Source organism: Pirellulales bacterium, assembly GCA_036267355.1.
Taxonomy (GTDB): Bacteria; Planctomycetota; Planctomycetia; order Pirellulales; family DATAWG01; genus DATAWG01.
This window is the reverse complement of sequence record DATAWG010000076.1, coordinates 57,672-139,903: the sequence shown is the minus strand read 5'-3', so window position 1 is coordinate 139,903 and position 82,232 is coordinate 57,672. Positions and strand designations below refer to the sequence as shown.

Here is an 82,232-nt window from a genome sequence, read left to right as displayed (position 1 = left end):
TAGCGGCGCTGTCGTTTACCCTGCCGCTCCTCTTCCGCCTGCCACTCTGGAACACATCTCCGCGCTACCGCTCCACCCACAGGCCAGCTAAAATCAGGCAATCAATCTCCGGAAAGCGACAAAACATCGTGAACGCTTACCCGGTGGGGTGCTGAGTTGATCACTTCTCACGCTAGCCTCGATCTCGTGGTTCTGGCTGCGGATAAGAATATCGAACTTAACATACAGGGCATTCTGGCCAGAAAAGAATCGCTCAGCATTCGAGCAGTGAGGCACAAGATCTTTGTTCATCCAGAAAGTGATCCAGGATGCCATTTGCGGTGCCAAGATTTTCTCGCGAGTTTTACTCGACTCTATAAGTACGCCCTCGTGATCCACGACCACGAAGGCTGCGGACGTGAGGCAATTGACAGGGTCGGACTTGAGGCGGACATCGAAAATCGACTGGCAAGCCGGGGCTGGAAAGATCGTTGTGCGGCTGTCGTAATCGAACCGGAATTGGAAGCATGGGTTTGGAGTGATTCGCCTCCTATCGCAACAGTGCTTGCGTGGCCAGACGAAGTTGGAAGTCTTCGCCAGTGGTTAGAGTTGCAAGGCTTCTCGAACGACGCGCTGGGCAAGCCGGTTAAGCCCAAAGAGGCTCTCGAGCGAGTCCTGCGCGAACGGCGAACACCAAGGTCATCCAGCATTTACTTTCGCTTGGCGGCAACGGTGAGCTTGCGCCGGTGCCTTGACCCGGCCTTCGCCAAGCTGAGGGCGACATTTCAAGATTGGTTCGGTCTGCCAGAATGACGCCACGTCCGCCCACTGCCCCATGTCCGGTTCGCGGGTATAATTGGGTTTGATATAAACTTGGCTACTTGCCGCCAAACAGGCCGCTTTCTCGCGTTTTTTGAGGGTCATCTGCTCGCCATGTCGAATTCGTCGCACACCAATGCCGCCGGCTCTTCGCCGGCCGCTTCGAACGGGTCGCAAAAACCGCGCACGATGGTCGATAAGATCTGGGATGCGCATCGGGTTTATTCCGAGCCCGGGCAGCCGGATATCCTGTATATCGATCTGCACTTGGTGCACGAAGTGACCAGCCCGCAGGCGTTCGAAGGATTGCGTTTGGCGGGCCGAAGGGTTCGCCGGCCGGAGCGGACGGTGGCCACCGCCGATCACAATGTGCCCACGACCGATCGCTCGCTGCCGATCGCCGATCCGATTTCGCGGCAGCAGATCGAAACGCTGCGGACCAATTGCCGGGAGTTCGGCGTCCGGCACTACGATCTCGACAATCGCAAGCAGGGGATCGTCCACATCATCGGGCCGGAGTTGGGTCTGACGCAGCCGGGCATGACGATCGTTTGCGGCGATAGCCACACCGCCACGCACGGCGCGCTGGGCGCCCTGGCCTTCGGCATTGGCACCAGCGAAGTCGAGCATGTGCTGGCCACGCAAACGCTGCGGCAAACGCGCCCCAAAACATTCGAGCTGCGCGTCGACGGCCAATTGGCCCCCGGCGTGACGGCCAAGGATGTCATCCTCTGGCTCATCGGCCGGATCACGACCGACGGCGGCACCGGCTACGTGATCGAATATACCGGCAGCGTCGTCCGGGCGCTGAAAATGTGGGAGCGGCTGACGGTTTGCAACATGTCGATCGAGGCCGGGGCTCGGGCCGGCATGATCGCGCCCGATCAAACCACCTACGATTATCTCCGCGGCCGCGAGTTTGCCCCGAAGGATTTCGATGCGGCCGTGGCTCGCTGGCAACAGCTTCCGAGCGATCCCGGCGCGGTGTACGATCGCGTCGAAATTTACGATGCGAAAGAGATTACGCCGCAAGTCACCTGGGGCACGAACCCCGGGCAGGTGGTGGCCGTCGATGCGGCCGTACCGGATCCGTCGGGCTTCGCCAACGACGACGAACGCAAAACGGCGGTTCGGGCGCTGGAATATATGGACCTCAAGCCGGGCATGCCGATCACCTCGATCCCGCTCGACCGCGTGTTCATCGGTTCGTGCACCAACGCCCGGATCGAAGACCTGCGGGCCGCGGCGGCCGTGATCGGCGGCTATCGCGTCGCGGCGAGCGTGCATGCGATGGTCGTGCCCGGCAGCGGGCAAGTGAAACAGCAAGCCGAGGCGGAAGGGCTCGATCGAATCTTTCGCCAAGCCGGTTTCGAATGGCGCGAGGCCGGTTGCAGTATGTGCCTTGGGATGAATCCCGATATCTTGCAGCCGGGCGAGCGCTGTGCATCGACGAGCAATCGCAACTTCGAGGGGCGCCAGGGCCGCGGCGGCCGCACGCACCTCGTTTCGCCGGCCATGGCCGCCGCTGCCGCGGTGACCGGTCATTTCGTCGATATCCGGGGGTGGAAGTATCACGAGGGGCGAGGGGCGAGGGGCTAGGGGCGAGAAAAAAGATAAATTGCGGGCGGTGGCTCGCTTGCGGTTTCGCGCGTTGGCCGGCTTCTAATCCAAATTTGAACATCGAAATTTATGCAGCCATTCGTAAAACACACTGGGCTGGTCGCATCGCTGGATCGCTCGAATGTCGACACCGATCAGATCATTCCCAAGCAGTTTCTCAAACGGATCGAACGGACCGGTTTCGGGCAATATCTGTTCTTCGATTGGCGATTGAATCAAGATGGGACGGAAAATCCCGATTTCGAATTGAATCGGCCGGAGCTGCGCGGCGCGAGCGTGCTACTGGCGCGGCGAAATTTCGGCTGCGGCTCGAGCCGCGAGCATGCTCCTTGGGCGCTGGCCGATTTCGGCTTTCGTGCGCTGATCGCGCCGAGTTTCGCCGATATTTTCTACAACAACTGTTTCAAGAACGGCCTATTGCCGGTCCGCCTGCCCGACGATGTGGTCGACGAACTATTCCGCCGCGCGGCCGAGCATTCCGGCTACAAACTTTCGATCGATCTTGAAAGCTGCATGGTCAGCGATGAATATGGATGGTCGACCGAGTTTCCGATCGAGCCATTTCGGCGGCATTGCCTGTTGAACGGTCTCGACGACATTGGCCTTACGCTGGCCCATGAAGAAAGCATCTCGGCCTACGAACAATCGCATCCGGCGCTAAGGTAACGGATTGGGCGTCGCGACGAGTTGAATGCCTGTGCAAACCGCCGCTTCTCGCTTGCGGTTTCGCGCGTTCTGAAATTTACCGGAGCATCGATGAATCGAACTCGCCCGCCGTCTCGCGATTGCCCCTATTGGGGATTGCTTCTGTTGCTCGCGGTTGGATTGCTTGCATCCGCTTCGAATTTCGCAATCGCCGATTCCGCCGCTCCGGCGGTGAAGACGGAGACCGTTGTCGCCGGGCTCGACACTCCGCTGGCGGTGGTCGTGCGGCCAAACGGCGGCGATCTGTTCGTATCCGAAAGCGGCGCGGGGCGCGTGGTGCGGATCGTGCCCGGCAAAGATGCCAAGCCGCTGCCGGCGATCACCGGCTTTCCGGTTGGACAAGCGCCCGACTTGCCGGAGCTGCGGGCCGGGCCGCTAGGGTTGGCTTTTTTTCCCGCGACGGAGTATCTCGTCGTGGGCAGCGGTGGGGAAGGGCCGGGAAAAGACGCCGTGCGGTTGTTTAGCCTGCCGGCAAACAATAAGCCCCTTTCGCTCGACGACGCCAAAAAGGTGTTGACGATCCAGCCCGATAGCCATGGTGAAAAGCCAGAGGCTCAAAGCGCGACGGGCGAAAGTTGGTTCTACGCGGTAGCCGCCGCATCGACGCATCGCCAGGGCACGCGTTCGCCGGGTGCGACCGAGGGCTCGGAACTGGTCCCGTATGCGATCTTCGCAACTTCCCACGGCGATGCCGGCGGGTTGGTATCTCGGGCCTGGACGCCCGAGGCGAAAGACAAGCACCACGAAATGATTTTTGCCCCTTTGCGACCACTCATCGCCACCGCGAAATTGGCCCACACCGGCAATCCGTCGGCGCTCGTGATCAGCAAACGAAACGAACTGGTCGTCGGCGAAGGCGGAAAACTCGACAAGTCGCCCGACAGTTCGCTCTCGTTCTACAATCCGTCGAACGGCAAATTGCTGCTCAACCTGCCGACCGGGTTATTGGACATCGCCGGCTTGGCGTATAGCCCACAAACCGGTCTGCTGTATGCCGTCGACGCGGCTTGGGCGGATGCTGCCAAGGCGGGGTTGTATCGGCTCGATGCGAGCGAAAGTGGCGGCGAAATGGGCGTCAAGGCCGTCAAAATCACATCGCTCGATCGGCCGACCGCCTTGTGCTTCGCCCCCGACGGCGTCTTGTATGTTACGATCCTCGGCCCCGCCCGCCCCGCCGATGCCAAACCCGGCGCCCCCAAAACTGGCCAACTCCTAAAAATCACCGGCGGCCTGTAATCGGTTCGAAGCCGCCCCGCCATCGCCCGTTCGCGCGACTCTTCGTCCCTAACCCCTCACCCTATCCCCTAACCCTACCTTCATGTCTTCTCGCCGCGAAAAACTCGAAGCCATGTTGGCCGACGATCCGCGCGACGTGTTCCTTCGCTACGCGCTGGCGTTGGAACTCGACAAGGAGGGGGACCGAGCGGGCAGCCTCGCGCGTCTTGCCGAATTGCAGCGCGACGAGCCGCCGTATGTGCCGGCTTTTTTCATGGCCGCCCAGCAGTTGGTTTCGCAAGATCGGATTGCCGAGGCCCGCACCGCGCTTCGCGAGGGCATCGAGCAAGCGCGCATCCAAGGCAATGCCCACGCCGCCGGCGAAATGAGCGAACTGCTCGCCCAATTAGGCGCCCGCGGCGAATGACGGGCCGGCGAATGGCCGCCCCTGCTCGCAGCCGTTGGTTGAAGAATTGGCTGGCTCGGAACATCGGGCTGGCAGGACGATTTAGCAAGCCACTACCGGTGCCCCATCCCCTTTTTCAGGTGCGGATTCCCTCCACTGCGTCCTTTTAATCCAGAGAAAAATCGTGAGCCTTGTCGTCGCCTCCAAGGGTCGAAGTCAGGGGCTTCCTCGGCGCGCGGTCCACTCTGCCATCACCCAATATATTCCGCTTCAAAGGTCGAGCCACGTTCGAGGTTAATCGGCACTCGCCGGTTCAACCCCTCTCTCGCACCAGGCGGCGGCATTCAGCAATTGTTCTTCGGCGTCGCGGGCGGCGACCAATTGCAGGCCGATCGGCAAGCCGGCGGGGGTTTGGCCGCAGGGAATCGTCGCGGCGGGGAGGCCGGCGTAGGTCCAGGGAGCGTTGAAGCGCGGGTCGCCCGTAGTGTCGAGTCGCGGTGGCGGTGGGCTGACCGTGGCCGGCATAACGAGAACTAGCCCGCTCGCTTCGCCGCCGGCGAACATCGCGGCCATGTCGGCCATGAAGCGGCGCTGATGGGAACGAGCGTCTTCAAGATCGCTGGGAGCGATGGCCAGTCCTTCGCGGATCAGCTCGGCGATTCGCGGGGCGTAATCGGCTGCGTGGCGGGCGAATTGTTCGCGATGCACTTCGGCGGCGCCGTTGGCCATAATTCGCCGATGCATGGCATGGGCGGCAGTGAAACTGGCGGGGAGCGACACGGCATGTATTTTTGCCCCCGCCGCGCGGAGCGCTTCGAGCGCCCTGTCGATCGCCTCCTGCACGGGCTCCTCGGCCCAAGCCATGAAAAATTCATCGACGAATCCGAGCGAGACTGGCTCGCGGCGTTCGGCCGCTGCCGCCGCGATCGGCCGGCCTTGAAGCACGCCGAGAATCACACGCGCATCGTCGACGCACGACGCCATCAGCCCCACCGTGTCCAACTCGCGGCTGAGCGGGAACACGCCCGCGGCGTCGATGCTGCCGAACGTGGGTTTGACGCCGACGACGCCGCAATACGCGGCCGGCCGGATGACGGAGCCGCCGGTTTGTGTGCCCACGGCCCCCCAGCACATTTGGGCGGCCACCGCTGCCGCCGACCCGCTGCTCGATCCGCCGGGAGTGTGCGACAAATTCCAAGGGTTTCGGGTCGGCGGTGGATCGACATAGGCGAATTGCGTCGTGACTGTTTTGCCGAGAATCACAGCGCCGGCCGCACGGAGACGCGCCACGAGCGGCGCATCCCGCTCGGCAATGTGAGCGGTTCGCCACGGCGCGGCGGCGACGGTCGGCAGGCCGGCGACGTCGATGATGTCTTTTATGCCGACGGGAATGCCGTGCAGCGGACCGGCAATTTCGCCGCTGCGGGCCTGGCGGTCGCGCTCGTCGGCCGTCGCTCGGGCCGATGCGTCATCGACACGGACCCATGCGCGAATCGAATCGTCGCTATCGCGAATTTGCCGCAGGCAGCGGTCGACCAATTCGCCGGAGGTAAGATGGCCCTGCCGCATTTGTTCGACGGCGGTGGCGATGGTGGGGCGATGCAGCATTTGCGAACAACCGAAATTTGCTTTTCCGTAGCCCAGGCTCTTAAGCGCTTTTAAGCCTGGGGCGTCGAGCCCAGTCATCGCGCCTTTCCGCCCCGTTCACGGGGTTGACCGATGGCGGCTTTAGCTATCTGGCAGCGCCCGACGTTCAACGGTCATTCCCGAGCTAAAGCCGCCGCTTCGGTAAGCCCGCTGAAGCGGGCCGAAAATACCCCAATTTTCGTCGTGGTCCCCGGCATAAATGCCGGGGCAAGGGAAAAGGCCGGTCGTATAAATCATCTCGCCTTTCAAGAAGTTAAACGGTTCTTGGCAAGGGGGCGTTACGTACAACCGCCGGCTCAATGCTTTCGGGTGCTGCATCCTCCCGCGACGTCTTACTCACCCTTCACCCCTCGCCCCTTGTTTCAATGCTTTCGGGTGCTGCATGCTCCCGCGACGGCGCAGCCGGCTGCGCAGCTCGAACAGCCGCCGCCGCTCGCTTCGTCGGTTCCGCAGCCCGGGCCGCAACCGGTCGCCAGCGTGTCGGCAAAGCGGCCGAATTCGGCGGCTGCATCGTAGGCTTGCGCCAGTTCGCCGGCCAGCGATTCCAATTCCGGCGGCACCACGCCAAGGAAATAGAAGAACAGCGACCGACCATCGAAGAGATGCTCGACATCGATGAGCGTGGCGGAGACTCCCAGCCCGAGAATCTTCTCGGTGCAAGCGTCGAAGGCCGCCTGGCGGTTCTTTTCCAGCCGGGCCTCGAGCAGTTGGTCTTCGACCGTCATCGCGCGAAGAATCGAGCCGTCGGGCTGAGTTGGTCCGGCCGCATCGTTGGCCGCGCCAAGCACTTCGCCGATTTCCAAACCGCGCGCGGTTCGCAGAACGACCTTTCGGCCGCGTGGATAGCCGACCGCATCGACGGCGGTGAACCGGCCGACGTGGCCCATCGCTCCGACACGAACTAGATGATTTCGCCACATAGTGCAATTCTGCGTTGCCGGCGGCCGGATGCCAAGCCGAAAGCCGCGTCAATCTTTGTCCTGTTCTTCCCCAGGAGACCGTTCAATCAGCCCCTCGAAGAAGGCGCATAGTTTGCGGCGGTGATCGCCAGTTGCAGTATGAATGATGACGGCCTGGCCCCGGCCGGCGGTTTCAATTTTCCTCACGCCGAACCCCACTCCTTTGAGCCGCTTCCTGACCTGCGAGGCTCCGAGATTGACGTAGAGCCGATAGCCCTTGATATCTGCCATGACTGCCGTTTCCCACGCGAACCACGTCTACCATTGCCGCCAAACAAGTTACCGCCTCTCCAACACTCCCTCCGTGAATTCGAAAACCGCTTGGGTCGGCTTGTCGTCGGGCGGGCCCATGTCGGCATTGAGCTTGACGTGATTCGTTCTCTCGGCAGCAAACAGCTTCGCCGAAACGCCGGCTTCTTGCAGGGCTTTGGCGAGCCGCTCGGCTTGTGGCCGTGTTTCCGGATGATTTGCGACATAGACGAGCAAGAACGGCGGAATGCCCTTGCCGCGGGCGATGTGCATGACCGACGACAAATCTTTTTGGCTTTGCTCGTCGCCAAAGGCTCGTCTAAAAAAATCTGCTCGCTTCTTTTCCACAGTGGCAATCTGCATCGGCAGATCGTAGGTGTCGCCATCGACCGGGATGCAGCCTTTGACAATCGAGAGCGGCAGGCCCTCGGCCTTCAGGTAGCGCTGGTCCGTGCAAATCAGGGCCGCCAGTTGCGCTCCGGCGGAATGACCCATCACGAAGATCGCGTTCGGATCGCCGCCGAACTCGGTAGCATGATCGTGGGTCCACCTCAGCGCTTTTGCCACGTCTTGGGCAATCAGCTTGGGCGTCACGGCGGGAAACAATCGATAATTCGTCGAAACGAACACAAATCCCTTCTCGACGAAAGCCGGCGGTTTCTTATCCACGTCTTGTTTGTCGCCGCTTTGCCAGCCGCCGCCATGAATCCAAAACACGATCGGATGGTCTTTGCCCCGGCTTGGAGCATAGACATCAAGAGTCTGCTTAAGCTCGGCCGAAAAATAACTTCCGCTTTTTGAACCCCGCACCCTGCCCTCTGGCGCAAGGGGAGAAGGCTCTGTGGAGAAATTGTTTTTCGGCCGAGCCTTATCGCTTTGTGCCCCGGCATAGGGCAAATCACGATGCATCACCGGATCGGCGGCGAGGGCGGGGGAGGCGACAAGCAGGATCGCTGTGGCGACGATCGTGTTCATTGGGACAGTTTCCGTTCGGCGTTCTGCGGCGCAAAGCCGTTAGCGTGGCAACTGCCATGGTAGTTGATTGCTCCGCGGCAAGACAATCCAGGGGCCCGCGGCAATAGATCATGGCGCCCGATTCATGGCCAGAACCACTATGACGGCTCGCCGTCGGTGGCTGAATGCCGGTCAGACGAAATTGCCGCACGCATCCAGGGCGGCGTACTACGGCCTCTGCATTGCAACCGTTTGCTATCCCCGCCGCCAAGAGCGGCAAATTCCCAAATTCCCGGACGGGGTTTGCGAACCCGCTAGGGCTCTGTTAGTCTCGCCAGGGAGGCGGGCCCGTAGCTCAATCGGTTAGAGCAGCAGACTCATAATCTGTTGGTTCCTGGTTCGAGTCCAGGCGGGCCTAATGACTTACGTCGATTCGCGGTTTTCAACCTTCCAAAAAACTGCCACCCGTTTTCAAACTTCCACGGTTCAGCCGCTCGCCTTGGTGATCAAAAAGTCTGGCACGAAAACCGCCTCTGTCGCTTTCTTCATCTTGTCGGATAGTTGGATGTATCGCAGCGTGGTCGTGAAAGACTTGTGCCGCATTTTCTTCTGCAACACCGGGGCGGGCATGCGGTCCGCGTTCAGCGTCGCATAGCCGCGCCGCAACGCGTGGAAGCCGTAGCAGTGGCAGCAGTCGGTGCATTCGTGCCGATCGGCATAAGGGCATGGCAGATTGATTCCAGCCGCCTTTTGAATCCAGTGGAATTCAACCCATAGCGTCCCGATGGTCGTGCGGCCAGAAGAATACCATCGGCCCGAAATGGGCAAGGCGTTTCAGGTGGTCGATTGCCGTCGGCGGGAGATAATCGCAGTCGTCGCGCTTCCCCTTGTTCGTCGCCGCGCGGGTCATAATCGCGCCGGTGTCCAGGTCCAGGTCGTCCCGTTTGAATTGCAAAATCTCTTCAATGCGCCAGCCGATGGTCAGAGCGAACACCAACAGAGCCCGCCACCAGTCGGCGGTTTCGTAGCCCTGCGCCGCGGCCATCGTGGCCTTGCCGCATGCGTCGTCGCTTGCTTGGGCGAACGCGGGAAGCGGTGTTCGCAAGCTCGACGCTCGCACGTTCGCCGCGACTCAATACGACGAACGATGGCTTTGGCGAGAATGCGGTCGGCATCGAGTCCGCAGCCGTCGTCGGCGGTTCGAGGTTTTTCCTCGGCAGCGAGCGACTTTTCCTCTGGGTTTTATGGCATTTCAAAGAATTCTGGCCCAATTGCCTTTTTCCGCAGCGCCGTTTTGGCACCGCACTTGCAGAAAATTACGCAAGCCCCACAATACAGCGAATGGGGATTGATCGGCGAGATGAAATCCACGTCGCAGTGGCAAAACAGTCATGCCATGGCGCACGTATAGGCGGAATTCCGCCGTCTAACGGAGGTGACGCGTGCCTCCTCCGCGCGGCAAGCGGTTGGTCAGGGGACAGTAAAAGTCGGCATAATCGACTTCCGATCCGCGCATTTCGGCGGACTTCGCCCGCCTTCTTGCGACGGAAGCGGCATTTCGCTTCAATTCTTCTGCCAGTTTTGAGCGGACAGGGGTCGCCATGAATCGCGAACCGATCGTATACATCGTTGATGATGACCCGGCCTATTCTGAATCGATGTCGGTGTTGCTCATTTCGATCGGATTGAAGTCGAAATGTTTTTCCAGCGGCCTGGATTACTTGAATCAGTTCGACTCGCAGGCGCCCGGGGTTTTGCTGCTCGACGTCCGTATGCCGAATATCAGCGGTCTGTCGTTGCAAGAGCGGTTGTCGAAAGAGCCCTTGTGTGTGCCGATCATCATTTTGACCGGCCATGCCGATGTGCCAACCGCCATTCGCGCGATGCAGCGGGGAGCGGCTGGATTCTTTCAGAAGACGCTCAGCGAAATGGAACTGTGCGATGCAATTCAGAAAGCGGTCGCCGAGGATGCCAAGCATCGCGCCGAGCATGCCAAGCACGCGAAAATTCTAGCTCGCATGGACCGGCTCACACCGGCCGAGAAACAGGTGCTCGAGCTGATTCTGGTAGGCCGCCCAAATAAGACGATCGCTTCGAATTTGGGCGTAAGTCGTCGCGCGGTGGAAGATCGCCGGTCGCGGATCATGCAAAAACTCGAAGTCGATTCGCTGCCGGAACTGGTGCGGCTAGCGTCGGACGCGGGCATGGGGCCGCAGGAATGACAAGGTCGACCGGAAAACAACTTCCGCTTTTTTTTTGAAACTCCTCACCCGCCTTCTCCCGCAAGGGGCGAGTCCGCTGCGGAGAAGTTATTTTTCGGCCGATCCCAAGTTGGATAATTGCGGGAACTGCTTCCGAAGGCGTCCTGGTTTGGACATCGCGGCGCAGATCTTTTGGCTGGCAAGGTGTGTTCGAAACGCCGGCTGCTGCTCAACGTGGAAAGACGCATGCGCCCCGTGGTCAATCCTCTCGCCGCTGCATGCGGCGATGCGATAGGATGCTACTTGTGGCGAATAGCGACCGGCAGTCGGCGATCCTGGTGCCCGCCGCTTAGCTCATTTCGCAACTTCTGAATCCCTGAGCCCGCCACGGTCTTTTCGCGGCTCTTCGTTTGCGTTCGCTTGCTCTGCATTGCGTGAATCGCGCATTTGCATCGTGCATTTGCAGGACATCCACAGGTAGATGCTGTTAGAGCGTGGACAATCGTCTGCGGAACGTGGTTTTGCGCTCTTCGGGCATAAAACGACTCGAAGGTAAGATAGCCTTCTAGTGGGGCCACAAGCGTCTCCAAAATCAACCGTGACGGGTCTCGGCGACTCCGCCGATAAAAGTTCGCGGGGCACAATTGGTCAGATGCTTGTAGATCGAAGGCAACTCTGTGCCACCGGCAACCACGATTTTCATCATTGACGCCGATGCGGCTTTTGTCCACACCGTCTCAGCGCTCGGAAAATCGATGGGGCTCGAGATCTGTTGGTTTAGCTCCGGAGAGGAATTTTTTCGCCAGTTCGATTCCGAACGCCCCGGCTGCCTGGTCTTGGAAGTGCGGCTCTCCGATATGTCGGGGCTGGATGTTCAACAGCGGCTCAAGGCGATGCCAATTTCACCGCCAATCATTTTCGTCGTGGCCAAGGCCGATGTGCCCACCGTCGTGCGCGCGAAACGGATGGGAGCGGTCAATTTCATGCTCAAGCAGAGCATCAGCGAAACCGAGCTTTGGGAATCGATTCGCACCGCGATCGAACGCGATGCCGCTGATCGAGCCGTTCACGAACATCGACGATCACAACTCGAGCGCCTGTCGCGACTGACCGGGCCTGAGCGACAAGTTCTCGATTTGCTGCTTTCCGGGAATAGCAATCGCCACATTGCAGAAGTGCTTGGCGTCACGCGGCGGGCGGCCGAAAGCCGGCGCGCGCGGCTGATGCGGAAGCTGGGGGCGAACTCGCTTCCCGATCTCGTTCGGTTCGGAATCGACGCCGGCCTCTTTGGCGCCGTCGAGGGCGAGCCGGAAGCCTAAGGCTCGGCGAAAAACAACTTCTCCACAGACCTCTCTGGCCTTGCGGGCGAAGGCAGGCTGTGGGGTTTTGAAAAGCGGAAGTTACTTTTCGGCCGAGCTTAACGCGCCCGCGGATTCCGGCGGCGGCGAGCCGTCTTTCCACGAAACCGCATGTACGCGCTCGTGCAAGAACTTGGTTCTAGCCGAGCCAGAACCGTTTTGGTTTCTACAGCACAGGCAACGACGGCAACGGAGGTTTGCGGCGATTCGCGTCTGCAAGGTTTCTTACCAGCCGGTGGCAGATCGCTTCGAAAAAGCCGGCCGTGGCTGGCTCGTCGAAGTCGCGCGACGTTTGACCGGCGTCGCCATTCTCGCGGATCGAGATATGAATCGGCACCTCGCCCAGGAAGGGAATCGCAAGCTCGGCGGCTCGCCGGGCCGCCCCTCCCGACCCGAAAATATCGTAGCGCTTGCCGCAACTCGGGCAAAGAAAATAACTCATGTTTTCGACCATCCCCAACACCGGGATCTGCACCTTGCGAAACATGGCGATCGCCTTCACCGCATCCAAGAGCGCGAGATCTTGCGGAGTACAAACCACCACCGCACCGGTGAGCGGCAGCAATTGCGAAAGCGTCAGAGCGATGTCGCCGGTGCCGGGCGGCATGTCGATCACCAGGTAATCAAGTTCGCCCCATAGCGTGTCGCGCAAAAACTGCGTGATCGCGCCATGCAACATCGGACCCCGCCACACGACGGCCTCACCCGCCGGAACAAAAAACCCCATCGAAATCACGCGCATCCCCGCAGCTTCGACCGGCAAAATCCGGCCATCGCGCGCCTCGGGCTTGGCGGTGATTCCCAACAGGTGCGGCACGCTTGGTCCGTAAACGTCGGCATCCATGAGCCCGACCGAAGCGCCGGCTCGCTTGAGCGCGAGCGCCAAACAGGTGGCGATCGTGCTCTTGCCGACGCCCCCTTTGCCCGAGCCGACGGCAATTACGCTCTTCACCATCAAGCCCATCTGGCCGAGCTTTGCCGGCGGCCGATGATGGACCGACAGCTCGACTTTCACATCTTTCAATTCGGTGAATCTTGCCCGCAGCAGTTCGGTCAGCTCGGCCTGTGTTTCGCGCCACAGCGGGGCGGAATGCGTGGTCAGCGCGAGCGTTAGCGAAAGCGCGCCGTGATGCAGCCGCAGATCGTGAACCTGCCCCATCTCGGCGACGCTACGGCCGGTTTCCGGGTCTTTGAATTCCGCCAACACGGTTTGAACGGCCGCTTCCGTCAATTGGCCTTCGGCCATCGCGATTCTCCAGGGCGATTGTTTGTCGGCTTGTGCAATACGCTTTGTACCTTGGATACCACCGCGTCTGCCAGTGGACCAGCACGCTAAAGCGTGAACTCCAACAGTTGGAGTTCACGCTTTAACGTGCTGCCGGCAAATTAAATTCAACCACTCGATAGGTCGGACAGCCCCTACACCGACCACGGCAAGTTGGCGATGATGGCGGGCTGGGGATCGACCGTGTCGTCGATCTCGTGGATAGCCGCAACGTCCAACTCGATCCGGCGCCGCCGCACGATGTCGGCAACGGCGGCGAGCGAGCGTGGCGAAATTACAAAATGAATCGCGCCGGCTTCGCGCATCAATCGTCCATGACCGGCCAACTGCCGTTTCGCTACGACAATCGCCCGTGCTTCCGGCAGATCGCGTTGCAATCGCAGCAAAGTGGCCACGAGCTGCTTCGCATTGGCCGCGGTCAGTTCGATCATCGCGATCGACGTTGGAAATTGGAGTAACTGGTTCCAACAATCCTCGAGTGTTCGCGTTTCGCAGAGTCGAACCGTGGATGCATTTAGCGACATCCGCAGCAGGGCCGCCCAATCGCCGGAACGCTCGCAAGCGACGAATCGGAGTCGGTCCGGCAATCGATCCTTGTCGTCCATGCTCCGCCATTCGGCCGTTGTTCGAAGTGCGTCGTCAATCGTCATTTGGGATTTGCCCGTCTTCCGCTTCAAGGCCCAATTGCACCAGCCGGCGATAAAGCCGCGGGCGGGTGAGGCCCAATAGCCGTGCGGCCTTCGTCTTGTTTCCCTTGGCCAGCCGCATGGCCCGTTCGATCAATTCACGTTCGATCCCGCTCAAGAATGATTCCAAATCGACGGGCGGGGGTTCGCGACGCGAAATACGGCCGGCGGCCGCGGCCAGATGCATTCGCCGTGGAAGATCCGCCGGCAGAATCTGGCTCCCCTCGGCATTGCCGTGCGACTGGCGAACGATTGCCGCCAGTTCGTCGATATTGCCGGGCCAGCCATATGCCGACAATTGATCGAGCGATTCGGGCGAAAAGCCGCGAAGTTGCTTTCCGCCCGCGGCGTTCAACTCCTCGACAATCGCCTGTGCCAGTAGCGGGATGTCCTGGCGTCGCTCCGCCAGCGGCGGCAAATGAATGACTACGGTCGACAATGCACACGCCAACTCGGTGAGGAACCGGTCATTGGCTGCTAATTCGTCGAGCGGCGTCTTCGACGTCGCGACAATGCGCAGCGGCGACGCAGAGTGCTTCAAATGCCCGGCCAATTCGGCCTGCACTTCGGCAGGAAGTTCGTCGACATCGGTCAATAACAGCGTATCGGCCGAGCGGTGCTCGGCGCCTTCGCGGCCGAGTAATACCGATAGTGTCGAGCGAAGCAAATCCGTTCCCAAAAGAGAGCAAGAAAGTGGCACGAGCGAGCCGGTATCCGAATCGCGCCGGGCGTAGTGGATGGCCCTGGCGACATATTGCCGCCCGCTTCCCGCGGGGCCCACGACGAGCACCGATGCCATGCTCGCCGCCGCAAGTTGCACCTGCGCGCGCACGCGCACCATTGCCGGGCTGTCTCCCACCAAACGTTCCATTTGGCGCAACTGGCGCAACTCGTGGTGGATTTGTTGCAACTGCGCATGCAGGATCAGCGATTCGTCGGCCGGTTCGGCGGATGACTCGGGCAGCGCGTTGCCGGCAAGATTGGCATCTTTCGGCGATAGATCGTTCGCTTCGGCGACGGCTATGATCGCCGGCCAGCCGCCGGCGTCGTCGGCGAGCGGAATGAATTCGGCACGGCGACGCAGCAGCCGGCCGTCGTCATGCGCGCAGCAGATCCATGCCACGCTTCGCACGCCGGCAAAAACTTCCGGCGGCGGGCAAAGCCCTGCCACCCGGGCCAAGATCGGCTCCGCGACCGGATCGGTGGAAGAAGCGTAGACGGACGGCTTGCCAATGAGTTCTTCCGCGGGCATTGCAAGCCATTCGGCGCAAGCCCGATTGCAATAGGCGATCCTTCGCCGTTCGTCGAGCAGGTAGACAGGCGCGGCCACATCGGCCAGCAGCTTGGCCAATTCGGCCGCCATTCCTCGCGCTACAGCCATGCGACAACCATCGAATGCCAGATCAGGTGTGCACCAGGCATTCAGCGTAGTTGACCCGCCGGCCAAATTATAGGGCCGGCGATGCGGCGCGCGGTGCGGCTGGGAACTCAAACCTCCCGGTTGATCGAAGCGGCCTGCTACTCTCTGAATAGGAGGCGGCGTCGGGGCGGAGGCGACGGTTCGGCCACGGTGGCCGCGGAGAGGGTTTGCAGGTGGGCCAACAGCAGGGCCGGATTGTCGAGGTTTGCCTGGTGCAGCCGGTACGAGAGCGGCTCCGAGGCGGCTTCGCGGCGCAGGCTGGCGAGGTAGCCCCGCAAGAGATCGCGGCGGGCGGGTTCGGTTTCCAGGAGCAAATGCACCCACGCCCACGATTCGGCATATTCCGTGCGGCCCATTTCCGCGACCGATTTCAGCGCTTCCAAGCGATGGATATCGGGCCGCCATCGGCCGGCTTGCAGATTGGCCGTCAGGTCGTCGATGTTCACTCGGTGATAGCCGTGCGTTCCCCGGGGCACTTCGAAATATTCCGCGAGCCCTTCGTCGAGCCACAGCGGCAGGTTTTGCACCATCGAGTGTAAATAGCCGTGAGTTACTTCGTGTCGCAGATCGACGGCCACATGTTCGCCCCATTGGGCGTAGACGCTGAGTTGCGTTTCGGTTTCTACGAAAAATGCCCGGCGGTCGGGGAAGCTTGGAAATTTGCTGTGCACATACGCCTTGAACTGCTCGTCATTCTCGAACAGATACACGTGAATTGGCTCGTCGGAGGGCGTCAGGTCGAGCTTCGAGACGATGTCCCAACGCAGCGCCTGCACCTCTTCCAACAGCCGATGATGCTTCGGCAGTTCGAAATTGCTGTGGATCACCAGTTGATCGAGCCGCACCGCATTGCGGGCTGGCAGTTCGGGGCGATCGGCGCGCAGCGACGCGCAGCCGCTCAATGCGACCGCAAACAGAAGCAGCCACGATGCCGCCGTTCGCATCCGGTTCCTCCGCGCTAGCACACCCGGTCTCGGGAGCCGAGAAAGCGGGGGATTCTAACAAGCGGGGGAACACGGCAGAAGAGCAGCTAGAGTGCGGTCGCGCGCCGATGCGTGTCGCAATAGGGCCAAAACCCCTTGTGCCCGGCCGACTTTCTGATGCGGAAAAACCGCCCGCGCACTGTCGCACCGAGAGAACTGCCCCTACGCCGGTTCAACTTCCCAGCGAGGACGACATATTGGAAAACGTCGTTTTCGTGTTCGTGCCCAGCGTTTTGATGGCCGACATGCAGACCAACACGATCAGTGCGAGCATGACGGCATATTCTACGGACGTGGGCCCATCTTCTTTGCGGATGAAGAACCGAACAAACTGGCAAAATCGACGCATGAAGGAACTCACTAGGTTAGGGTGGAGAAGTCAGGATGTACTTAAAATCTAGTACATATTTCCGGCAGCTTTGCGGCTCCCCGCAGAAATTAATGCAAAATGCACGAGTTCGTGTCGGTTTGTAGCGGTTCCTATGCCGCAAGCTCAGCCATGCGCGGCCGCAAGATCGCCCCTCTTCAGTACGCATTTTGCCTCGTCAAAACCGCCGCGATGGTTCGCATGAGAATCTTCATGTCGAGCCAGGGAGACCAGTCGCGGATGTATTGATGATCGCATTCGACACGCTTCTGCATTTTATCCAGCGTGTCGGTTTCACCGCGCCAGCCATTGACTTGGGCCAGGCCTGTGATTCCCGGCTTCACCTTGTGGCGAAGCATGTAGCCTTGGATTTGCTTGCGATACAGTTCGTTGTGAACGTTGGCGTGCGGCCGGGGGCCTACCAACGACATATTTCCCTCGATCACGTTAAACAATTGCGGCAATTCATCGAGCGAACTTCGCCGCAAGAACGATCCGAGCGGCGTAATCCGGGGGTCGGACTTGGTGGCTTGCACGACGGCTGAGCCGCTTTCGCACACCTTCATCGTGCGAAACTTCCAAACATCGATCGGCCGGCCGTCGAGACCGTAGCGCTTTTGCTTGAAAAAGACCGGGCCGCGTGAAGTGAGCTTGATCGACACGGCAATCGCCAACATCGGCAATCCGGCGACAATCAGAAACACGCTCGCCAGCGCCATATCGAGCACACGCTTGACCGCGCCGCCGACACCGTAGAGCGGGGTTTCGAAAATGCTTACCGCCGGCAGGCCGCCGATATTGGTCCACCGCGAATGCAACAATTCGAACACGAAAAAATCCGGCACGACATAGACCGAAGCCGTCGTGTCGGCAAGTCGTGCCAGCACGCTTTTGATCCGCTGTTCAGCGCGGAGCGGCAGCGTGATGTAGATCATGTGAACCCGGCCGTCGCTGGCGTGGGCCAAAAGATCGTCGAGGTTTCCGACACAATTCCCAACATCGCCGGGAATCGTGGCCCGCCGTTCTGGCGGCCGGTCGTCGAAAAATCCGACAAGCTTCAGGCCCATTTCCGGCGAAATTTCGATGTTGCGAGCCAATTGAAAGCCGAGTTCATTGGCCCCGACGATGGCGAACCCCCTGGAGTTCCAGCCGCGCCGCCGCACCAGCCGGAGCGCGGTGCGGTAGCCGATCCGCCCGGCCGCCATCATCGCCGGCGCCAATAGCAACCAGCGCAACAATCCGCCACGCGACAGTTCGCCGCGGCCCGCGCCGATCGAGCCCGTCCAGAAGCCGATCGCCAGCAGAATCGGAACCGTAAGTCCCCACGTCAGCAGGGTGCATCCCAATTCCCGCTCGGCGGTGGCTCCATGCCAACTTCGAAACAGTCCGGTCACTTCAGCGGCAATATAGTAGACGATCACCGCTAAAATCGCCGCGAGCCACAGGTCCTCGCCCGATAGCACGGGCCCGTGCATACCCAGCAAAAGCAAGCTGCCGATGATCGCGATTGTATCGGTCAATCGCGAGAAGACATCGAGGATCGAATGGAACTGTTGAATTCGTGCAGGCTGATTGGACATCGCGGCAACTGCGGGCGGGGGTAATCCCGGCCCTAAAAAACGCTTGCCTGACGCGCGCAGACAAGAACGATCGGGCCATCAATCTAAAGCTAGTCCGCGAAAAGGCGACAAGCTTGCCCGCCCATTCCTATCAATCCGATATACGGACTTTCTGCCTGGCTTCAAAGGCCTGCCCCGCCGACTGTAAACCTTTAAAGCTTGTGGATCTCAGCCCCGTAGTCCATCAACAAAAAAACGTCCGGCTTGGAGCGGTCCCAAGCCGGACGTTTGACGCATAGTCATTCGAGCGACAAGCGTTATTTCGCACCGGGTGCGGTTCCTTCGCGAGATGCCGGTGCGGCCGGGCGCGGGGCCTCGGCCGGGCGCGGCGCTTCAGCGCGCGGTGCCGCAGACGGCGCTCGGCCTTCCGCAGGCGGATTGGTTCGCGGCGGTTCGCGACCAGCCGGAGGCGTGGTCTGACCCGGCTCGCGACCAGCCGGCGGTGTAACCGTCGGGATCGGCTCGCGCGGATTCGTCGGCGGGGTGACCGTCGGCGTGGTTTCGCGCGGATTTGCCGGCGGAGTGACCGTCGGGGTCGGTTCGCGGGGAGTTGGGCCTACCCGCGACGGCTCTATGGGTCGAGTATCGCGTTGAGCAGTCCGGTCGGCCGGTTGGGTCCCGGCGGCGTTCGGTGTGCGTTCGTCGCGACGATCGAATGTAACATTCCCCTGCATTGTCTTCGAGCCGCGGTTATAGTCGAACGCAACGCGCCCCGGCTTTTCGTCGTGAATCACTTTCGCGAATTCTTGCGGCGAGCGAATGCGCTGACCATTCCAACCCGTGATCACATCGCCATCCCGAAGGCCGGACAGATAGGCGCGCGACCCGGGAAGCACGCGGCGAATGAGCAACTGATTGGTGTATTGCGGGTCGAATTCGACGCCGAAATTGTTCAGATCGTTGTCGTAGGCGTCATTCGCATACAGAACGGAGGGTTGAATGGTGAGCGTTTGGTCCGCACCGTTCCGCCAGACCACGATCTGCACCGGTTGATCCGGGCCAGCAGCATAGAGATACCGGTCAAAGTCGCCCGGGGCGACGATCCGATGTCCGTCGACCGAGACGATGTAATCGCTCGGCCGTAGTCCCGCATCGTAGAACACGCTGTTGGTGACGAGGTTCGCGATCGCTAGCCCCCGATCGGCCACGGCCCCAATTCTCAGTCCCAGCTCACCCGGCGCCCGACGAGCGCGACGGTCGATCCGGGCGTCGCGCACCGCCGCGCGGTTGTCGCGCACCGCTTCACGGGGCGCTTCACGCACGGCTTCGGGAGCCCGTGGTTCTACTCGCACCGGCGGATCTGCGAAGGCCACGTGGCCCCCGACCAGTGCCGCGGCAGCCGCTGCCGCGAATGCTCCTGCCCACTTCGCCAATTTCTTGATCATGAAATTCTCCTTTTGCAACTACTCAGATTGTTCGCGTCTTGAACGATGGCGCTCTGAAGCGGCCAACACGATTCAAGGTTTTTCAAGCAAGGGATATACCGGACGCTGTTGATTCGCTGTCGCTCGAATAATCGAAACTCCGCAAGTCGAAACAGTATCGCCAGATATCGAACGACAAATTTCGATCGACCAGGCGCATTGGTCGAGGCAGAACGGAGATCAGTTCGTTGCTTGGGAAACGGGCATGCCACCGCAAACGAGCGGACTGGCTGTTCGTCGCGCACTTGAAACCGCACGCACCGGTCCGGAGCAGCCCTGTAACGCAGCAAAGCGATGCCACATTCGGCAGAAGGGGAAAGAGCCGATAATCACTATTTTGGTGAGATGTCACTGTTTTTGGGAATCGCCGCAAGAACCGTATGTTCAACGAGTTGCAACATTGACCATAGAAATTTAGCACATCTGTGTGGCAGGTCGAAGGTTCGTCCATTTGGGACTTATTTGTCTAAAGCGAATCGCCGCAGTTGGTTACAAGCAACTGCTGATTCGCGTCAATTGCGGAATGACTTTTGCGAAGTCGAGGTCGGTCGAAGTTCTTGTCCGAAGGTGTGCTGATGGTCGTCGTTTCTTGCCCGCGGCAAAGAGTGACAAACGGAGCCCAACTCGTGAACTCGGCCAATTCGTTCATATTCGACGACTCGGAATCGACGTTGCCTTCTGCGAATGAGCGTCAGCGCGATAACTCGAGTCGTCGCCGGCGCGGACCCGAGCGATCTCGAAAGTCGACCAATGCCGGCTTTAACGGCAAGCACCGCCGTCGAAACAAGCGCTATTCTTTCTGACGAGCGATCGTAAGAAGGGTCGGCCGAAAATAACTTCTTGCCGACCCCCGCCCCGTCCTCTGCCACAAGGGCGCTGCGTTTGATTTCATGCGACTGGATGCAGGGGCGACTGGGCACGATCGCGCGTTTTGCGTCGTGTGCCTATCTCGGTGCTCATTCGTGCGGGACAAGGGCGCCGCACCTTTGCATAAGATCTACCCAGCGCACGGCGCTGTTTCGACAGCCCATAAGCCCATATTCCAGGCCGTGAATTTCCGGACGCGCTCGAGCCCTCGTCCGCGGACTGGGACGCTTCTCGCTGACCATTACCCCCCTCTCACCGATTCAGTGATATCGCACTAGTTCAGTGTTTGCTTCATAAACCGTTTGCTCGGCTAGCGATGCGTTGATTTTGCGACCTCGATATCACTCAAAATGGTGAAGACGGCACGGTTCTTTGGATTGTTTGAAAATGCCGGCTTCTAGCCGCAACTCTATATGAGCGAATGGTCTGCGACTTCTCTCGCTATTCAGCCGGGTTTTGGAACGGTGCTTGCAAAGAGGGTGTTCGCCGAAAGCGCGCGTTAGCCGATCGACTTTGGTCGTGGAACGAATGAGGCGCGCCATTGGCCGGGTTGGAAATCGAGTCGTCGGGGAGAGAGTTTGGTGGCGCTTCATCAATAAGGGAACATACTGTGAACGCGGCAAATGATTATTACAACGAGCAAGAGTTGGACTACCAAGTTAAGGTTCGCAAGCCGGAGTCGGTTGAGCGGCCGCGATCGCGGCGGCCGGAGCATGCCCGGACATCACGTCCTGCGGGCTTCAACGGCATCCATCGCCGGCGCAACAAGCGCTACAGTTGATTCGCCGTTGTCGATACGACTGAGCCTCTTTCTTTGGCGGTTGAAGTTGGATTGGCTGCGTCCGGCATGCCGTCAAATCTCGAGCCGCCCGTGGATTGCCCGCTTGTCGAACTGGGCTGGAGCGAGTGGTTCGCGCCGAACAGATTTTTGCATTAATCGACGACTTGCGTCGTTTTGAAGTCGGCTGTGAAGTTGGTTTGTGCTGTGAACTGCAAATGTCGATGTCCGTTGCAATTCTATGACGCTTCCTTAGGACAATGCCTTCGCCAGCGGACTTTTCGAAGTGAAGAATTTATTCGGTGAATCGGTGAACGGGGTGGGCGCGCGGGCCGAGTCCGCACCGCCGGCTACGCGTCGTCAGCCCGAACTCGAATGGGTGCTCGGTTGTAATGCTGGGATCCGCCGGGTAGCGCAGCACGCCAGCCGGGCTGCCGAAGTCGAGTGCACGGTGCTGATCTCCGGCGAGACGGGCACCGGAAAAGAGATCTGGGCCCGCGTCGTCCATAGCGGCGGCCCACGGGCGAACAAGCCATTCGTGCCTGTCAATTGTGCCGCCCTGACGACTTCGCTCGCCGAAAGCCAACTGTTCGGCCACGAGCGCGGAGCGTTCACGGGCGCCTTGGGCAGTTCGCTTGGCGTGTTTCGAGCTGCCGAGGGAGGAATTGCATTTCTCGACGAGATCGGCGAAATGCCGCTCGAACTGCAGCCGAAATTGCTCCGTGTCTTGCAAGAACGCGAGGTCACCCCCGTCGGCGCCGCACATCCGGAGCCGATTAGCGTGCAGGTGATCGCCGCCACGAATCGCGACCTCGAGGCCGAAGTGCTCGCCGGCCGTTTTCGCGAGGATCTGTTTTATCGGCTCAACATGGTGGAACTGCGTGTCCCGCCGCTACGGCAACGCTTGGACGACATTCCGGAACTGATCGCGTTCTTCTCGGCCCGAAACGCGGCGAAATACCATCGATCGGTGTGGCGCCCCGATCCGGAAACGCTTCGCCAATTTTGTGAATACGATTGGCCGGGCAATATCCGGCAGTTGTCGCACGTGATCGAGCAGTCGTATGTGCTGGAATCGAATCCCTGCCTGCCGAATTCCGGTCCGGCCGCGCATGCCTCGGGATCGCTGCCATTTTTCAATTTGACACGGCTGCGCGACGAAGCCGTCCGCCAGGCTCTCGGCGCGACGCGTGGGCACAAGGGCCGCGCCGCCAAGCTTCTGGGCATCCATCCCAATACGCTCACCCGCCTCATCGCCCAGCGTGATCTGCCGGACGACGAATCTTTGGCGCGCGATCAGCTCCGGGCTTGAGCGGCCCGTTGAAGCATCTCGGCGACGCGCTCTTCTCGGCCTGAAGGCCGAACGCTTTGCGATGGTTTTGTTCCGCCGCGTTTTCGTTGTGTGGTGATGACTGCCGTGCTTTTTCCGACGGCTCGCATGCCGTGCTTTCGATGGAGCCGCTCGAATCGCTCGAAGCGGTGGCCCGAGATTCTGCGGCGCTGCAATTCCTACATGCTCGATCCGACGACGCCCCCGGTGCTGCTGGTCCGTGCCGCAGACGCGTTCCACACGTACGCTGACTAATCCGAGCAGAAGCAGTATTGTTGCGAAGGCATACGGGCGGTCGGCAAAGGTCTCACACGATTGGCTCAACTGGGACTTCCGGACTCGCTGCCGCCGGCCGAGGATTCGTCGCGGCCGAGCAGGCGCTTGTGAAGCATGCGGGCGCCAACTGGCGGAACCGTCGTGATGCGGCTCGCCGGAAAAACATCGGCAACTCATAAGAGCGATCGATGACGATCGGCGGGGCGGATCTGGTTCGGCCGATTGCGGCGAACCCTCGGTGGGCGGCGCAGGCGTTGATCGCGACGCGACGGCCGTACTCGCGGTTCAATGATCGCCGTGTTGAATCCGCTTGCGGGAACCCTTTTCTTGCTTCGGGAGGGCCTGCAATCCGCTCGGGACGGGCGGCTTCGGCAAATGGGCCGCGTTGTGCTCGGCCAGATGCAGCTCCGTTGCGGTCTCGGGCAGTTTCGGCGGAGCGGACCGCTCCGATTCGAAGCGGAAGGCCGCGGTGAGATCGCCGAAGGTGTGCCGCCGCCATGCGGAAATGTTTGGCTCGGCCACGCCCGTGAATTTCTCCAGCAACTGCAACACCGAGGTGTGATCGAACGTCTGGCTGCAAACCCAGCCGCCGGCGGTCCACGGCGAGACGATGATGCACGGCACACGGAATCCGCCGCCGATCGGCAATCCGCGGATGAATTCTTGGGGCGTGCCGGCGGGCGGCACCGGGGGCGGCACATGGTCGAAAATGCCGTCGTTTTCGTCGTAGTTCAGCACAAACGCCGTCTTGGCCCACACCTCCGGATTCGCGGCGATGGCGTCGATCTTGCTGGCGACGAACGCCGCGCCCGCCGCAGGCATGAAATCGGGATGTTCCGATGCCCTGCCCGTGGGAATGATCCACGAGACTTGCGGCAGCTTGTCGTTCACCGCGTCGTGCTCGAACGTTCCGTCCGGCTCGCGCTTCATCCCTTTGAGATATAAAGGGGAGTGCTTGGGGGCTTCGCGAAAGGCGCGAAAATTCTCGAGCATGTTGCAGCCATAGTTGTCGTGCTGCTGGTAGACCTTCCAACTCACTCCCGCTGTTTCCAATCGCTCGGCATAGGTTGGCCAGCGGAATCCCTTGGGAATGACGCGATTGCTGGTCAACGGGCCGCCCCCTTTTCCCTCCGGATCGATCGTGCCGGTCATCCAAAACATGCGGTTCGGCCAGGTCGGGCCCATCACGGAGCAGTGATACGCATCGCAGATGGTGAACGCCTCGGCGAGCGCGAATTGAAATGGAATGTCGTCGCGCGTGTGATAGCCCATTACATACGGCGCCTTGTCGCCGTCGGCCTGGCGATGGGCCGACAACCAACTGTCCATCTTTCCACCGTTCCAGGCATGGTGTTGCACTTCCCAGGCGTGGCTGGTCGAGGGAAGTTTTTGCGCGTTGGTCTTGCGCGTGTCGAGATGAAACGGCATCAGATAACCGTTGGGATGCTCGGCGTCGGGCTGATGAAACACAGTCTTGCCATTGGGTAACTTAAGGACATCCGGATCCTCGAAGCCGCGCACGCCGGCGAGCGTGCCGAAATAGTGATCGAACGAACGGTTCTCCTGCATCAGCAGCACGAGATGCTTGATATCGCGGAGCGATGCCTTCTTCGGGGCCGGCTCGGCCAGGGCCCGCCGCACATTCGGCGGCAACAGCGCCGAAGCCGCCGCCACGGCCCCGCCGGCCGCGATCGAGCCCAGCAGCCGCCGCCGCGTCAGCCGTGCCGCTTCGCCCTTCGTGGATAGGTTTTCATCGTGGATGCTCATTGTCGCTTGCCTTTCCGCTCGGCTTCCAAGGATCAGTACGTTTGTATTCCGCAAATCGCTACGACAAGAAAATAAATTCCCGCCAGGGTAATCCCCGCGGAGCCGAATTTCAGGATTCGTGTCTGCAGCACCGTGCGCGGCTCGAGGGTGCGCGCATTTCGAACTCCCCACAGCAATGAATACATCGGTATCACCACGAGTTGGTGCCCGATCTCGACTCCCAGGCTGAACGCGATCAGCGCCAGCCAAAGTGCGATGTTCGGCATTCCGACCAGCGCGTCTTTCAATCCGCCGGCGAAGCCCAGACCGTGAAACAGTCCGAAGCTGAATGCGATTGCCAGCCGGGCCCAGCCGGAACTGCGCTCCGGCCAAAACATATTCTGCACCGCCACGAACACGATGCTCGCCGCGATCATCGGCTCGACGATCGACGACCGCAGGGCGACGATGTTGAACACCGAGAGCGTGAGCGTCAGCGTGTGGGCGAGCGTGAACGCCGAAACGACCTTGATCAAGTCCCACAACGATCCCGCCGCGAGCACGAGCGCGGTGATGAAGAGCAAATGGTCGTAGCCGGTGAGAATGTGTTCGATGCCATGCGCGGCATAGGCCCGGAATGTCGCGAAAACGTCGACATCCGTGCGAACCGACGCGGCGGAAACCGGCGCGGCGCCAGGCGACCATTCGCAGGCAATTCGCGCCGTTTGGCCGCGCTGCAAAAGCGATAGCTCGAAATCCGATTGGTCGACGCGGCGCGTGCGGAGCGAAACCGTGGCATGCCAGCGCGGGAACTCGCGGAGAAAATCCTGCCCGATCTCGACCGACTTCGGAGCGGTGGGAAGCGAACATGTCCAGCGGTAGGGCACCATCGGCTGCTGCGCCGGGTCGTCGCTCGAATCGCTCGCGGAATCGCCGCCAATCGGCTTCGCGGCAAACTCGGCGGTTCCGGGCACTTCCCGGCCATCGACGCGCACATGAAAATGCCGCTCGACGTATTTGGCATGCCGCTCGACAGCGGCTTGCCATTCCGCATCGGTCGAAGTCCGGCCCACCTCGCTTTCAACGAGCACGATTTCTTCCGACGAGATCCGGGCATCGATCGTGATCCGATCCGGGCCGACGACGACGTCCGCCGCGTTTTCCGTCAGCGGATGGGCCGACACCACGGCGGGGAGCGAGAGGCAAATCGCGCCGGCGAGTGCGGCGACCAAACGTATCCGAGACATAGAGATCAAAATTTACCTTCTGGGGTGCCATGCCCACGGCTTTGCGTGGGCATGTCGTAGATTGGCGGTTCGCATGCCCACTCGGGGCAGTGGCATGGCACCCACGCACTTCCTTGCTAGCGCTGCGGGCTCGGGGATCATTTGCTCCGCGGTTTGGGATTTTCGGCCGCGGCGCCGGTGGGGATCGCGTACAGTCGCTCTTCGGTGCAGATATAGAGCACGCCGTTGGCGACGACCGGAGTCTGGCAGAATGGGGCGGAGAACTTGATTTGGTTGAGCACTTGTTTTTCCCGGCCGGCCTTCAGGATCCAAAGCGTGCCGGTCTTGTCGCCGAAGTAAACTTTGCCATCGGCCACCAGCGTCGAGCCCCACATGTACGACTCGGTTTCGTGTTTCCAAAGTTGCCGGCCGGTTTCAAGATCGAGGCAATGCACGACGCCGCTGAAATCGCCCACGTACAGCAAGCCATCGGCGATCGACACGGTCGAGAGCGAGCGATCGATATCGCGGAATTGCCAGATTCGACCCGACGCGGAAATGTCGCCCTTGAGCGTGGCGTCGATGCAAGTGACGCAGCCCACGCCCGAGCCATGCAGCGGATCTTGGCCGACCGTGACATACACGCGATTGTTGTACGACACCGGAGTGCCGATCACTTCGCTGGGGCCCTTGCGGTTGCGATACACGATCGGCCGGCCGTCTTTCACGCGATAGTCGGGCGGGTTGCAATCGCAGACCCACACGTTTTTCAAAATGGCCGGCTTCGACGGATCGGGATTGGGAACCGGCTTGGGATCGAAGGCATAGCAGCGTCCGTCGCCGCCGCCGTAGAAGATCAGCGGCCGGCCATTCACCATGCCCAGCGAAGGGCTCGACCACGAGCCGTGAAAAATGCCCTTGCCGATATCGGCATCGTCAACAGCGACGAGTTGCCCGGTGAGTTTGTTGAGTGCGATCAGCGACCGGGCCTTTGGATAGGGGACATATTTATGCTGCGTTTTGGCGTTGCAGGTGCCGAAGTAGACCAGATCGCCGTAGACGAGGCTCGAGCAACTCGTTGCATCGTGGGGCCAGACTTTTTGCCCGGTAAGCAAATCGTATCGCCACAGGATGTCGGCATCGGTCGGGCCGAGCTTCACCGGCGGGGCCAGAACAAGCTTGCGAATCGGCCCATTGGGGCCGATGGAAAGCGTGTGCTCGATCGGCTTGGCCAGATATTGGGCCTCGTCGACAAACGGACCGTCGTTGCCGTCGTAGAGGCCGTTGGCGTCGAGGCAAAGAATTTCGCAATGGCTGGTGACGGTGTAGACGCGGCGGCCATTGATGGTCGGCGACGAGCAGATTCCCAACTCGTGGTAATCAGCTTCGCCCTGCACTTTTGAGACGACCAGTTGCCACAGAAACTTGCCGTCGGCTTCGTTGAAGCACATCAGCACGTTTCGGTCGCCGGAGTATTTAGGATCGCGCGGCGAGGCGTTGTTGGTGCCGACGAACACCTTACCGCCGGAAATGACCGGATTGCCATAGCTGTGCGAGCCGAGCTTGACCGACCATTTGATGCCGCTTGTTTTCGGATCGGCGTTCGGCGAAGGATCGAAGCGGATGGGCAAATTTTTGGCGTCGGACACCATGTTGCGATCGAGCGTTCCGCCCCACTGCGGCCAATCATGCTGCGGCCAATCGTGCTTCTGCGAATCTTGCTGCGGCGAATCGTGCCTCTGCGAAACTTGCTGCGGACGATCAAGCCGAGGCGTATTTTCGGCGGCCATCGAAGGCATCGCGGCGCCGCAGGCCAGCCAGCATCCCCAAGCAACAAGAAAAGCAATGCGCATCGCTGACTCCAATCAGTGGCGGGTGGATGCGGCGCAACTGAAAATGCGACGCATCCGATGGAAGCGGGGCGGGAAAATAGCGAGATTCAAATCTCGCTCGGCGGGGAACTACAGCGGGCAATCGAGGTGGGCTAAGCTCGGACGAAGATTCCAGAGTAACAATCCGTCCGGCTGGACGCAAATTTCGGGTTATGCATTGTGGCTCGACCAAATTCAGTTGTCGCCGGACGACTTCCCGGCGTCACGGCTTTTCCGGGAGCGCGGCCGGAAGATGGCGATAGTAGATTTCGAGCGTCAAACAGCTCAGGCTGGTCTGCATGATGCGGCCGCCGTAGGGGCCCCAGGCATCCTTGTTTGGCTTGTCCGGATCCCAGCTTCCGGCGGCGCAGCCTTCGCGAGCTTGAGTCTCGACCAAAAGCTTGCGAATCTTGCGGTTCCAAGTGTCCCAATTCTTGTTGCTTGTAAATTCCGATTCCTTGCCGGCCAGGTTGTGGAGCGCCTGCGTGGCGTAATACCAATAGTAGATGTTGCGGTTCTCGGCTTGCGGCTGGTTCGCCAACAGAAGCGCGCTGCCACCCAAAATCACCGGATCGGTTCGGTCCATCTTCAAGTCTTGGCTTGCGAGAAGACCGACGGCCGTCATCGGCGGCGTCGCGCCTGCTTCGGGCTGATAGCAAAACCATCCAACGTGTTCCGCGGGTTGGCAGGAGGCGAGAAAGTTTTTGGCGCCATCGAGGGCTGCCGGTTTCACCGTAAGACCGGCCTCTTGGGCGGCGTGCAGCGCCTGCATCTGCCAACCGAGGACGGAGGTATCGCCTTCCTCGCCCGGATGGTAGCGCCATCCGCCGGTTTTCTGGTTTTGCGCGGCGACGATGAAATTGACGGCCATCTGGGCGGCCACGCCGACCGGCTTGTCTTTCGTCATTCCATAATCTTCGCACAGCGCGATCGTGGCAATCGCGTGGGAATACATCTGCGACGCAGCGTCGGCCGAGAGATCGCCGTCTCTTTTTTGATGGTTCAGCAGCCAATAGACGCCCGCTGCCACCTTGCGTTGGAACGGTCCATTCGTGGCCTGGGTCTGACCGGCGGCAAGAAACGGCAGCAGGCCCAGCCCGGTGGCGGCGGAGAGCGACTCGATGCTGCCGACACCGGTGCACGATTTATCGGTACACATTTTCTGGAATTTTTCCAGGCTCCAACTGCCGTCGGGCATTTGGTGCTTCGCCAACCAATACAGCGCAGCGGCGGCGGCACGCTCGGTCGCCCTTGTGCCGCCGAATTGCTTGAGAAGCTCGCGGCGGTGTTTTGGCGAGCGGCAGGCGTATGTCCCTTCCTCCTTGATCGCCGGCAAGCCGATCTCCGGCGCCATCGGCGGAGGCGTTATCTCGTTGTCCTTCGCCTTGGGCGCATTTTCGTCCGGAGCGTCTTCTCCAAATGGATCCGTCTGGGAACTTTCCGGGCGGGCGATTGGTGAATCGTCCGGCGCGGCTTGCGGTGGGGCCGGTGCTTGCGCAAGCGCCGCCGATCGCGCCAGCAACCCCTCTGCGCCCCAAGCGGCCAGGAGCACAACCATCAGCCCAAACAGATCGCGGCGAACTTTAGTTCCACGGATCCTGCACATGATTCTTCCCCCGGAGCGGCGTTGAAACTGTCGATGGGTCGGCGCGAGGTGCGAGAACTAAATCGACACAGCAAGAGGAGATGTCGCCCGCCATTGGAGCGGTGTGGGGAGCGGATGTCAAATAATTGGCCGAGAACAGTACGTCGCATCGCCGACGGGCGAAACCGCAAGCGAGCTACAGACTCCACGTAACACGTCGATATCCGCTTGCGCGTTCCCGAACCCCGCGACCCTCACCGTTGCCTGACCCAACCTCCCTTGCCCGATTTTCGGCCCCTCGCTACCATGCCGCGGCTTTTCAATCGGGAGATTGCAAAAATCCCCTTGCTATACACCTTGCTCGCACGACGACCGCAACGGGAGATCGAATGGCGACGAATCTGGCGATGCTAGCAGAGTTGGTCGGCGGGCGGCTCCTTCAGCCAGCTTCGGCGGAGACGCCGATCGCCGGCGCGGCAACGCTCGCCGATGCCGGGCCGAACGATATCACGCTCTTAGACAATCCCGAAAAAGCGCATCGGCTCGCCCGCAGCCGGGCCGGCGCGGTCGTGGTGCCCGAGGGCTTTTCGCCGGACCATCCGGCAGCGATCCAGGTGGCGGACGTGCATCAAGCGTTCGGCACGATCGTGGCCCATTTTCGGCCGGTGCGGATCGCGGCGCGGCTTGGCATTAGCCCTTTTGCGCACGTCAGCCCGACCGCGCAACTGGCGGGAGATGTCGATGTGCATCCCGGTGCGACCGTGGCCGACGACGCGCGGATCGGCCCCCATTCGACAATTCATGCGGGCGTGTATGTCGGGGCCGGCTCGAAGATCGGCAGCGGTGTGACCATCTATCCGAACGCGGTGCTCTATGAAAACACGGTGGTCGGCGCTCGCTCGGTGATCCATGCCGCGGCGGTGCTTGGTGCGTATGGCTTCGGTTACAAAATGACCGGCGGGCAATATCACCTGTCGGCCCAATTGGGAAACGTCGAGATCGGCTGCGATGTCGAAATCGGAGCCGGCACCACGATCGATCGCGGCACCTACTCGGCCACGACCATCGGCGACGGCACGAAGATCGACAACCAAGTGATGATCGCCCACAACTGCCGCATCGGGCGGCACAATATGATCTGCTCGCAAGTCGGAATCGCCGGAAGCACGACCACGGGCGATTATGTCGTAATGGCGGGGCAGGTCGGCGTGCGCGACCATGTGCATATCGGCGCCGGCGCGGTGCTCGGGGCGCAGTCGGGAGTGGTCAACGACGTGCCGGATGGAGCACAAATGCTCGGTGCGCCGGCGGTGCCGCTGCGGCAGCAAAAAGTGCAATTCGCGCATCTCAGCCGGCTGCCGGAGATGCGGCAACAGATCAAGGAATTGCACCGGCAAGTCGAAACATTGTTGGCGGCGGCGGAACCGCACGAAAGCGAACCGCGCGGCGGAAGCCAAGCCGCAGCCTAAAAAAATCGCGGGGCGCCCGTGCTGGCTCGCCGAGCAGTGTGCGCTGCGAGCCGGGCCACGGTGCTGAACAAGCCGGGACAAGCCAGCCGTGGCACCTCGGCGACTTACACGGTCGCACGAAGGTTAGATAAGCCGACCCCCCGCGCGCATGAAAATCGCTGCCATGTCCATGACGAATCGCGTGAAGATCGGGCTGGTGGCCGGGTGGGGAGACTATCCGGCCGTCGTGGCCACGGCGCTTCGTCGCGAAGGATTTACGGTTGTCGGATTGGGAATCACCGAGCATGCCGATCCATCGCTGGCGGATCTGTGCGACGAATTCACCTGGGTCGGCTTGGCGCGGATGGGCAAAGCGATCCGCTTCATGCAGCGAACGGGCGTGCGCGAGGCGACCTTCGTCGGCAAAGTCCATAAGGTCCGGCTGTTCCAAAAAGGGGCATGGCGGAAATATTGGCCCGACTGGCAAACGGTTCGCATGCTTTGGCCTATTTTCATCGCACGCCACAAGGATCGCCGCGACGACACCCTGTTGCGCGCAATCGCCGACGGCTTGGCGCGCGCGGGAATCCGTTTGGCGCCGGCCACCGACTATGCACCGGAGCTCCTCGTGAAATACGGACAATTGACTCGCCGCGGACCCTCGGCGGCCCAGCGGCAAGACATTGAATTCGGTTGGCGATTGGCGAAAGAACTCGGTCGGCTCGACATTGGTCAGAGCGTCGCCGTCAAGAACCGGTCGCCCCTGGCGCTCGAAGCGATCGAGGGGACCGACGAATGCATCCGCCGCGCCGGATCGCTTTGTCCGACGGGCGGATTCACCGTCGTAAAGGTCGCCAAACCGCAACAAGACATGCGGTTCGATGTTCCCACGATCGGGCCCGACACCCTCGAGACCATGGCCGCCGCGGGAGCGAAACTGCTGGCCGTCGAAGCTGGGCGAACCATCCTTATCGACGAGCCGCGATGCATCGCCCTGGCCGAGCGACATGGGATCATCATCGTCGCCCTGAATGCCGACGGCCAACTGGCGACAGAGGCGGCTTGAAGATTTGTCTCGGAGACCGCGATTTGCCGGAAACAGGCGGATGCGGCCGGGCGAACTCGCTCTTCGTACACTGGCGGAGCCAGTGGCACACGGACCCGGCGGCACGCCTGCAGCGGCACGCGCACGAGGGAAAAGACGGTTGCCGCGGCAACATCTATTCGAAGCGGCCAAACCAGCGGTGGTTGAATGCGGCGAGGCGATTGGCCCGGCCGCGAGCGCGAGCGGCGCTACCTTGTTGCCAACCGTTCGTTTGGCTATAGCTGAATCGCCGCGACGAACGAACCGTTTCCGCACCGGTCGATTGGCCACGAGCGACGCCAGACTTCTTCCGGTCGTGCGATTCCCTATGGAAGCTGCCCATGATTCGCGCTCCTTCTGTGTTCGGAGTCCGATGAATTGAGACTGTTAACTGCCGCGTCTCTCGTGCGATGCCACGCTGCATCCGCTCAGGCCGAGGCGGGAATCAGGTTCACTCGGGCAAACCGAGGACTGCTCACATCGAGCAAAGATCGCGTCGCCATACATGCAAGCTCCGCGTTTCGCCGCTTCCCCTTCCGACGCCAGCCGAACCAGCCAAGGCCGGCGCTTCCGAAGATTGCCATGGCGATACTGCTCGGCTCGGGCACCGCCGCCGGGGTGACATTGAATGTCTGCGTGAAATCGCTGAGCGTCGCCGAATCGCCGGTCGCCTGACCGAATAGCTCGATATCCTTGCTGACCTGAATTTCTTGCTGGCCGGCGAAAGCGATCGTGCCGGCGTTCGACGACCCGGAAAATCCTTGCTGCAGCACAAAGGATCCGTCGCCGAGCAGATTGTTGCTCATATCGTCGACATCTTCGCTGAACACGACGCTGCCGGTGCCGGAGGTGCCGCCCGTATAGCGGAGTTCGGCGGTGGTCAGCTTCTGATTGGAATCGAGGGCGGTCACGTCGAACTGCAGGCTTACGTCGACGAATTGGTTGTTGAGGGCAAGAAACGGTCCGCCTTGGAATTTCAGTTCGGGCGTCGCGCTGTTGGGCGCCGAGATGACCATGTCTGCGGCAGTTGGCAAGACCACTCCCGCGCCGAATGCCGCGGTGGTCATCGAAAAATTGCTGAACTCCACACCATCAGCCTCGGCGTAGCTCCCGGGCACCAGCAGATCGGAGACCGGCGCGCTGGTGACGGTTTGCACGGTCGACGAAATGTTCGGGTCATACAGCGAAAAGGACTGCGCGACGGCCCTGTCGGCGCTTGTCCACGCGATCAATGCAACGGCAACAGTGCAGCAAACGAGCGGCCAACGGAAACTGCCGGCCAGAACGTGTCGGTTGGTGGATAGCATGGGGTGGCGCTGGGGGTTGAAGGAGCGGAGAACAGGGTCAGGGGTCGGACGTCAGAGACAGCAGAACGAAGCTCGTGATCTTTGGTGGCAGCCTGATTTGGGGTCGGGCAGCGAGGCAATCGGCGTCAAGGCACGTGTCGGGCGCTGCGATGAATCGCTTGCGGTTCGGTCGGCCGCTGGCGATTGACCCCGGGCCCATGCAATCACCACGTGCAACGCTTGTGGCGGCGACGATGAATGCCGTTGACGACGACCGGCCGGTTGCCGCCGCGCGAATAACTCGGGCGACGCGGACGACGCGAACGCTCCGTCTCTCGCCGGCCAAATTCGACGCTGTAGTCCATCTCATGATCCTGCTGATACGCGTAGCTCGGCGATTGCATGGCTAACTCCTTGGTCGCAACGATGGTTGAATGATTCGGACGGCAGGGAATGGATCGACGTCACGCGATCGATGCATCTAGCGGATGCCGCTGGGGCTCTTGCGCTCCACGACATTGCGGGCTTCTTCACACAGTTGGGTCATTTCTTCAACGCCCGCCATTCCGGGCAAGTAAAGCCAGGCGCCGAGTTGCCGCGCCCAAATTTCTTGCTGGCGATCGCCATCGGCCCCGCAGACAACCAACAACGGGCAGCCCATGCGGGCCAAATCCGCGGCGAGTTCTTGTAGGCTCACGAGCGCGTCGAGCGAACCCTCTTCCAAATCGATGAACGCCAGCTTGACGACGATCCGCTGCGCGAGATGACGGCCCGTCGCGGCATCACTGCAGACGACGCTCGCCCAACCGCCGGCGGTGGCGGCACGCGAAAGCGCTTCGCGTTGCTTCGCCCGCGGCGAAACGATCAGGCATTCCAGCAAGCCGCGCGTGGCAACGGTCTTCACCGCTCGCTCCAGACGAGGCTGCTCACGTGGGATCGGGTCGCGAATGGAAGAAACGACGGTGCTCATGACTGGGGTACTCGATGGGTAAGACAACGAAGGGTTAATGCCGTAATGCGGTACGCGTTTCCGCCACCGCCCACCTCACTCCCGGGATCGGCAGCCACGCCGCAAACTCCCGGACACCACACGCCGCACTACTTGCCAACCTCGCTGGCCTCGCTGCGGCTTCGGCCACACACTTGCTTACACATCGATTCACACAAGTGTTCAGACGCGAAGCTGACGGCTCTCCTAAAACTCGTCGGCCACTTGGTTGATGCAACCCTGTAAAGCAACGACCGCGCCGCGGACTCGGAAAATTTCGCGTCGGATCACAAGTGGCAATTCCAAAACAACTTGCGCATTCAAAACACTTTCGAGAACTCGAATGGCGATTTCGGCGGATTTCACCGCTTTGAAACACGTTTCGCAGCAGCGGGGCCCGATCTCTTTTCCGCACAATGCGGTTAGCGTCAATTCACGGAAAAGGTGAAGTTTCACTCGCCTGGGGAAGCACAAAACGGCTGGCAGGGCTGCCAGGTCCATTCGCTGGGAACGGACCTAGCACACGCTCCGGATGCGCCGCTGGCACTGCGTCAAGCGTCGCTGCAAGCGGGGAGAAGGGGCACGCACAAGCACGCGGCTGCGTTTACCCCGGAAGAATACCGGTGGGCTAGCGGCTTGCCGCTCGCACGCGGACGACCATGGTAAGCGGCAAGGCGGTCCAAAGCATGAAATGCCCCACGGCCCGTCGTCTTGCGAAGCTCCGAAGCCTGGCAGACGCCTTCGCGTCACCGCGGCTTCGGGCTGATGAGACCGGCGTCGGGGCTGCTGGCGGTCGCGTATAGGCGCTTTGGGATGCGGCCCGAGAGCCACGCCAATCGGCCGGCGACGATCGCGGCACGCATCGCTTGGGCCATCCCCAGCGGATCGGCCGCGCCGGCGATGCCGGTGTTCAAGAGCACGCCGTCGACGCCCAATTCCATCGCGATCGTCACATCGCTGGCCGTGCCCACTCCCGCATCGACGATCACCGGATAATCCGGATCGTCTTGCTTGAGGTATTCCAGACAGATGCGGATGTTGTTCGGGTTCAGAATCCCTTGCCCTGAGCCGATCGGGCTGCCGGCCGGCATGACGCTCGCCGCGCCGGCATTTTTCAATCGCCGGGCGATGATCGGATCGTCGCTCGTGTAGCACAGCACGACAAACCCCTCGGCCACGAGCCGCTCGGTGGCCTCGACCGTCGCGACCGGATCGGGCAGCAGCGTCTTTTTGTCGGCCAGCACCTCCAGCTTCACCCAATCGGCGCCGGGGTTTTCCAAGCCCAGCAAAAGTTCGCGGCCCAATCGGGCGACGCGCACCGCATCGTCGGCCGTGAAGCAGCCGGCCGTGTTCGGCAACAGTGTGTAGCGATTGCGGTCGATCGCATCGAGCAGATTTCGCCCTTGACTGTCGAAGAGCCGCTCGCGCCGGACGGCCACGGTGATGCAGTCGGTTCCCGAGAGGGCCAGCGCTTGGGCCATCAGTTCGTGCGTCGCGTATTTGCCGGTGCCGACGATTAGCCGGCTGCTGAGCGTGTGGCTGCCGATCCGCAGCGGCGAATCGAGCGGACCGCTTGCCGGGGCCGCGGCGTTTGTTTCCACTGCGCTTGGTTCGAGCATGCGATTAACCTCCGCCGACGAGCGTGACGATTTCGACGCGATCTCCCTCGGCCAACGGCTGCCGGGCATGCTGGGCTCGCGGCACCAACTCCAGATTCACTTCCACCGCCACCGGCCCGGAGACAAGCCCCAAATCGGCCAGCAGCCCGGCCACCGACATGCCCTCTGCCACTTGCCGAGGCTGGCCATTCACGATCACGGTCACAAATTGGCCGGTTGAATTCAAACGGAGGGGCTCCGCACCGAGGGGCGATCGAGTTTCCATTGATTTGCGCCGCCTGACCGCCGCTCGAAAAATTAGTTCGGCGGCGGGGCCTCCCTCGCTTGCGCTTCGGGCTAACGGGGGCCCGAAGCGACAGCACACTAGCCCGAAGCGTCAGCACACTAGCCCGAAGCGTAAGCGAGGGATCGCGATGCGTTAGGGCGAAAGTTATCTTCTTCGCCGCGGCCTAAATCACCGCGGCTTGCCTTGGACGATCTTTGAATCCTGCAATTCAGGATAACCCTAGTTTGAAAATCACCGTAGTTTGAAAATCAAAATCACTGTGGCCGAACGATGGCTCCTTGCCGGAATTGGAAGCGGTCTGACAAGACCAACGACGTGCTTGCTGGATTGGAAGCGGTCGCGCGGTTCGGGGTCCAGGGCACCGCGTAGCAGGCGACCCAACCGGAATTCGTCTCCGCGATATAAACCACCGCTCGACCGATGCGGCCATTGGTGCCGCCGAAGCCCTGCGTCGACTGGGCTTCGCCGGTGACCATGAGATATTTTGGGTTTTTCACCGAGTCGGCCTGCAGGTCTTTGGCCACGTTGCTGTAGCTATAGGCTGTCATGAATCGGCCGGTGCGGATGTTCAGCACGCCCCCCTTCAACTCCCCGGTGACGACATCCAGGACATACACGGCCTCGATGCCGATATCGACTTCGCCGGTGCACATGATCACCGAGTCGTTGCCGTGCGTGGCGGTGGCGCCGACGCCGACCGCTTTCAAGAAGCCGGCTTCGAACGGATTTGCCATGGGCGGTCCATCGGAACCATGCGACAACCAATTGGAAACAAACCCGCCCCCTGCTGCCGCCGCCATGACGGCCGCGACCAACATGCCCGCGCCCAGCCATGCACCGCCCAGTCGCCGCAACATGCCCGACATAGAGAGCTCCTTAAAAATTGGCCGCAAGCCGCTTAACCCCCGCTGTGGCTCGCGCGACCGAATTCAGTGCCATCATACCGCCTGCGTTTCCCCCTCGCCATAGGCCGGACCGCACGCGCCGGCCGCGTTGGTTGCCGATGGGGCTCTTGTGAGGGGCGAGGGACGAGGGACGAGGGACGGGGGGCGAGGGGCGCGCGTGCGTCCGGCCTGACTTCACTCGTCCCTCGCCCCTCGCCCCTACCCCGACCCCACTGGCCGCCTTAAGCAAAGTGCGACTTGCACTCGAGCAGCCCCCGACTGGACTCGCTTGTTTCTGCCCGATTCGATATTTTTATGAATGCGAAGGGCAGACGGTATACGATGGGTTTAGGGATTTTGCCCGTTAATCGTTTCATCTAGGACGAAGTCATGCGAAAGAACGTCGTTTTGTGCCTGATCAGCGCCCTGGTGGGAGTGGCCCTTTCGGTGGCACTTTTCAACCAACCGCGTTCGCCAATGCAGCTCGCCGCGGCCGAGCCGCCGCTGCCCGGTCCGCAATTTGCGCCGAACTATCGGCAGGTGCCGGCGACGCCGGTGCCCGATTTGCCGCAAAATGCTCCCTCATATTCTCCCTTGCAGTCCGCGGCACCGCCGGCCGGGCAAGACGCGCCAAGCGGGCCGGCGCCGTTGAACCCGGCTCCAGTTCAAGCGGCCCCGCCGATCGGCGCTCCGCTGCCGATCGCCGTTCGCGGCCGCGCGGCGGGCGACGACGAACTTACGCCCGACGAGCGCGTGAACGTCGCCGTTTACGAAAGCGTCAATCGTAGCGTGGTCAATATCGTCACCAAGATTCCGGGCACGGCGAATTTTTTGATGTTCGACAATTCGCAGGAAGGGGCCGGCTCCGGCTCGGTGCTCGATAAGCGCGGCAATATTTTGACGAACTATCACGTCATCGAAGGGGCGACGGAAATCGAAGTCACGCTGTTCGACGGCTCGCCACACGAAGCCCACGTCGTCGGCCGCGATATTTCCAGCGACGTGGCCGTGCTGCACATCGACGCCCCGCCCGAATCGCTATACCCCGTGCGGTTCGGCGATTCGACGCATTTGCGCGTCGGCCAGCGCGTATTTGCCATCGGCAATCCGTTCGGCCTCGAGCGAACGCTGACCACCGGCATCATCTCCAGCCTCAATCGCACACTGCCGGCCCGAAACAACCGCAGCATCAAATCCGTGATCCAAACCGATGCCGCGATCAACCCGGGCAATTCCGGCGGACCGCTCTTGGATACGCATGGCCGGCTCATCGGCATGAACACCGCCATCGCCAGTCGAACCGGGCAGAACACCGGCATCGGTTTCGCAATCCCAGTGAGCATGATCAGCCGCATCGCCACGCAATTGATCGAAAGCCCGCTGCATAAAGTGATTCGCCCCGAAACCGGGATCACGCGAGTCTATCAACCGGAAACGGGCCGCGGCTTGTATATCGCCACGATGACACCCGGCGGCCCGGCCGAACAAGCCGGCCTGCGCGGATTCAAACTCGTCAAGCAACGCAAGCGCCAGGGACCATTTACCTATGAAACCACGACGGTCGACCGCAGCACGGCCGACATGATCATCGGCGTCGACAATCAAAAAACCACCAATGCCGACGACTTTTTGGACGCCATCGAAAGCCATCGCCCCGGCGACGACGTCGATTTGCACATCATTCGCGATGGCCACGAAATGATCGTCCGCTTGCGACTGGCCGCCGCGGATGCTTGATGCTCGGGCACTCAGGGAGGAAGAAGGGGCATCGTACTGCTCTTTTGTCGATAAACCAGAAGCGCGAGATTCTCGGCGATTGCGCAGTTTGCAGTTGGCTTGCGCCACGGGTTGGAAGCCGCTCGAAGGCGAGGCGTTCCTGCCGCGTAACGTGCGGCGCCATGCGATCATCAGCCGCTTCCTTGCTGGCGCTGCAGGCTCGGTGGCGGGTTGTTCGCGGCGTGCTTTGTTTTCGCAGGCTGCTTCGGTTTCGCGGGGACAATGATCGATTCCGGCGGGTCTTCGGCGGGGACTTTTAGGGTGGCGCGCAGATCCGCGAGTTGCTGGTGCAGGGATTTTTGCACTTTTGCATACGCCGGATTGTCGTACAGACTTTTGAGTTCCAAGGGATCGCTCTTGAGATCAAAAAGTTCCCAATAGTTGAACTCCGGTTCGTAGAAATAGACCAGCTTGTAGCGATCGGTGATCACGCCGTATTGCCGGGCGACGTTGTGCGGGCCGGGATGCTCGTAGTAGTGATAATAAAACGCCGTGCGCCAATCGGCGGGCGTTTGGCCTTTGAGCACCGGCACGAGGCTGCGGCCTTGCATATCAGCGGGGATTTTCACGCCCGCCGCGTCCAAAAACGTTTCGGCGAAATCGAGATTCGACACGATGTCGGTATTCACGCTGCCCGGCTTCGTCACGCCCGGCCAACGCGCGACGAACGGGGCCCGCAGCGATTGCTCGAAAATCCAGCGCTTGTCGAACCAGCCGTGTTCGCCGAGGAAAAAACCCTGGTCGGACGAGTACACGACGATCGTGTTGCGGTCGAGGCCCGATTGCTTCAGATAGTCGAGCACCCGGCCGACGCTTTGGTCGATCGACGCGATCGTGGCCAGGTAGTCGTGCATGTAGCGCTGATATTTCCAGCGCACGAGATCGGCCCCTTTGAGATCGAGCTTGCGGAACGCTTCGTTGCGCGGTTCGTAATACGCGTTCCACACCTTGCGCTGCTCGGGATTCAGATCCGGAGGCGTTTTGAGCTTCAGATCGTGGTCGTTCATCGTGCTGCGGATCATCATGTCTTGCACGTGCTCGGCCTTGCCGCGGCCGGAATAATCGTCGAACAGCGTTTTCGGCTCGGCGAATTTAACGCCGTCGTAGAGCGATAGGTTTTCCAGCGCCGGCTCCCATTCCCGGTGCGGCGCTTTGTGGTGGCACATCAGCAGAAACGGTTTCGACGGATCGCGGCGATGGGCGAGCCAATCGAGCGTGTCGTCGGTGATGATCTCGGTCACGTAGCCGGTATGGCGCGTGCGATGGCCGGCGGTGTTCAGGCCGCCCGTGATCATCGGCGGATTGTAGTATTGGCCTTGGCCGGGCAGGATGTTCCAGTAGTCGAAGCCGGTCGGATCGCTTTCGAGATGCCATTTGCCGACGATCGCCGTCTGATAGCCGGCCTGATGCAACAGCTTGGGCATCGTGACCTGCGAGCCATCGAAGCGGCAATTCGTGTTGTTGTAAAAGCCGTTGGCGTGGCTGTATTTCCCGGTGAGCACGGAAGCGCGGCTCGGCCCGCACAGCGAGTTGGTCACCAAGCAGCGATCGAACCGCATTCCATCGTGAGCGATGCGATCGATATTCGGCGTTTGATTGAAGCCGTGGCCATAGGCGCTGACGGCCTGGTAGGCATGGTCGTCGGCCAGGATAAACACGATGTTTGGTCGATCTGCACTTACCGGCTTATCGTCGGCAAACGACGCTTTAATTGACACCGCGCCCGCAATCGTGAAAACGGCCAGTGTAGTTACTGAGTGTAGTAAATGGCCCAGTAAACGTGATGGGATCGGCTTCAGCGAAGTCATTGGAAGGGCCTCTTTCGAGAGGGGAATTGGCGGTGAGCGGGGATAGGACTGCGGTCCGCGTGAGTTATGGCCGTCCAATATGAATTCGCATGTTTGTTGCGTCAAGTTTTCACCAAGGATCGGGGATTAGATAGGCTCCCTTCTTCCACCTGAAACGCGTGCTACAGCGTTTCCGGCCGGTTTTTCGGTGCAATTGCCCGAAAACTTGGGAGGTTATTTAATCCGCATCCCAACCACGGACTTCGTATGGGACGACCTTACAAACAACGTCGACGGCCAGACGGCGCCGCTTGGTATTGGAAGCAAACCGATTGCCGGTGCTACACGCTTCCTGGCACGAAAAAACGGATTGGCCTATTCGACGAAGAGGGCCAGCGAATCCGGCCGTCGCGAAGAGGCGCGACCGCGGCGACCGAGGCCTGTCTGGCGATGCTCTCGCCCGAGCAGCGTGCCGCGGCCCGCTGGCATCGCACCGACGTCAGCGCTGGGTATCCGCAGGTTTGTGCGGAGTGGCTGGCCGAGCCAATTGGTCGTGAACCGGTTTCACGTGGCCAGGCACTTGGCGATCGTCGATCGCCAGAGAAAAAACACGGCGTCACAAGCCAGCATTGAAGGGGACAGCGAAGTAGGAGTTTCGTTCGCGGATGTGGCTGTATCGTCGGCGATGGAAGAATTTGAGTGTGAAAGAGCAGGCGAATTTCGAGCAATTGTTCGACGCCAATCCCGACGTGGAGTTGCCCCACCCTGTTCGCGAGGCCGTGGCGGAGACGCAGAGAAAACCCCGCTGGGGCTTTTTGGGCCCCCGGGGTTTTCGTTGGCCAGACTTGCCGCGTCCGGTTTAGTGGTGCAAAACGGTGAACATCCTGCCGCTCAGGGCCAGGCCGCCCAGCACTACAGCGCAACCGAACGCGAGCATTGCCACTTCGGTCAGAATCAGCGGTGCATTCCCGATCAGTGCCAGGATGCCCAGCACCGCGCCGCCGATGCCGATGCAAACCTCGGTGACCATCACGGCCTGCATCGCCTCGCGGGCAACGAGCGTCGAAAACTCGTGGCCATGGAATCCTTCCACCAAATGCCGGGCCAGAGTGGCGCGCGTTCCGCTGCTGAAGATGAGGCCGACTCCGAACACGATCGCGGCAACCGGCAACAAGATCATCGCGGCGATGTGGAGCAACGCCAAAATGCCCAACACGATTCCACCGGCCCCGCAGAACAATTCGAGGGTCACGCCGCTGCCCGTCTCAACGCGAGTCGTCCGGGCCGTGGCCATCGCGCCCTCTTCCGTGAAGAGTTGCGAATAGCGGGCGACGTTGGCCAACCCCTCGAACACCAAGGCCACTCCCAGTGCGATCGCCGCAATCGCCGTGAGATACATCGGCAACACGCCCGTCAGGGCGACGATTGCCAACACGATGGCGCCGATTCCGCCGGCGCTTTCCACGAGCGACCCGGCCATCGCGACTTCCGCCACCGTCCTCTCTTCCGGCCCGCGCCGAGTCACTTGACTCGAGCTTTCATGAACTTGAACCGTAGCCATGATCCACCCTCCCTCATCGAAAAATTGCGCGGTGTTTTCGCTAGCGTGGCACCGCGCTAACCACAGAAAGAAACCTCGCAATCTCTCGCGTTGTCTCCCTCCACTTTCATTCTAGAAATGCAAGCAAATATGTCAGTCGAGGGAATACCTATGAACCCCGGGGCGAAGTGCGGCGCGGCAAGAGGCGCCGCTGGATTTGCGATCCGCAAGGCTGCGAGAAGAGCGTCGCCAGCCCGGCGATCGGCGACGATGCGAAGGCTCGTGGCTGAGACACACGCCGGCGCGGCTACTTCGAGCGGTGCCCGGCTTGTTGATGGTGCTGCTCGGAATCGAGGCTCTTGAAGCCGGCGGACGGCTTCGGATCCGCGAGACCAATCGCCCTATATCCTTGATCGACACGATCTTTCGTATCGTCGCGATCGATTCGGCGTCGGCATTGCAACATTTTGCCCGGTCCGCCTCGGGAGCACGAACGAGCGGCCATGAGAGGCGAAAGCCATCGAAGCGATCCCAGGCTCCGTAAGCCACCAAGGAAACCTTCGGGCTGTTGGGGCCGATCTCGCGCCAGGCGTCGTCGTCAAAATAAGGCGCGCGGCTGATCGGCAATCGACCGCATCTCTCGCACCGCCGCACAAAATTCGTGGAAACAATTTCGTCGGCCAGCGCTTCTTTCACGAGACACTTTTGCCCGCGAATTTTCTCGTGAAAACGGGACTCGTAAAAACTGACCCGTGAAAACGGGATGGGTTCGGGGGGTGGAAAGGGGGGGTGGTTCGGCTGCCCCTAGCGACTGGTTTCTCGCCGCCGCGCGTCGCTGGTCCCCTTGGGGCGGAATGCCGATTCCGGCCCCAATCGCTTGCCAAACCTCTTGCTGCAGTCCGTTGTCACGAATCGGACCCTCCCGTTTGTTTTGCCTCTAATCGGACCATCGTTGCCCCAGCATGGAGCGATAGAAACGTGAGATTTCCTTCGAGCGCTTCTGGAGGCGATAAGCACACGAATTAGATGCATCAGCCGCGAGCGGACGGCATGCGGGGCATGCCTGCTAGGTTGTCATGCTTTGCGAATTTTTTCGCGGCCTTCGCGGACGGCGCGGGTGGCGTTGCGGGTGTCGATCACCAAGCGTGAGTGGCGGACGATGAAGTCGTAGTCGTAGGCCGAATGGTCGGTGGCGATGAGCACGCAATCCTGGGCAGCCAGATACGCCACGTCGAGTTCGCGGCTCGCCATTTGCAAACCGGGATGATGCCGCATGCGAGGCAACCTGGGCACGTGCGGGTCGTTGTAGGTCACTTCCGCTCCGCGAGCCAGCAGCATTTCCAGCAGTTCGAACGACGGGCTTTCACGGGGATCGTCGATATCTTTCTTATAAGCGATACCCAGGATGCAAATCTTGCTCCCCCGTAGCGGCTTACTGGCGTCGTTTAGGGCTTCGCTCAATCGCTGGATGACGTATTGCGGCATGCTCGTGTTGATCTCGCCGGCTAGCTCGATGAACCGCGTGATCAGCCCGTGCTTGCGGGCCACCCAACTGAGATAAAACGGATCGATCGGAATGCAATGGCCGCCGAGGCCGGGGCCGGGATAAAACGCTTGGAAACCGAACGGCTTCGTCTTTGCCGCGTCGATCACGTCCCACACGTCGATCCCGATCCGATCGAATAGCACCTTCAACTCGTTGACCATCGCGATATTGACCGAGCGGTAGGTGTTTTCCAGAATCTTACACGCCTCGGCCACTTCGCAATTCGCCACCGGCACGATTCGCACCACTGCCTGGCTATAGAGCGCCTCGGCCAGTTCGGCGCTGTGCCGCTCGATGCCGCCGACGACTTTGGGAATGCCGCTTGCCGTGTAGTTCGGATTGCCCGGATCTTCGCGCTCGGGACTATATGCCAGGAAGAAATCTTCGCCGATCTTCATTCCGCCGGCCGTGAGAATTGGTAGAACGACATCGCGGGTGGTGCCAGGATAGGTCGTGCTTTCGAGCACGATGAGTTGCCCCGGCCGCAACACGGCGGCGATTTGCCGGGCCGTCGCTTCGATATAGCTCAGGTCGGGATCGCGGCTATCGGAGAGGGGCGTGGGAACGCAGATCAGCACGGCGTCGGCCTCGGCGAGCCGGCGCATATCGCATGTCGGCGCGAAACGGCGGGTTTCAATCCACTCGCCGATCCAGCTCGACGGGATGTGGCCGATGTAGCTTTCACCGGCCAACAAGCGCTTGACCTTCGACTGGTCGATGTCGAAACCCATCGTGCGAAAGCCGGCTTTGATGAACGCTTGAATCAGCGGCAAGCCGACATAGCCGAGACCGATCACACCGACCGAGGCCGTTTTGTTTGCGATCGCTTGTTTCAATTCGAAAGCAGTGGGCATGCTAGGGGGAGGGGTTAGGGTGAGGGGTTCGGGACGCGCGGAGCGGTGGGGCTGCGCGATCGGATGCGAGATCTGACGCGAGAGGTGAGGCGCCAGGCGATTACTGCTAGTGCGGCAATGGCGAGCCCTGCGGCGCCCCAACCGTACCTGAACCAATAAAACACGTTTTTCGAAAATTCCTTCGAGTACGTCGTAAAACCCTCTTCGACCTTCCACCAACATTCGGCGTCGTAATAGTCAGTCGGCACGGAGATGTATCGGATGCGATCGGCGCTCGAGCCGAGTTCGCGGCGAATGATCCATCGAGCGCGGCGGGTGTGGTAGTTCGAGGTGACGACGTTTACCGTTGCGTTCGGATGGGCAGTCATCGCGCGGGCCAACACCGCTGCTTCATCGAACGTGCTCGTGCAATCGCCGGGCAGCTCGACGATCCGATCGGCAGGCACTCCGAGCACGCTGAGAATGCGCCTCGCGCGGCGATTGGGGTGGTTCCGCTCCTCGCCGACCGAATCGGGCATTGCCGGATGGGTAAGCCAAAGTTGCTTACCGACGAAGCCTTTTTGGTACAGGGCCGCCGCCGCAAACGGACGCGACTCTTCGTCGCCCGACAACACCAGGCAATAGTCGCTTGGCTGCGGGCGCTGCCCAACGTCGAGCCATCGGCCGGCCGCCGAAAGCCACCATCCGGCTGTGAAGTATAACGCTACGAGGGCCGCTGCGAGAACAAGCGTCCGACGCAGCCATCGCCGCCGCCAACAGGCGGCTATCCATTGGAGTCGGGGCCGGGATGCGATGGCGTGGCCCGTCATTGGTGCGATAACGTCGGCAGGCTGTTTTCAAACTCTTCCAGCGTCCATGCGGGCCGGCAAGGCTGCGAGGGGCCGTTCCATCCGTTGAACGCCAATGCCGCATAGTTCTGAAAGATCAGGAGAATCCCCTCGCGGCTCTTCCACCAGTTGCCCTGATCGACTCCGGTATGAATTGCGGCGAATTCCACGCCCTCCGATTGTTGTGCGTCGAGCACGGAATTAAAAACTTGCCGATCGCATCGGCCGCGCAACAGCCGGCCCAGCACAAGCATGCGAGTTTTCGGACGATCTTCGAGCCAAAGCCGGATCGCCCCGGCAGCATCTCGTGTCGTGCGGCATGGTCCCGGCAGCAGAATCACGGCGGCCGACGGCACTCCACGCCGCTCAAGCTCGGCGCGAAACGTGTCGACTTTATCGGGCCATGCGCCACAACGCACGGCTCGCGAAACCGGCGGCTCGAATAGCAGGATGCCGTGAACTTCTCCCCTCGAATACCGCCGCGCTGCATCGTCGACGACTCCCGATTGACCGACCACACCGGGCAACACCGCCAAATAGTCGGCCTGTCCGACCGGCCGCTCGACGATCAAAAATCCCGCCACGCCCCGCGCGATCTGCGCGTGAAAGATGGCGAGAATGGCGAACATCGCCGCCGCCGCCAGCCCGAAGCGCACCCATCGCCGGCTCATTGCGCGCCGCCAGCGGGCGGCCGCCTTCTCATTATCAATGGTCATTCGCGATCCCTCGCCGCCACCGAACGTGAGCGGCAGGGCGCTAGCCGCCGGTGCTTTTCGTCGTGCCCTTGCATCGGATTGGTCGGTCGGGTCGCGATCATTCTTCAACCGGCGGCTAGCGCCTTGCCGCTCTCTATCCGCGGGCCATGCGCAGGGCAGTTTGAAACAGAATTCGCAGATCGAATCCGAACGACGATCGGGCAACATATTCATGGGCAAGCGACAGCTTCTCGGGCAGTATCTGTTGCACGTAGATTTGCTCCGGATCTTTGCCGCCCGAAAAAAGGCTTGCCTCGTCGCGAAATTTGATCGACGCCAAATCGGTGATCCCGGGGCGAATGCGGAGAATTTCGGCGTAATCGGAACGAAACATTTCGACGTACCGCTGCACTTCGGGCCGCGGGCCGACAAGGCTCATCTCGCCGGCGACGACGTTGATGAGCTGCGGCAACTCATCGAGCTTCCAGCGGCGCAAGAACCGGCCAATGCGTGTGATTCGCGGATCGTCGTGCCCCGAGGTGATTTGGCCACCTCGCTGCGGGGCATCGACCACCATCGTGCGGAATTTGAATATCCGAAACGGGCGAAACCCGCGTCCTATGCGCTCTTGCCGAAAGAACACCGGTCCGCGTGAATTTATCTTCACCGCCACTGCGAGCGCGAACAAGACGGGCGACAAAATCAGCAGGCCAAGAGCGGCGGCGCAGATGTCGAAGAGGCGTTTCAAAAGGGGCTCGGAACGGGGCGCGAGGGGGGACGAGGGACGAGGGACGAGTGAGGCGATGCGCGAAACCGCAAGCGCGGCTCGCTATCAATCGGCGTGGCGTGGCTCGCTTGCGGTTTCGCGCGTCAATATCCGGAAACGATTCACGTCGAGCCGATGCGGTTTGACCGGCATAGATCGCGGACGACTTGAATGACATGTTGCTGTTCGTCGTCGCGCATGCCGGGGAAAAGTGGCAACGTGATCAGGCGTTCCCACAGCGGCGTCGCCACGGGAAACGCTTCCGGACGCCATCCGAACCGTTCAACATAATACGGATGTAAATGCAACGGACGCCAATGGACCGAACAACCGACCCCGGCAGTTCGCAGCGCCGCGATAAGCGCATTCCGATCGATGGCCAAACGGTCGAGCTTCAGGCGGATCGGAAACAGGTGCCATGCGTGAAGCCGGCTGGGAACTACGGGTGGCAAATCCAATTCGCCGATCTCCGCCAGTTCGGACCGATAGCGCAGGGCCAGTGTCTCGCGTTCAACGCGCATCGCTTCGGCCCGCGCGAGCTGGTGCACGCCAATCGCGGCGGCAATATCGGTCAGATTGTATTTATATCCCGCTTCGATGATCCGATAGTCCCAACTCGTGCCGCCTGAGTAGCGATTCCAAGCGTCGTGCGACAAGCCATGCAGCGACATGAGCCGCATGCGATCGGCAAGCGCGGGATCGCCGGTCACGGCCATACCCCCTTCGCCGGTGGTAATTGTTTTGTTGGCATAAAATGAGAAGCAGGTGATGGCGGCCGTTTGCTGGCCGCACCGTTGCCAGGGCCAATTTTCAGCCGGCCGCCATGCTGCGGGAAAGGCGTGCGCTGCGTCCTCGACCAACCACAGGCCATGATCCCGGGCAAACGCCTGCACCGCCGCCACGTCCATCATCAATCCGCCGACGTGAACCGGAATCATCCCCACCGCCCGCAATCCCGGCTCGATCTTGGCGGGCAGCTTGCCGGCCGCCAGGTCGGCGAGCTTGCGCGCGGCATCGGCGAGATCCATGTTGCAGGTCGTGGGATCGCAATCGACAAGAATCGGCGTGGCGCCGCAATAGCGGACGATTTCCGCCGTGGTGGCGAAGGTCATCGTGGGAACCAGCACCGCTTGGCCCGGCTTCAGGCCCATCGCTTCGACCGCCAGATGCATTGCGGCCGTGCACGAATTCACGGCCACAGCGAGATGCGCCCCAACGGCGGCGGCCATTTCGGTTTCGAACCGCCGTGTAATCGGCCCGGTCGTGAGCCATCCCGAGCGGAGGCATTTCACGACCTCGGCAATTTCCGCTTCGCCGATCGAAGGCCGGAAGAAAGGCACATTCATCATCAAACAAGTCTCTCCATCTTGCGATCGCGTCGCAAATTACGTTTTGGACGCCGCTGGTTGCGAATTCAAGAAGCGAACGACTTCAGCCCCGATGCGTTCGCCGGCGCGGCCGTCCCAGAGGGATGGGGCTTTGCCATGCTTGTAGTGGCCCGCGAGGATGTCGTCGACGAGGCGTTCGACGAGCGCGATGTCGGTGCCGACCAGCGTGCTGGTACCGCTTGAAACTGTCACCGGGCGTTCGGTGTTGCGCCGCAACGTCAGACAGGGAATCTCCAATACGGCCGATTCCTCCTGTAGCCCGCCCGAATCGGTGACGATCAGTTTCGCGGCAGACGAGAGACCGAGAAATTCCAGATAACCAAGTGGCGGCGTGAGCCGAACGCCCGGCGATTCGTCGAGCGTTTGCCACAGGCCAGCCGATTCCAACCGGGCCCGCGTCCGCGGGTGCACCGGAAACGCGACCGGCAATCGATTGGCGATTCGGGCCATGCTTTCCGCGAGGGCCGCGAGTTGGGCTGGGTCGTCGACGTTCGAAGGGCGGTGCATCGTCCAAACCGCAAACTCGCCCGGCACTAGCCCCATTCGCTCGGGCTCGTGCAATGCCTGCGCCGCCGGTAGCTGCGCCATGAGCACATCGATCATTACATTTCCCACCAAGCGAATTGCGGATTCGGGCCGGCCTTCTCGCTTCAGGTTTTCGATGCCATCCGATTCGCTCACCAGCAACAGTTCGGCAATGGCATCGGTCAGCACGCGATTGATTTCTTCCGGCATCGTGCGATCAAAGCTTCGCAAGCCGGCTTCGACATGAATCGCCGGCACGCCGAGCTTTACGCTCGCCAGCGCGCAAGCGAGCGTCGAATTGACATCGCCGACAACGAGCGTCGCCGCCGGCCGAGGATCGGCCTGCAAGACCCACGCTTCGTAGCGGGACAGCACGGTCGCGGTCTGCTCGCCGTGTCTGCCCGATCCGGCTTCCAAATGCACGTCGGGCGCCGGCAGGCCAAGCTGCCGGAAGAACAGATCGCTCATCGCCTCATCGTAGTGCTGGCCGGTGTGAACCAGCAGCGTGCTCAACTGGGGATCGGCGGAGTGGAGACCAGAAAGAATCGGCCCCATCTTGACGAAATTCGGCCGGGCCCCGACCACGCAAGCAATCGATCGCATTAGGATGCTTTCCTTGCCGCGGCAGCGGACCGGGGGATCATTTGCAACAGGAAACGGTTCAATCGTTCGGCGATTTGATCACGGTTGTAAGTGGTTTCCGCCGCGCGTCGGCCGGCGTCGCCGAGTTGTGATCGCAACTCGGAATCGGCTGCCAATCGAGCGAAGGCCGCAGCGATTCCAGCAGCGTCGCCCGGCGCAACTGCGATTCCGCAGTCGGCTTCCTCCACGCGCTGAGCGGCTTCGCCGGACGCGATCAACAGGATCGGCAACTGCGATGCCATCGCCTCATAAATCTTGCTCGGCACCGCGCCGGGAATCACCATTCCCAAACTGATGATCGCGGCGTCGGCGGATGCCAATAGCGCGGGTATCCGCGCGCGCGGCTGCGGCGGAAGAATCTTCACGCGGCCAATTCGCTCCCGCTCGAGCCGCTGGAGCAAATGTTCTCGCGCCGGCCCTTCGCCGACGAGCACAAACCGCCCCGGCACTTCCGCCGGCAGCGATGCGGCCAGATCGAGTATCTGATCCAATCCTTGCGCTAGCCCTAGCAAGCCGGCGAAAATGAAAATCGGACCGGGCTCCGAACCCAGCATTGCCCGGGATTCCGCATCCGCCAATGCTGGCCCGAAGCGGTTTGGATCGACGCCGTTGGTGATCACCTCCGCTTTCACTCCGGGTGCCCGCTGCCGCACGGCCTCGATGATTTCGGAAGATTGCCCCGTCACGCCCGCGGCCTTGCGGTAAATCTTCCGTTCGAGCCGTTCGGCCATGCGCGTGGCGATCCCCGGCTTAACGATGCCCATGCGGATTGCCGATTCGGGCCAGAGATCGCTGACATTGAACACGAACGGGCACTTCCATCGCCAACGGAGATAGCGCGCCGCATAGCCGATAAACAGCGGCGGCGATTCGACCCACAAGAGATCGGGCCGAGCGCAGCAGCGCGGACCATAGCGGCAAGCCGAAGCCGCGAACGAAAAATACGACCGCAATCGTTTCGCGAATCCGGTTTTGGCCGTGTAGAGCGGAACTCGCACCGCGCGGATCCGCCCGATCTGCTCGACCGCCACGCGCCGCTGGTCGTAGCCGTCGAATACGTGTCCGGTGGGATAGTTCGGCAGGGCCGTGAGCGTTTCGACGTGCCAACCAAAGTCGATCAATCGCTCGCCGAGTTCGGAGAGTCGCGCCTGCGGGGCACCCATTTCGGGCGGAAAATATTGCGTAAGGATGCACAGCCGCGGCGTCGTCATAGGTCTCGCGAGTCGGTGCCGACCACGCGATTGATGACGGCGCGAAACTTTCCGTTCGCGGTGCGAGCAATGCGATCGACGGTTGCAATTTGTACACGCACGTTTCCAGCATGCCGGCGAAAATTATCGAGCAGCTTCTGCCGATCCGGCGGCGAGAAGTCTTGTGTCGGTACGACATTGATCGTGAATAGATCGGCTTCCTCTTGCACGACCTGGGCCTCGATGATCGCCGTAACACCCTTAAATACTGTATCGAACCGCACCATCCGTCGGCCATCGGGAAGCAAGCAGTAATCCTCGTAGCGCCCTTGAATACCGCCGAGAATCGGCATTTGCCGCCCGCAGGGGCAGTTCTGTTCCTCCGCCCAGTGCGCGACGTCGCCTATCTCGTACCGCAACAAGGGCTGAAGCGTGTTCTCGAGTCCGGTCACCACAACTCTTCCCTCGCGACCTGGCGGGGCCGGGGAGTCCCCATCAAGAATCTCAATAATTCCGCGTTCGGGCGACACGTGATATCGGCCATGTTCACACTGCGAGACGAAATGAGTTCCCTCAACAGCTCCATACTGGTCAAACAGCCTGCACTGGAACCCGGCTTCGATCGACGCGCGAATTTCAGGCGTCACGGTTTCGGATGTCGTGATCGCGACCGGAATCGACAGACGGCGACCGCTTTCCAGCAGATCACGAGCGATCAAATTAAGCGCCGACGGATAACCCATGATCAATCGCGGCTGCCACCGGGCGAGGTGCTCGGCGTAATGGGGCAAATTGGCTGGACTAAGGTGGTAGATCGAGTAATAGACCAGATTCTCGACTGGGCTTGGCCGCCAAAATGGCGGAGCGACTTGAGCGAAGTTGCAAACCTTTCGGACGCCGAACATGGCGCGCCGATCGCGGTGTCCGATGCCCGCCCAACTTCGCAGCCGAGATTGAAAGTAGGCCAAACCTTCTTGGTGAAATCGCCGCGTGTAGTAAATGTCGGTCGGGGTGCCGGTAGTTCCGCTCGAACGGAGGATTTTCGTGCCCCAGGGCGGAGCGCCGGTCAGCAGATCACGCGGCCGTTCCCTCAACGTTTGCTTGCTGAGCGTCGGCAAGCGGCGCAATTCGTCAAGCGAATTGAGCGGTCCAGCGATTCCGGCGCTGGCAAACGCGGACTGATAATAGCGAGCCTGCGCCGCGAAGCCGACGATGCGGTTTAGTGCGGCGAGTTGGCATGCGGCAAATCGTTCTTTGGTGAATCGCTCGGCGGACGACAATTCGCGCACCTTGCGGCGATAGTGACGGCCGAAGCGTCTGGCATACCAAGCGGCTCCATAGGCCGTAACCATCGCCGATTGGAGGAAGACCGGCGAAGCCTGATAAATGTCGTCAAGTATGCTCATTTCGCTTCGGTCACGGCGCTAGCAATGCGTGTGACTTCTTCGGCTCATCCTCGCCGTTGGGCACCGGCTTCCGAGTCGATGATAAAGGTGAAGCGGCCGCTGGTTCATCGCAGGGCCGAACTGGGCACCGGCGCGCCGCCGAACGTCATGCTAGGTCGCCCGAAATGTGCCCGATGCCAAATTGCCACCATGGCCAATTGACGCAGCAACAACAGGCCACGGTCGTTGCCGGAAAAAAACTCGTCGATCAGGGCGCGCAGTTTCCGCAGATCGAACGGACCGGACGCGATCGGCTCCAACCGAGTCAACTGATCGAGCAACTCGCGGAATTCGGACTTATCTCGCATGTAACTGCGCCACGGCACGCCGAAGCCCCATTTCCGTGCTTGAAGAACTGCCGGAGGGAGTCGCGATCCGACCGATGCACGCAATAAGTGTTTCGATTTCCAGCGGGAGAGCAGCGTGTGCGTCGGCAGCGCGGCTGCCGTCTCAAGCAACCGATAATCCAGGAAAGGAACGCGGCATTCGATCGAGGCGCCCATCGTCATTCGATCGTTTCGATCCAGCAGCGAGCATAAAAACGTATGTTGATCGCTGTACATCGCCTGCCGAAACGGCTCGCGGGGATAGAGCCGCTTAGCGGCATCCAAAACGTTTTCCCGATATTCGAAGCGGCCGGTAGGTTCGAAGCCGATCGTGCGTAAATCCGCCGGCAATACGTCGCAGCTATTGAACAGAACAAAGTTGTCCAGCGGCCCCAACGCGATAAACCGGTTGAGTTTCTCGAGGCGGCCACGCAGCGGCACCACCCGCGCGATCCGCGGCAGCGCCCTCCGGGCACCAGCGATCAACCAAGGGTGCAACAACGGCTGATACCGAACGTAGCCCCCCAACAACTCGTCCGATCCCTCGCCGGACAAAAGGACCGTGACGTGCTGCTTCGCGAATTTACTAACGGCCCACAAATGAACGTCGTTGCCGTGTGCCAGTGGCTCGTCGTTTAGCCATGAAGCGTGCTCCAATTGGCTGAACAATTGTTCGGCGGAGAGGCGGCATTCATGGAACGCGAGTCCCCATCGATCGGCCACCTGCCGCGCCAGCGGTCCCTCGTCGTAGTCGGATTCCGCAAAGCGCATGGTGAAGCTGGAAACACCGGCGCCGCCGTGAACCGACAGCGAGGCGGCGACACTACTGGAATCCAGCCCGCCGCTGAGGAGCACGCCCAACGGCACATCGCTGACTCGGCGAAGCGAAACCGAATCGTCGAATGTTTGGCCGAACCAACGGATGGCGTCGGCCGGCAAATTCTCGCGAACCGCGCTCGCGCGATCGGACAAACTCCACCAGCAGCATGATTCAACCGCGCCGTTGCGCCATCGCATCCAATGCCCCGGCAATAGCCGCGATATGCCGGCCAAGGGCGTCCGGCTACCGGCGACATAGCGGAACACGAGCAATTCTTCCCAAGTCGTCGGATCGAAGCGCGGGGTCAATCCGGCCGCGAAAAGCGCCTTTTGCTCCGACGCGAAATAGAGCAATTGCTCATCCACCGCGTAATACAGCGGCTTGATGCCGAACCGGTCGCGGGCGAGAAAGAGGCTTTGATCAAGCGAGTCCCAAATGGCCAGCGCGAACATGCCGTTGAGCCGATCGAGCATGGCCGGCCCTTCTTCGGCAAATAGTGCTAAAAGCACCTCAGTGTCGGTACCCGATCGAAACGAATGGCCGCGGGATTGCAGCATCCGCCGCAGTTCGGGATGGTTGTAGACTTCGCCGTTGTAAACGATTTGATACCGGCCGTCGGAGGTGCTCATGGGCATGTGGCCGCGGTCGGAAAGATCCAGGATCGCCAAACGCCTCGATCCGAGAGCGACGTGTGCGGTCAGCCAATGGCCGGCGTCGTCGGGGCCGCGGTGGGTCATGCTGTCGCGCATGCGCAGCAAGCCGGCCTCGTCGATCGGTTCCTGGGGCGCCACGCCGACAACTCCACAAATCCCGCACATTTTAGTGTTTCAACCGCCTTTGCTCGTTTGACAACAAATAAAGAACCGCTTCGCGAGCCGCTTGACCGTCTCACCCTTCGGAGGATTCTCGTTCGTTAGAAAACCCTATTTTTTTCGCACTAAATATTCGCCGACGAGCAGGTATTCCAGACCCGAATTCTTGAACACGTGCAGCGCGTCGGCGGCGGTGCGGACAATCGGCCAGCCGTGCAGATTGAAGGACGTGTTGAGAATCACGCCGCGGCCGGTGCGCTCGGCAAAGGCCTGCAAGATGGCGTGCATCGGTGGATTCTGGTCGGCTTCGAGAATCTGGGCCCGGCACGTCAAATCGGCATTGTGCACCGCGGCAATCATTTCGCGGAAATTGTCGCGAGTGTCGAACGTCATCATCATGTACGGACTGGTCAGCCGTTTCGGATTTTTCAGGTATTCGTCCTGCCTGGCCGCCATGACCATCGGGGCAAAGGGCATCCAGAAATCGCGCTTCTTGACCATCTGATTAATTACGCGCACGACATCTTGATTTCGCGGGTCGGCGAGGATCGAGCGATTTCCGAGGGCCCGCGCTCCAAATTCCATCGGACCGGCACAGCGGGCGATGGGCTGTCCGGCGGCGAGAATCTCGGCCGCCGTCGCCGCCATGTCGGCCGGCTGAGAGAAATGGAAACCGGAACTGCGAACCGCCGCGGCCGTGTCGACCTTGTCGAGATCGTCGCCGAGATAAAAGTGCTTTAGCGGCGGCAACCGGTCGGGCGAGAATCGCTTCGCGGCCTCGAGATAATATGCGCCGATGGAGAGTGTTTCATCGCTGCACGAAGGAAATGCTTCGAATGATTCGACACCATCCAATTCGCCGATCCGCTTGTTGGCCTTCACGTTCATGAACACACCGCCGGCCGCCAGAACGCGCCGCACGCCGGTGGCCTTGACGGCCGCGGCGGTCCACTGGCACAGCAGGTCTTCCGTGAACCGCTGCAATCCGGCGCAGATATGGTCGAACCGTTTCCCTTTCAGTTCTCGAAACAAGCTTTCCGCGAGATCGTTGGTTCGGCGAAACGTGCTGCGGCGGAATTCCAGCCGCTCCGCATCGAGATGGAGATATTTGGCGAACACCTGGGCCATTTCCGCGGCCGCATGGTCCGACGCATAGGGCGCCATCCCCATCAATTTGTATTCGTGTTCCAGCGGGACGAAACCCATTCCAAACGTGATCCACGAATACAGCGCGCCGAGCGAATTGTCCCAATGGGTGGCGGCAACCAACCGATCGTCGCCGCCTCCCATGATGCGCACCGACGCGCATAATCGGTCGCCGTCGCCATCGCAGGTGAGCACCAAGTATTTCTCGTCGGGCGAGGTCCGCAAGCCATAATACGCAGTTGCGGCGTGGGTCGTGTGGTGGTCGTGAAAGGAAAGCGGGACGCTGCCGAAATCCGCGGCTGCGAGGGCGGCCTTTAGTCGCTGCTGGCCCCAATTTGGCCGTAGCCCGATAACGAACGGCACGGCGATTCGCTGCCGAAATTGTCCCCATACCGACTTTCGCCGCCGATACGCTCGCAGCACGTCGTCTCGGCTATGGTATTTGCAGATCGCTTGGTTGCCTCCGTGGGCAATTGAAAGCTGATCCGCGGTAGCCGCCCCGACATGCCGCAAGCAAGCGACCATGGCGCGCGTCGGAGTGCCCCAATAGTTCTTTTCGCCGCGAAGCCGTTCCTCTTGAACGGCATAGATCAAGCCCGACTCATCGCCGATGCAGGCGCTGGCGTTGTGACCGGAGTGCAAACCGAGGATGAATCGCGGGGGCATGGATTAGGGACGAGGGGCCAGGGGCGAGGGACGAGGAGAGACATCAAGGGCCGCGAGCGCAGCCACTTCTTCGGCAATTCCAGCGGCAAATACTTCCACCGTCGACCGGCGGGCGGTTTCGTAACCGGCCGCGATCAGCCGCTCTCGAAGGGGCTGATCGCGTGCCAAGCGGAGTATGGCCTCCGCCAGCGCCGGAGCATCTTCTGGTGGCACCAGTAATCCGTCGACACCGTCGGTGATCGACGTGGGAATGCCGCCAACCGATGTGCCAATGACAGGGCAACCGAATGCCCGCGCTTCAACCAACACGCGCGGCGTTCCCTCGGTTCGGCTTGGCACGACCAGCACATCGGCATCCGCAAAGCATTGGAACAAGTCGGGGCCAAAATTCCGATGCCCCAAAAATCGCACGGTCCCTTTTTTCTCGAGTGCCGTCAAAGACTTCTCGAATCCGGCAGCCATTCCGCGACCCGCTTCATCGCGCCCCGCCACCACTTCCAACTCTGCATGCGGCATCGCGTCCAACACCCGGCTGAACGCATCGACGAGCAAATCGGTTCCCTTTTCGTGCCGAACGTAGCCAACGTACAGCACCCGCCACGGTGCATCGGCCGGCCGGGATCGCGACGCGCTGCCGATTTCAGGTTCGAGGATCGTCGACGAAATCACCGCCCTTCCCGGCGGTTGGCCATAATGCATTCGCAACTTTGTCCCGTTTGTCACGACGCGCACGTCGCCGCGCCGGAACAAGCCGGCTTGCAACCGATCGATGAGCCCCCCCGCGATCAGCGCCGGCGGGCGTTTCCAACCGGCGAACCGCGAGGAACGCCTCGCGAAGGCCCAAATGTCAGCACAAACCTGGTACACCCGCGGCCGCCGCGCTCCGGCGAGCGCTAGCGTCGCCGCAAACGGAAGCTGAACGATGACCACATCCGATCGTTCTTCGACCGCGCGAATAACCCGCCGGCAAGACGCGATCTTGCCGAAGCCGCGGCCGATACTAGGCAAATCGGGCAACCGCAGAACGTCGTCGGGCGACAGTTGCAGGCGATGATCCAAGAGCGGTTGCGGCTGATCGGATTGGCAAAGGGCCGCCGTCAGCCGGCCACACCACGGATAAAGCGCATCGAGCAATCGTCCCAAGCCGGCATCGGCCCAGATTCCATCGCCGGAAAAGCAGAACCGGCCGCTGATAAAGCCGACGCGGATCGCCTTCAACCGGCGACGCTCCTCGGCGGACAAAAAAGCCGGAGCCGCGAACGATTCCGCGATCGAACGCGCGTCCGAAGGCAAGTTCGCCGGGGTGTCAATGTTCGGCGCAACAGCTATGCGGTTTTTCACCAAATTGCGGCGCGATAATAAACCAGGGCGAAGCCGCACAAGCAATTACGATCGAGCCGCGCTTGCCGGCAGTATTCGCCCTATCGCGGGACCGAATGTCGCCGACTTCTTCAATGTTTCCAATTCGACCATGCACAAACCGATCGCCAATCCCAGACCCATGCAAAAGCCCGGATTGTATAGAATTTCTTGGCTGAACGCGCCGCGGACCGCCCATAACACAACCATCATCCGCAGTAACCAACGGGCATCGAAGAAATCCGCGGCGCTTTCGCGGGATCGCTTGTTCGGCGACCTCCAAAACCACAATGTCCAGGCGACATACAGTAAAACACCCATCGCGATAAAACCCGATCCGCCGATGACGTGGGCGAAGACATTGTGGGTTTCGACGCCGTTCCCGGGATTCACGTCTGGATATAGGCGGTGCGCCAACATTACCGGCAAGACTTGTGGCGAGACGCCGCGAATCGGATTCTCCAAGCCGATAATCAACGCTGTTTCAAACAGATGAATCCGTAGCGTGTCCGATTCCGTTCCTTGTACGGTCTGCTCATAGCGGTGCTCGAACACTTCGGCCCCTTTGTAGGCCAGGCCGGCCACCACCGCCGCGATCAGGCATATCAGCAGAACTGCTCCTTGCGATTTCTTTCCGAGCCGAAGCCTGGGGCTGAACACCAAATAGAAACCCATCATCAGAACGATCAGCGCGAGTCCCACATATCCCGATCGATTGGCTCCGGCGACGATCGCGATTGCGGCTGCCAAGGAACACACCAGGCCGACCGGAATGGCAAGCTTTCGGAAAGAAACCTTCTTCCAATCGACGCGCACCGCAATGAAAATCGCCAGCAGCACGGCCGGCAGGGCATACAGCGAATAGGAATTCTTGTTCGCGACTTCGATGATGTTTTCTTGTTCTTCTTCAAGGCCGCGAAAGGCGAGCAATCCAATCGCCAGGGCGAGCCCGGTCGAGCCAAGAACGAAATCCGCGCGGCTCGATACGAGCACCGCCACCGTGATCACCACGGCGACTCCCGCGGCGAGCTTGGTGGCGTCCTCGAACGGGGACACTCGCTGGATGCTCGGTCCGACCAGCGAAATCGCGTAAAGAGCCCAAAAGAGCATGAGTCCGACAAGCGCCCTTGTCGGAAATCTGGCCATTCGCAGCGCCGTGATGGGAATCGCCACGGCTAGCGGAAACAGGAACGGCTGCAGGCGCAAATTAAACACAGGAAGACGGAACGCCCGCACGCCGGAGAGAAAAATCGTCAGCCCGATCAAGAACAGCCAAACCCCACCGAGGGTGACCCGATTTGCCTGTTTTTGGCGCAATGCGTTGGCACGCTCGGCCATCGCCGTAAGCCACTGTCGATTCGGCTGTGCAAATTGGTTCGAACTCATCGAGACTGCCAACGGAAACCTCTGCTATCGAAAATACCGCGCCAAAGTATGTTCAAATCGTCTAACCCCGACGGCTTCAGCCGCACGTACCGCGAGAGGCCGATGATACTATTCTAAGTCGCGGAGTTGCTGAGGGTAGTGCGTGATCGCGGTCCGATTACCGTTTTCAGGTTCGCCGCTGCATACCGGATCGGAGGAATCGCCTGAAAGCGGACAGTAGAGCTGACTTCAAGGCCGGCTAGCCGCCGAACGAACCGCATGGTCCGCGGTTTCCTTCCGCCCCGACGGGGAAGCCGGACAGAGAGCCGCCTGTTTCGTGGCCGAGAAGCCGTGATCTGCGCGAATCGGCGCGCCGATCGGGAGCATCGCCTCCCGCAGTCGAAACTGAACCCCATGTCGGCAATCAACGGTACGATCCAGTCAATTCCCAGGCGTTCTCAGCCTTTGCACGGCTTTCGCGTGTGCGATAGCGGTAGGCGGCCCGGGCAGCCGCCTGCCCGAACGGCCCGAGGGCGAGCAATAGTCTAAGCACTCGAACATATCGATTCTTGGCGGTGTGTTGTGGATACACGGCCTTGCCGTAGTGGTAAATGCGCCGCGCCAGTCGGCGCTGACCGCGGCCGAGGGTAGCCAAGCCGTGGCGCCCGATATCGTATTCGATAAACGCGCGCTCGACTTCGGCTCGCTGCAAGCCGATCTCCTGGAGGAGCCGGCCATCGATTTCGAACGTCGATACATATTCATCGACAAGATATTTCAGTGCTCCGCTGCCGGCTTGTAGCGAAGCCTGATTCGACGAATGCCATCGGTAGGCCGACAGCGAGCGGTCGATGAAAAACGCCATGTCGGCTTTCGACAGCAGCTTCCAGTGGAACCATTTGTCGGGATTCAATTGCCGCCCGCCGCCGTAGCCTTCCACCGCCTCGTAAAGCGACCGTGGATAAATCGTCGCGGCGAATTGAAACGGATTCTGCATCGTCAAAAGGCAGCGACGGAGCAGTTCGCGGCCGGCGACGCGGTACACCGGCCCACCCGCGATCGTGTCGAGCTCCGGCGCACGGTCCGATTCATTCCATACCGAATTCGCCGGCAAGCCGATGCGCCCGATCGGCCGATCGTCGGAATCGATGACGTCGACCGCGGCGCTGGCGACGGCCGTCATGCCCGCCGGCCCCAGCGATTCAAAAAACGCGCGATACGTTGCCAGTGTGCCGGGCCTCAGCAAATCGTCGGACGAAAGCAGCATCATCCGATCGCCCCCAGCCATTCGGCCGACGCGGTCTAGATTGCCGGCGAAACCGACGTTGCAGGCGTTGATCTGCGAGCGAATTCGTGGGTCGTTGAAGCTATGCACGACGTCCATCGAATGATCCGTGCTGGCGTTGTCCGAGACCAGCACTTCGAAATCCGCCTCGGTCTGGTCCAGCACGCTTTGGATCGTGCGGCCGAGGTATTTCTCGTAATTGTAATTCGGAATGCAGACCGAAAACTTCATGGTCGATCCACGCTTTGCCTAGTTGCGGTCAGCAGCCCGACGGGGCTATGCATGGCTTGCGCATAGGCTGCAAGCATTCCCTCGGTACACGCGCGGAGCGAATAATTCGCCTCGACCCGTGCTCGACCTGAAGCACCGAATCGCGCGCACAGTGCCGAATTATCCAGCAAGCGGCGGAGCGCGGCGGCCATTGCCGCTACGTCATTCGGCGGCCCCAACAATCCCGTTTCTTCGTGGACGACGATCTCCGCCGCGCCGCCGCCGCGAACGCTGACAACCGGGATGCCCGCCGCCATCGCTTCCACCATCACGCGTCCGAACGATTCTTGCTCCGACGGCTGCACAAGGATATCGATTCCCTGCATGATATCGGCCGGTTCGGCGATGTGCCCGGGCCAGCGGAACCGCTGATCGATCCCCAGCCCGCCTACCGCGTGATGCACTGCGTTGGCATAGGCATCTTTGCGGCTTGGATCGCTCGTCGAAGGATCATCGCCATAGATGCGAAACTCGACATCATCCACGTCGCGCAATTGAGCGGCTGCACGAACGAACAGCAGATGATTTTTCGAACGGGAACTCAACGCGGCCACCATGGCGACCACCCGTGGCCCGCCGCGCGACGCCGTTTTCCGCGGCGCGAACCGGCTGATATCGATCCCGTTGGGCACCACGCGAAGCAATCCCTGCGGCAGTAGTTCGGCGAGCCGGGCCCCGGTTGCTTGCGAATTCGCCACGACGACCGATGCATGCCGCGCCAAACGCTCGCCCAGCGCCTTTCCCTCGCGGTTGAATCGGCAAATCCCGCCCGGACCGACCAATTCGCGAACGTGCCAAACGTGCGGCAATTTCAGCCGAGCTGCGGTCCAACCTCCTTCGCCCGTGACAATCGTATTGCTGTGGATCAAGTCGGCCTGATAACGCTCGGCCGCTTCCACGACCGCCCGCGTCGAAGCCATCCGCCAGCCGGTCTTCACGAGTTGCCGCATTTCGATCAAGGGGCGTTTCCATCGGGCCGCGCGGATTTTCTTGTTCATCCAATACAGCGGCGTGAAGAGGACTCGACCGGCGACACAGTCGCGGAGCCGCTCCCGCTCCGATTCACTCCCCATCGCATGACATACCACGCTCGATTGAATTCCGCGCTCGGCGAGCGAGTGGATCAAGTCTTGCGTGCTCATCGCCGCGCCCCCGCCAGCGGAATTCATCACGTGCAGAACCATTCGCGGCAACTCGACCGCGGCTGTCGTATCGGACGGCGCCAACTGCAAGCTCGGGTGTTCGAGGGCGACCATTCGACTAAAGCTCAGCCGAAAAATAACTTCTCCACAGCGCGGCGGAGCCGCAACCAAAGTAGCCGGCATACTCCGTATGCCGTCTGCGCTGCTCTGCGTGCGATGTGCCGCGGTGTGCCGCGGTGTGCCGCGGTGTGCCGCGATGTGCCGCGATGTGCCGCGATGTGCCGCGGTGTGCCGCGGTGTGCCGACGGCACACGGAATGTGCCTACTTCAATAAAGACGCTTTCGCCGCTGCTTACAAAGCATTCGTGGGTTAGGTTCGGCCAAGGCTAAAGCTGCTCGAATGCCGTGTTCATCCATTCCGTTGCCATGCACATTGCATACAACGCTTGTTCTTCACTGACGCGCAAGCGGAAGGGGATCATGCGAATCAGATGCAGCGCCATGTAAAACAGCCCCTTGGCGTAGGCTTGGTCTTCCGAGGCATGGAGGATCTGCGACCAATGGCGCACGCACAGATCCTTCACCGCCGGATCCGGCGGAGGAAAATCGCGCTTCAAGACGATATTCGAATCGTCGGCAAATTCGCATAGCGGGGCGTCGCTGTGTGCCCAGAATTCGTATCGGCCGACGAGCGATTGAAAAATCTTTCCCATGTCGAGTTCGGCAGCGTCCAAAAAGTCGCCGCCATCGGCATCGATCACTCGGAAGTCGCCCTGGTGGTAGAGCACGTTTTCGAACGTCAAATCGCCGTGGACGGCCGACAGCCATCTCGGCGCCAACGACCGAGCGACGCGCGAACTCGAAGCCGTCGAGAGCAACGCTCGCAACCCTGGCCGACTGCGACCGTTAATGCATACTCGCTCGGCGTTCACCAATCTCGCGAGCGCGGGATACGACTGCACGCCGTCGAGCTTCGGAAAAATCTTGCGGGCAAAATGGGCCAGCAACCAGTCTTCGCCCATACAACTGGTCGACGTTTTCACGGCATAGATTCGGTCTTGCAAGAACGTCATCAGCCGGCCGAGTGCTTCGCCCAGCTCGGCGCTATCGAGTTGCGATACGGGCCGATGCCTGGGCAGATATTCCATGTCGTAGTAGTATTCCAGCGAATTATCGTGTTCGCCGTAGAGCGCCGGGACGATGTTGCCGTATTGCGCAAGCCGTTCCATCGTGCGGTATTGGTTTCGCAGCTTCGCATAGCCGAGCGTGAGCTGATCGCGCTTGAGAACCCGCTTGCGAACGAACAGTTTCTCGTCGTCTTCCACCAGCACGGTGTCGGCGAGCGATGCCCCGTGGAAGCGCTTGAGAACCGTGGGCGTCATGGAAGGGATCACGATGTGCTGAATCCCCTCGTTGCGCGACACTTCATACGCCACGGTTTGCGGAACCAGGATTGCCGACGGCTTGCGGTCGTTGATCGAATAGCGAGGCCCGCTCGGAAGGCCCAGGATCAATCGATGGTAGGCCACTCCCGCCTCGCGCAGGCTTTGCTCCAGCGGCGCCTGATCGGATGGCGGGCGTGCGGTGGTGAGTACGACGAGATAACCTGCATCGACCCATTCGGCAAGTTTTTCCCTGCTGCCCGGCAGAATCACGAGAGGTTGATCGTATCGCGGCGACGCTTCATGCTCGATGACGGTGCCGTCCAGATCGCAAAAAATCGAGCCGACAAATTGATCGCGCCGGGCCCTGGCTTGGAGCAATCCGCGCGTGTCGCCGAAGAATTCGGCACGCGCGATCGGCACGCCGATCACCTTGCTGCCGGCGGCGATCAGTTCTTGAATCGCAGTCGAGAGATAGGCAAACCGCCGCTGGCAGACGATTTCGGCGATTGCTTCGACGTGTGCGAAGTAATAGCAACCGACGACGCCGACGAAATCGCCTTTCGCCGCCGGCAATTGCTTCTCGGCAATCGCCGCCACCTGGCCATTCGGTCCGCAAGCCGCCACGCTCCAAGCCCGCAGATTTTCTCCGCGGAGGCTCCAGGTGGGGAAGCCGCATTCGATGCCGGCCCCTTCCGCGATTCGGCCGAATAGCGGATCGACATTCAGCGAATGATCGCAATCGCACACGATCGCGGGGCCAGCAATCCGTCCGCGCGCCACGGCTTCGGCCAGCGTCATGGCCGGCCCCTCGGTCGGATGCGCTAGCACGATTACATCATGCGGCCACATCGAGAAAAGCTCATGCAGCCGGGCCGCGACGCCGTAATCGCGATCGTGCTCTTCCAGCACGACAAACACCAACCGCCGCACGCTCGACTTCCATTTCTCGAACGGCCGCACGGCCGCCTCGATCAGAGTTTCCTTGTCGAGGGTGAGAAAGGGCTTGAATTTGAACCCTTCGTGCGCGGATTGCCCCGCCATCGGGAAGATCAGCGTCAGCGGCGATGCGAGCGTCGGCATGATCTAAAGATTGAAACCTGAAGCCACGGCATCCTTGCGAAACATCTTCACCGTGTCCAAGGAAAACTCCGTCAGATCCTTCCCCAGCGAATTCAGTTTCTCCAACATCGGGATCGGCACCGTGACGATCTGGCAACCGACCTCGGCCGCGGTCACGACGTTGAACACTTCTCGCACGCTGGCCCACAACAGCTGCACATGCTCTTGCGCCGCAAACCGCTGCAAGGCATGCCGCAAGATCGGAGCCGGATCGATCCCGGCGTCGGCGATGCGGCCCGCGAAAACCGACACCACACCGGGCGTGCCGCTTGGAAAGCAATCGACGAGGCTATCGATTTGTTCCGGCGTGAACACCGCGGTAACGTTTACCTTGACACCTTCCCGCGATAGCGCACGGATCAGTTCGTTCGTCGGTTGCCGCAGCGTGTTCGTGATTGGAATCTTGACATACACGCTCTTTCCCCAGGCGGCCAGCTTGAGGGCTTGCCGTTGCATGCCCGCCAGGTCGTCGTCGAACACTTCGAACGACACCGGCAATTCGCCGGTCGACTCGAGTAGCGAACGAGCGAACGTCTCATAGTCGCGGATGCCCGCCTGAGCCATCAGCGTCGGATTCGTCGTGAATCCGCGAACCTTGAAGCGCTGGATCAGCGAAGGAATCTGATCGAGCACGGCGCCGTCGGCGTAGACGTGGATATGTTCGTGGATATTCGTATGAATTGGCGGGTTGCTAGCCATCGGCATTCTCACGCGGTTCGGCGCGTTCGTCGCCGGCAGCAGGCGTGCGAAGCCGCAAAGAATTCTGCAATCGCGAGGGATCGCCAAAGAACTCGGCTTCCTCGATGCGCACGGCCGCGACCGTGCGGTTCTCCGCGATCAATTCGCCGATCACATCCGAGATGTTTACGAGCGACCGTCGGGCACATTGATCGGCAATTTGCTCAATGTGGCGAAAGCAATAGCAGCCGACGACTCCCAGCGGTTCGCCCTTTCCTTCGGGAAATCGCTTTTCGGCGATCGCCGTGACCGAGCCGTCCGGCTCCACGCTGGCGATACTCCATGCCTGCGGGTTTTCGCCCGTCAGATCCCAAACCGGGATGGCAGCCTCCGCTTCGGCCGATGGTGAATCGATCCATGCAAACAGAGGATCCACGTTGACCGAATGGTCGCAATCGCAAACGATGGCCGGCCCGACGGCATGCGCTCCTGCGACGCCCCGGACCAACGTTTCGGCCGGACCGCGCGTCGGATCTTGCAGCACGACCGTCGCGATCGGCAGACCCTGAAACATGTTCGTCAGCCGGGCCGTTACGTGGTGGGCAATATCTTGTTCCTCGAGGAAAACAAAGATGAGCCGTTCGACGGCCGATGCCCACTTGCGGAATGGCCGCACCGCCGCCTCGATGAATGTTTCCTGACCGATCGGCAAGAACGGCTTGAACACGTGGCCGAAGCGAGCCCCTCGGCCGGCCATTGGAAAGAAAACGGTTGCACGATGCGTCATTTTAACCACCATGCGCCGCATTGACGATCGGACAGGCCTTCGCCACCTGGCTGCGCAAATAACCGCTGATATCGAGCATCGTTAGCGAACCGCCGCGGGCGACGGATTCGCTGGTTTGCTGGCATGCCCCGAGATCTTCGTCCGTGTTGAAAATGAAGCAAGGGACGAATTCCTTCAGCCCGTCCCAATGCGCCCGGAATTCCGGACCGATCGCCGGATCGGCAGCATGATCGGAGTAGATCACCACGGTCGCTAACTTCAGCGAACCGACATAATCGCGGAGCCGATGATCCAGCCACCGCATGTTGTTGAGATAGTGCTGGGCCATCGATTGAGGTTTGGCAAACAGCTCCTGTTCGGATGACGGCAGCATCGTGTAGGGGGTGTGCGTCGTGAGCGTGATGATGAAGTGGCAAATGCGTTCCTCGTCGCCCGCGTCTTGCAGGCGCCGAGCGGAAAGATCGAGCACATCGCGATCGTCGACGCCCCAGCTTTGCGCCCGCAGGCCATCGCGAAATACCATTTCCTCGCGAAAATGCATTTCGGCCAAGCCCATCTTCTCGAATGCGTCGCGCCGATTGTAAAAATTGCCGGTGTTGCCGTGAAATGCGGCGGTGCGATAGCCATACTGCGAGAGGAACTGTGGCAGCGTGTTTTCGTAAGGATAGTTCGGAATATTGTAGGTGATGATGCGGGTGGAAGGCATGACGCCGCTGAGCATGACGAAATCGGCATCGGCCGAGCCGATATGCCGCGCTCCCGCAACGCGGTAGAAGAGCGACTGCTGCTGCAAGCGATTCAAGAACGGCGTCACTTCCTGCCCGCCGATCTCGAATCCCAGAACGTTGAAATCGAGGCTTTCCACTTGGATAATGATCAGCCGATTGTGGACCGTTATCGGCGATTCGACCGGCGACAAATGATCCTGGCGGATCTCGCGTTGGCGCAGGGCGCCAGTCAAAACCTCATGACGCCCCAGATAATAAAACTCGGCCAGCCACGTGATGAAATAGCCGCGAATCAGGCTCACGCGGCCAAAGCCGCGGGTCGTGCGGATTTTTTCCAAAGGGTCCATCCAACTTGCGACGACGGCAATCGCAAGGTATCCCACGAGCGCCAGCAATCCGACGCCTTTCACCCACCATCCGCTGATCCCGGATTCTGCCGGCATCGTGAGCAGAAGCGCCGCCTTGACGAGTAGGATCGTGGCCAAGATCCATGTCAGACGCGTGCGCCGCACGCCAAACGTGTAACCTCCGGCGATCACGCCTTCGCGCCAATTATGGAATAGCGATAGCGCGGAAAGCGGACGCAAAAAGTATTGATAATGACTAATCAATCCCCAGTGAACGAGGAACACGATCACCGATATTCCCAGCAGCCACCATCTTGGCAGAAATGTCGAAACCACGAAGATGAAACAGATATTCAGAGCAAGCCGGATCCGCGGCGACCAGCGGACAAACCGTTCGCTGCTGTCTTGGGCCGAAATCAACGTCTTCTTCTGAACACAGTACAATTCCCCTGCCCACAAACCGACAAACGCCAACATGCTCAACAGCCAATGCAAGGTCGCGGCGGTCGAAACGACGTGGATTTGGGAAAGCAAGCGAAGCATTAGTTCGTCAATCGATCGGCAGATTCTAGAAGCCAGAGGAAACCGCCGCACAATCAGTTGCCGCCCCGCGAGCGTCGGCCGTCGCGTTCGGCCGCGCAACCTGCGACGGAGCGATCCCCGATCCGTCTTCCAGCCGGCCGTCGGCAAGCCGCGCGGCGGCGGAATCCAACACCGCCGCGATCCGGCGATACACCACTCGAAAGCGGGCAAGTGATCCGCCGAACGGATCCGGAACCTCGACGGGCCCGTCGTCCGCCAATAGGGCGAAACGATGCAACTTCCCGCGGGCCGCCGGAAACCGGCGGCGAATTTCTTGATGCACCGATTCATCGAAACTGAAAATCAGATCCGAGCGGCCAACGCTTTCTTCGTTCAACACATCCGCTCGATGACGGGACAGATCGACCCCCTGCTCGCTCGCGGCGAGGATGGCCGGCTCGGGACTCGGGCGGTTCGGCCGGGGATACAGACCACTCGAGCGAACAGCGACCGCCGCCGGCAACACGCGGCGCGCGTAGTGTTCCGCGAACGGACTACGGCAGATATTGCCTAAGCAGACAAACAGCACCGATTCGGCCCGTTCGAGCGCGGCCCGAGTTTTGGCGGTCGCGCGCTGTCGGACGGCAGGAATGCCGAGTGCCGCGCAGGCGGCTCGCGCCATCGCACGCCGAGCAAACTTCGCCGAATTCACGCGAACAAACTGTCCCAATTCGACCAGGCCCGGCCAAGGATCGTCGCACACCAAGGTGTCCGACCGCTCGCGAAGCAAAAGCACGTGGCTCAATTCTCGCAGCGTTTGGGCCAATGGCACCGTCATCAACGTCGGATCGGTGCGGTTGGCGCGGAGATTGTCGTGCGCCCAATACAAATCGGCGGTCAGGTTTCGGCAATAAAGACCGGTGCGATAGTGCCGGGGAAAATGTCGCTCACCGTCCACGAGCATCCGGTAGAGGTAGTATGGAAAATCGCAACCGGCTGCGACCGCCAACGGCAGCGATCCCCAGAATCGCGCATTGGTCTCCACGAATCGCCACTCGCGCGTGTCGCGATTCACCAAGAACTCGACCATCAAGACGCCGGTGTAATTCAGCCGGGCGACCAAACGCCGCGTCGCTTCCAGCAACTCGGGCGACATCGCCGCGCTCTTGCGATAGGTGCTCGCACCACCACGCGGCGGTAGATGGACGCGCTCATGTTGAAATTCCGCCAACACCTCACCGTGACAGGCCAACACCTCGACGCCGACGCCCGTGCCCACGAAGCACTCTTGCACCAGAACGGGGCCATGCGCCAGCAACCGCCGGGCGCCGCCTTCCAACTCTTCATCGTTGTAGGCCTTCACCACGGCTCGCCGCTGCGAAAGATCGGCATCGTCGAAGCTCGATAGCGGTTTGAGCACGACCGGCCACGCATATTCAGCACCAAGCCGGCGACACTCCGCCAGATCTGCTGCCATTGCGCCTCGCGGGACGAACATTCCGATCGAGCGAGCGAGATCCGCGCTTTTCCGCTTGTCAAACAGCACGCCGAACGCATGATCGTCCAACAGGTAGATCGAACCGGCCGCCGCGAAATCGCCGCGATCCCGCTGCAACGGACGCATCGACTGTTCGTTGGTCGGAATCACCAAATCGAATTGCTCGCGACGCAGCAGTTCCAAAAGAGCCGGCTTCCATCCACCGCTCGCATCTGGGAACGGCAGGGCGTGCCAAGCGGACACATATCGCGACCGCGATGCCGGGCACCGCGGCGCACACCATGCCGTATGCACTTCGATCCGCTTGCGCCCAAGCGATCGAATGACGGATAGGAAATAGGTCATCCCGTCGCCCAGAACCAGCACTTTGCCATGGGCTTTGCGGCTCGCCGCAGAGGCCCGCATGCATGCGGCCGGGGCGAGCCCGCGAGGCTGCGACAACGCCGAAACTGGATCAAGACTAGTCGTCGTTCGGTCCATTAAGTCATTCTAATCGGCCGGGCTGATGCCTCGCGTGGCGTTTCCGCCAGCCGCGCAAAACTCGGGTTGAGTTGCTTCGCGCTCAGCCGTCAGCACCGGCATATGCGGCACCATGCTCACCATCATCGGCTTGCCACCGGCGCCCGCACCGGAACATCGAGCGTCGCCCGGCACCACAATTCGAGCAGCATCAGCGTCCACAAACGAGGATAGAGGTTGGCTGAGATCGCCTCGGCCCCGTGCATCATCGGGGCGACCGCTGCCGGATCCACCAATCCACGGCGAGCGATGGCGGCGTGACTGCAAGTGTCCATCAGTAGCGGACGAAGGTCGTTGCGCATCCAATGGACCATCGGCAATGCAAAGCCTCGCTTCGGACGCTGCGCTATATCCAGCGGCAAGACATCGCGCAACGCGTGGATCAACACCCGCTTCGCTCCGCTATGCGAATAATGGCCGTCCAAGCCGCCATCGTAGCGGAGCTTGTAGTCGTTTTGGCAACTTCGGGCGAAATCGACCACCTCGACGTCAACGTACGGCGTCCGCAACTCGAGCGAATGCGACATGCTCATGGCGTCGGCGTCGCGGAGCAACTGGCTTCCCATATAGAAATGGAAATCCAACAAACAGGCCAGGCCGATAGGCCCCTCCCGGCCGTAATCGGAGCGCAACTCGGTCAATGCGTCAACGAACTCGTGAACTTGTTCGGAATTGTCTTCCGGCTGGCCGATCATGCGGCGTGCTTGATCGTAGCGAAACACCGAATGGGCATGCAGCCAAGTCGATAGCGACGACCGACGCATGGCGAGGTTGTACGCCCGCTGGCGAATCTTTCCTTCGGGAAGCAAATCGGTGAGCATTGCCGCCACCGTGCCGGCGAAGGCTTTGGCGCGGCCGAACGGGTGCACGGCGTAGTAGGCCATGCGACGTGTGACAGGATAGCCGGAAAACCATTCGTCGCCGCCGATGCCCGAAAGCACGGCCTTCACATCGCCGGCTGCTGCCCGCGAGATCAGCCACGTGTTCAAACCGTCGGAGCTCGGCTGGTCCATCGCGCTGGCGAACGCCGGCAAAACGTCGGGCATTTCGCTGCCGCGCACTTCGACCACCGTGTTGCGGCAATCGAAGCGGGCGGCCGTTTCGATTGCGTACTCCGATTCGTCGCGCTGTGGAGCGTCGGGATAGGCAAGCGTGTAGGTCCGCAACTCGGAAACATGCTTGCGCATCAGGCCGACGATTCCCGTGGAATCGACGCCGCCGCTCAGGAAGGCGCCGACCGGCGCGTCGGCAAAGGCGTGCAACGCGATGCTCTCTTCCAAAATGCCGCGCAGGCGGCTAGCCGCCTCGTCGAGCGTTTCCGCGCGGGGACGGTAAGGCGGTGGATGCCAGAATCGCCGCCGACGGACCTCCTCTCCAGGCGAATACCGTTCCAACCAGCCGGCTTCCAGCATTCGCACGCCGGAGATAATCGTCCGCGGCTGTGCGACGAATCCGCAGGCGAGAAAATCGCTCAGCCCGTCCGGGTCAACACGCCGCGGTACAATGCCTCCGGCCAACAAGCCGCGCACCTCGGACGCGAACGCGATGGCATGCGGATCATCGCTCATCGCGGCGATATAGAGCGGCTTGATCCCCAAGGGACCTCGCACTAGCGTGAGCATCGGCAACGCGCCGGCCGACGAGGAGCGCCAATCGAACACCGCAATCGCGAACATACCGCGCAAGCGCTCGACGAAGTTGTCGTTGTCCTCCAGGTAGAGTTGAAGGATCACTTCCGTGTCGGTTCCGGTGTGGAACTCGACTCCGGAGCGGAGAAGACGATCGCGTTCGGAGCGGAAGTTGTAAATCTCGCCATTGAACAGCACCGCAACGCGGCGGTTGGCCGACCAAATCGGCTGCATGCCGCGTGGAGAGAGATCGACCAGGGCAAGGCGCACCATTCCCGCGGCCCCCCCTTCGAACGCAAGCGTGCCTCGGCCGTCGGGGCCGCGATATTGCATCGCATCGAGCATCGCGCCCACGGCCGGTTCGGCATCGAAGCCGGGGCGGCAGTTCCAGATGCCGGCTATTCCGCACATGCGGTCAGGATTTCCATGCGAGTAATTCGGTCAGTCATTCATTCGCCGCGAGATCGATGGGAGATCAGCGGATGCCGTGCCCACCGCCTTGGTCGGGCAAGTGGATCGCTCGGGGAACATGCCCACGCAAGCCGCGGGTAGGGCACCCATGCCCGTGTTTAACCTATCAAATTGCATTAGGCGGCGGCCCAGCGCTCTCGATTCGCCTCATAGATCTCGCGAATGATGCGACGCACGTCGTAGGTTAGCTGCCAGTCGGGATAGTGCGATTGAAATTTTGCCACGCTGCTGATCCACCAGATATGATCGCCCGTGCGGTTTTGTTCTTGATAGTTCCAATCCAGATGATTGCCGGTCACTTCCGTGCAGATGTCGATCGCTTCGAGCATGGAGCAATTGCTATAGCGGCTGCCGCCGATGTTATAGACCTCGCCGCAGCGCGGCGCATGGAAGAAGCGATCGAAGGCCCGGATCAAATCTGCGCAGTGGATATTATCGCGTACCTGTTTGCCGCCGTATCCGAACACGGTGTAGGGCGTCCGCCGGGCGGCACATTTGACGAGGTAGGCCAGAAAGCCGTGCAATTGGGCGCCGGAATGGTTGGGACCGGTGAGGCAGCCGCCTCGGAAACAGGCCGAACGCAAGCCAAAATACCGCCCATACTCTTGCACGAGGATGTCGGCCGCGACTTTCGAAGCGCCGAACAGACTGTGCAATGTCTGGTCGATCGACATGTCTTCGCGGATGCCGTCGGCGTAGGTGTGGTCCGGGGCGATTTCCCAGCGAGATTCCAATTCCACGAGTGGAAGCCGATTCGGCGTATCGCCGTAGACCTTGTTCGTGGAGGTGAACAGGAACACCGCGTCGGGGGCGAATTGGCGCGTGGCTTCCAGCATGTTGAGCGTGCCGAGCGCGTTGACGGAAAAATCCGTCAGCGGTTCTTTGGCCGCCCAGTCGTGCGAGGGTTGGGCCGCCGTGTGAACGACGAGGCGAATGTCGGATCGATACTCGCTCATCAGGCGTTCGATGCCGTCGCGATCGCGGATATCGAGTTCGACGTGCCGATATTGTCGATCCAAATTCCGTTGCAATGCTTCGCGTTGCCAGGTTGTCGATGCATCAGCGCCGAAAAAATATCGGCGCATATCGTTATCGACGCCTACGATATCCATGCCGATGCCGGCGAAATGCCTTGCAGTTTCGGAACCGATCAAGCCGGCCGAACCGGTGACGATTGCTACGCTCATGTGGGGCTGGAATCCTTGGAGGGCGGACGGTGAAGTTGAAGTTCATCCATGGTATCGCGATGCGACACCGGCTTTGTCGTGCCGCTACGACCGATTTCTTCGCTTAGCACTTGCCACAGAATTCGCTTGTTTTCCGCAGCGGAATGCATTTGCAAAGTTTTCAGCCGAGCCTCTTCGTCCGGAGGCGGAAGCTGCCCGGATCGCCAGGCGTCGAGCCATTCGCGAACGGCCTCGATCTGCGGATCGTTCAATACGTATCCGCAACGGTTTTTCACAAAGAACCGCGATAGGGAAAAATCCTCCGGGCAGTGGACCAAGATTGGAACGCCCGACAGTAAATAATCGAAGCTCTTGGTGGGCAGCGAAAGCGACATGGCATTTGCCGCCATGCTCTTCCCGGGGCTGAAGTGCAAGGGAAGATACAACAGGTCGCAGTCGCCGATATTCGCGAGCAATCGCTCGTAGTTCGCTTCGAAAGCGACTTCAACCCTCGGACCGCAAATTCGGCTCGTATCGAAAGACGAGCCCGACCACACCTTCAAACGGAACGTGGGATCTTGGTTGACAAGTTGGCTCAACTCGGTCAATTGGCGCAAGTTGCTCTCATAAATCGCACCGGCAAATCCGATCGTGAGCGTGCGTGACCCTGCGGACAAGGCCGCCGCATCGGTGGCGGCTGTCCCGGCGTGCGGTCCGGGCTTGGCCGGTAGCGGACGATGCTCGACGATATGGCGAAGAACCGTGCATTGGATGCCGTAACGACGCTTGTAATGGTCGGCCATGTTGTCGTCGAGCGCCAAGACACGGGTGGAGGTGAGCGTCTTGCGTTCCAGCCAACTCGCAAAGCTCGAATTCTTTCGCCGCTCATTGGCTTCCAAGAACGCATCGTGAACATGATAGACGAGCGGCACGCGTGTGATTCGCGAAGCCATCCACGTGGCAAGAATCCAGTGCGGTTGGGCGTAGATCGCAACCATGCAATCCGGTTGGAATCGGCGGATATGCCGGACCATCTGGCCGAGCAGCAGCGGAAAGCCGGCTCGCGCCAAACGGCGGCGAATCCGATGCCCGCGGAGAAAGGGCCACAGCCTGGTATGAAACTGAAACTTGCGGACGGGGTGGTCAATCGATATCTTGCGGCGGCGCTTTTGGTCGAGGTTCTCTTCCGTGAAAACTTCGGCGTTCCCGTCGGAGAAGTGCCTTAGCATATCGCACACGATAACCGGCGTCCCGGAGGCGATGTCCAATTCCGACCAAGAACAGAAGAGCACACGAAGCTGGCGTTCGGCCGATGCTTCGCCGATTTCCGGCCCATTGTCGGAAGCGACCTGCGTCAAGCGTGAATCGATGGAATGCATCAAGGGTTGCTGGAAAGCGGCTTCGTTGCGAGAACGAGCTGATGGTCGCGGTAGTAGTGCATCGCGGCCGGATCCTTTCCGATGGCGCTTCGCAAGAGGTTGCCGCCGATTCGCTGCGTCCAACGACGCAGCCCAACCGAACCCGGGTGCTCCACGCGAAAAACGGCAACATCGGTGAATCCGAGTTTGCGCAGCAGCAACGGAAATGAGCTCGCACTGAAAATTGTCACGTGGCCGATGCAATGCAGGTAATACCAATGCGGTCCGGCGAAACGGGCCGTCCGCGCATCCGCGCGCCCGGTTAATACGACGAGCGCCCCGCCCGGTCGCAACATCTGCTTGATCGCAAGCAGTTCGAGTTCCGGTTCCGGCAAATGCTCGACGACATCGACGAGCAAAACGGCGTCCGCCACCTCGCGCAATTGCAACGACGCGGGAGTGCCGAGAAGCACGTCCAAATTTTGGGCCCTCGCCTCCGCCACTGCCTGGCGGCCCGGCTCGATGCCGCGCTTGCGCCACTGACGGCCGAGAGTGCTCAGAAGATTTCCATTCCCGCAACCGACGTCCCAAAGGTCGCCCCGCACCAAACCACGCTTGCCCAATTGTTTTTCGATTGCGATGTTCAAGCCAGCCTGAGGATTCAAATGGTGCCAATACGATGCCGGCAACAACTCGTAAATCGATTGCAGGAACTGCGGATCGCGTCGCTCGTCGGTAGCGACGAGCGAATTGCAAAACGAACAGCGCTCGTAAACAAGAACGTGGAGTTGCTTTCGAAGCATATCGGTCAACATCGCGTCAGACGCTCGTCCAAGCGGAACGCGAACCGCACCGGCGGTCGTCCAGGGCGCATGGCAAGCCGGGCATTTCGCCAAGCTCGGGCCGATGGAATTAGTCGAGAGAGCGGTTGCCATGGTCCTTCGCACGTGCAGCCGCGATCACCTCGCTAGATTCGGAGCGGCCACGAAAAAGTTCGACAATTGCCCGAGCGGTCAATTCTGTCGCATCCGCCCTGCCGCCGTTCAATAGATCATCGACCAACCGCCGGCGCCCTTCGGCCAACTCGGCAAGCGCTTTGGAATCGGTCGAAAGCTGCCGAATGATGATCGCCAAACGCTCGGAGTCGTCCACGTGGTCGATCGCAACCTGTATCGCCGCTCCATATTGGCGGTAGGGGCCATATTCCGACAGCCCCTTGGTCTCGATAACGATCAGGGGCTTATCGGCAATGCAGGCCTCAAGGCCGGTCGTGCTGGATACGACGATCACAACATCCGACTGAAGCGTTACGTCTTGCGAGCTGCCTTCGCGAACGATCCGCACGTGCGGATGTTGCCGCAAGACCGAATCGATGATCCCCGTGTAGTCGGCCGGATGCACCTTTACCGTGAGACGGCTATTCGGAATGACGGCGGCAGCGCGAACAATCGCCATCAGGTGCAGCTTGGCCAACGAAACGCTTACGACCTGTCCGCCCGTTCGCGACGCCATGTAAGCGATTTCGAGTGGATTGCCTTGGCCAACCGTCGCAGGCCGTTTCGATAGCCGCTTGCGCCGAATCAGTTCGTCGTAAATCGCCGGGCCCACAACGCGGATCCGGGAATTGGCAATTCCGTTGCGGTGGATCGTTCGCTGATTCGCGTGCCCCCAAACAAAGATCGCGTCGTTGCAGAATCGCGTGAATACGTCGTAGTCCGGAAACATGCCGTGCTGCACGAACGCCGATGGGATATTCCGTCGCCGCGCGGCTAGGGCGGCAGCGCGGCCGACCATGCTGCTATATGTGGTCGAAACGACGCAGAGCGGTTGTACCCTGGCGAACGCTTCCGTGAGCGAATCGAGCCAGAATGCCGATTCCTGCAACAGGCCCGAAAGCTTTTCAACGATCGCCGGAGCAAGCAACGACTTTCCAAAAAGCGAGCCGGTTCCGAAGAACAAACTCTCATCGGCGTCAGCACCGATTGCTTCCCGCAAACGTCCGGCGGTCTCGGCGGGAAGACGTTTCGGCCGTCGATTCGCTGTTGGCGACAACCGGCGAAGTAAGGTCGAAGCGACGCCGTGGCGCTCGAGCGCCACTTTCACTTGCCTTCGAGCGGCGATCCAAATCGTCTCAACGCCGTGTTCTTCGCGAAGCGCCTTGGCAACGGGAATCAGCGCCTTCGCACTGTTCGGATAATATTCGACGATTGCCACCGACTCACCAAGCGACTTTACCCAGTCTCGCGGGTCGCGGGCAATCACATCCGCGCTGTTCATCAAGCCATCGATCACGCGTCGGCCGCAGGAACGAAAGAGTCGCCAAAGCCGGCTTCGCGACTTGGCGGGCCGCTCGACGCCGATCACGTCGATGTGCGGCGAATTGATGCCGCCCATCAGCTGCCGGATGGTCGCGCACGCCGATTCTGGGACAATCCATGAAATATGTTCCGCCCCCTCGCGATACATCTCACCGGCGACCGCCAGCCGTTGCTCGATCTCCGAGAACTCGAAAAGAAACCGATAACGCAATATCTCCAGTTGTGAAAACCCTTCGCTGCAAGCGAGCAGCGACTGCATTCGCCCATGCTCCAGAGACTTGAACAAACGATCGATCCAATCCATTAGCCGCCGCTGATATTCGAGCTCACGGGGGTTCCACAGTTCGGAAGGCGGTGGTCCTTCCAATTTTTCGGGCCACGGAGTGCCGCGAGCAATGAATTCCCGCGCACCCGGCACAACGGCTCGTGCGCGACGCACGTCGTCGGCCAGCACTTCTTCCAAATCGTAGTAGACGAAATGATTCACGAACTGCCTGAGCACTTCGGGCGTTCTATCGAACCCACTAGGGCTGAGATTCCCGAGCCCATATTCGCCGCGCCAAATGCAGGCCCTCGCGGATGCTCGGATCGCCGGTCATCCACAGGACGATGGGGAATGCTGCGATTCCCAGCGTGCCGATTCCGAGTTCGGCGATTCCGCCATTCCGCGGAATCCAAAACACGGCTGCCGCGGCTGCGGCCCCGCACAGAGTAATCCGCGCAAGATTGAACCATTGGTGCGGAATCATCACCAATCGCATTGAAATGACTGCGAAAATAAGCGCCGTCGCCACACGCTCCGATGCCATGGCCCAGGCGACACCCGTCGCTCCGAAGCGGTGCACCGTGAGCACAGTCACTGCGATGTTCACCGCCGAGCCGCTGTAGGCGACCACCGGCACCCACCACGTCTGCTTGCTGTAGTAAATCTCCGGGGCGAAAAGCGACTGAATGACCATTCCAAGGAAAAAAACCACGTAGATCGGCAGCAACGGGCCGGCCGCGTGAAAGCTGGAGGGCGTCATGAGCACAATCACCCACGGCCCAAGCAATGCCGTCCCCACGCCGCCGAAAATCGCCAACGCCCAAACGTTGCGCGCCGTCACCGCGAGCCGCTGCATTCCGCCAGGAGTCGCCTCCTTGCGGATTGAAAAGTAAATCGGATTGAACGCCGTTTGAAACGCGTAAGCAAGAATAATCAGCGGTTGCGCGAATCGACCGGCGACTCCCAGCATACCGACGGCAGACACCGACTGGGCGTCGGCCAGGATCGCTTGCGTCACCAACGGAGTCAGGCTGCCGGCAAAATCGCCCGGCAGCATCGCCATCCCGTAGGCCAGCGACGATCGCAGCATGGGCAATCGAAATCGGCCGCTCACTTCGGGTCTCAGGTAGCGGATCGCCAGCAGCGCAAGCGCCAAATAAGACACCACCTCGGCTCCAAGCATTCCGGCCGCCCCCCAGCGAAAGCCGGCCACGAACAGCACGGCGAGCACAATCGCGATGCTTGCCCGGCCGAGGTACAACCGGGCCGCATAGCCCGACTGTTCCCGCGCCTGCACAAGCCGTTCCTGCAATTCGGTCATGCAAACGAGCATCGCGGAAACGATTGCCAACACGGCAAACGGCAGGTAGGGCAATCCTGGGATAAAGTGCCCCAGGAGCCAGGGGCTGATCACCAGCGCCACCAGCCCGACGGTCATGGTGCATAGACCGACAAACCAAGCGACCGTCGTCACATAATCCTTGAGCGACGGCCCTTCGGAGAAATCGAAGTAAAACCGCGTGATCGCTCCCGGAACGCCCAGCTTCATCGGGGTCGTGAGGAAATCGCCGAACTTCGACGACAAGTCGATGAATCCATATTGCTCCGGCGAAAGAATCCGCGTGAAGACAAATGTCAACAGGAAGCGAATGATCTTTGGCGCGAATTTTCCCAGCCCGTAGTTGAACGTCGATCCGACCAAACGGCGCACATAAGTGTGCTGCCGCGCGGATCCCGCGGGCATCGGCGGTGAATCGGCCGGCGCCGATGATGTCGGTGGCGACGAGGCCATTGGCGGTGAGCCCGACACCGGCTCTCCGGCCGGCGGGGCAGCGGCTGCCATTGGCTGTTGGTCGTTCTGTTCCATCGGGTGGTTGCATGCCGGGCGCCTCACGCGCCGCTTGATCGACGATACCAAGCAATTGTTTTCCGCAGGCCCGCGCGCAGATCGTGCCGCGGCTTCCAGCCCAGCAGTTGCCGAGCCTTTGTGTTATCCAGGAACTCCGCTTCGTGCGGCGCGTCGGGAAGTTGAACGATCGGCTCGAGAGCGCTATCCGCCGCGGCGACGATGGCTCGCACCAATTCGAGCGTCGTGATCGCTTCGTCGGGAACGAGGTTGAATGCTTCGCCGGCCAATTGCGGTGAGCCGGCGACGCCTTCGGCCACGGCCAATAATCCATCGACCGTGTCCTCGATATAGAGATAACCTTTCCGATCGCGGCCGCTTTGCTTGATCACGGGCCGTTCGCCGCGCAGCGTTGAAAGGATCGAGCCGGTGATGATATGGCCAACGTGGTGATCGTCGCCGCCGTAGGAATTCGTCATCCGCGCGATGCCGACCGGCACGCCGTAGCTCTTCCCGTAACAGCGGGCCAGCACGTCGCCGCAGAGTTTCGTCGCTGCATACATTCCCAAGCCGTTCAACGCGGCAGACTCCGGCGTCGCTTGCCGGCCTTCGGCGGGCTGATGTCCGTACACATGGTTGCTCGAGACGGCGACGATGGCCAGCGGGACGCCGCGGCCGCCCGCTTGCGCCGCGGTCATGCGCCGTGCCGCTTCGAGAAGGTTGAATGTCGCCAACACATTGCTTTCGTAGGCCGAGACGGGCTGGTCATGCGACACCGAGACGCCGGGCTGGCCGGCCAAATGAATAATCGCGTCCGGTCGTGTTTCTTCGAGTAGATGCGTGGCGGCATCCAGATCGCGCAGGTCGGCGCGATGCAGTGCAAATGGCTCGGCAACATGTTTCGGCGGCACGATGTCGAGGATGTGCAGCTCGGCGGCGGCGGCCACGAGCGCCCGCCCCACCCATCGCCCGACGAAGCCCGCTCCGCCGGTCACCAGGACACGCTTATCTTTCCAAAATGCGGCGTTGACCATGCGATTCTTGTAATGGCGATTTATGAAATTTCATGCCGGTTATTTCGCGTCGAGCGTGTTTTTCAGCCGCAATCGGCTGGCAGCGACGACTTCGCTCGGGTAAACGTGCTTTTGACCGTCGCCCATTGCGCTCTCGACGCTGCGAATGTCTTTGACCAACCGTTTCAAACCTTGCGGCTCGATGGATGCGGCTTGATCGCTGCCCCACATGGCGCGGTCGAGCGTGATATGACGTTCGATGAACGAAGCTCCCAGCGCAATGGCCGCGACCGACGTCGCCAAGCCGACTTCGTGCCCCGAGTAGCCGATCGGGCAATCGAAGCGTTTGGCGAGCGTGGTGATCATCCGCAGATTCAACTCTTCCTTCGGGCAGGGATAGGTGCTCGTGGCGTGGGCCAACAGCAACCGCTCAGTGCCCAAGACGGCGACCGCGGCTTCGATCTGGTCCATCGTCGACATGCCGGTCGAGAGCATGACTGGCCTGCGCGTCGCGCGGCATGCGTCGAGCAACTCGCGATCGGTGAGCGCCGCCGAGGGAACCTTCAAACACGGGGTGTTGAACTCTTCGAGAAACGCAACCGAGTCGACGTCCCAGCACGATGCAAACCAGACGATTTTTTGGGCGCGGCAATATTGGTCGATTTGCCGGAACTCGGCGTGGCCGAATTCGATCTTGTGCCGATATTCCAAGTAGGAGATATATCCCCAAGGCGTCTCGCGCATCTTGTCCCGCATTTCGGCCGGAACACATTTCTCCGGAGTGCGCTTCTGAAATTTGACGGCATCGCAGCCGCTCGCCTTGGCCAGATCGATGAGCCGCCGCGCGATGCCCAGGCTGCCGTTATGATTGACGCCGATTTCAGCGATTATGTAGACGGGATGCTCCTCACCGACGCCGCGACCTCCGAGTTCGATCGTTCTAGGCATTGTTTCCATTCTCAAGGACTTCAGGACGGACGCCCGCCGCTTCGCCTCGCGGATATCTTTTCAGCAAGATCTCACACAACTCGCGCACCGCACCTTGACCACCCGGACGGGAAAGCACGAAATCGACCCGCTCGAAGGCACTCGGATGCGCATCCGCAACAGCAATCGCGAACCCGGCGGAGGCGAAGCAGCCGAAGTCGTTCGCATCGTTGCCGAGGTAGATCGTATTTTCCAAACGAAGCTGCCGCTGCCCGACTAGCTCAACCAGCGCGGCTTGCTTGTCGGCCAGGCCCTGGCGGCAAGCGATGCCCAGCTTGCGGCAGCGCGCTTCGACGACCGGGTGCGTTTCGGTCGAGAGCACCACCAATTCAAAGCCTCGCTTGCGAAGCATCGACACGCCCAGACCATCGCTGCGATCGCACAGCACAGCTTCGCCGCCGTCGTCGAACACCAGCACGCGGTTGTCGGTCATCACGCCGTCGAAGTCGAACACCACCAAGTCGAGCTGTTCCGGCCATCGGCGCCCCCGAGATTTGTCCGACGGGCCGCCGTGCCTGCGATTCGATTCACGATCGCCTGCGACATATGGCATGTCGATCTGCAGATGCTTTCGGTCGATGACTTGTTGGGCCAACTCGAAGTCGGCCAGAGTGTCGATGTCGACGCAATAGCTCCAATCGACGAACACCGGCCGCACGCGCTTGCCGGTGAGCGAATGCTGCTGCCGGATCGTGGTGGTGCGAATGGCATCGACATGGCCGGTTTGCCAATAGGCGGTCGGCAGCTTTTGCCGGGGCATGTTATAGGGTTCGGCAAACTCCGTCGCCATGAGAGGCGCCAAATACCCGTTCGCCGCGTCTCGCCACATCTTGTACGGTGTTTGCTTGGGCGTCGTCACGCCGCGTACGCAATCCGCCTGCAGGTCGGCGGAAAGCAACCGAACCGCTTCGTCCAACAGCCCTCGCGGCCGAAGCGGCGTTGTCGGCCGAAGTTGCACCACGATCTCAGGCCGATAGCTTCCCTCGCGATCGAGCCAGTCTAGCGCATGGACAAAGAGCGGATAGTCGGGCGTGTCGTCGGCCGCCAATTCGGGCGGACGCCGAAATGGCACTTCCGCGCCATACTGTGCCGCTACCGCTGCAATCTCGTCGTCGTCGGTCGAGACAATCAGCCGCGTGATCGATTCGGCCGCCAGAGCGGACGCGATGCTATAGGCCAACAGTGGATGCCCGCCGAGCGGCAAAACATTCTTGCGGAGCAGCCCTTTCGAGCCGCCGCGGGCCTGCACGATCGCCAACACTTCCGGCCGAGCTACCAAGCCGTCCACCCTCCGTCGACAATCAGGTTCGAGCCGGTCATATACGACGAGGCGTCGGAGACCAGGAACAGCAGCGGGCCATTCATTTCATCCGCCCGCGCCATCCGGCGCATTGGGCAACGCTCGTTGTAGCGGCGAACGAATTGCTCATCTTGCGAGTTGTAGATGCCGTGGGGAGTCAACGTGTTGACGCGGATTCCGGCCGCCGCCCAATAGGCCGCCAAATAGCGGGTGAAATGTGCGATGCCGGCTTTGGTCACGGCATAAGCGGCGGGCTTGAAGAGCGTTTGCTCCGCTTCTCCGTCGCGCTGATACAGTCGTTGGTCCGGGGCGACGAGGCCATAGGTCGAACTCACGTTCACGATCACGCCCCGCTTTTGCCCCACCATGGATCGTCCCACCACTTGGCAGCAATGCATCGCGCCGGTCAGGTTCACATCCAACGATTGTTGCCACAGCGGAAGCGGATAGTCCTCAAAGGTGCTGGCTTGTTGCTGAGCTACGGCGGCATCGAATTTCGGATCGATGGCTGCGTTGTTCACGAGGATATCGACGCTTCCCCAGCGTTCGAGCGCTACAGCCGCCATCCGCTCGACGTCGGCTCGCTTGGTTATGTCGACTGCGACGCCGAGCGATTCGCCGCCGATTTCATCCGCGGCCGCCCGGGCTGAGGCAATTGCCGCACCGCCGTCGAGATCCGCCACGACGACGCGTGCTCCAGCGGCGAGCATGGCCCGTGTATATTGTTTGCCCAGCAGGCCTGCTCCGCCGGTGAGGATCGCTACACGGTCGGTTAGGTCGAACAGCGACGGCAAGGCCGAAGTTTTTGCGCTGTCAGCCATGGCGCTGCGACTCCGAGGTGCGCCGGACCTCGCGCGCACTTTGCTTGGCTGCTAAAGCAATCTTGAGCACGGCAATGCCGTCCGCCAGCGTAATTGCCGGTGTCTGGCGCGTCTCGACGCACCGCAAGAAGTGC

At 60.9% G+C, this 82,232-nt stretch carries 69 protein-coding genes and 1 tRNA gene (1 of these 70 only partly in view); 14 read left to right on the top strand and 56 right to left on the bottom strand.

What is annotated here, in order from left to right; translation table 11 throughout:
* Positions 1-186: 186 nt before the first annotated feature.
* The 5 genes from VHX65_12335 to VHX65_12315 all read left to right on the top strand — a co-directional run bounded on the left by VHX65_12335 (position 187) and on the right by VHX65_12315 (position 4,765).
* Entirely contained in the window at positions 187-792 is a 606-nt protein-coding gene (locus tag VHX65_12335) for a hypothetical protein (GenBank protein HEX3999331.1), read from the top strand.
* Positions 793-912: 120 nt separating this feature from the next.
* The gene (leuC, locus tag VHX65_12330; GenBank protein ID HEX3999330.1) at positions 913-2,397 is read left to right on the top strand and encodes a 3-isopropylmalate dehydratase large subunit; all 1,485 of its coding nucleotides are present in this window, start codon (positions 913-915) and stop codon (positions 2,395-2,397) included.
* A gap of 90 nt (positions 2,398-2,487) precedes the next feature.
* Positions 2,488-3,084 carry a 3-isopropylmalate dehydratase small subunit gene (gene leuD / locus VHX65_12325; GenBank protein HEX3999329.1) on the top strand — a complete coding sequence of 199 codons (597 nt, stop codon included), beginning with the start codon at positions 2,488-2,490 and terminating at the stop codon, positions 3,082-3,084.
* A gap of 90 nt (positions 3,085-3,174) precedes the next feature.
* The gene (locus tag VHX65_12320) at positions 3,175-4,359 is read left to right on the top strand and encodes a hypothetical protein (GenBank protein ID HEX3999328.1); all 1,185 of its coding nucleotides are present in this window, start codon (positions 3,175-3,177) and stop codon (positions 4,357-4,359) included.
* An 82-nt stretch (positions 4,360-4,441) separates the two neighbouring features.
* The gene (locus tag VHX65_12315; protein ID HEX3999327.1) at positions 4,442-4,765 is read left to right on the top strand and encodes a hypothetical protein; all 324 of its coding nucleotides are present in this window, start codon (positions 4,442-4,444) and stop codon (positions 4,763-4,765) included.
* Between the two features lie 273 nt (positions 4,766-5,038).
* Here the strand turns inward: VHX65_12315 and VHX65_12310 are convergent, their stop codons facing one another.
* The 4 genes from VHX65_12310 to VHX65_12295 all read right to left on the bottom strand — a co-directional run bounded on the left by VHX65_12310 (position 5,039) and on the right by VHX65_12295 (position 8,574).
* Positions 5,039-6,352 carry an amidase gene (locus VHX65_12310; GenBank protein HEX3999326.1) on the bottom strand — a complete coding sequence of 438 codons (1,314 nt, stop codon included), beginning with the start codon at positions 6,350-6,352 and terminating at the stop codon, positions 5,039-5,041.
* 401 nt (positions 6,353-6,753) lie between these two features.
* Positions 6,754-7,311: a PSP1 C-terminal domain-containing protein gene (locus VHX65_12305; protein HEX3999325.1), complete on the bottom strand. Its 558-nt coding sequence runs from the start codon at positions 7,309-7,311 to the stop codon at positions 6,754-6,756.
* Between the two features lie 48 nt (positions 7,312-7,359).
* The gene (locus VHX65_12300) at positions 7,360-7,581 is read right to left on the bottom strand and encodes a hypothetical protein (protein HEX3999324.1); all 222 of its coding nucleotides are present in this window, start codon (positions 7,579-7,581) and stop codon (positions 7,360-7,362) included.
* A gap of 48 nt (positions 7,582-7,629) precedes the next feature.
* Positions 7,630-8,574, bottom strand: coding sequence for an alpha/beta hydrolase (locus tag VHX65_12295; GenBank protein HEX3999323.1), 945 nt, complete (start codon positions 8,572-8,574; stop codon positions 7,630-7,632).
* A gap of 323 nt (positions 8,575-8,897) precedes the next feature.
* On the opposite strand from VHX65_12295, the gene VHX65_12290 reads away from it, so the two are divergent.
* Positions 8,898-8,971 (top strand) — tRNA-Ile (locus VHX65_12290).
* A gap of 68 nt (positions 8,972-9,039) precedes the next feature.
* Here the strand turns inward: VHX65_12290 and VHX65_12285 are convergent.
* Both VHX65_12285 and VHX65_12280 read right to left on the bottom strand, forming a co-directional pair.
* On the bottom strand, positions 9,040-9,381 hold the full coding sequence (locus tag VHX65_12285) for a hypothetical protein (protein HEX3999322.1): 342 nt from the start codon (positions 9,379-9,381) through the stop codon (positions 9,040-9,042).
* Positions 9,320-9,598 carry a hypothetical protein gene (locus VHX65_12280; protein HEX3999321.1) on the bottom strand — a complete coding sequence of 93 codons (279 nt, stop codon included), beginning with the start codon at positions 9,596-9,598 and terminating at the stop codon, positions 9,320-9,322. The genes VHX65_12285 and VHX65_12280 overlap by 62 nt, the downstream gene beginning before the upstream one ends.
* 556 nt (positions 9,599-10,154) lie before the next feature.
* Between VHX65_12280 and VHX65_12275 the strand changes: the two genes are divergently transcribed.
* Together VHX65_12275 and VHX65_12270 are read left to right on the top strand one after the other, a co-directional pair.
* On the top strand, positions 10,155-10,775 hold the full coding sequence (locus tag VHX65_12275; protein HEX3999320.1) for a response regulator: 621 nt from the start codon (positions 10,155-10,157) through the stop codon (positions 10,773-10,775).
* A 656-nt stretch (positions 10,776-11,431) separates the two neighbouring features.
* Positions 11,432-12,073 carry a response regulator gene (locus VHX65_12270; protein ID HEX3999319.1) on the top strand — a complete coding sequence of 214 codons (642 nt, stop codon included), beginning with the start codon at positions 11,432-11,434 and terminating at the stop codon, positions 12,071-12,073.
* 205 nt (positions 12,074-12,278) lie between these two features.
* Here VHX65_12270 and VHX65_12265 read toward each other — a convergent pair whose 3' ends face one another.
* The 7 genes from VHX65_12265 to VHX65_12235 all read right to left on the bottom strand — a co-directional run bounded on the left by VHX65_12265 (position 12,279) and on the right by VHX65_12235 (position 19,857).
* On the bottom strand, positions 12,279-13,358 hold the full coding sequence (locus VHX65_12265) for an Mrp/NBP35 family ATP-binding protein (protein HEX3999318.1): 1,080 nt from the start codon (positions 13,356-13,358) through the stop codon (positions 12,279-12,281).
* A 173-nt stretch (positions 13,359-13,531) separates the two neighbouring features.
* Positions 13,532-14,047, bottom strand: coding sequence for a hypothetical protein (locus tag VHX65_12260; protein HEX3999317.1), 516 nt, complete (start codon positions 14,045-14,047; stop codon positions 13,532-13,534).
* The gene (locus VHX65_12255) at positions 14,037-15,464 is read right to left on the bottom strand and encodes a sigma 54-interacting transcriptional regulator (protein HEX3999316.1); all 1,428 of its coding nucleotides are present in this window, start codon (positions 15,462-15,464) and stop codon (positions 14,037-14,039) included. The genes VHX65_12260 and VHX65_12255 overlap by 11 nt, the downstream gene beginning before the upstream one ends.
* Before the next feature lie 137 nt (positions 15,465-15,601).
* Entirely contained in the window at positions 15,602-16,447 is an 846-nt protein-coding gene (locus VHX65_12250; protein HEX3999315.1) for a DUF1570 domain-containing protein, read from the bottom strand.
* Positions 16,448-16,658: 211 nt separating this feature from the next.
* The gene (locus tag VHX65_12245; protein ID HEX3999314.1) at positions 16,659-16,835 is read right to left on the bottom strand and encodes a Flp family type IVb pilin; all 177 of its coding nucleotides are present in this window, start codon (positions 16,833-16,835) and stop codon (positions 16,659-16,661) included.
* 176 nt (positions 16,836-17,011) lie between these two features.
* On the bottom strand, positions 17,012-18,433 hold the full coding sequence (locus tag VHX65_12240; protein HEX3999313.1) for an undecaprenyl-phosphate glucose phosphotransferase: 1,422 nt from the start codon (positions 18,431-18,433) through the stop codon (positions 17,012-17,014).
* A 296-nt stretch (positions 18,434-18,729) separates the two neighbouring features.
* Entirely contained in the window at positions 18,730-19,857 is a 1,128-nt protein-coding gene (locus VHX65_12235; protein HEX3999312.1) for a PDZ domain-containing protein, read from the bottom strand.
* A gap of 1,516 nt (positions 19,858-21,373) precedes the next feature.
* Between VHX65_12235 and VHX65_12230 the strand changes: the two genes are divergently transcribed.
* The 3 genes from VHX65_12230 (at position 21,374) to VHX65_12220 (ending at position 23,126) form a co-directional block, all read left to right on the top strand.
* The gene (locus tag VHX65_12230) at positions 21,374-21,544 is read left to right on the top strand and encodes a hypothetical protein (GenBank protein HEX3999311.1); all 171 of its coding nucleotides are present in this window, start codon (positions 21,374-21,376) and stop codon (positions 21,542-21,544) included.
* Between the two features lie 283 nt (positions 21,545-21,827).
* The gene (locus tag VHX65_12225) at positions 21,828-22,853 is read left to right on the top strand and encodes a sigma-54 dependent transcriptional regulator (protein HEX3999310.1); all 1,026 of its coding nucleotides are present in this window, start codon (positions 21,828-21,830) and stop codon (positions 22,851-22,853) included.
* Between the two features lie 126 nt (positions 22,854-22,979).
* A complete protein-coding gene (locus tag VHX65_12220; GenBank protein HEX3999309.1) occupies positions 22,980-23,126 on the top strand; it encodes a hypothetical protein in 147 nt (48 codons plus the stop codon).
* 306 nt (positions 23,127-23,432) lie between these two features.
* Here the strand turns inward: VHX65_12220 and VHX65_12215 are convergent, their stop codons facing one another.
* The 4 genes from VHX65_12215 to VHX65_12200 form a co-directional block, all read right to left on the bottom strand.
* Entirely contained in the window at positions 23,433-24,914 is a 1,482-nt protein-coding gene (locus tag VHX65_12215) for a phospholipase C, phosphocholine-specific (GenBank protein ID HEX3999308.1), read from the bottom strand.
* Between the two features lie 32 nt (positions 24,915-24,946).
* Positions 24,947-26,140: a HupE/UreJ family protein gene (locus tag VHX65_12210; GenBank protein HEX3999307.1), complete on the bottom strand. Its 1,194-nt coding sequence runs from the start codon at positions 26,138-26,140 to the stop codon at positions 24,947-24,949.
* Between the two features lie 137 nt (positions 26,141-26,277).
* Positions 26,278-27,972: a PQQ-binding-like beta-propeller repeat protein gene (locus VHX65_12205; GenBank protein ID HEX3999306.1), complete on the bottom strand. Its 1,695-nt coding sequence runs from the start codon at positions 27,970-27,972 to the stop codon at positions 26,278-26,280.
* 241 nt (positions 27,973-28,213) lie between these two features.
* On the bottom strand, positions 28,214-29,596 hold the full coding sequence (locus VHX65_12200; protein HEX3999305.1) for a prenyltransferase/squalene oxidase repeat-containing protein: 1,383 nt from the start codon (positions 29,594-29,596) through the stop codon (positions 28,214-28,216).
* A gap of 368 nt (positions 29,597-29,964) precedes the next feature.
* Here VHX65_12200 and lpxD point away from each other — a divergent pair, with 368 nt between their 5' ends.
* Entirely contained in the window at positions 29,965-31,044 is a 1,080-nt protein-coding gene (lpxD, locus tag VHX65_12195) for a UDP-3-O-(3-hydroxymyristoyl)glucosamine N-acyltransferase (GenBank protein HEX3999304.1), read from the top strand.
* Between the two features lie 163 nt (positions 31,045-31,207).
* Positions 31,208-32,089 (top strand): UDP-2,3-diacylglucosamine diphosphatase LpxI, encoded by an 882-nt coding sequence (lpxI, locus tag VHX65_12190; protein ID HEX3999303.1) that lies wholly within the window; start codon positions 31,208-31,210, stop codon positions 32,087-32,089.
* Positions 32,090-32,243: 154 nt separating this feature from the next.
* Here the strand turns inward: lpxI and VHX65_12185 are convergent, their stop codons facing one another.
* The 7 genes from VHX65_12185 to VHX65_12155 all read right to left on the bottom strand — a co-directional run bounded on the left by VHX65_12185 (position 32,244) and on the right by VHX65_12155 (position 37,152).
* A complete protein-coding gene (locus tag VHX65_12185; protein ID HEX3999302.1) occupies positions 32,244-32,450 on the bottom strand; it encodes a hypothetical protein in 207 nt (68 codons plus the stop codon).
* An 85-nt stretch (positions 32,451-32,535) separates the two neighbouring features.
* On the bottom strand, positions 32,536-33,414 hold the full coding sequence (locus VHX65_12180) for a PEP-CTERM sorting domain-containing protein (GenBank protein ID HEX3999301.1): 879 nt from the start codon (positions 33,412-33,414) through the stop codon (positions 32,536-32,538).
* A 203-nt stretch (positions 33,415-33,617) separates the two neighbouring features.
* A complete protein-coding gene (locus VHX65_12175; protein HEX3999300.1) occupies positions 33,618-33,797 on the bottom strand; it encodes a hypothetical protein in 180 nt (59 codons plus the stop codon).
* Between the two features lie 77 nt (positions 33,798-33,874).
* Positions 33,875-34,363 (bottom strand): hypothetical protein, encoded by a 489-nt coding sequence (locus VHX65_12170; GenBank protein HEX3999299.1) that lies wholly within the window; start codon positions 34,361-34,363, stop codon positions 33,875-33,877.
* A 764-nt stretch (positions 34,364-35,127) separates the two neighbouring features.
* Positions 35,128-36,000, bottom strand: a complete 873-nt coding sequence (locus tag VHX65_12165) for a thiazole synthase (protein ID HEX3999298.1) — start codon at positions 35,998-36,000, stop codon at positions 35,128-35,130.
* A gap of 4 nt (positions 36,001-36,004) precedes the next feature.
* Positions 36,005-36,226: a sulfur carrier protein ThiS gene (gene thiS / locus VHX65_12160; GenBank protein HEX3999297.1), complete on the bottom strand. Its 222-nt coding sequence runs from the start codon at positions 36,224-36,226 to the stop codon at positions 36,005-36,007.
* A 314-nt stretch (positions 36,227-36,540) separates the two neighbouring features.
* The gene (locus tag VHX65_12155) at positions 36,541-37,152 is read right to left on the bottom strand and encodes a hypothetical protein (protein ID HEX3999296.1); all 612 of its coding nucleotides are present in this window, start codon (positions 37,150-37,152) and stop codon (positions 36,541-36,543) included.
* A 408-nt stretch (positions 37,153-37,560) separates the two neighbouring features.
* Between VHX65_12155 and VHX65_12150 the strand changes: the two genes are divergently transcribed.
* Positions 37,561-38,907: a trypsin-like peptidase domain-containing protein gene (locus VHX65_12150; protein ID HEX3999295.1), complete on the top strand. Its 1,347-nt coding sequence runs from the start codon at positions 37,561-37,563 to the stop codon at positions 38,905-38,907.
* 170 nt (positions 38,908-39,077) lie between these two features.
* Here the strand turns inward: VHX65_12150 and VHX65_12145 are convergent, their stop codons facing one another.
* From VHX65_12145 to VHX65_11990, 32 genes are all read right to left on the bottom strand, one after another.
* Complete coding sequence (locus VHX65_12145) at positions 39,078-40,664, bottom strand: sulfatase (protein HEX3999294.1); 1,587 nt, start codon at positions 40,662-40,664, stop codon at positions 39,078-39,080.
* Between the two features lie 928 nt (positions 40,665-41,592).
* Entirely contained in the window at positions 41,593-42,294 is a 702-nt protein-coding gene (locus tag VHX65_12140) for a hypothetical protein (protein ID HEX3999293.1), read from the bottom strand.
* Positions 42,295-43,347: 1,053 nt separating this feature from the next.
* On the bottom strand, positions 43,348-44,673 hold the full coding sequence (locus VHX65_12135) for a nucleotide sugar dehydrogenase (protein ID HEX3999292.1): 1,326 nt from the start codon (positions 44,671-44,673) through the stop codon (positions 43,348-43,350).
* A 14-nt stretch (positions 44,674-44,687) separates the two neighbouring features.
* A complete protein-coding gene (locus VHX65_12130; GenBank protein HEX3999291.1) occupies positions 44,688-45,482 on the bottom strand; it encodes a YdcF family protein in 795 nt (264 codons plus the stop codon).
* Positions 45,479-46,216 (bottom strand): hypothetical protein, encoded by a 738-nt coding sequence (locus VHX65_12125; GenBank protein HEX3999290.1) that lies wholly within the window; start codon positions 46,214-46,216, stop codon positions 45,479-45,481. Before VHX65_12125 ends, VHX65_12130 begins: the two co-directional genes overlap by 4 nt.
* Before the next feature lie 133 nt (positions 46,217-46,349).
* Positions 46,350-46,943 carry a sugar transferase gene (locus VHX65_12120; protein ID HEX3999289.1) on the bottom strand — a complete coding sequence of 198 codons (594 nt, stop codon included), beginning with the start codon at positions 46,941-46,943 and terminating at the stop codon, positions 46,350-46,352.
* Between the two features lie 140 nt (positions 46,944-47,083).
* A complete protein-coding gene (locus VHX65_12115; GenBank protein HEX3999288.1) occupies positions 47,084-48,310 on the bottom strand; it encodes a DegT/DnrJ/EryC1/StrS family aminotransferase in 1,227 nt (408 codons plus the stop codon).
* A gap of 36 nt (positions 48,311-48,346) precedes the next feature.
* Complete coding sequence (wecB, locus tag VHX65_12110; GenBank protein HEX3999287.1) at positions 48,347-49,477, bottom strand: UDP-N-acetylglucosamine 2-epimerase (non-hydrolyzing); 1,131 nt, start codon at positions 49,475-49,477, stop codon at positions 48,347-48,349.
* Positions 49,477-50,727, bottom strand: a complete 1,251-nt coding sequence (locus tag VHX65_12105) for a glycosyltransferase family 4 protein (GenBank protein HEX3999286.1) — start codon at positions 50,725-50,727, stop codon at positions 49,477-49,479. The genes wecB and VHX65_12105 overlap by 1 nt, the downstream gene beginning before the upstream one ends.
* Positions 50,724-52,112 (bottom strand): hypothetical protein, encoded by a 1,389-nt coding sequence (locus VHX65_12100; GenBank protein HEX3999285.1) that lies wholly within the window; start codon positions 52,110-52,112, stop codon positions 50,724-50,726. Before VHX65_12100 ends, VHX65_12105 begins: the two co-directional genes overlap by 4 nt.
* Positions 52,113-52,216: 104 nt before the next feature.
* A complete protein-coding gene (gene asnB / locus VHX65_12095; protein ID HEX3999284.1) occupies positions 52,217-54,115 on the bottom strand; it encodes an asparagine synthase (glutamine-hydrolyzing) in 1,899 nt (632 codons plus the stop codon).
* Between the two features lie 105 nt (positions 54,116-54,220).
* A complete protein-coding gene (locus VHX65_12090; protein HEX3999283.1) occupies positions 54,221-55,921 on the bottom strand; it encodes a carbamoyltransferase C-terminal domain-containing protein in 1,701 nt (566 codons plus the stop codon).
* Between the two features lie 3 nt (positions 55,922-55,924).
* Positions 55,925-57,214, bottom strand: coding sequence for a glycosyltransferase family 4 protein (locus tag VHX65_12085; GenBank protein HEX3999282.1), 1,290 nt, complete (start codon positions 57,212-57,214; stop codon positions 55,925-55,927).
* Between the two features lie 93 nt (positions 57,215-57,307).
* The gene (locus tag VHX65_12080; protein ID HEX3999281.1) at positions 57,308-58,678 is read right to left on the bottom strand and encodes an O-antigen ligase family protein; all 1,371 of its coding nucleotides are present in this window, start codon (positions 58,676-58,678) and stop codon (positions 57,308-57,310) included.
* A gap of 391 nt (positions 58,679-59,069) precedes the next feature.
* Positions 59,070-60,161 carry a glycosyltransferase family A protein gene (locus VHX65_12075; GenBank protein ID HEX3999280.1) on the bottom strand — a complete coding sequence of 364 codons (1,092 nt, stop codon included), beginning with the start codon at positions 60,159-60,161 and terminating at the stop codon, positions 59,070-59,072.
* Positions 60,158-61,456: a glycosyltransferase family 4 protein gene (locus tag VHX65_12070; protein ID HEX3999279.1), complete on the bottom strand. Its 1,299-nt coding sequence runs from the start codon at positions 61,454-61,456 to the stop codon at positions 60,158-60,160. Before VHX65_12070 ends, VHX65_12075 begins: the two co-directional genes overlap by 4 nt.
* A 272-nt stretch (positions 61,457-61,728) precedes the next feature.
* Positions 61,729-63,807 carry a phosphotransferase gene (locus VHX65_12065; protein ID HEX3999278.1) on the bottom strand — a complete coding sequence of 693 codons (2,079 nt, stop codon included), beginning with the start codon at positions 63,805-63,807 and terminating at the stop codon, positions 61,729-61,731.
* Positions 63,808-63,810: 3 nt separating this feature from the next.
* Positions 63,811-64,545 (bottom strand): transaldolase, encoded by a 735-nt coding sequence (locus VHX65_12060; protein HEX3999277.1) that lies wholly within the window; start codon positions 64,543-64,545, stop codon positions 63,811-63,813.
* Complete coding sequence (locus tag VHX65_12055; protein HEX3999276.1) at positions 64,538-65,311, bottom strand: NTP transferase domain-containing protein; 774 nt, start codon at positions 65,309-65,311, stop codon at positions 64,538-64,540. Before VHX65_12055 ends, VHX65_12060 begins: the two co-directional genes overlap by 8 nt.
* 1 nt (position 65,312) lies before the next feature.
* Positions 65,313-66,929, bottom strand: a complete 1,617-nt coding sequence (locus tag VHX65_12050) for a sulfatase-like hydrolase/transferase (GenBank protein ID HEX3999275.1) — start codon at positions 66,927-66,929, stop codon at positions 65,313-65,315.
* A 25-nt stretch (positions 66,930-66,954) separates the two neighbouring features.
* Positions 66,955-68,811 carry an ATP-grasp domain-containing protein gene (locus VHX65_12045; GenBank protein HEX3999274.1) on the bottom strand — a complete coding sequence of 619 codons (1,857 nt, stop codon included), beginning with the start codon at positions 68,809-68,811 and terminating at the stop codon, positions 66,955-66,957.
* A gap of 197 nt (positions 68,812-69,008) precedes the next feature.
* The gene (asnB, locus tag VHX65_12040) at positions 69,009-70,964 is read right to left on the bottom strand and encodes an asparagine synthase (glutamine-hydrolyzing) (GenBank protein ID HEX3999273.1); all 1,956 of its coding nucleotides are present in this window, start codon (positions 70,962-70,964) and stop codon (positions 69,009-69,011) included.
* 176 nt (positions 70,965-71,140) lie between these two features.
* Entirely contained in the window at positions 71,141-72,211 is a 1,071-nt protein-coding gene (locus VHX65_12035; GenBank protein ID HEX3999272.1) for an NAD-dependent epimerase/dehydratase family protein, read from the bottom strand.
* Complete coding sequence (locus tag VHX65_12030) at positions 72,208-73,569, bottom strand: glycosyltransferase (protein HEX3999271.1); 1,362 nt, start codon at positions 73,567-73,569, stop codon at positions 72,208-72,210. Before VHX65_12030 ends, VHX65_12035 begins: the two co-directional genes overlap by 4 nt.
* A complete protein-coding gene (locus VHX65_12025; GenBank protein ID HEX3999270.1) occupies positions 73,569-74,483 on the bottom strand; it encodes a class I SAM-dependent methyltransferase in 915 nt (304 codons plus the stop codon). The genes VHX65_12030 and VHX65_12025 overlap by 1 nt, the downstream gene beginning before the upstream one ends.
* Positions 74,461-76,353: a hypothetical protein gene (locus VHX65_12020; GenBank protein ID HEX3999269.1), complete on the bottom strand. Its 1,893-nt coding sequence runs from the start codon at positions 76,351-76,353 to the stop codon at positions 74,461-74,463. The genes VHX65_12025 and VHX65_12020 overlap by 23 nt, the downstream gene beginning before the upstream one ends.
* Before the next feature lie 37 nt (positions 76,354-76,390).
* Positions 76,391-77,974, bottom strand: coding sequence for a lipopolysaccharide biosynthesis protein (locus tag VHX65_12015; GenBank protein ID HEX3999268.1), 1,584 nt, complete (start codon positions 77,972-77,974; stop codon positions 76,391-76,393).
* Between the two features lie 47 nt (positions 77,975-78,021).
* Complete coding sequence (locus VHX65_12010; protein HEX3999267.1) at positions 78,022-79,011, bottom strand: NAD-dependent epimerase/dehydratase family protein; 990 nt, start codon at positions 79,009-79,011, stop codon at positions 78,022-78,024.
* A 39-nt stretch (positions 79,012-79,050) separates the two neighbouring features.
* A complete protein-coding gene (locus tag VHX65_12005; protein HEX3999266.1) occupies positions 79,051-79,938 on the bottom strand; it encodes an N-acetylneuraminate synthase family protein in 888 nt (295 codons plus the stop codon).
* The gene (locus tag VHX65_12000; GenBank protein ID HEX3999265.1) at positions 79,931-81,265 is read right to left on the bottom strand and encodes an acylneuraminate cytidylyltransferase; all 1,335 of its coding nucleotides are present in this window, start codon (positions 81,263-81,265) and stop codon (positions 79,931-79,933) included. The genes VHX65_12005 and VHX65_12000 overlap by 8 nt, the downstream gene beginning before the upstream one ends.
* Complete coding sequence (locus VHX65_11995; GenBank protein ID HEX3999264.1) at positions 81,250-82,098, bottom strand: SDR family oxidoreductase; 849 nt, start codon at positions 82,096-82,098, stop codon at positions 81,250-81,252. The genes VHX65_12000 and VHX65_11995 overlap by 16 nt, the downstream gene beginning before the upstream one ends.
* Positions 82,091-82,232: the 3' portion of a Gfo/Idh/MocA family oxidoreductase gene (locus VHX65_11990; protein ID HEX3999263.1), read on the bottom strand. Its footprint extends 1,004 nt past the window's final position; only the last 142 of its 1,146 coding nucleotides appear in the window; the start codon falls outside the window, past its right edge; the stop codon is at positions 82,091-82,093. Before VHX65_11990 ends, VHX65_11995 begins: the two co-directional genes overlap by 8 nt.

What these genes read in the sequence shown, in the direction of transcription:
- VHX65_12130 (HEX3999291.1), bottom strand. Translation starts at nt 45,482, where the DNA reads ATGACGGGCCACGCCATCGCATCCCGGCCCCGACTCCAATGGATAGCC.
- VHX65_12100 (HEX3999285.1), bottom strand. Translation starts at nt 52,112, where the DNA reads ATGAGCATACTTGACGACATTTATCAGGCTTCGCCGGTCTTCCTCCAA.
- VHX65_12090 (HEX3999283.1), bottom strand. Translation starts at nt 55,921, where the DNA reads ATGCCCCCGCGATTCATCCTCGGTTTGCACTCCGGTCACAACGCCAGC.
- VHX65_11995 (HEX3999264.1), bottom strand. Translation starts at nt 82,098, where the DNA reads ATGGCTGACAGCGCAAAAACTTCGGCCTTGCCGTCGCTGTTCGACCTA.
- VHX65_12185 (HEX3999302.1), bottom strand. Translation starts at nt 32,450, where the DNA reads ATGGGCAGCTTCCATAGGGAATCGCACGACCGGAAGAAGTCTGGCGTC.
- VHX65_12295 (HEX3999323.1), bottom strand. Translation starts at nt 8,574, where the DNA reads ATGAACACGATCGTCGCCACAGCGATCCTGCTTGTCGCCTCCCCCGCC.
- VHX65_12125 (HEX3999290.1), bottom strand. Translation starts at nt 46,216, where the DNA reads ATGACCATTGATAATGAGAAGGCGGCCGCCCGCTGGCGGCGCGCAATG.
- VHX65_12235 (HEX3999312.1), bottom strand. Translation starts at nt 19,857, where the DNA reads ATGATCAAGAAATTGGCGAAGTGGGCAGGAGCATTCGCGGCAGCGGCT.
- VHX65_12060 (HEX3999277.1), bottom strand. Translation starts at nt 64,545, where the DNA reads ATGGCTAGCAACCCGCCAATTCATACGAATATCCACGAACATATCCAC.
- VHX65_12025 (HEX3999270.1), bottom strand. Translation starts at nt 74,483, where the DNA reads ATGGCAACCGCTCTCTCGACTAATTCCATCGGCCCGAGCTTGGCGAAA.
- VHX65_12280 (HEX3999321.1), bottom strand. Translation starts at nt 9,598, where the DNA reads ATGGCCGCGGCGCAGGGCTACGAAACCGCCGACTGGTGGCGGGCTCTG.
- VHX65_12245 (HEX3999314.1), bottom strand. Translation starts at nt 16,835, where the DNA reads ATGCGTCGATTTTGCCAGTTTGTTCGGTTCTTCATCCGCAAAGAAGAT.
- VHX65_12310 (HEX3999326.1), bottom strand. Translation starts at nt 6,352, where the DNA reads ATGCTGCATCGCCCCACCATCGCCACCGCCGTCGAACAAATGCGGCAG.
- VHX65_12170 (HEX3999299.1), bottom strand. Translation starts at nt 34,363, where the DNA reads ATGAGCACCGTCGTTTCTTCCATTCGCGACCCGATCCCACGTGAGCAG.
- VHX65_12150 (HEX3999295.1), top strand. Translation starts at nt 37,561, where the DNA reads ATGCGAAAGAACGTCGTTTTGTGCCTGATCAGCGCCCTGGTGGGAGTG.
- VHX65_12180 (HEX3999301.1), bottom strand. Translation starts at nt 33,414, where the DNA reads ATGCTATCCACCAACCGACACGTTCTGGCCGGCAGTTTCCGTTGGCCG.
- VHX65_12075 (HEX3999280.1), bottom strand. Translation starts at nt 60,161, where the DNA reads ATGAAGTTTTCGGTCTGCATTCCGAATTACAATTACGAGAAATACCTC.
- lpxD (HEX3999304.1), top strand. Translation starts at nt 29,965, where the DNA reads ATGGCGACGAATCTGGCGATGCTAGCAGAGTTGGTCGGCGGGCGGCTC.
- VHX65_12265 (HEX3999318.1), bottom strand. Translation starts at nt 13,358, where the DNA reads ATGGCCGAAGGCCAATTGACGGAAGCGGCCGTTCAAACCGTGTTGGCG.
- VHX65_12115 (HEX3999288.1), bottom strand. Translation starts at nt 48,310, where the DNA reads ATGATGAATGTGCCTTTCTTCCGGCCTTCGATCGGCGAAGCGGAAATT.
- VHX65_12215 (HEX3999308.1), bottom strand. Translation starts at nt 24,914, where the DNA reads ATGAGCATCCACGATGAAAACCTATCCACGAAGGGCGAAGCGGCACGG.
- VHX65_12055 (HEX3999276.1), bottom strand. Translation starts at nt 65,311, where the DNA reads ATGACGCATCGTGCAACCGTTTTCTTTCCAATGGCCGGCCGAGGGGCT.
- VHX65_12070 (HEX3999279.1), bottom strand. Translation starts at nt 61,456, where the DNA reads ATGGTCGCCCTCGAACACCCGAGCTTGCAGTTGGCGCCGTCCGATACG.
- VHX65_12320 (HEX3999328.1), top strand. Translation starts at nt 3,175, where the DNA reads ATGAATCGAACTCGCCCGCCGTCTCGCGATTGCCCCTATTGGGGATTG.
- VHX65_12065 (HEX3999278.1), bottom strand. Translation starts at nt 63,807, where the DNA reads ATGCCGACGCTCGCATCGCCGCTGACGCTGATCTTCCCGATGGCGGGG.
- VHX65_12005 (HEX3999266.1), bottom strand. Translation starts at nt 79,938, where the DNA reads ATGCCTAGAACGATCGAACTCGGAGGTCGCGGCGTCGGTGAGGAGCAT.
- VHX65_12050 (HEX3999275.1), bottom strand. Translation starts at nt 66,929, where the DNA reads ATGCTTCGCTTGCTTTCCCAAATCCACGTCGTTTCGACCGCCGCGACC.
- VHX65_12175 (HEX3999300.1), bottom strand. Translation starts at nt 33,797, where the DNA reads ATGCAATCGCCGAGCTACGCGTATCAGCAGGATCATGAGATGGACTAC.
- VHX65_12260 (HEX3999317.1), bottom strand. Translation starts at nt 14,047, where the DNA reads ATGACGATTGACGACGCACTTCGAACAACGGCCGAATGGCGGAGCATG.
- VHX65_12275 (HEX3999320.1), top strand. Translation starts at nt 10,155, where the DNA reads ATGAATCGCGAACCGATCGTATACATCGTTGATGATGACCCGGCCTAT.
- VHX65_12045 (HEX3999274.1), bottom strand. Translation starts at nt 68,811, where the DNA reads ATGCGGGCCTCTGCGGCGAGCCGCAAAGCCCATGGCAAAGTGCTGGTT.
- VHX65_12255 (HEX3999316.1), bottom strand. Translation starts at nt 15,464, where the DNA reads ATGGCTGTAGCGCGAGGAATGGCGGCCGAATTGGCCAAGCTGCTGGCC.
- VHX65_12205 (HEX3999306.1), bottom strand. Translation starts at nt 27,972, where the DNA reads ATGCGCATTGCTTTTCTTGTTGCTTGGGGATGCTGGCTGGCCTGCGGC.
- VHX65_12015 (HEX3999268.1), bottom strand. Translation starts at nt 77,974, where the DNA reads ATGGCAGCCGCTGCCCCGCCGGCCGGAGAGCCGGTGTCGGGCTCACCG.
- VHX65_12165 (HEX3999298.1), bottom strand. Translation starts at nt 36,000, where the DNA reads ATGCTCGAACCAAGCGCAGTGGAAACAAACGCCGCGGCCCCGGCAAGC.
- VHX65_12140 (HEX3999293.1), bottom strand. Translation starts at nt 42,294, where the DNA reads ATGGCTACGGTTCAAGTTCATGAAAGCTCGAGTCAAGTGACTCGGCGC.
- asnB (HEX3999273.1), bottom strand. Translation starts at nt 70,964, where the DNA reads ATGTGCGGAATAGCCGGCATCTGGAACTGCCGCCCCGGCTTCGATGCC.
- asnB (HEX3999284.1), bottom strand. Translation starts at nt 54,115, where the DNA reads ATGTGCGGGATTTGTGGAGTTGTCGGCGTGGCGCCCCAGGAACCGATC.
- leuC (HEX3999330.1), top strand. Translation starts at nt 913, where the DNA reads ATGTCGAATTCGTCGCACACCAATGCCGCCGGCTCTTCGCCGGCCGCT.
- VHX65_12035 (HEX3999272.1), bottom strand. Translation starts at nt 72,211, where the DNA reads ATGAGCGTAGCAATCGTCACCGGTTCGGCCGGCTTGATCGGTTCCGAA.
- wecB (HEX3999287.1), bottom strand. Translation starts at nt 49,477, where the DNA reads ATGCGATCGATTGCTTGCGTGGTCGGGGCCCGGCCGAATTTCGTCAAG.
- VHX65_12135 (HEX3999292.1), bottom strand. Translation starts at nt 44,673, where the DNA reads ATGCCCACTGCTTTCGAATTGAAACAAGCGATCGCAAACAAAACGGCC.
- VHX65_12240 (HEX3999313.1), bottom strand. Translation starts at nt 18,433, where the DNA reads ATGTCCAATCAGCCTGCACGAATTCAACAGTTCCATTCGATCCTCGAT.
- leuD (HEX3999329.1), top strand. Translation starts at nt 2,488, where the DNA reads ATGCAGCCATTCGTAAAACACACTGGGCTGGTCGCATCGCTGGATCGC.
- lpxI (HEX3999303.1), top strand. Translation starts at nt 31,208, where the DNA reads ATGTCCATGACGAATCGCGTGAAGATCGGGCTGGTGGCCGGGTGGGGA.
- VHX65_12030 (HEX3999271.1), bottom strand. Translation starts at nt 73,569, where the DNA reads ATGCATTCCATCGATTCACGCTTGACGCAGGTCGCTTCCGACAATGGG.
- VHX65_12250 (HEX3999315.1), bottom strand. Translation starts at nt 16,447, where the DNA reads ATGCGAACGGCGGCATCGTGGCTGCTTCTGTTTGCGGTCGCATTGAGC.
- VHX65_12105 (HEX3999286.1), bottom strand. Translation starts at nt 50,727, where the DNA reads ATGACGACGCCGCGGCTGTGCATCCTTACGCAATATTTTCCGCCCGAA.
- VHX65_12305 (HEX3999325.1), bottom strand. Translation starts at nt 7,311, where the DNA reads ATGTGGCGAAATCATCTAGTTCGTGTCGGAGCGATGGGCCACGTCGGC.
- VHX65_12010 (HEX3999267.1), bottom strand. Translation starts at nt 79,011, where the DNA reads ATGGTCAACGCCGCATTTTGGAAAGATAAGCGTGTCCTGGTGACCGGC.
- VHX65_12200 (HEX3999305.1), bottom strand. Translation starts at nt 29,596, where the DNA reads ATGTGCAGGATCCGTGGAACTAAAGTTCGCCGCGATCTGTTTGGGCTG.
- VHX65_12210 (HEX3999307.1), bottom strand. Translation starts at nt 26,140, where the DNA reads ATGTCTCGGATACGTTTGGTCGCCGCACTCGCCGGCGCGATTTGCCTC.
- VHX65_12315 (HEX3999327.1), top strand. Translation starts at nt 4,442, where the DNA reads ATGTCTTCTCGCCGCGAAAAACTCGAAGCCATGTTGGCCGACGATCCG.
- VHX65_12300 (HEX3999324.1), bottom strand. Translation starts at nt 7,581, where the DNA reads ATGGCAGATATCAAGGGCTATCGGCTCTACGTCAATCTCGGAGCCTCG.
- VHX65_12155 (HEX3999296.1), bottom strand. Translation starts at nt 37,152, where the DNA reads ATGTCGGGCATGTTGCGGCGACTGGGCGGTGCATGGCTGGGCGCGGGC.
- VHX65_12220 (HEX3999309.1), top strand. Translation starts at nt 22,980, where the DNA reads ATGCCGTGCTTTCGATGGAGCCGCTCGAATCGCTCGAAGCGGTGGCCC.